Genomic DNA, 113,092 nt, shown 5'->3' with positions numbered 1-113,092 from the left:
GCCCGATCTCGGCGCCACCGGGAGCCGAGACCGCGTTGACGCAGAGGAGGCGCGGCACGGCCGGGCACGATGCCAGACGCCGGACGCGGCGGAGGCACTCGCGCGCGATGATGTCGGGCCGGATGGCCGGCCAGGACTACCTCGACGCGATCTGGGACGCGGTGCCCGAAGGGGCGGAGCCCGAGCTGCTCGCCGAGCGCCGGACGTTCCTGCTCGACCACGTCGAGCCGGGCGACCTCGTGCTCGACGTGGGCTGTGGCGAGGGGTTCTTCGCGGCCGCGATCGCCGAGCTCGGTGCGACGCCGGTCTGCGTCGAGGTCGCCGACGAGCCGCTGCGCCGCCTGCGCGAGCGCTTCCCGCAGCTGACCGACGTCCGCCGCGCCACCGCCGGCGAGCCGCTGCCGGTCGCGGACCGCGAGGTCGACGCCGTGTGGGCCGGCGAGGTCATCGAGCACGTCGTCGACGTCGGCGCGTTCGCGACCGAGCTGCGGCGCGTGCTGAAGCCCGGCGGCCCGCTCGTCCTGACGACGCCCGACCACCACCGCCGCCTGCTCGCCCACTTCGCGACGCACCCGCACGACTTCGACGAGCACTTCCACCCGTACGCCGACCACCTGCGGTTCTTCACCGAGCGGACGCTGCGCATGGTGCTGCTCGACGCCGGCTTCGAGCAGGTCGAGATCGCGTCCCAACACGGCCACCTCCTCGCCGTCGCCCGGTGAAGGTCCTCGTCGACACGACGTACGCGCTTCGCGGCCCGTCTGGTACCGCTGTTTACCTCGAGCAGCTCATCCCGCGGCTTCGAGAGCTCGGCGTTGAGGTCATCGAGGCTGCGAACGAACGGCGCCGGCCGCCCGGGACCGGGTCATGGCGGAACCTCGCGGAGGACACGCGCTGGACGCAGGTCGAGCTGCCGCGGCTCGCGAAGCGGGAGCGAGCCGACCTGATCCACCACCCGCTGCCCGCGCACAGCCTCGCCGCGGGCGTGCCCCAGGTCGTCACCGTTCACGACCTCGCCTTCGAGACGCACCCGCAGGACTTCGACCCTCGTTTCGCCGCCTACACGCGACGCGCCCACCGCCTCGCCGCCAAGCGAGCCGCCGCGGTCGTCGCGGTCAGCGAGACGACGCGGGAACGGATCGCCGAGCACTGGCAGCTGACCGACCGCGTCGTGGTCGCCCGCCACGGCCCCGGCCAGCCGCTCGACGTCCCGGAGCGCGGCGAGCCGAAGCACTTCCTCTACGTCGGCGACGCGGAACCGCGCAAGGACCTCCCGACGCTGCTCGCCGCCCACGCGCGCTACCGCTTCGCCGCAGCCGAGCCGCTGCCGCTCGTGCTCGCGGGCTCGGCGTTCAGCGTCGACTCCGGCGTCAGCGTCGTCGAGCGCCCCGACCCCGCGACGCTCGCCGCGCTGCACCGCGACGCCGCCGCGCTCGTGCACCCTTCGCGCGACGAGGGGTTCGGCCTGACCGTCGCCGAGGCGCTGCACGCCGGAACGCCCGTCATCGCCGCCGACACGCCCGCGATCCGCGAGCTCGGCGGCTCGCCGAAGCTGTTCCCGCCCGGAGACGTCGACGCGCTCGCCCAAGCGCTCCACCAACCCCCGCCGCCCGGCGCGACCACGGGCCTCAGCTGGCGCAACTGCGCCGAAGCGCACCTCGCGGCTTATACCCTCGCCGTCCGCCAGTGAAGGTCGCCATCCTCGGAACCAGGGGCATCCCCGCCTCGTACAGCGGCTTCGAGACGGCCGCGGAGCAGCTCGCCGCCCGCCTCTCCGCACGCGGCCACGAGGTCGTCGTCTACTGCCGTCCGCACGTCGTCGACCGCTCGCTCAAGCAGTACCGCGGCGCGCGCCTGGTCCACCTGCCGACGCTGCGCAACAAGTACCTCGACACGTTCACGCACACGCTGCTCAGCGCGCTGCACACCGCCAAGCGCGAGCGCCCGGACGTCGCGCTGTTCTTCATCGCCGGCAACAGCCCGCTGTGCCTCATCACCCGCGCAGCCGGTATCCCGACCGTGATCAACGTCGACGGCCTGGACTCCGACCGGACGAAGTGGCCGAAGCCCGCGAAGGCCTACCTGCGCTTCGCCGAACGACAGGCGCCGCGCTGGGCCGACGAGGCGCTGACCGACTCGCACGCCGTCGCCGAGATCTTCGAGCGCCGCTACGGCGCCCGGATCGGCGTCGTGCCCTACGGCGTCGAGGATCCCGGTCACAACGGCGCGCACATGCTCGAGGCGCTCGGGCTCGAGCCGCGCAAGTACGTGCTCTTCGTCGGCCGCCTCGAGCCGGAGAACAACCCGCACGTCCTCGTCGAGGCGTTCTCGCGCATCCCGGCCGAGCGCGCCCGCGGCATGAAGCTCGTGGTCGTCGGCGGTGCGCCGTACGCGGACGAGTACATCCGCACCGTCCACCGCAAGGGCGACCCGCGCGTCGTGTTCCCCGGCTACGTCTTCGGGCGCGGGTACTGGGAGCTGCAGCGCCACGCCTACCTCTTCTGCGCCCCGACCGAGGTCGGCGGAACCCATCCCGTGATCCTCGAGGCGCTCGCGGCCGGCAACTGCGTGCTCGTCAACGACCACGCGCCGAACGTCGAGACGGTCGGCGACGCCGGCCTGACGTTCAGCGGGACGACCGGCGTTCCCTCGTTGACCGAGCAGCTCGAGCGCCTCTTCGACGACCCCGGCCTCGTCGCGGAGTACCGCGCCCGAGCCCGCGAGCGCGCCCGCCGCTACTCGTGGGACGCGGTCACCGATCAGTACGAGGCGCTGCTCGAGCGCGTCGCGGCCGCCAGCTCGCACGGCGCCCTGCCGCGCGAGCTGCTCACGGCCTGACGATCTTGAACCGGAGCGAAGGCCGCGTCAGCCGTTGACGCGTATGGACACGCTCCGGCTCGTTTCGGCGCCGCTGCGCAGGCGTACGCGGCCGCTGCGGCGGAACCTCACGCGCGCGTCGACGTAGCCGCGCTCGTTGCGGGTGGTGAGCGTGCGCACGCGCGCCCAGCGCTTCGAGCCCTTCGCGCGCAGCTCGACGGCGAGCGCGGCGCCCTTGCCCGCGAACCGCGCGCCGCCCCACACGCGCAGCGACCGGCCGCGCTTGACCTTCGTCTTCGGGAGGAACAGCGGCATGCGGTACGCGGCGTACGCGGGCTTGCGCGTCCCGTCGCGGAACAGCAGGCCGGTCTGGAACGTCCGGTCGACCGGGTCGCCGTCGTCGAGCAGGAGGAACTGCGACAGGCCGATGACGTCGCTGCGCCGGTACGCGATGAACTCCGCTTCGTTGAGGTACGCCGACTGCTGCGCGGGCGTCACACCGGTCCGGTCGGGCGGCCGCGTCTGGTACCCGAACTCGGTCAGGTAGATCGGCGTCGTGCGGTTCGACTGCTTGTAGCGCAGGCGCACCTTGCGCAGCAGCGTCTGCAGCGTGCCGAGGTTCGCGATCGTCGCCCAGTCGCGCCAGCCCGGCTTCGTGCTCGGGCTGAAGATGAGCTCGTAGGGGTGCTGCGCCCAGCCGCTCGCGTTGAAGAGCGCCGGATGCCGCTCGGCGAACGAGCCGTCGGTCGGGCAGCCGAGCGCGGCCGCGGTGCTGCCCTTCAGCGTCTGCAGGAAGTCGTCGAGGCAGTAGAGCCGGCGGATGAACCGCAGCGCGTCGACCGCGCGCGTCTCGCCGCGGTTGGTCCGCAGCCCCTTCGGCGCGAGCTCGCCGATGAGGATCGTGTCGCTGCCGTGCCCCGTGTCGGCCAGCGCCTGCCAGCCGGCGTCGACGAGGTCGCGGTAGATCCGCGCCGCGGTCTCGACCCAGCGCCCATCGACCTGCGTCCACTGCGGCGTGAGCCAGCCGGGCTGGTTCGGCTCGTTCATGAACGACCAGTGGTCGACGCGCGGCGGGCCGTGCGAGCCGTCGTACCGCTCGCCCACCGCGTGGACGAACTTGCCGTACTCCGTCGCGTCGGGGTTGTTCGTGTCGTCGAGATCGGCGCGCTCGGGCTCGTCGGTCGCCCAGTCGGGCGCCGGCGTCGTGATGTCGAAGTTCACGCCGATGCCGCGCTCCTGCGCGAGCCGCACCACGGTGTCGTAGCGGTCCCACGAGCCGCTCGGGTACGTGCTCGGGTCGGACGCGTCGAAGCCGGAAGGCCGGTCGGCGGGCGCGACGACCGCCCAGAACACGCTGATGCGGACGCGGTCGATGCCGAGCGCCTTCAGCTCGTCCAGCGTGCCCGCGACCCCGCCGTCGCCGTAGACGAGCAGGTTGTCGTCCTGGAACATCGCTTCCTGCGACGGCCGGGCGGCCGCGGGGGCGGCGAGGGCGAGGAGCAGGAGGAGCGAAAGGGCAGCGACGCGGAGAGGGCTCACGAGCCCTTCAACCGCCGTTGCACGTCCAGGTAGCGCTGCGCCACGTCCCAAGAGCGCGGATTCAAGTAGATCGCCACGCGGACTGCGTCATTAGCGGTCTTCGGCTTGTCGAGCACGAACAGGCGGTAGTCGGCCAGCCGCATCCACGGCAGCCAGTTGGACGGTTGCAGCTCGGCGGCCTTCTCGAGCCACTGCTCGCCCTCGCGCTTGCGCCCCGCGGCCTGCTCGATCGCGGCCAGGTCGAAGTACGGGTCGACCGAGAGCGGGTTGAGGTCGTGCGCCTTCAGCGCGTGCTCGCGCGCGGCGTCGTACCGCTTGTCGCCGAGCGCCGCGAGCGCGTCGTCGGCGGCGTGATCGGCGCGCAGCGGCTGCATGACCGCCCACGACGCGACGAGCGCCGCGATGAGCACGGCGGCGGCGAGCGCGCCCTGCAGCGGCTTCGTCTCGCGCCAGGCGGCGAGCCGCATGACCGGGCCGCCGCGACTGGCGACCCAGGCGGCGGCGACGAGGCCGATGACCGCGGTGCCGGGGATGCTCCACGTCCAGTCGATCGTGGAGTGCACGCCGAAGACGACCGCGGTGGCGGCGAGCGTCACCATCCCGACCCGCTCGCTCCCCGTCGTGCTGCGCAGCGTGCGGCGCGTCGCGAGGATCCACGCAACGAGCAACGCGGCGCAGAGCAGGATCCCGATCACGCCGAGCTCGGCCATCGTCTCGGGCACGAAGCCGTGCGCGTGGCGGACGTCGAGCTGGTCCTGGCGGAAGCGCGGCCGCGCGGTCGCGTAGCCGCCGGCGCCGACGCCGGTCAGCTCGTCGGTCTTGAAGATCTTGAACGCCTCGGCCCAGTAGCGGGAGCGCACGGAGCCCGTCGCGGTGAGACGGCCGGGGTCGTTGGCGGGGCCGACGGCGCTCGTGTCGGTCAGCGACGACCACGCGTTGTCGATGCTGCCGCCGAGCCCGGCGTCCGTCGTCGCGAGCGCGCCGGCGGCGACGAACGGCACGAGCGCCAGCGCGGCGAGCAGCGCGATGCCGGTGCGGCGGCGCGTCTGCTCGCGGCGGTCACGGGCGTCGGCGATGAAGTTCGCGACGAGGCCCGCGACGAAGATGAGCAGCGTCACGGCGACGACGAGGACGAGCAGCTCGCCGCCCGCGCCCTTGCGGTCGGGCAGCGGTGCGCGGTCGGTCGTCAGCGCGTCCTGGCCGAACGCCCACACGGCGATCATCACCGCGCCGGCGCCGCCGATGAGCAGCACGGTCGCGGCCCGCAGGCGCAGCGGCGCGAGGATGAAGAACAGCGCCGCGCCGATCGCTGCGGCGAGCAGCGACCCGCGGCTGTACGCCATCAGCGTCGTCGCGAGCGTCAACGTCAGCGCGGGGTAGGCGAGCGCGTTCAGCAGCGGCGGGCCCTCGCGCCGCGCTCCCAACCAGAGGCAGGCCGGCATCGCGAGCGCGCCGGTGAGGCCGACGGCGTTCCAGTAGCCGTACGGCTCGCGCAGGCGCGCGAACAGCTCGTTCTCGTTCAGCCAGCCGGGCAGCGACTTCGTCAACAGCGCGTAGACGGAGACGGACACGGTCGCGATGAGGATCCCGCCGATCAGCGACGACCAGCGGTGCGGCGCGATCGTGGCGAGCGCGGCGGCGCCGGCGAAGATCGCGAAGTAGGAGAAGAGCCGGTTCGCCTCGACCCAGGCGTCGCTCGGCTGGATCGCCCAGGTGACCGACAGCGCGGTGAGCGCGGCGAGCCCGCCGAGCAGCGCGACCGTCAGCGCCGCGGCCGGCCGCGGCGCGTCGCGCGGCCTCAGCAGCAGCGCGGCGATGACGAGCCCGGCGCCCGCGAGGATCAGCGCGATCTCGGTCGTCGTCCGCGAGCCGAGCGACACGCCGCCGCCCGCGCCGAAGCAGACCGCCGCGAGCCCCGCGCCGATGACGAGCGTCAGCGGCGCAGCGCCGCGCGTCCAGTCGGGAGCTCTCCGTTGCCGCGCGGGCGCGACGGGCTCGCCCGCCGGCGCGGGAGCCGGAGTGGCCGGCGCCTCAGGAGGTGGGGCGACGGAGGACAAGGTCTCGGACGCGGGGGACCAGCGCCGCGAGCGCTCCGAGCGCCGTCAGCGCGAGCAGGACGATGAGGGGGACGGGCAGCTCGGACGAGGTCTCCTCGCCGGGCTTGACGCCGACGCCGGACAGGCTGACCTTCTTGTCGAGGTCGGCGGGCGGCGTGGCGCGCGCCTTCTCGACGTCCGCGCGCTCCTCCGGTGTGGCGATGCCGACGGGATCGATCGGCTTGCTGTCGGGGCCGAGCGGGAGGCCGCCCTGGCCGGCCGGCAGCGCGCCGTAGCCGCCCTCGCCGGCGCCGCCGGGACCCGATCCGCCGCCGCCGCGGATGCCCTGCATGGCGCTGCGGATCAGCTCGCGGCAGTTCGTGTACTCGTCGAGGTCGCCCGGCATCCCGGAGAGCGCCTTGCGGTAGTCGCTCTGCGAGTAGGACTTGTCGAGGCGGCCGTCCTGGCAGTCCTCGTAGATCTGGGCCGGCGACGCGAACGCGGCGGTGGTCAGCATCACCGTGAAGAACGTCGTCGCGATCAGGATCAAGCGCGTCATCGGGCTCCCTCCGCCTTCTCGATGGCCGCCGTCATCCCTGCGGCCCACGCCTCGGGCGTGAACGCGGCGACGTCGCGCTGGGCGTTGTCGCCGAGCTGCTCGCGCAGCTGCGGGTCGTGGGCCAGGCGGGACAGCGCGTGCGCCAGCGCCCGCGGGTCGCGCTGCGGCACCACGAGGCCGTTGCGCTCATGGCGTGCGAGACCACCGGCGGCGGCGCCGACGGCGTCAGTGACGATGACCGGGACGTGCTGGTGCATGGCTTCGTTGACGACGAGCCCCCATGGTTCGCGGAACGCCCGCGTCGCGATGGAGGGCAGGACCAGAACGCTCGCTCTTCCCAGGAAGTTGCGGACTTCCTCCGGCGAGCGCGGACCGGCGAACGTGATGCCCGGATCGCCCGTCCGTGCATTCCCGAGCGGTCCCTCGCCGATCAGGGTCAGCGTAGCGGCGGGGGCCTCCAGCCCCGCCAGTTGCCAGGCATCCAGGAGTTCGCCGACGCCCTTCTCATGGTCGATCCGGCCGACGTACACGACGTGGAAGTGGCGGTCCGGATCGGTCGTCCTCACGTTCCAGAACACGGGATCGACGGCTTGAGGAGCGACGGCGATGTTGCTCGCTCCGTGGCGCTTCGCGTAGGCGGCGACGTGCTCCCCGTAGGCGGCCACGGCGTCCGCGTGCCGGTAGAGGTGTCGCATCAACGGCCACGAGGCGAGGTGCGGCTGGTGCCACAGCGCGCTCCACAGCACGAACGGCACGCCGCGCACGCGCGCGCCCGCGTACGCGAGTGGCAGCGCCTGCCGGCCGACGGTCCCGGCGACGACCGCTCGCCACCGCTTCGACGCCGCGAGCCTCGCGACGCCCCGCTCGCTCACGTCGACCACCGGCACGCCCGGATCGGCGACGCCCGCCGCCGCATGGCGCTGCGTCGTGCCGAACCGCGCGACGACGATCGGCGTCCGCGCATGCAGCGCCCGGAACGCGGCGACGCGATCCGGCGGCACCTCGGTGGTGACGAGCAGCGTCGTCACGCGGCGGGCGGCCCGAACCAGGTCGTGAGCGCGTCGGTGAGCCCGGCGTCCGTGCCGTCGCCGGCCCAGGCGACGTAGCCGTCGGGCCGGACCAGCACGGCCGACGGAGCGGTGACCTCGCCGAGGACCGGCAGCTCCCACGTTCCCTCGTACGTCGCGTCGACGCGGCGGACGCGGTCGGCCCACGGGCCGATGTCGAGCGGCTCGCCCAGGTCGACGAGCACAGCGCGCGCGTCGTGGAGGAACGAGCACACGCGGCGCGGTCCGTCGGCGGTGTCGAGGTCGAGGTCGGGCATGCGGCGGCCGAGCAGCGGGTGGCCCTCGCCGAGGTCGTAGTGGACGTCCAAGCCCGACATGATCCCGGCGTACCGCTTGCGCGGCTCCTCCATGCTCAGCAGGTCGGCGATCGTCTCGCGCAGCGCGTCCATGCGGTCGTCGCTGCGGTGCAGCGCCGTCGCGGCCATCGTGTGCTGCAACACGCGGGCCCCGATCGGGTGGCGTTCGGCGTGGTAGGTGTCGAGGAGCTCATCCGGTGAGACGCCCCTGACCACCTGCGCGAGCTTCCAGCCGAGGTTCACCGCGTCCTGCAACCCGATGTTCAATCCCTGGCCGCCCGCCGGCGAGTGCACGTGCGCGGCGTCGCCCGCCACCAGCACGCGCCCCGCCCGATACGCGGCCGCCTGGCGGGTCATGTCGGTGAAGCGCGACAGCCAGTGCACGGTGTGCAGGCCGAAGTCCGTCCCGTACACCGCCTTCAGCGCGTCGCTGAGCTCGGCGAAGGTCGGCTCGGCGGTGCGGTCGGCCTTCAGCTCGCGCAGCACGACCCGCACCCGCGGCCCGCCGTCGAGCCAGTTGAGCCCGTGGATCCCGTGCTCGTTCCGGCGCACGCCGATCTCCGGCTCCTCGCCCATCTCGACCTCGGCGATCAGCGAGCTCGTCGACGGATCCCACCCGGCGAACTCGATCCCCGCCGCCTTGCGCACCAGGCTGCGCCCGCCGTCGCAGCCGACGAGGTACTGCGCGCGGAGCTTGCGGCCGTCCGAGAGCGCGACGTCCACGCCGCCGTCGTCCTGCACGAACCCCGTGACCTCGAGCCCACGAAGGACCGGTACGCCGAGCTCGGCGACCCAGTCCGCGAGGATCGGCTCGAAGTCCGCCTGCCACAGCGCCAGCCCGTACGGATGCCGCGTCGGGAAGTCGCTGATGTCCAGCGGGATCATCGAGAAGCCGGCGACCTGCATCGCCTTGCCCTTCTCGAGGAACCGATCCGCGACGCCCCGCTGGTCGAGCACCTCGATCGTCCGCGCGTGCAGCCCGCCGGCGCGGGAGCCATCGACCTTCTGATCCGTCCGCCGCTCGACGATCACCACGTCGACCCGCGCCAGCGCCAGCTCCGCCGCCAGCATCATCCCCGTCGGACCGCCCCCGGCCACGACCACCGCATGCTCTTCCACAGGCACCCCCATACGCGTTGCGGCAGGGGATCATGAGGCATACCCGGGGGCTTGTTTCAAGCCCTGATCGACCCGTAGAATTCGAGATGCGGAGAGCGTTCGAGGCCTCGCACCATGCGCCGGAGGGTTGGCGCGTGCGGGCCAGCGCGCCCATTGACGGCGCCGTCTTCCAGGAACTAGGTTCGTCGGGCGGAGGGGGTTCCGCAGGTTCGACGCAGCACGAAAGGACTCGCATGTCGAGCACCGAGGCTCCCCGCCGTTCGTCATCGTCACGCCGAAGGCGAAGGATCGGGCTCGCGGTCGCCGCGATCAGCTTGCTCGTTCCGGCGACGGCCTCCGCCGACGGCTCGATGAGCATCACGGTCGACGGGACGGCCGTGGCCGGACAGCCGGCGAAGTACACGGCGAGCGGAACCGCACCGTTCGACTGGGAGCTCTTCGTCTTCCTGCAGCGCGTCGTCGGCGCCGCGCGGGCGGACGGCTCCGGCTGCGCGGCCGACGCGGCGGCCGCGAAGTCGGGCGGCGCTCAGCAGCTCGACGCGCAGACCGGAACGGCCGGCTCGTACTCGGTGCCCGGCACGTTCACCGCGCCGGATTCCGGCAGCTACCGGCTCTGCGGCTACCTGTACGACCAGAACGACCCGGTGACGGCTCCGCCCCGGACGACGACGGCGACCTCCACAAGCGTGGCCTCGTCGGCGCCGGCCCCGACCCCGACCGAGACGAGCCAGCCGCCCGCCGACACGTCGCCGAAGCCTTCGACAGAGACGACCGCCTCAGACCTGATCGTCGCCGCCCTCCAACACGGACCCGTCGTCAAGGGCACCGTGCAGAACACCCTTGCGGGGGCGCAGATCAAGCTGGTCGCGACGTTCGCGGGAACGCTGAAGAAGGCGAAGGCCGCCAAGCGCACGGAGGTCGGCAAGGCCGTGATCAACAACGCGCCGGCCGGCGCCGTCGGCTTCAAGATCAAGCTGAACGGCAAGGCCCGCCAGAACCTCAAGAGCCACGGCTCCATGGGCGTCACCGTCACGGCGACGATCCGCCCCCAGACCGGTCAGCCGGTGAAGCTCGTCCGCAAGACGAAGCTGAAGTCGCACTGACCGCGCTGCGGATCTCCCAGCCCGCCAGCGGTTCCCGGGGCGGCCTCGACTCGTCGAAGCCGCCCCACGAGCACTCGCACTACTTGACGAGCTGACCGCGCACCGCGCCGCCCGGGAAGTTCGGCCGGCTGTGCACGTTCACGTAGTAGGCGGCCGGGTCCTTGCGGATCGCCTTGATCAGCTTCCGGTCCACGTTCTCGACGCATCCGGAGACGGAGTCAGTGCCGGCGAACGAGCCGGTGAACAACGTCACGACGATCGGTCCGGCGTCCTCGGCGGAACCCACGTGGATGTGGCCCGCGAACACCTCGCCGTCGATGTTCGCCCAGCTGATGTCGAAGCAGACTTCGCCCTGCCCCTGGTTGAGGACGAGGTCCGCCTGACCGGTGGCGTCCGGGTCGCCCGGCCCGGGCACCTCCGCAGCCCCGCTCAACGCGATCGAGAACGGCCGGCCGCCGTTGGCCGCGCCGGCGACGCTCCCGAGGGCGAGCGCCATCACCACCGCCACGCCCGTGGCTAGCACGACGAGTGACCTGCGCACGGTTCGCCTACCTCCTTCCGGGCACGGGGCCCATTGCCAACCGAGCACGGCAACGCTGGCATGGAGCGCCAGCCGCGGTCAAGCTGCGGAGGGGCGGAAGTGGCTCGTCGAGGAGGGTGTCACCGAGCTTCGCGGAACCGGCGGCGGCGCTTCTGGACTGTGGGTCGGGGGCGCGGCGGGGAGGCGCTCGGCGGGCTGCCGTCGGCGATGCTGTCGCGGACGAGGAGGGCTGCGATGGGGAGGTAGCTCATGCAGCCATGCTGCGCGTAAGGGGTGGATGCGCACATCAGGCAGTCGCAGCCGATTCGTGGGCGCCGGCGCTTAGGAGCGACGCTCGGAAGACCCGTTGCCGGCTACCCGAGCGCCAGCGAATCCTCCTCGAGCCCCGCACGAGCGGCGTCCCACGGGCGCATGAGCTTGAGCGCGGCGAGGATCGCTCTGGTGGCGGGCGAGCGGTTGAGCGTGATGAAGTGGATGCCGGGCGCGCCGCCCGCCAGCAGCTCCGCGCACTGCAGCGTCGCGTAGGAGACGCCGAACTCCGCGATCGCCTCGTCGTCGTCTCGCACCTCGAGCGCGCGCTGCAGGCCGTCGGGCAGGCGCGCCTTCGACAGCTCGGCCATCCGCCGGATGCCGCTGCGGCTGAGGATCGGCATGACGCCCGGGATGATCGGCACGTCGATGCCGATGGCGCGAGCCCGCTCGACGAACTCGAAGTAGTACCGGTTGTCGAAGAACATCTGGGTGATGAGGAACTGCGCTCCGGCGTCGACCTTGGCCTTGAGGAACTGCAGGTCATCCTCCGGCGAGGTCGCGTGGATGTGCGTCTCGGGGAACGCCGCGCCGCCGATCGAGAACGCGTAGTGCTCGCGCAGCAGCTCGATCAGCTCGAGCGAGTACTCGAGCCCGCCCTCGGTCCTCGTCCAGCGCTCCTGCCCCTGCGGCGGATCGCCCCGGAGCGCGAGCACGTTGTCGATGCCCGCGTCGCGCATCTGGTCGAGCGTCGTGCGCAGGTCGTCGACGGTCGCGTTCACGCACGTCAGGTGCGCCATCGCCTCGAGGCCGAAGTCGCGCTCGATGCGCGAGACGATCTCGATCGTCTTCTCGCGGGTCGAGCCGCCGGCGCCGTACGTCACCGAGACGAAGGCCGGCTCCAGGCGGACGAGATCCTTCAGCGCGGCGGCGAGGTTGACCTCACCCTGCTCGCTCTTCGGCGGGAAGAACTCGAAGGAGAAGACGGGCTCGTCGCTGGACCCGAGCAGCTCGTCGATGCGCATCCACGGCAGCGTAATGCGCCAGCTCAGTCGAGCGTCACCGCCTCGCATCCGGTCGCGTAGATCGTCGTCGCGCCGCTGCGGACCTCCCAGCGGATGCCGTGCATCTCGCCGCGCAGCTCCAGCGGCACGTCCGAGACGCGGAACGTCCGCCGCGCCACGCCGTTGCCGGCGCCGTTGGTGGTGAGCGTCACGAAGCCGAAGTCGACCGGCGCGGTCGTGCACGTCGGATCGAACGGATAGGCGACGAGATGGACCTCGAACGTCGTGTTCGGAAGCGCGTGGTTCAGGACGTAGCGCTCCTGCGCGTAGATCTGCGTCCCGTTGGTGTGGATGTTCTCCACGAAGCCGGACCGCAACGGTGCGCTTGCGACCGGATCCAGCGCGATGTGCGACGCGTGGTAGACGCTGTCGCCGGCCGCCACGGGGGCCAGCGCCAGGGCTCCGAGGATCGCCGCGAGCCCAGCGGTCGCACGCCGAGTGATGGACATGATCGAACCTCCGACGGTGGGCCATCGAGTGTCCCCCGCGCCGGTGCCCGCCCGCAAGGTGAGGTTCCTCTGGTCCCGCCCCTGTGGCCTACATGGCGTCCGGTCGGGTCCACGTCCATCTCCAGACCGTGCCGACCTCGGGATCACGATGGTCGGAGACGTGCCGGAAGCCCAGCGATACGAGCACGCCCGTCGACGGATTCGGACCGGGCAGCGTGTGCGCGATGACGTGGTCGACGTCGCCGCTGGCGACTGCACGCTCGACCAGAGCCCGAGCGCCAGCAGCGCCGAACCCTTGCCCCCGGAACGCAGGGGCGACTTCGTAGCCGATCTCGACAGTGCGCTCGACCGGCGGGGCGGCGAAGCCACCCGAACCGAGCAGTCGCCCGGTCGCGTGATCCACGAAGAACTGCATCGACCAGGAGCGGTCGGCCTCCGGTGCGGTCCGCAGGTGCTCCAGCGTGAAGCCGATGGCCTCGGGGAACTCCGGCCAACCGTCCGGGACGGGTGAGCCGATCAACTGGCTGAACAGCCCGCGGTCCTCGTTCAGGGCATCCAGCAACGGCACCGTTGCCGGGACGAGACGCACCTGCGGGCGGGGGTCGCGGGTCACGCGGAGCGAGCGGGTGCGCAGGTGAGCCGCACGGCGCCGCCCGGGAACGTGCGCGCTTCGGTGAGCGCGAGCGCCAGCAGCTCGCTCGGTTCGTCGAAGAGCCGCCGGCCGCTTCTCGTGACGACGTACTTCGGCATGCCGTTGAGCCGGTCGGCGATCGGGCCGTTCTCCGATCGCCACGCCTGAGCGAGGTGCTGCCACGTCTCGCGTCCGAGGAGGAGGGCGTCGGCTGCCCGAGCGAGATCGATGGTCGCCTGGATCCCTTCGTCGCTGCGGTACGGCAGGAAGGCCTCGGCAGGCGGGGCGTCGATGACGCCGTCGAGCGTTGCGTGGCACTGCGCGGTGATCCGGCTCATGGTGCTCCGACCCGGGGAGGTCGCGGAACTCATCGCTTGCGTGCGCCGCGTCGGTCGGGAAGGCTGGGTTCCCGACCAGGAGGCGATGTTCATGGTTGGCAAGACGGTGACCCCGTCGCTGGAGGCGTTCCTCGACGCGTTCAACGCGCACGACGTCGACGCGGTGATGTCGTTCTTCACCGACGACTGCGTGTTCGACATGCCGCGAGGGCCGGGGCCCGGCGGACGACGACTGACCGGCAAGGACCAGGTCCGGGCCGGGATCCAATCGCGCTTCGACGGGATCCCCGACATCCACTACGGCGACGACCGCCATTGGACCTGCGGTGACCGCGGCGTCTCGGAATGGACGATCCGTGGCACGCAGGCAACGGGAGATCGCATCGAGGTCCGGGGCTGCGACCTGTTCGAGTTCAGCGACGGCAAGATCCGCCGCAAGGACTCGTTCTGGAAGATCACCGATTGAGCGGATCGGCCGCCTGCTCGTAGGCGGCGACCGTCGCGCGGCCGCAGGCTTCCCAGGTGAAGTGCTCGAGGATCGTTCGGCGGGCGGCGGCGCCGAGCTCGTCGCGGTTGTTGAGGGCGCGGGTGATCGTGGCGGCGAGCTCGGTATCGCTCGTGAGGAGCAGCCCATCGCCGAGGGAGGCGATGTCCTCGGGGCCGGGTTCGCCGGCTCGGCCGATCGCGGGGAGGCCTCCGGCCATCGCCTCGATGTAGGCGACGCCGAAGGCTTCGTCGGTGCTGGGCATCACGAAGACGTCGCCGCGGCGGGCGACTCGGAGCGCTTCGGCGTGGGGAAGCTGGCCGTGCCAGGTGACGTCGACTCCGAGCTGTCGGGCGAGCGCTTCGAGGCGCGGCCGTTCGGGACCGTCGCCGATGACCTCGTAGCGGACGTCGTCGAGGGTGGCGAGCGCTCGGATCACGTCCTCGTGGTGTTTGCGGGCGATGACATGGCCGACCGTGACGACGGTGCGGCCGTCGCCGCGGATGACCTCGTCGGGCACGTCGGTGCCGAGCCGGACGACGCGGACGTCGCGGGCCCCGAGGTGGCGGGAGGCTTCGGCGATGCCGTTGGAGTTGGCGAGCACGAGGCGGGCGCTCGCGTAGGTCGGACGGACCCACTTCGAGTGGGCCGCGGTGAAGAACACGTCGCCGCCGTGGTTGGAGATGACGAGCGGCGTGGAGGCTCCGAGGCGGCGGACCGCGTCTCCCGCCGGCACGCCGTAGTGGGCGTGGATGACGTCGAACTGGTGGGGGTCCAGGACGCGGCGGAGCGCGGGCGCCGCCCATGCTCCCCAGGAGCCGTATGACCGGCCGCGGGGTGGTGAGACGAACGGGACGTAGCTGACCTCGATGCCGTCGAGCGTTCGGTGTCGCGGGTGGCGGAAGCGCTTCGCGATCCCGCGGAGTCCCTCGGACTTCGGCGGGACGATCCGGTGGAGGACGAAGACGCGGACATCGGCGCCGGCGTCACGCGCGGCGACCGCCTGGCGGTGGGCCCACACGCCCAAGACCTCGTCGTACTCCCCCGGGTAGAACTCCGCGACGACCGCGACCTTCATCGGAACGTCCGGAGCGTCTTGTTCGCCTCGTCGCGCGGGACGTACGGGCGGTCGGCGAGGAACGCTCGGGCTTCGGCGATCGCCGCGTCGCGGGGGTACGTCTCGGCGGTCGGGACGGTGTGGAGCATCGGCGTCGCGTCGATGACCCCCATCTTCCAGCCGCGGTCCCGCGCGACGGCGGCCCAGTGGACGTCGAGTCCCCATCCCATCCGGAGGTCGGGGAACGGGAGGAGCGCGTCGAACGTGTCGCGGTGGAACGCCGTGATCGGGCCGATCTCGACGAACGCCGTCTCGCGCGCGACGCTTCCGGCGCGGCGGCGGGTGACGGGCCAGGCGCCGTGGCTCGCGAGGCGGTGCGCCGGCTGCGCGAGCTTGAAGTCGTGGCGCTCGGCGATCGCGAGGAAGCGATCGAGGAACCCGCGCGGCACCACGACATCGTCATCCACGACCAAGAGCCAGTCGACGTCGTCGAGGCGAGACGAGCCGTCGGGCGAAGAGGCGGCGGAGAGGAGGGCGTTGAGGTTCTCGAACTTGCCTCGGTTGCCGGGCGGGCCGGTGCGGATCTCGATGTCGTGACTCGACCGGTTGAGCTCGGCGACGAGGTCGGGCATGCGGCTGCCGGGGCGTTCGATGCCGAGGACGAGCACGCGGCGGCGCGTGGACCGGCGAGGGCCTCGCCGCCACGCGAAGTCGAGGACTCGGTCGAACGCTCGGCGGAGCTGGCCGCGGCGGCCTCCGACGGTTCCGCTCGAGCCGGCGAGGAAGTCCTCGGTGACACGAGCGGGGGTGGGGCGGACCAACTCCTCGATGCGACCGAGGGAATGGGCGGCGAGGATCGGGCCGTTGGCGCAGCGGAAGCGTGGGCCGTGCAGCACGCAGCCCGCGAAGACTCGAAGCTCCTTCTCGATCGACGGAGCGCGACCGCCGGCGACGTCGAAGCGCCGCGCGGTGCGGCCGCGGACGCGGGCGGCTCGGGCGAGCGAGCGGATCGTCGCGTCCTCGCCGGATCGCCGGTGATCGAGCGCGGCGCCGGGGAGGTAGAGCATCCTTCCGCCGTCCTCGAGCAGGCGCAGCTCCCACTCCTCCTCGTCACCCGCTCCCGTCAGGTGCTCCTCGTCGAACAACCCAACGCGGTCGAACGCCGAGCGGCGGATCGCGAGGTTCGCTCCCCACGCGCGGTCGACCTCCATCTCCGACGGGCCGAGATCGAAGTGGGTGATCGGCGGCTGCTCGCGGCCGCAGAAGCGAAGCGACCGGCCCTCGAAGCGCGCGAGGATCGGTCCGGTGAAGAGATCGACGTCGGCGTGCGAAGAAGCGCCGTCGAGCAACGCGGCGAGCCATCCCGAGTGAACCGAGACGTCGTCGTCGACGAGCACGACCAACTCGCCGGTCGTCCCGACGACACCCGTGTTGCGCGCGCCGTTCAGGCCCGGCGTGCGGGCGTTCAACACGTACGTGGCTCCGCAAGCATCGGTCACGTCGCGCGTTGCGGGATCGTCTCCGTCATCCACCACGACGAGCGCGCCGCCGGCAGCGAAGACCTGCGGCGCAAGGGACCGCAACGCCACCTCGAGGTACGGGGCGCGATGCTTGGTGGGGACGACGACGGACGGCTTCACTGCCCGATCAACCTACGGCTGATCGGCGGGAACCTGTGTCGCCCTGTCTACCGCGCGACGCCGCGATCCGGCGCGAGGCGGAAGACGGCGACGTCGCGCGCGGCCTCATCGCTCGACCGGAACGCGAGGTCGATCGTCGCCGCCTTCGCCGCCGTCGCGACGAGCGCATCGGGCAACGTGAAGCGCAGCGCCGTCTTGCCGCCACTGGTCGAGACCTCATGCGGCTCGACCCGCGTGCCGCCGAGCGACACGTAGGGAGCGGGCGACGGAGCCGGCCGGTTCAGACGCATGACGACGCTGAGCCGCGAGCCCCGCACGAAGGAGCGGTCGACCGTCCCGCTGAGGGCACCGACGCGGAGGCCGACCGCCTGCGCGGCCAGGTGCAACGTCGCCGAACGCGTGCTGCAGACGCGCGGCGCCTTGCCCAGCGGAGCGGCACCGAAGCTCGCGCACGCGGGAACCTCCGAGGTGGCCGGGGCGTTGCTCGAATCGGACGTCGCGAAGACGGGCGTCGGGGGGACGCTCGTGCGCGTCGCCTGAGCCCATGCGACAAGGGCGACGGACACGACGATCGCGAGAACCGCGAACATCCTGTCCCAATTGCGTTGGGCGCCGTAGGGCCGGCGCTGGACCGAGATCAGCAGTGTTCCCTCACTTGTTACAGATCTTCCGCGAGCAGCCGTGCCGGCGGGGTGCGGCGCATGCTAACCGCGGCGCTCCGGCGAAAGCAACGTCTGCGCTGTGATCCTCTTCCTCCACAACCGCTACCGGACCACGGGCGGCGAGGAACGCGTCGTCGAGGACCTCGTGTGGCTCGCGCGAGAGCTTCTCGACGAAGAGGCGCAGCTCATGGCGCGCGACAGCGCGACGCTCGGCGCCCGGCGCGCCGCCGCGGGCCTCCTGCGCGGCGGCCTGAGCGAGGACGCCGTGGCGCAGGCGGTCAAGACGACCGGGGCGCGCGTCGTCCACGCCCACAACCTCCTGCCCGCCTTCGGCTGGCGAGCGCTCGCCGCGGCCCGGCGAGCCGGCGCGAGGACCGTCCTGCACCTCCACAACTACCGGCTCGTCTGCGCCGTCGGCGTCTGCTTCACCCACGGCGAGGAGTGCACGCGCTGCCACGGACGCAACACGCTGCCGGGTGTCCGGCTCAACTGCCGGGGAACGGGACCGGAGAACGTCGTGTACGCGACATCGCTCAGCCTCCATCAGCGCAAGATGCTCGAGCACGCGGACGAGGTCATCGTGCCGAGCGCCTTCGCGGCCGAGCGCCTCCGCGCGATGGGCGTCCCGCTCCCCGAGACGACGCACGTCGTCCCGCACGTCGTCCGCGACATCGCGACCGCACCGAGAGAGCCGAAGCCGGACGGCCCCGCGCTCGTGGTCTCGAGGCTTGCGCGGGAGAAGGGCGTCGACCTCGCCATCGACGCGTGCAGCAAGGCCGGGCTGCCGCTCGTCATCGCCGGCGACGGCCCACTTCGGGGTGAGCTCGAGCGGCGCGCCGACGGGAACGTGACGTTCGCAGGGCGAGTCTCGAACGAGGAGCTCGACCGGCTGCGCAGCGAGGCCGGCGTCGCGGTGATCCCGAGCCGCAGCGGCGAGACCTTCGGCCTCGCGGCAGCCGAGGCGATGGCCGCCGGCCTGCCGATCGCGGCGACGAGCAAGGGCGCACTGCGCGACCTCGTCCCCGCCGATCAGCGCGTCGATGACCACGAAGGACTCGGAGAGCTGGCGAAGCGCAGTCGTGCGCATCAAGCCGCCGGAGATCTCAACCGCACCCGCATCGCCGCGATCGCCTCACCACAGACCGTGGCGGCGCAGCTGAAGAAGGTCTACGGAGCGGCCTAGCGGAACGCGGTGCGCTTCGCGGCGAGCTTGCGCGCCGTGCGAGCCTTCGCCCGCTTCGCCGCGGCGGCCCGGCTGCGCGCCTTCGCGCAGCGAGTCGACCGCTTGCCGGCGCGGTACTGGCGCAGGCAGCGCTTGGCGGCGGCCAGGGCGGCGCGGCGCTCGGCGGCCTTGCGGGCGATGACCCGCTTGACCATCTCGCGGTACGACGACTTCGCGACCGGCGCCTTGCGCGGCTTCGCGGCGGCGACCTCGTCATCCGCGTCCGACGAGTCCGACGAGGCGGCCGGGTTCGGGTCCGCATCGATGCACGGCTGGATCGGACCGCTGTAGATCGCCGACATCAGGTCGCCGTCGACGGCGCTGTGCTGGTTGCCGAGCAGGTGCCCGAGCTCATGCGCCATCACGGTGCAGAGCTTCGCGAAGTCGTACTCGACCTGCGGGTTGAGGTCGATGCGGCAGTCGAAGTTCTCGTCGACGTTGTTCCACGCGTCAGTCGGGTTGCGCCACGAGGCCGTCGCGTTCGTGTCCGGCGTCAGGCGCGTCCACGCCAGCTCGACGTCGCCGGCGCACGGCGTCTTGCCCCAGTAGGCGATCGCGACCGACTCGGCGCTCTCGAAGGCCGGCGACCCGACGGCGAACGCGATGTCCGCCCGCGCCGACCCGGCGCCGTCGACCGAAGCCGCGGTAGCGGCGATCGACTCGGCGGCGCGCACGACGACGACGTCGTCGCGACCGCCCCACACGAACGGGGCGGCAAGCGACAGCGCCAGCACGAGCAGCACCGGCAGGACGTGGCGAGAGGCGGCATCTCGGAGCACGACGGGGGCATCGGCCGAAACCGCGCCGACCGCCCGTCAACACCGCTTGCCCTGGACGTCCTGTCGAGACCGTTCGCCGAGGCATCCCCCGATCGTCCAGCGCCATCAAGACCGCCAAGAGGCGGCCGAACAGCTCTAGCTTCCGGAGCGCTGCACCGCGCCGGGCACCTCGGCGGCGATCGTCAGCGCGACGCCCTCACGAATCGCGACCGACGACTGCCAGCCCAGCACCTCACGGGCGCGCGACACGTCGAGGCAGCTGCGCTGGATCTCGCCGGCCCGCGCCGGCTTCATCTCCGGCACGAAGTCATCCGGCCCGAGAGCGGCGGCCTCGCGGAACGCGTCGATCAGCTCGAGGATGTTCGTTTCCTCCGCGGTCCCGATGTTGATCGCCCCGCCCACGGAGGAGCGGCCCGCGGCCACGATCGCCTCGACCAGGTCGCCGACGTAGATGTAGTCGCGCGTCTGCAGCCCGTCGCCGAACACCGTCGGCGCCGTCTTGCTCTCCAGCCGCCCGCAGAAGATCGCGATGACCCCGGCCTCGCCGTGCGGGTCCTGACGCGGCCCGTAGACGTTGCCGAACCGCAGCGCCACGGTCGACATGCCGTGCAGGCGCTCGTACAGCCCGAGGTACTGCTCGGCGCAGAGCTTCGAGGTGCCGTAGCCCGCCATCGGCTGCGCGACGTGCGTCTCGGGCGTCGGCACGTGCTCCGTCTCGCCGTAGATCGCGCCACCGGTGGACGCGAACACGAACCGACCGACGCCGGCCGCACGAGAGGCCTCCAGGACGTTGACCGTGCCCTCGACGTTCGTGCGCGCATCGAAATCCGGCCGTTCCACCGACACCCGCACGTCGATCTGCGCGGCCAGATGGAACACCACGTCCGGAGACGCCTTCGAAACCACCGACGACACGAACGCGCCATCGCGGATGTCGCCGACTTCCAAAGAAGCGCCCCGTGACAGAGCAGCGGACAGGTTCGACTCCTTGCCGGACGACAGGTCGTCCAGCACGACGACCTCGTCGCCCGCATCCAGCAGGGCGTCGACGAGGTTGGAACCGATGAACCCGGCTCCGCCGGTGACGAGGGCACGCATGGCCCGCGAGGGTACTCAGACGTTCTTGCGAGCCACCATCACGGGGACGGTGCGCAGCAGGATCTTCACGTCGGACCAGAGCGACCAGCCGGCGACGTAGAGGTAGTCGATCTTGACCATCTCGCTCATCGGCACGCGCGAGGAGCCGAGCACCTGCCAGTGGCCCGTCATGCCCGGCGTGAGCGCCAGGCGGCGGCGGTCGAGGCCGGTGATCATCGTGTCCTCGTCGGCGATGAGCGGCCGCGGCCCGACCAGCGACATCGACCCGCCGACGACGTTGAACAGCTGCGGCAGCTCGTCCAGCGAGGTCTTGCGCAGGAAGGCGCCGATACGGGTGATCCGCGGGTCGTTCTCGATCTTGAAGAGGCCGTCACTGCGCTCGTTCTGCTCGGCCAGCGCGGCCTTCAGCCCCTCGGCGTCCGCGACCATCGTGCGGAACTTGCAGATGTGGAAGACCTTGCCGTCGCGCCCGACGCGCTCCTGACGGAAGAGCACCGGACCGCGCGAGTCGAGCTTGATCAGCACCGAGATGACGGCGAGCACCGGCGCGATCAAGAGCAGGATGCAGCAGGAGCCGAGGAAGTCGAACCCGCGCTTGATCATCCGCGACGACCGCGTCAGGTTGAAGCGGCGGACGCCCATGATCGTCATGCCCTCGATCTCGTCGAAGACGATCGAGGTGCCGACGACATCGAGCACGCGCGGCAGCAGGCTGACGCGGACGCCGATGCCCTTCACCGCGCGGACGAGCTCGAGCATGCTCTCGTTCTCCAGCGCCTGCGGATCGATGATCACGCGGTGGGCGCGCGTCCAGGCGATGAGGTCGCGCAGCTCCTGGATGGAGGCGCTGCGCTCACCGCGGCGGGCGGCGCGCTGGAACGACATGCGGCCGACGAGGCTCACGTCGCTGCGCTGCTCGAGCTTCGAGCCGAGGCGGTTGTAGCTGCCGGCGTCGCCGATGAACAGGCATCGCTCCTCGCCGGTCGCCTTGACGGCGACCCGGCGGCCGAGGATCCGGGCGGCCATCGTGCAGCCGAAGAGGGTGATCCACAGCACGAGCACCTGGTCGGAGCCGAGCTGCCCCTGGACGAGCTGGCCGTCGAGGATCACGACGGCGAGCGTGTAGACCGTGGCCAGCTGGAAGATCTGCGGCGCCTCGTCGATCGTCGACTTGCGGATGAGCAGCTCGTCGCGGTCGTAGAGGCCCTGGATCTTGCCGGCGAGCAGGATGAGCGGCAGCAGCAGCAGCGTGACGGGCTTGAGCTCGTCATCGGCGAACAGCCGCAGCGTGACGGCCAGAGCGACGAGCGTGGCGGCCAGGTCGCCGTACGCGAGCAACCGGCGGAAGGTCCGGTCGCGCCGCTCGACCTCCCGGATCGGGCGGTCGATGTCGAGCGTCCGTTCCGCCTCGACATGCGTGGCCTCGGGCGCATCCTTGCGGATCCCGTCCAGCCAGGCCGCAGCCTTGCCGGTGAGTCCATCCAGCTCGTATAGAGGTCGGGTGTCCGTGCCCATGAGGGCTTCGCAGCTCCTGCTGAAGTTCCGGGGACGTTCCTTGGCTCGGGTCGTTCCTTGACCCGTCAGTGGCGGCAAACCACCAAGGACGAAAGCGACCGTAACCTGACTGGGAGTCGCTGTCCAGAGCGTCGATGCCGACATGGCATCGTCAATCCGTCCAGTTCTCGTTAGCGGCCGTGAAGGACTGGGGTACGGCCCCGGGCCGGTTGGCGCGTTCGCCGCGTTACCGGTGTGTGAACCCTGAGCTCAAGTCGCTCATCCGCCGGAGGTCGTGGTCCACCATCCCGGCGATCATGTCCTCGAAGCTGACCTCGGCGTGCCACCCGAGGCGCTCGTGCGCCTTCGACGGGTCGCCCACGAGCGGCACGGGGTCGGGAGGGCGGACGAACGCCGGGTCGACCCTGACGTGCTCCTCCCAGTCCAGTCCCACGGAACCGAACGCGGCCTGGACGAGCTCGCGTACCGACCGGCTGACGCCGCTCGAGATGACGTAGTCGTCGGCCTCGGGCTGTTGCAGCATCAGCCACATCGCCCGCGCTTGGTCGCCCGAGTAGCTCCAGTCGCGCGTGGCGTCGAGGTTGCCGAGCGCGACCTCGCTCTCGAGCCCGAGCTTGATCGCCGCCACGGCCCGCGACACCTTGCGCGTGACGAACTCGACGGGCCGGCGCGGCGACTCGTGGTTGTAGGAGATGCCGGCCGACAGGTGCATGCCGTAGCGCTCGCGGTACGAGCCGACCATGAAGTGCGCGTACGCCTTCGCGACCCCGTAGGGCGTGTGCGGGCGGATCGGCGTCGTCTCGCGCTGGGGCGACTCGTCGGTCGCGCCGAACAGCTCGCTCGACGACGCCTGGTAGAAGCGGATGCTCGGATCCGTCAGCCGGATCGCCTCGAGCAGCGACGTCACGCCGACCGCCGTGAACTGCGCCGTCATGACCGGCTGCCGCCACGAGGCCGGCACGAACGACGTCGCCGCGAGGTTGTAGAGCTCGCGCGGCTGGCACGTGGTCAGCGCGTCGAGCATCGTCATGTGATCGAGGATGTCCCCCTGGACCAGCGTGAGCCGGTCCTGGATGTGCTCGATGTTGCGGTAGGTGTCCGTCGGCGACCGCCGCACGACGCCCCAGACGTCGTAGCCGCGCTCGAGCAGGAACTCGGCGAGGTACGACCCGTCCTGGCCGGTGATCCCAGTGACTAGCGCGCGGGGCCGCCCTTCGGACATCTACGACACGCCGGCGTGGTCCGCCCGGAAGGAGTCGACCGTGTGGCGCAGGCCCTCCTCGAGCGGCATCTGCGCCTCGAAGCCCATCAGCTCGCGGGCCCGCGAGACGTCGAGGAAGCGCGTCGGCTGGCCGTCGGGGCGCGAGGTGTCCCAGACGAGCTCGCCCTCGAAGCCGGTGATCCGCTGCAGCGTCTCGGCGAGGTCCTTGATCCGCGTCTCCTTGCCCGTCCCGATGTTCACCGGGTCGGACGTCTCCAGCTTCTCGGCCGCCAGCAGCAGGCCGAGCGCGGCGTCGTCGACGTAGAGGAACTCGCGCGACGGCTTGCCCGTTCCCCACAGCGTGACCGTCTCGTCGCCGCGCTGCTGCGCCTCGACGAACTTGCGGATCATCGCCGCGATGACGTGCGAGGACTCGAGGTCGAAGTTGTCGTTCGGCCCGTAGAGGTTCGCCACGATCGGCGCGCACGAGTCGAAGCCGTACTGGCGGCGGTAGGCGTCGCTCAGCACGAGCATCATCTTCTTCGCGAGGCCGTACGGCGCGTTCGTCTCCTCGGGGTAGCCGTTCCAGAGGTCGTCCTCGGAGAACGGCGTGGGGAGGACCTTCGGGTACGCGCACACGGTGCACGCCGAGACGAGCTTGTCGACGCCGGCCTGGCGCGACTGCTCGAAGACGTTGCCGGCCATCATCATGTTGTCGTAGACGAGCGGCGCCGGGTTCTCGCGGTTGAACCCGATCCCGCCCACGCGCGCGGCGAGGTGGATGACCACCGACGCGCCGTCGACCGCCTCACGCGTCGCCGCGGCGTCGCGCAGGTCGAAGTCCGTGCGCTTGACGATGCGCACGTCGGCGCCGAGGTCCTCCAGGCGCTTGTTGACCGCCGTGCCGAGGAAGCCGAGGCCGCCGGTCAGAACGGTCGGGCGGCCGTTCCAGAAGTCCGCGGAGGGCTGCGCGCCGGCCATCAGCGCTCGATCCGGATCGCGCGGCCGGCCAGCTCGTCCTCGAGCTGCTTGACGTCGGCGTCGACCATCATCTGAACGAGCTCCTTGAAGCCGACCTTCGGCTCCCAGCCCAGCTTCTCGCGAGCCTTGGACGGGTCGCCCTGCAGCGCGTCGACCTCGGCGGGACGCAGGTAGCGCGGGTCGAACTCGACGACCTTCTCCCAGTCCATTCCGAGGTGGCCGGCCGCCTCGTCGAGGAACTCACGCACCGAGTACATCTCGCCGGTGGCGATGACGAAGTCCTCGGGCTCGTCGGCCTGAAGCATCCGCCACATCGCGTCGGTGTAGTCGCCGGCGAAGCCCCAGTCGCGCTTGGCATCCAGGTTGCCCAGGTAGAGCTTCTCCTGCAGACCGGCCTGGATCCGCGCCAGCGCGCGCGTGATCTTGCGCGTCACGAACGTCTCGCCGCGGCGCGGGGACTCGTGGTTGAACAGGATGCCGTTCGTGGCGAACATCCCATAGGACTCGCGGTAGTTCACCGTGATCCAGAACGCGGCGACCTTCGCCACGGCGTACGGGGAGCGGGGGTGGAACGGCGTGTTCTCGCTCTGCGGCGGCGGCGTGGCGCCGAACATCTCCGACGACGAAGCCTGGTAGAAGCGCGCCGGCACCTTCGCCTCGCGGATCGCCTCGAGCAGCCGCACGGTGCCCATCCCGGTCACGTCGCTCGTGTACTCGGGCGAGTCGAACGAGACACGCACGTGGGACTGCGCGCCCAGGTGGTAGACCTCGTCCGGCTCGATCTCGTCGATGAGGCGGACGAGGCGGCTCGACTCGGTCAGGTCGCCGTAGTGCAGGAACAGGTGGACGTCCTGCTCGTGGCGGTCCTTGTAGATGGCGTCGATGCGTTCCGTGTTGAAGGAGGAGGAGCGGCGGATCAGGCCGTGCACCTCGTACCCCTTGTCGAGCAGCTGCTCGGCGAGGTAGGACCCGTCCTGACCCGTGATCCCGGTGATGAGGGCGCGCGGCATGGCGGAGAGCGTAGAACCCGCGAGCGCTCAGGGACTCCGGCGCTGCCGCGCACGCACGAACACCGCCGCGGCGATCCCCAGCGACGGAACGATCACCAGGTCGGCGATCGTCACACCGGCGGAATCGGTCACCGCGACGACGGTGGGACCTTCGTAGACCTTCTGGACCCGGCTCCAGACCACGCACGTCACGACGAGAGCCACCGCCCACATGACGCCCGCGCGCGACGGTGGCGCCGAGCGCGCGAGGTACCAGCAGCAGACGGCGCCGCAGATCAGCGGTGCGATCGCGGCCAGCTTCTGGGCGAAGGGCATGCGGACCGCATGCGATCACATACTGCCGCGGCGAAGCACCTACGGCGCCGCGCGTACATGATGTTCATGTTGAACCCGTTGGCTGGTGCCGAGGGTCGCCACACGCCTCACGCGCTTTGCCGGAGTGACCTGCGTTGGATTGAACACGCCCATCAAGAGCGGGTAGCTCCTATAGTCAGCCGCGATGGCGCCCGCGGTGGACGTAGTCGTTCCGGCGTACAACCCTGGGCCGTTCCTCCATCACGCCCTTCGCTCGGTGGTGTGCCAGTCGCACAACGATTGGCATTGCGTTGTCGTTGACGACGGATCTACCGAAGATCTGCGTTGGGTGGACACGATCGACCCGCGCATCCGGCGTATCCGTCAACCGAATGCAGGATTGAGCGCCGCTCGCAACCGCGGAATAGCAGAAGGACGGGCGCCTTTCGTGGCGTTCCTCGACGCCGACGACATCTGGCTGCCCAGGAAACTCGAGCGGCAGCTCGAAGCCCTAGTCGACAGTCAGGTGACGGTGTGCTCCACCAACTTCGACATGATCGACGAGCATGGCGAATTCGCGGGCGATGGGTTCGTCGGCTATGCCGAGTCCCGTACAGAGCTATTGCAAGGGAACGGGATCTGCGTGAGCACCGTGGTTGTTCCGCGATCGCACCTTGAGCGCGCCGGCTGTTTTGATCAGACGCTTCAGCAAGTGCAGGATTGGGATCTATGGCTGAAGCTCAGTAGGTCCGGACGCCCAGTGAAGCTCGTCGAACGGCTCGCGCGCTACCGGGTTCATGGAAGCAATATGAGCGCGAACTACATGAACATGCTGCGCGAATCGCTCACGGTCCTTCAGCGGAACGCCGACGGCGACGAGCGGAAGTACGCCGTCGTTGGGCAGAGGCGCGTTCGAGAACTAGCAGGCACACAGGCCTTCGACGCTTTTCGTGCTACCCGAGACGCCCGTCACCTCGTTCGCGCCGCGCGCCTACACCCCAGATACGTTCTGCGATCGCTGGCAATGAAGGCTACGCCGCGCCTCGGTTCGAGATAGCCGAAGCCCGGACGCGCGTCTCACATGCCGCCGCGGCTGAGGACGTAGGGGATCGTGCGTAGCATGATCTTCACGTCGTTCCACAGCGACCAGCCGGCGACGTAGAGGTAGTCGAGCTTTACCATCTCGCCGAGCGGCACGCGGGCGGAATCTAGGATCTGCCAGGGACCGGTCATGCCCGGGGTCAGCGCCAGACGGTGCCGGTCGTAGCCGGTCACCAACTCGTCTTCGTCAGCGATGAGGGGCCGCGGACCGACAAGGCTCATCGCGCCCTGGAGGACGTTGAAGAGCTGCGGGAGCTCATCGAGCGACGTCCTGCGCAGGATCGCTCCGACGCGCGTGATGCGCGGGTCGTCCTCGATCTTGAAGAGACCGCCGCGAGCTTGGTTGCGCTCGGCCAGCTCGGCCTTCCGCGCCTCGGCGTCGACGACCATCGTGCGGAACTTGAAGATCCGGAACGGCTGCCCGTCGCGCCCGATGCGCGTCTGACGGAAGAAGACCGGTCCGCGCGAGTCGAGCTTGATCGCCAGCGCGATCAGCGCCAGCAGGGGCGAGATCATCAGGAGCACCAGCAGCGAGCCGGCGATGTCGAAGGCGCGCTTGACCATGAGCGACGACCGCGTCAGTCCGAAGCGGCGGACGCCGAGGATCGTCATGCCCTCGAGCTCGTCGTACACCACGGCGTTCCCGACGACGTCGAAGACGCGCGGCAGAAGCGAGACGCGGACGCCGACACCCTTCGCGGCGCGTACGAGGTCGTGCATCTCCTCGGGCGGCAGGGTGTGCGGCTCGATGATGACCCGGTGGGCGTGCGTCCAGGCGATGAGCTCCGTCAGCTCGCGCGTCCCGTGGTTGCGATCGCCGCGACGGCCGGGGCGCTGCAGCGACATCCGGCCGACGAGCTCGAAGTCATGCCGGTTCGCGGTCTTCTCGCGCAGGCGCGTGAAGCTCTCGACATCGCCGATGAAGAGGACCCGCTCGCCCTTGGTCGCGCGCGTCGCGAGCCGGCGTGCGAGGCAACGAGCGATGAACGTCGTGGCCGCGAGCGACATCCAGAGCGCGAACGCCTGCTCCTTCCCGAGGCCGCCCTCGATGAGCGGCCCGTCGAGCAGCCAGATGACGAGCGTGTAGAGCGTCGCGAGCTGGAAGAGCTGCGGCGCCTCGTCCAGCGTCGACTTGCGGATGAGCAGCTCATCGCGGTCGTAGAGGCCCTGGATCTTCCCGACGAGGACGATGATCGGCAGCGCGAGGAAGAGGCTCGGCTTCAGCTGATCGTCGCCGAGCGTCGAGAGGGTCAGGGAGAGAGCGACGAGCGCGGCGACGACGTCCGCGTAGGCGAGGAGACGGCGGAAGACGCGGTTGCGCTGCTCGACCTCCGTCTGTTGGACGCCGAGTTCCGTGATCGGGAACTCGGGCTCGAGCGCCGGATCCCCTCCGCCGTGCAGCGGGATCGCCGCGTCGCCCCCCGACCGCAGCTGCGGCGGAACGAGCACGTCGAACGACTGGTGCGAAGTGGCGGCCATGAGTCGAGTCCCGGTGCGGCCGAACCGACCGTCGCTCGTTCCGCACGAGCGACGCTACGTATCCGGCGGCCGAACATGAATCGACACTTCGTCCAACCGGCATGAGGGGTTGAACGAATTTCCGACTCCTGGCGCAACGGTGGGGGAGGAAGATCCCCCTGCCGGCGGCAGTCAAGAGGAAAGGAGACCGAGAAGTGCAGCCGCGGCCTCGTCGGCCTCTCCGCGGTCACCCTCCAAGAAGACGGCTCCAGCAGCGGCGTGCGCTGTCGCTGACAGCGCCTCCGCTGAGCGAAAGCGACCAGCCACTGCATTCGCCAAGAGGGCCAGCGCACCCTGCCCGGGGGTTCCGACCGCCGGGCTCCATGTTGAGCCGGGTCGATACTGGGTCACGGCGATCATCGTCACCTCCGCGGCCGATTGGCCGACGGCGCCACCCATTGAACCGACGTCGTGTGGCGTGCCATAACGCTGGCCGTTCTGGCGAATCGAGAGAAGCCGCGGATACGGGTGAACCCGTCCTTCATGATCGAGCACCGCGAACTCGTCGGAGTAGTACACCGCTCCCGCTTCGACGAGGGCGCCCACGAGTGCGCTCTTGCCGGCGAAGCTCGGGCCGGGGAGCACGATCGCCCTGCCGTCGACTGCGACGGCACCCGAGTGAATGAAGATCCTCTCGCGCGCGAGGAACGCGATGCGGTTGCGCAGCTGGGCATCCAAGAGGTGCACGGCGACATCAGCCGCGACGCCGTCGGCCACCTCGAGCTCTTCGACCATCACGTCGTAACCTCCGCGCGGATTAGGCCTGATTGTCAGATGCCCGTCTTCGGGGAATCCTTCAAAACGGCGCCAATCCGGCGGTAGAATCCGTTCCACCGCAGGGAGGAGCGTCTCGTCCTGCACTTCGACGTCCAGCTTGACGCCGTAGCTGTCGAGAACTATGTGGGCCATGCCTGTGGAACTCGCTTGATCGTTATTCGAAGGACTGCGTCGTGGATACCGTTCTCATAGTTGCACGCGCCGCGCTCGTGCTCGTCTTCCTCACCGCGGCGCTGGCGAAGCTCGCGGACCGCCAAGGTTCCTACGGGGCACTCGAGGACTTCCGCGTCCCGCAGCGGTTCCTTCCCGTCGCGGTTCTCGCGCTACCGATCGCGGAGCTGATGGCAGCCATCCTGCTCATCTTCGGCTCCACCGCGGTCCTCGGCGGGCTTCTCTGCTTGTTGCTTCTCGCCGGCTTCATCGCCGGCATCGCCGCTGCGCTGAGGCGGGGCGAGACGCCGGATTGCCACTGCTTCGGTCAGATCCATTCGGAGCCGGCCGGCCAGCCGACCATCTGGCGCAACGTCGCGCTCGCCGCCGTCGCTGCGCTCGTTGTCGTCGCGGGTGGAGGGCCTTCCATTGGGGACTGGTGGACTGAAAGCAGCGGCGACCGCATCGGACTGGCCGCGACGTCGCTACTCGCGCTGAGCTTCGGGTACATCGCGCTTGAGCTCTGGCGTGACAAGCGGCGCACGAGTGGTCGTCCGTCGCCCTCGAACATCGCGGCAGAGCCGGCAGTCGGCGATGTGCTTCCAGCCTTCTCCGTGAGGGACGAAGGCGGTCGCGAGGTGGGTCCGGCGGAGCTCGTGGCCGAGCAGCGCACCATCCTCGTGTTCACGAGTTCCACTTGCGGTCCGTGCATCGGCCTGCTTCCGGAGCTCGCCCGTTGGCGCGACATGCTCACAGGACGTCTGACGATCCACGTCCTTGCTGCGGGCGACGAGGATCGGAATCGTGAGCTTGCCGAGACTCACGGCATGGCGGTCTTCCTCGACGCGCAGGCGGAAGCTGCTAACGCCTGCGGCGTGACGGCGACGCCGACCGCGCTGGAGATCGGGCCCGACCGTCGTGTCGCAAGCCCCTCGGCTGCCGGAGCTCCCGCGATCGAGGCGCTCATCCGTAGCGCTCTCAAGCGGCCGACCGGGCCCCCCGAGCTGTCGATCACGACGGTCGGTGGCTAGGCGTCGTCGTCAGACCCCAGCCGTCGGCGCGCTTTGATCGCCGCGGGCAGCCGGGCGGCCAACCGAACCGGCCGAGTGAGGTAGGCAGCAAGCAGTCCCGCCGGTCCGCGACGCGCCAGAGCGGAGCCCCGCCGCATGACATCCGGAGGGGGAAGGACCAAACGCGCAATGAGGGAGGCGCGTGCGCGAACGCCGGGGGCTCGCGCGACTGAGTCGAGGAAGCTCGCACTCCATGGTGCGCCGGCCCAGAGCAGCCGCAGGGCCGGACTCGGTTCAGTCGCCAGTCCGAGCCGAGCCGCGATGGTGGCCCCCTTGGGCAGGATCCCCAGGCCGACGCCGAACGGTCCTTCCGCACCGAGTTCCACTGCGATCTCGTGGGCTTCCTGCCAGCACGCGAATGGCAACCGCTCTACTGCGGCGTGCAGGTCGCCGAGCGACCCGGCCCATTTGGGGCCGTGGTGTGCGGCGTGCATTGAAACGAGGAAGGCGGAGGCCGGAGCGTCGAGGATCTCCGTCGGAGCTCCGCCGATCACTGCGGACTCGACGTGCGCCGTCATGGCCTGCCACACACGGGCGGGCTCTGACGTCACCTGCGGAAGCGACGTATGGACGTCCAATACGAATCCGTCGGCGCTCCGAATCCACGATCCGCCGTGCAACGCGCCGAGCGCGCCGATCGATACGCCGAGCCCAGGGTCCGTCTGCGTTGATGGTGCCTCCACGTCGAACTGCTCGAACCCGCTGGCGAGCAAGCACCGAGCAGCGCGTTCTGCGGATCGACTCTCGATCAGCAGATCGACGTCGGAGTACTCGCGATCCGTCGGTGAGTCGTAGAGCAGGTTCGCGAACGCTCGGCCCTTGAGCAAGATGCTTCGCACTCCCGCGGCCGCGAGAGTGCGACGGATCTCTGCGCCCTTGACGTCGAGCCGGAACGTACGTGCGGCTACGTCGGAGCGGGACGGCTGCGGCAACGCCTGCCGTTCAGGCGAGCCCGACGATCTCGGTCAGGCGCAGAGCGTCTTGTCCGCGTTCTGCCCGGTTCGGCATGCTCCGGAGCAGCACAGGTACTTGTTGTTGCCCGTGCAATCGGCACCGCCGGGCTTCTGGCCGGAGCTGGTGCACTTGACGCACGTCCCCGTGCCGCCGCAGACCAGGGCGGTCGAGCTCCCGACCGCAGTGTCGCAGCAGGTGCTCGTGGTGCTCGCGCTGGGCGAGCAAGCCTCGTTCTCCTTCTTGCAGCTGTTCGGCGAGAGCGTCGAGGCGGCGGTCGCAACGGACGTCGAGACCACTAGAGGCGTTGCGACCGCGGCCATGCTGATGCCGGCCATCTTCCGCAGTGCGTCCCGGCGCGAAAGCGCGCTCGCCGCAGAAGCCGGGTGCAGCAGATCCTTGTCAGCGAGCTCGGCCAGGGCCGCCTCGACCGCCCGATCGGCGTCCGCGACCCCTTCCGACGAAAGCTCCGCCGAGAGGGTGTCCGATGAAGCACCGGAACCCGAGCCGCGCCACACATGGGCCGCGACGCGGGACAGCGAATGGGCGACATCCGTCCGCTTGTCGTAGATCAGCAGCTCGTCACCGAGCTCCTGGACGATCAAGTCGTCAGTTCGCGCGAAGTAGCGGGTAGGTGAATTCATGGTGACAACGAGCTCCCGTGGCGGCTCCGGAAAAGTGCACCTTAGATCTTCGACAGTTCCGGTCGCAATCTTTAGACGAATGTCCGATCGATTGGCGTGTAGGCGCCTGACGCCTGGACCGTAGGTACCCTTGCGCCCAATGGAACGTGGCCCCGAGGAACATCTGAGCATCGGCGACTACCTCGCGCCGCTGATCCATCGCAAGTGGCTGGTGATCGCCATCACGGTGCTGGCGACGGCTGCGGCGTACGCCTACTACGAACGACAGGAGAAGGTCTACCGGACGTCGACCAAGCTCTACGTTGCGCAGGAAGGCAACCCGCTCATCGGGACCGGTGCCGGCTACAGCGACGACCGATCTGTTGAGAATCAAGCGACGCTGCTGACATCTCAGGACGTCGCGCGCGCGGTGGCGAAGCGGATCTCGTTCAAGGGATCGCCGAGCGAGCTTGCGGGGCGCGTGACGGCCACGCCCTCGGGCGGGGCAGACTTCATCACGATCACTGGCCGCGGTACCACTGGGCCGGAGGCGGCCGCCATCGCCAACGGCTTCGCGGCCGCCTTCATCGATGTCCGTAGCGCCGATCGCCGTGAGCAGATCGACAAGGCGCTCGAGTCGTACCGCAAGCAGCTGGAGCAGCTGCCCAGGGGTTCATCCACAGCAGCCGAACGCACGGAGATCGCGAGCAACATCCGCCAGCTCGAGGTTGCGCGGAGCAGCGCACCGGGCAACGCCTCACAGATCGATCCGGCTGAGGCTCCCTCGAGCCCGGTCGGACGGGAGCCATGGAAGAAGGCGCTGTTCGCTGGGTTCGCGGCGCTGATTGGGGCCATGCTTCTCGCCTACTTGCTGCACCGACTCGACCCGAGGCTGCGCTCCGTTGATGAGGCGGCGGCCGTTTACAAGCGGCCTGTTGTCGGCAGTGTTCCGCACGACGAGGACATCGACGCCTTCGACGATGGTCGACCGGTCCTGTCGAGTGCGTCGAAGGAGGCGTTCCGCGAATTGCGGTTGAACCTCGACCTGAGCGCCCTGGACCGCCAGCACTTCACGATCCTCGTCACGAGCGCCGGTCCGGGAGCCGGGAAGTCGACGGTTTCCCGCAACCTCGCGCTCGCCTATCACGAGGCGGGGCGGCGGGTCGCGCTTGTCGATGCGGATCTGCGTAAGCCGACCCTGCCCGCGCTGCTTGGTGTGAACGTGGAGGGCGGCCTCACCGAGGTACTCGCGGGTGAGCGGGCGCTCGATCAAGCGGTCAACGCCATCAATGCGGGGTCTTCCGGGCTAGGGGTACTTGGGGGCGTGAGTCATCACGAGGCGAACGGCGGCAATGGGCCAACACCGTCCTCCGGCGAAGACATCCACCTCCTACCGGCCGGGGCGCAGCCGCCCAACCCACCGGCGGTCCTGGAGTCCGCCGCGATGGCCAATCTCCTCCGCGCGGTGGCCGATAGCCACGATGTGGCGATCATCGACTCTGCGCCGCTGACCGCAGTCAGCGACTCGATCCCGCTGCTTTCGCGCGTCGACGCCGTGATCGTCGTTGCTCGCTCCGGCGTGACCGATAGGCGCAGCGCTCAGAGGGCGGCGGACATCATCAATCGCGTTCCGGGGGCGAATCTCGTGGGCGTCGTCGTCAATGACCTGTCGGGTCCGGAGGCGGGCGCGTACGGCGCGAACTACGGCTACGGCTACGGCTACGGCGACGCGCCGAAGAAGACGCCCGCCTCGACAAGCGTCTAGCACTGGCGCCGGCTGCGGAGGACGTCGTCGTAGACGTCCTCGACGCAGGCCGCGTGGCGCTCACGCCCGAAGCGCTCGAGCGCGTAGGACCGCGACTCGCCGGAGGGATGTCGTCGTAGCAACTCGTCGACCGCTGAGGCCCAGAGAGCGATCGCGTCCGGCGGCAGCACGCGTCCGTCGACCCCATTGCGCAGGATCTCCGGCGGTCCACCGCGGTCGGTTGCGACGACTGGTACGTCCATGGCGAGCGCCTCGATGATGGTGCGGCCGAACGGCTCCTCGGTCGACGGGACGAGGAGGACGTCGAGTGCCGCGACGATCTGTTCGACGTCGTTGCGTTCACCAAGGAAGTGGACGGCATCGCTCAGCCCGAGCTCCTCGACGAGCGCATGCAGCCGCCGCTCGTAAGCGCGGTTGTCGTAGGTGGTTGCGGCGCCGATGAACTTGGCGGAGCCAGCGATGACCAGTTGAGCATCGGGGTGAGAACCTCTGATGCGCTCGAGGATCCGGATCGCCCGGTCCTGACCCTTCCATGGCGTGATCTGGGCGACGATGCCGAGAACGGGGCTCGAATCGATTCCGAGTTCCTCACGCACGAGTCTGCCGTCCACCCGCGAAGGGTCGAATCGGTCTGTGTCAACCGGGTTGTCGATCACGACCAGACGGGGCAGCGGGGTTCGCCCGTGGAACTGCTCGGCAGCGCGCTTCGACACGGCTATGACCGCGTCTGCGCGGCGTGAAAGGAACGAGCGCACGAGCCAGGCCAGAGGGTTCGCCGGCAGCAGGTCGCGGCAGTGCACGACGCGAGGCGGTCCATCGTGCAAGGTCGAGACGAGAAGACCTGCACGCAGCGAATTGGCGTGCACCACCTCGGGCCGGATGGCCAGGATGTGCCGGCGCAGATCTCGGCGTGCGCCGAACGCACGGACGAGCTCACGCGGCGTTTGGACGAGGCTCACGCGGAACGTGGGTTGACTGCATCGGATGGAGTGCACGTTCACACCCAGTTGCCGTGCGGCGTCGGACAGGGCGCCAGGCGGGCAGGCGAGGTGAACGTCGTCGCGCGTTCCAAGGGTGCGAAGCAGTTCGAGCAACGACCGCTGGCCGCCACCGATCTCGTCTTGGTGATCGACGAACAGCAGACGGCGCCGCTTCGTGCGGCCAAGCAAGCCGTCGTAGACATCGACGACGGCCCGCGCGTACCGATCGCGATCGAACTTCTCCCTGACCTTCCCGCTCGCGCGCTGCCCGATCGCCTTGCGACGTGCCTCATCGTCGAGGAGGGCGTCGAGAGCGGCCGCCCACGGACCGGGGTCGCGTGGAGGAAGGACTATGCCGTCGACTCCGTCGTCGATGAACTCACTTGGACCTCCGACGGCCGTCGCGATGACGGGCGTCTCCAGCGCCATTGCTTCAATGATGCTGCGCCCGAACGGCTCCTCCCACGAGGGGGCCAGAAGCACATCGAGTGAGCGCACTATCGCGGGCACGTCACTCCGCTCACCCCAGAACTCCACCCGAGCATCGAGACCTAGCGAGGCCACGAGCGACTTGAGCTCTGCGAGGAACGCCGTGTTGTCGAAGCGCGTCGCCTTGTCGATGAACTTGGTCTCGCCCACGATCAGCAGCCGTGCGTCCCGGTGTCGCTCGGCGAGGAGGCTGAGCGCCCGAATCGCTACGTCTTGGCCCTTCCAGGGAGTGATCTGAGCGATCTGGCCGACAACCTTGGCGTCGGTCTCGATACCCAGCGCGTTCCGGGCGTCGGCGCGGGAGAGCGAAGCCGGGTCGAACTGCGACACGTCGAGCGGGTTGAACAGCATCCGGACGCGGCGAGCCCCGCGACCCGCGACGAAGGCCCGAGTGGTGTAGTCGGAGATCGTGATGAGGGCGTCTGCGGTGTGGCATACCAAGCGGCGAACGAGCGACGCCGAGGCCGACTGGGGGAGGGCGTCATGGATGTGCACGACGATCGGCGCAGCTAGCCATGGACGCACCGTGCCCGCGATTAGCCCTGCGCGGATGGAATTCGCGTGGATGACGTCCGCTCGCGTGGCCTTCGCGGCACGCGCCAGAGCGCGCCCCGAGGACCCGATCTCACGGAATGCCTGCGGCGTGTGTCGCGGGTGGAGCCTGAGACTCCCCGCGGTTCCGCGGAACGGCAGAACCGGCACGCCGAGCTGCCGAACCATGTCCGCAAGCTGACCTTCCGGGCACATCACCGTCGGATGCACGCCGTCGGGTAGAGCGGCTATGAGATCGATCAGCGCTCGCTGGGCGCCGCTCACGAGACTCGTGTGGTCCAGGAAGAGGACGCGTAGAGGTCGGCCGTCGCTGATCACGAGAACCCTATGCTGCCGATTTCCATGACGCACGGGATCTTGGCGCGACTGCCCGACTTCCTCGTTATCGGCCAAGAGGATTGGGATGAGGTGGAGCGGCGCAACCAGCTGCTCATCCGCGCGCTGGCCGAACGCAACCGGGGCACGCGCTTCCTCTTCGCCGAGCAGTCACTGCGTCCGCGTGAGGCGACGCGCCGGCGGCCGTCGCGCGTCCGTCAGGTCGCCGACAACATCTGGGCGGTCCGAGCCATTCGGCCGCTCCCGGATGGCACCTGGAAGGCCCTGAGCGATCGCGTCGAGGCGGCAACCATCGCGCGCGCCGCTCGCCGGCTCGGCTTGGGGCGGCCGATCCTCTGGACGCAGGACTCGAGGACGCTCGACCTCCTCCCGTGGCTTCCGCACTGCAAGCTGCTGTACGACTTGACGGACGACTGGGCAGCCTTCGAGGACGATCCGAGCCGCCGGCGGCTCGTTCAGGACCGCATCGAGGCGTTCGGACGCCAGGCGGACCTCGTCCTCGCCTGTTCGCGCTCCCTCGAAGCGGGCGCGCGCGTGTGGGCGGATGGCCGCGTCGAGTACCTGCCCAACGCCGTCGACCCGCCCCGGGACCCCGTCGACACACCGGAGGATCTGGCGCGGCTCCCGGGCCCCCGACTCGGCTACGCCGGCACCCTGCATGCGGCGCGGCTCGACGTGGAGCTCCTTGTGGGCGTCGCCCGGCTCCGACCCGAATGGTCGCTTGTCTTCCTCGGTCCCGACCTACTTGACGAGCCGAGTCGCCGCCAGCTGCTGGCACTACCCAATGTGCATCATCTCGGCGTCCGTCCGCACGACCAAGTCCGCGCCTACCTTGCCGGGTTCGACGTCTGCCTGCTGCCCAATCTCGTGAACGACTTCACCCGGAGCCTTGATCCGCTGAAGATCTACGAGTACCTCGCTGCGGGTCGGCCGATCGTGTCGACCCCCGTCGAAACGACGCCAGACTTGGGTGATCAGATCTCCATCGCCGAGACGCCCGAGCAAATGGTCGCGGCGGCCGAGGAGCTCATGAGTGAGGACTCAGAGCGCCGGGTCGCGACTCGGCGCGAGTCGGTCGCCGATGAGACGTGGCAGGCACGCGCCCAGCAGATCGAGCGACTCCTCGGGATCGACGCGGCCGCCGCTCCGACAGACGAAGTCTCGGTCGTCATCGTCAGCTACAACACCCGAGATTTGCTCGAGGAATGCCTGACAACCCTGCGCGATCAGAGCAACGTGCGGCTCCAGACGATCGTCGTCGACAATGCGTCAGAGGACGGCAGCGTCGAGATGGTCCGCAGGCGCTTCCCCGACGTGGAGCTCATCGAGACAGGGGAGAACGCAGGCTTCGCCAAGGCGAACAACATCGCGTTCGATCGCTGCCGCGGTGAGTACATCCTCCTTTTGAATTCCGACGCATTCCTGGAGCCCGGGGCCATCGAGCAACTTGTCGCGGCGGCGCGACGGCATCCTCGGGCAGGAGCGGTCGGCGCTCGGCTCCTGAACCCCGACCGATCGCTGCAACGTTCGGCATGGCCATTCCCAGTTGTGTGGCGACTCGCTGCGGAGGCTGTTCTTCTTCACCGATTGCTTCACCGGGTCGGCGTGCTTGAGGATCTCAGGACTTGGGCCCACGACGACGAGAGAACGGTCGACTTCCTCATAGGCGCCTGCTTGCTGCTTCGGCGCGATGCGTTGTCGTCCGTCGGTGGGTTCGACGAGCGATTCTGGCTCTACGGTGAGGAAGCCGACTTGCAGCGTCGCATGAGAGATAAGGGCTGGTCAGTCCTGTTCACTCCGCACGCGGTTGCGGTACATGTAGCGGGCGGGTCTTCGGCAGACTCGACCACACGACTGCGGAACTTCTATTCAGGACAACTTCGATTTCTTGAGAAGCACTCCGGCCGTCTCGCCCGTTACGTCGGCCAAGCCGTGTTGATCCTTACGATGGTTCTGCGACGCCGCTGGACCGCGGCGGCGGTCGCGGCGCGGTTGCGCTTGTAGCGCTTTCTTACTGATGTCGAAACGAGCGTGGGACCATTAGGCATCGCCCGAGAGTTGCGTTCGTCACTGGCCCGCGCGCGGCCCAGGCGATGGGCCTGGAGACCGCAGAAGCGCGGTTGATCGCAGCCCTCCGTCGCTCTCCGGGCGACCCCGCGCTCGCGTTTCGTGTAGCCGGCGGCCGCGCGGCCCGCATACATGCTCGCGCGCTAGGTGCATCTTGGGTGCCGGCTCGTCAGGGTCGTGCGCTGCCCTGGGCTTGGCGATCGGTCGACCTGGTTCACCTTGCCGGTCTCGACGTCCAGCCGCCGAAACGCAAGCCGTTCGCTTTGACGGTCCACGATCTTGCCGCGCTGCGATTCCCGGACGAAGGCACTCTGGCGCCCTGGGTCCCTCGTGCCCTGCTTGATGCCGCGGCCGTCATTGCGGTTTCGCACTTCACTGCGCGCGAGCTATCGAGTTTGATGGACGTGCCGCCCAGCAAGATCTGGGTCGTTCACAACGGGCCGGGGCAGGAGATCGGTCGTGAGGTCACGGCCTTCGGGGACGATGAGCTCGCGCGTCGAGGTCTGTCGCGTCCGCTCTTCGTTCGACTCGGGGGGTACACGCAGCGGAAGAACGTGAGCGTATTGCTGGACGCCTGGCCGGAGGTTCGTCGGCGTACAGGCGGAACGCTCGCTTTGATCGGTCCTCCGCAGCGCGTTCGTGATCGCCTGCTCAGCGATGCGCCACTGCGAGATGGGATCGTCGTCTTCGACTACTTGGATTCGCCCACGGTTGCTCGCTTCATTCGAACTGCAGATGTCTTGGTTTCAACCTCGGTGTACGAGGGCTTCGGTCTACCACCCCTCGAAGCCATGCGTGCCACTACTCCGGTCGTAGCCGTCGAATCGCAGGCCGCGAGAGAGGTTTGTGGCGATGCAGCGCTCTACGCCGAGAACGACACAGAAGCACTTGCCGCTGCCATCGAGCAAGTAGTTCGCGACGACCTTCTACGACGGTCCATGCAGGAGAAGGGTGCCGCGCGGGCGCCACTGTTCACCTGGGAGCGTGCGGCTCAGAAGCTGACCGATGCCTACACTGCCATCGCCAAAGGCTAGGTCGACGTCGCGATCTGCCGCAGGGCGACCTAGCTGCGACTTTGCTTGTACAGCTGCTGGTACTCGTCGACTACTCGAGACCAGCTGTAGCGCTCAACTGCGTCCCCAGGGACGGTGATCGCCGGCGAACGAAGCGCGTCTACGATGCCGGCGGCGAGTACGGCTTCCCGTTCGTGGTCTACAGCCCAGCCGTGAGGGCCGACGACCTCCATCAAAGCGGGCAATCCCGAGTGCAGCACCGGCCGTCCCGCAGCCAAGGCCTCAAGGGCAGACATACCAAAGGCCTCGAGTCGGCTCGGCACCGCCGCAATCTGTGCGAGGCGCGCCTCTGCGCGGAGCTGCGCGTGCGACATTCGGCCAAGTAGTTGCACTCCGTCCCCGGCCGCAGCGACAAGCGCCTCCTGTTCCGAACCGTCGCCGGCAATCCAGAGGCTCGCGTGTGGGCAGGCGCGTCGAACTCGCGGCCACGCCGCCACAAGCCGGTCGAAGCCTTTCTGCTTCTCCAATCTCCCCCAAGCCAACACACGACCGCTCGGTTGAGTACGCGCTGTCTGCCAGTCGCGGGCGTCGATGCCGTTTGGGACGACAACGCCTGAATGCGCGATGCGACGGCTGAGCGAAGAAGCGTCGTTCAGACACTGTTGACTCGGGGCCGTCACGAACGAAGCGACACGACATGCATAGCGAAACGCGGCGCGTATGTACCGGCTCTTCGCGAACACGCCTTGGGCGTCCCCTAGAACCTCGCCGTGAGTTGACACCAGCAGCGCTATGCGCCTTCGCTGGACGTAAGCAACTAGGGGGAGTACCTGTGAGGAAACACCATGGAGGTGAACCACGTCTGGCATCGGCAGATCCCGAAGCCGGGTCAGCGCTCGCCGTGTAGACATCACGTAGTTGCGGATCCCCTGGGGACGTCGGGTTGGCGGCTCGAAGGGCAAACGGTGAACGGAGACGCCGTTGATCTCTTCGAAGGCCGGGAGGCTCGATGGATACCGGTGCGTGATCACAGTGACGTCATTGCCTGACGCCTGAAGCTCCGTCGCGAGCCGCGCCGTCACTGTCTCGATACCGCCCACATGGGGGTAGAAGCGGCTAGGACTAAGCCAAACTCGCACGAGCGTGGGACTTTTCAAGCTTGTATGTCATCGCCGCCTGCGACGTTCCACTCCCGCGCCCAAGGCTAACGTTCGACCACGCCCGAGCATTGCGCCGCCGAGATGCCCGTGCGGTCAGCTCAGCCGGCGCCACGCCGGTGCGCTCGGCGCCCGCAGAGCAGGTGCCGCCCTTAGGCCATCTCAACCGTGCGGCGAGGCGATACGCCAAGACAAGTATTGTACGGAAACGAACTTCGCCACGCTGGCCTCAAACGGGGGACGGATCTACTCAATGACTGGCGTGCATGGGCGAGTTCTAAGCAGATGCAGACGCCACGAGTCGCTTGGTTGAGTGCTGAGACGCCGGACCGCCACGGAAACGGGGGTCAACGACGGCAGTTTCACCAAGTCCGGGCTCTGGCGCAGGCCGGGATCGAAGTGCATGTCGCCAGCGCGGTGTCGGAACAGGATGACACCAGCGTGCGGGCCATCGCACCCGTTACCCGGATCGACTGGTCGCGGTGGAACCGGTACCACCGGAGGGCTGATCGGGCGCTCTACTCCTTCCTCCGACGCGCCGACGTCGGTGCCGCAGTTGTCGCGCACCTCGAGTCTGTGCGCCAAATGGCGCCCGCCCTCCGACGCGCTGGCATTCCTTGGTTGCTCGACTTTCATAACGTGAACTCGCGGTGGGCCGCGTATCAAGGCGATCACGATGAGGCCCGTGCATGGAAGTCATGCGAGCAGGCCGCGGTGCGAATGGCGAACGCTGCTGTGTGCTGTTCGGCCGAAGAGCGCAACGCACTCCAGGAGATCGCGCCTGGGGCGACGATCAGGGTGGCGCCGCACGGAGTCGATCCCGACGAATGGCCGGATAACGCAGTCGCCGACGAGCGCGAGCAGAGTGTTGTCATCTTCGGCAATTGGTTTCATGCCCCAAACACCGCCGGGGCACACTGGTTCATGAGCGATGTGTGGCCCTCCGTTCAAGAGGCGATTCCTGCTTCTCGCCTGCTCCTTGCCGGCTCAGGGAACGCGCCCGAGCCGCCGCCTGGATGCCGGGGGATTGTGGACCTCGGACGCGTGCCCGACCTTGCACAGGTTCTAGGGCGTGCGACCGTCGTCGCGGTACCTATTGTTAGGGGCATCGGTGCGCGGATGAAATTTCCCGAGGCACTGGCCAGCGGCGCGGCGGTGGTTTCGACGCCGCTCGGAGCGCAAGGCCCGGAAGCAAGCGGTCGTTACATCGAAGCCGGCACTGCGGAGACGTTTGCATCCGCGTGCGTGCACTTCCTCAGCGACGTCGCTGGCGCCGCCTCCTTCGGTCGCGCCGCGCGCGAGTACGCGCTTGCGAACCTCAGCTGGGATGGCACCACCCGGCCCATCATCGAGTGGGCGGAGCATGCGGCCAAGCGGTGACCGTCGGAGGGTCATGTGGCACGTGGTTTCCGTGTTGACAGCTGTCAGGAGGCGCAACTCACCGGGGGAGTCGGACTAGATGCGTTCTTGGCGCGTTGAGTCCTCTGCTGTCGACGGCGAAATGCAGTGAAACAGACCTCTCAATGAATGTCAGTAAGTGTCGTAATCTGCAGTCACAACGGTGAGCGGCTTCTCGACGAGGCGATAGCTGCAGCCCGCGCCAGCCTGAGTTACGCCGGCGGCGGGCAGCTGGTCCTCGTCGACAGTGCGTCGACCGATCGCACCGGGGCGATCATGACCGCTCACGCTTCGGGCGACGGCGTACTTGCGTTGCGCGAGTCACGTCGGGGAAAGTCGCATGCGCTGAACGCCGCCATACCACACCTCACAGGTGACGCAATCTTGTATACGGATGACGACGTGGTCGTTCCGGAGGCCTGGGTCAGAGAGTTGAGCCGTCCGCTTCTCAGCGGGTACAGCCTGAGCGCCGGCGCCGTCCATCTGGCGGACGATGTGGCCGAGCGGCTATCGGATAGGCAGCGCGAATTCCTCGCGGACACTCGATATATGAACCTTGGTGCGCACCCTCCGCGGACGGTTGTCGGAGCAAGCATGGGAGTGTCCCGGCACGTGTTCGAGGCCGGCTTCAGCTTCGAGCCGGCGCTCGGTCCCGGCGCTTTGGGCTTCATGGAGGAGACCTTGCTTCACCTACAGGTCAGCGAGGTTGGTGGCACGACCGCTTTTGTTGGTTCAGTGCCAGTTTCGCATCGAGTCGACGTCAGTCGGCTTACTCGTACCGCTTGGTCCCGTCGCGCCACGCAGCAGGGAATCTGTGAAGCGTGGATTCGACACCATTGGCTGCACGGCACGATGTCGGCCCGTGAGTTCGCTCGCCACGTGCGGTCCGAGGGACGCCTGTTCGAGCGTCGGACGTCGGACCGGCGAAGCGAGGAGGACGAGCTTGACCTCGTCCGTCAGGTGGCGAGCGGACGCTGGACGCTTCGGCACCGCTTTACGAAGCGACGCTATCCGAAGCGGTGGGCGCCGAGACTGGCGCCGCTGGTACGGCGCTAAGCCACGGGTCGACAAGCGGTCGCAGCCGCCGCGGTAACAGCGCAGTCAGCGGAGCGACATCACGTTGCGGGAGAAGGCCGCCTGACACGTAAGCAAGCGTCGCGAAGGTGACGGTTCCGACCACGTACGCGGCGATCGCGCCCGCCCCATCGTTAACAGTCGCGACCAGCGCGCCGGCAACATACGCGGCCGCGGCCGAGCCACAAGCAAGCGCCAGGAGCTTGAGCGCCGGAACACCTGGGCGCGTCGCGACGCTCTGCTTGGAGACGCCGAGACTCATCAAGCCAAGTGCTGTCAACGCCCCGGCGGCGTTCGCAATCACGGCTCCCCAGACGCCCAAGCCCGGGATGAGCCCGATGGCGACCACAACGTTTACCACTAGTGCAATGGCGTAGGCGCGCACAAGCAATCCTGGCCGGCCGATCGCTTGGCCGAGCGCAAGGTACGGTTGCGCGGCCGACTGAAGAAGTGATACCGCCGCCAGCGCGAGGAAGACCTGACCCGTTCCCTCAAACTCAGGGCCGAACAGGACCGGCGCGACCAGCATCGTTCCGACGGTCGCGGTGCCCGCCATGAAGGCGGCGCCGGTGGCGGCAAGTCGCAACGCGCGACCGAACGCTGCATGGATGCGCTCCGGGTGCGCGCCGGCAACGGCAGAAAGCGCTGGAATCAGCGGGCCGAGCAACGTGTCAATCGGTGTGGTCAGGCGCTGCGAAAGCCCATAAGCCAGGGCGAACAGCGCTATTGCGCGCTCGTCTCCGAAAGCGTCTAGCACCACTATTTCGGATCGCGAGAAGACGAGCGTCGAGATCGTAACCAGCGCCAATGTGCTGATCCCGAACCGCCAGAATCCGGTCGGGAGGTTCCGTGGGAAGCGGGGGGTGAGGGAAGCGCGACGTAGCTCAGGGCTGAGTACATGCAGCCACGCTGGCACGAGTGCCGCCGCCGCCACGTAGGTTGCGACCCACACGGCGGCCGCGGAGCCCCCAGCCGCAGCTACGACGATGGACGCTGCTGCGCTCACGAGGCCGCCGACGAAGGCGAACTTAGCCGCAGTTGCGCCCCTGTTCTCAGCTTGAAGGGCATGAATAGCTCCTGAAGCGATCGTCAGCAACACGCAGCCGACGATGAGAGCCGCCGCCGCGGCGGCGGGCGGACGCGCGAGAGCCAGGACAACCGCCAAGACGATCGGAAGTCTCAGCATGTTCCAGCCGAGCGTTTTGCTGAGAACATCCCGCGTGGCCTCAAGATTTCCTGCCGCAAAGGTGGCGCTCGTCGTCCGCGTGGCAGACATCGCAACCCCGAAGTCGAGGACGTTGAGGACGAGAGGGACGATGAAGGCGAGGTAGGCGAACCGCCCATATTCCGTAGGCCCAAGGCTTCGGGCGATAACGACGCTGACGACGACGGCCAGCGGAAGGGAAATCACGCTCGAAAGCGTCGACCAGACCACCGCGTGGCTGGCACGTCGCTGAACCTCCGCCGGGGACAGTCCCGTACCGGCTTCGGTAGTCATGACGGCCTCGTCCTCGCCTACCGGGCCTTCCGCTCGGTGCGCGCCAGTCATTCGGACAGCGTATTCAGGCGCTAACAGAGGACGACGGCTGGCGGCGTACCACTCATCAGAACACTGACGTGCCGGCAGTCGATTAGCTGGCGGAAGCCGCCGTCCACCTGTACGCGACGGTATCGAATCGGCCCACCGCGATTTGATACCCAGTGCCGATGAGCAGGCTTACCGCCTCCTCGCGGTCACGCCGCGAAAGATGAGCGTGCTCGAAGTTGACGACGCTCGGAAGCCGGCGGGGAAGGTCGAAGAGCCGCAGTAACTGGAAGTCGTACCCTTCTGCGTCAATCTGTAGTACGTCGACTTGATTCGAGTCGCGGAGCAACGTGTCGAACGTCACGGTCGAGACAGCGATCTTCCGAATTCGCAGCGGGCGATCCGGAACGTATCTTTGATGGCGCTCGATCGTTGCTAGTTCGAACGACGCGAGCTGTGCCACCCACTCCGGCATCCCGTCCGGCTCAACTGTGTACAAGTCGCGCTGGCCGTCGCGGTCGCTAATTGCGGCGTTGACCAGTTGGACAGTCTCGCGGTTGGCGTGCAGGTTACTGAGGCGCATGAACGGCTCAGGTTGCGGCTCAACGAGGATCGCGCGGCAGTCGTATCGGTCCAGGGCGTCACGGATCGGGTCGTTAGCCGCACCGTCGAACGCGCCGACTTGTACGATTGTGAACGGTCGCCGAGTATGCGCAGCGAGATGCGCGAGAACAAGCTCGACGCTCACGCGAAGATCGTGACCCGACCGGATCAGTGGCCGAGGCTTGAGTGAGAGTTCGAGACCTCCCGCTTTCAACACGCGGTGCATGACGTCTACTGGACGCATCTCGAGAACCCTAGCCGCAGTCTTTGCGTAAGCCGCCCGAGCGACGAACTAGCTGTCCCGGAGGTTCGTCTCTCGAGTGGTCTTCCAGTGCAGGTTGAGAATTCTGGCGAGCCCGACCCGCATTATGTCCGTGCGTCTGAAGGTTTCGACCCACGCGGTGAAATAGCTCACAACAACGCGGCATAAGCACTCCGGTAGCTCAACCCGCCGGTCGGCGCCTGCTTTTGACTGTGCGAGAGTGGGCTACCTGCTCGCGGTACATGGTGTCGCACAGGCGACCGACCTCCCGCCATGTCAGGTGGGACGCCGCACGTCGACGTCCCGCTTGCGACATCTTGTCATGCTGTGCGGGCGAGGTTAGGAGTCTCTGCAGTGCCATGGAAAGCGCCTGAGCGTCGCCCTCGGGCAGGACGGTCCCTGCATCGCCAACGACCTCGGGCAGCGAACCAGAGTCCGAGACGACGACCGGCGTGCCGGCGGCGAGGGCTTGCGCGGCCACGCGACCGAACTGCTCCTTCCAGCCCGGTGTCGTCAGTGACGGCATGAGAACCGCCTGATACCGAGCAATCCGCTCGAGCGCCTCGTCCTGTGACACCGGGCCGACGAAGCGGACACGATGGGGCACGCCCAGCTCTTCAACCAGTGCGCGCAGTTGAGGTTCCTGACTGCCCGATCCAACTAGTTCAAGCACCGAGTCAATCTCTTCTGGCAGCGCTGCGACGGCGCGGACCGCGACCTCGGTCCCCTTGTACGACTCGATCCGACCGAGAAGCCCGATGTCCCGGCGGTCGCCGGCGAGCTGTTGCGGCAGCGTCACTCCCAACGGGATCACATGCAGCTCACCGGAGAAGCCTTTCGCGCGGAGCACTTCACCGGCCTCGGTCGAGCAGGGATAGGCGGCGCCGGCCGTCCTCAGCGCGCGCTGCTCCAGTTGGTGGAACGGCGGTGGGTACCGCTTCCGGATGTTCTGCGCCGTATAGAGGCAGATCGCCGCGTCAGGCGCCTCCGCGCGTACCAGGCGCAGGATCCCTGCGGTCGCGAGGCTGTACGGCTCTTCATGGATGTCCACGACGTCAGGTCGTAGCTCGCGAAGCAGGCGGCGGAGGGGTCTTGACGCGTACCAGAAGAGGATCGGGTGGCGGCGCCCCCGTACGGGCACGACATGGACGGGCACATCGCTCGTAGCCGGTGCCTCGACGACGCTGCCGCCCTCCGACCAAGCGGGCGGGCAGACGAGATGAACGTCATGGCCGAACTCATGGCGAAGGACGCGCTCGCGCTCGCGGTACTCGTCCACTACGCCGCTGTGGTACAAGCGCAACACGCGCAGACCGCTCATCCGCCTGACCCCGCGAGCTGCTCGTAGAACTCCGCCGTGAGTTGGGCGGTACGTAGCTCCCCGAAGTCACGGATCGCCCGTGCGCGCGCGTAACTTCCCATTCGCTGGGCCCTTGGGCGGTCCGCGAGGAGTTCACAGATGGCGGCTGCGTACGCCGCCGCGTCACCCGGCGGGACCAGTCGACCCGTCACTCCTTCGTCAACCAGCTCAGAGCTCGCGCCGCTGTCTGCCGCGACGACGGGCAGTCCTTCGGCCATCGCCTCGGCCATGGCCATGCCGAATCCCTCCCACGCGATGGTGCTGACGAACAGGTCCGCCTGACGCAACACCTCGTCCGGCTCCCGGACCCAGCCGAGCCACTCGACCATGTCGGCAACGTCGAGCGTATGAGCCTGCTCCTTGAGTTCATGCTCGACGCTGCCCGTTCCGGCGATGAGCACTCGAGCGTCGCCGACGCCTTCGCGGACACGGGGCAGGGCCTCGATCAGCACGTGAATCTTCTTCTCGGGCTCGAGGCGGGCGATCAGCGCGATCGTGGGCCGCTCGGCTTGGGCCCGCAGGGACCGCGCTTTGGCGACGGTTGCCTCGGACGGCAGTCGGATGCCGGGCGGTATGACGGCGACCCTGGCGCCACGCGTCTCGGCCCGAGAACGTGCTTCGGCGGCGACCGACTCTGACACCGCGATGTAGCCGGCGAGACGCATGTTGATGGCGCGGTGAGCCGCGATGGACGCTGAGCTACGCAGGCCGGCTCGCTCGACCGATGCCGGACGGCTGAAATGCTGCGTGCGCACCAACGTCGGTCCCGAGGGCCGAACTGCAAGTGCGGTGATCGCCGCCGCCTTGCCGTCGTGGCTATGAATGACAGCGTGCCTGCTGCGCCGAACCTGGGCCGCGATCGTCCACGCGCCGCCGCCGGACTCGCCGGTGAGCGGGGCGACAGGTACGCCCACAGCCTCGGCGCCCTCGCGTAGAGGAGCGGCGTCGGCTGGACACGCGATCGTCGCCAGACAGCCGTGCGATCGAAGATTGGCCGCCAGGCGGAGCACGTGCCGTTCAATGCCGGCGAACGCACTCGAAGTCACGACGTGCAGGACGTCGAGTTGCCCGTTCACAGGGCGCGGCATGCTGCGACCGACGCCTATCACCGGGCCGAGCCTGCGAGCGCGCGCTCGCGCGATGGGATCGGCTGCGGAGGCACTATGGGGCGCGGATGCTCTACTGCTTGCGCCTGGCTCGTCTGGGCGAGTCGGGTCACGGCGAGCATCAACCCGATCGCGGCGAACGTCAGCGAGCTGGTGCCACGCGTCCACGTGATGTCTGTCTGAAAGTGGACGAACATGGACAGCGCGATACCGCCAGCTGCGACGCCGAGCACGGCTCCGTCTCGGCCGAGCCGACTCACGCGCCAGAACAGCTGCAGGTACCTGGTAAGAAGGAACAGCAGGGCGCCCATCCCGAGGAACCCGAGTTCTGCCCAAGTGAGCAGGAAGATGTTGTTCGGGTCCTCAAGGCCAATGGCCAGCTGCGGGATGTAGTCGAAATAGGTTCCCCCACCGGTCCCGAGCAACGGGCGCTCGCCGATCTTCTCCCAAGCGTTATCGAAGGAATACTGGCGGACCACGCCGCTGTCATAGCCGCCTGCCGTCTTGACCCCCCCGCCCGAGTAGGGACCGACCACCGCGAGGTAGCCGACCGCGCCGATGATCGCGATGATGACCGTCGTACGGCGTCTGGTTCCCAAGAGGAAGCTGCTCGTGACGACCGCGAGTAGTGCGCCGATGATGGCACCTCGGGAACCCGATGAGCACAACCCCGCGAACTCGAGGAGCCATGCCGCCGCGAGCACGTGCCTCAGGCGCCTCTCCCGAGGGTTTCCGGCGCCCAACCACAGCGTGTACGACACCGCAAGCCCGGCTCCGACGAAGCTGCCAATCGCGTTTTTATGGAGCCCGGGGAGGTAGGCGCCTGAGAGATCCCCCGAGGCGGCGCGAGGCACGAAATCGATCGCGGCTGCGACGGCCATGATGGTCGTGAACAAGACGAAGGCGTACATGCCGGTCCTGATCGTCTTCAGCGAGTCCGGCAACGTGGCAAAGGCAAGCGGGATCACGATTACGAGTTCCACGAGCTGGACGACGAACACGAACGTCTGACGTGGGTCAACCGACCACCCGATAGACAAGAAGTTGATTGCCACGAACAGCGCGAGGACTGGGAGGAGGGGGTTTCGGAAGACCCACGGATCAGGCGCGGTGCCGAGGGCGTTGCGGACAAGCCACGCGGCGAGCGCAAGGACAAGAAGCAGATCGGCGAGCGCGACTTGCGCGCCTGCGGGTGAGACGATCGTCGCGGGCAAGATCATCGCTCCCATGACCGCAATCAGAAGGAACCGCCGGACGTCCGTCAGGGCCCAGAGCCCGATTGCAGCCAACAGCGGCAGGAGCGCGACTGCTCCACCTCCGCTCTTGAGCGTGTCCATGATCGACGCGATCATCCGTTGAACTAGTTCCCGGCAGTCCTGCGGGTGTCACTCGCTTATTGGCGAGAACGCGAGAGCACCCGTTTCTTGCGTGCCACCGAAAGCGTCGACACGCAGCTCACCCTTCTTGAGGAAACCGAGTCGCTGCACGCCTTCTCGGCCCAAGTCGAACTCCAGGCTGAACGTCGTCGCCTCCTGCGGCGGGACGGGGACTGGCTGCCCGGTCTCGGACCTGTAGCGCTGGTTGCCGACGACGAGCGTCACCTGCGTTCCTCCGGGCTCGACGACTTGCTCAACGTCAGTCCTGTTCCGGATCCGCATGCGCATCGACACCGTCGTCGCGGACAGGTCCGTGCTGACCAGACGGACGTCCGTTGTCTTCATCACGAGCGGCCGGCCCTCAGCAGCCGTCGAGGTCGGCCGAGTGGTGTCGACGGTAGAAGCCGCAGAGGAGACGGTCGGGTTCGCCGGTCGGCTCTTGGCCACACGGGGCCCGGGATCCGGTTCTCCTGACAGCGACGCGATGTAGGCCGCCGCAAGGACCGCGGCGGCGACCAGCATGGCCCAGACGACCTTGTCTGCCGCTGCCAATCCGCTCCAGCGACGTCGAAGCGCTCCCACGGACTGGAGATTACGGCGCAACGGTCCGGAACTCGTCAGGTAGCCTCGCCCGCTCCGTGCCGCACGTCGCCATCGCTCACGACTACCTCAATCAGCGGGGCGGCGCGGAGCGCGTCGTTCTCGAGTTCGCCGACCTCTGGCCGGATGCGCCGATCTACACCTCGCTGTACCGCGCGAAGTCGACGTTCCCCGAGTTCGACGGCCGGGACATCAGGACGCCGTTCCTCGATCGCGTCCCCAGTGACAAAGGATTTCGCAACCTCTTCCCGCTCTACCCGGCGGCGTTCGCCGCCCTCGGGCGGATCGAGACAGATGTGGTGGTGGCCAGCTCAAGCGGCTGGGCCCACGGCGTGAAGACGGCGCCCGGTACGCGTCTCGTCGTCTACTGCCACACGCCCGCGCGCTGGCTCTACACACCGAACGCGTACCTCGGCGCGTCGTCGGCTCAGCAGCGGCTCGCCAAGCCGCTCATGAGCGCCATGCGGAGCTGGGATCAGCGTGCAGCCGCCAGCGCGGACCTCTACATCGCCAACTCGCAGAACGTGCGGGAGCGGATCCGCCGGGTGTACAACCGCGACGCCGTCGTCATCTACCCGCCCGTGTCGGTCGATCGATTCACTCCTCAGGAGCGGGGGGAGCGCTTGCTGTGCGTCTGCCGGCTGATGGACTACAAGCGCGTCGATGCGGTCATCCGCGCCGCGAACAAGGCGCATCTGCCCTTGGACATCGTGGGCTCCGGGCCGAGCGAGCGGGCGCTGCGGGAGCTGGCCGGCCCCACGGTCGAGTTCCACTCGTCCCTCGACGACCGCGGGGTGACGGAGCTGATGGAGTCCTGTCGCGCACTTGTGCTTCCCGGCGAGGAGGACTTCGGCATCGTGCCGGTGGAAGCGCAGGCGGCGGGCAAGCCGGTCGTGGCGCTCGCGGCGGGCGGAGCGCTCGAGACGGTCGTCAACGGAGTGACGGGAACGTTCTTCCAGGACCACAAGGAGGAAAGCGTGCTGAACGCGATCTTCCGCGCCGACGCGCTCACCACGCCGCCCGAGCGCATCGCCCAGCATGCCCGCCGCTTCTCCGACGAGAACTTCCGTGAGGCGATGGCGCTCGTCGTCGACCAGGTCCTCACATCACGTCGCGCATCTTCCTGAGCGCCCGGTAGACCCGGCCCTCGGCGGTGGTCATCGACTCGCCGGTGACCTTCGCGATCTCCTTCAGCGACAGGTCCGCGCCGAAGCGCAGCGCGATCGCGTCCCGCTCCTCGGCCGACAGCGTCTCCATGGCGCGGCGGACCGCGTCCCGATCCCCCGAGGCCTCCTCGGGGCCGACCGTCTCGTCCGGCGCACCGCGTCCGGCGAGCTCGAGCGCGCGCACCTCCGTCGACTGGCGCCGCGCCTGGTCGCGGACGAGGTTGAGCGCGATCGCGTAGACCCACGTCTTCTCCCGCGATTTCCGCGGATCGAAGCGCGCGCGGGCCCGGTAGACGCGCTCGAACGTGTCGGCGACGAGGTCCTCGGCCAGGGACCGGTTGCCCACCCGGTAGGCCAGGAAGCTGAACAGGTCGGCTGCGTGCTCGGCGTAGATCCGCTCGAAGTCCTCGTCGCGCACCGAAGACAGCTTTCCCGATTTGCGACCTGCCAGAGTGTCCGGCCCGATGTGGCGCTCGCCCGTGCTCGTCGCGGTCGCCGTTGTCGCCGGCGCCGCGTTCTCGATCAGCGTCGTCTTCCAGCGCGGGGGCGACGTCGACGCCCTGCCGAGGGACGAGGCGGCAACGCGCATCGACGACGCGGCGGTGGAGCGCAAGATCCGCGAGGCGCCGGAGCCGGTCAAGGCCGGCGAGGGCGGCCCGGTGCAGCGTGTGCGCTGCGTCTCGGCCGGAAGCCGGCGGTGGCGGTGCGTGACGCGCTACGCGAGCGGGACGGTCATCACCTACGAGGTTCGCGTCGCTGCGGACGGGAGCTTCGTGGGGCGCGAGAGCGGGAACGGGCCGCGGTCGGTGACCGGCAGCTTCTGAAGCGCCTCAGTGGGTGACGACGGCCATGCGGCCGGCGCTGAACAGCTGGCGCTGAGCGTCCAGGGCAACCGGGCCCTGGCGCGCGGGCGGCCGGGAGCGGACGTCCTTGGCGAACTGCTGCAGGACTCCCTCCATCGGGTTCAAGGCGAGCGCGCGCCGCGTGAGGGTCCGCGCATCCTCGCGTGCGCGTGCGGTGACGATCGCAAGCCCGGTGGCTGCCTCCCAGCTGTCCGGATCCAGGTCGACGGCGCGGCGCATGGCCGCGATGCTGCGCGCGCGCTGCCGTTGGTCCGCGGCGCAGTACCCCAGGATCTGATGCGGCTCGGACCAGACGCCGAAGCTGTCGATCGCCTTCTTCGCCTGGGTGGTGGCCGTGCGGCAGTCCCCGGCGACGAACGCGTCGATGCCGTCCTGCTGGTGCGAGCCGGCGATCGCGATGGACAGCGGACCGGCCGCGACGACGAGCCAGCCGACCGCAAGCGCCACGCGCGTGCGGGTCGCCAGGGTGGGGGCGGGCTCGAGCGCAACCGCCTCGGCCGGCTCCCGCGGTCGCCGTGGCTTCGCGAGCGCGATCCCGGCGAAGGCGAAGAGCCACAGCCCGGTCGCCGGCATCTCCCAATCCCAGTCGAGCGCGAGGTGGACGGCCCATCCCGCCCCAGCCGCCAGCAGGGCGGCGTACAGCGTGCGGTCCGGCCCGCGAGTACGGAGCGCCAGCCCGCCCAGGACGCCGGCGATCGTCAGGAGGAACAGCGCCGCACCGACGATGCCGAGCTCGGCGAGGTTCTCGAGGTACGCGGAATGAGCGTTCGTGACGCGCTGCGGATCCTCGCGGTGCTGCATCCAGTAGACGGCGTACGTGCCCGCTCCGCTTCCGCGCAGCGGTTCCTTCTGGAAGTCGTCGAGCGCCTTCTTCCAGTGGTCGATGCGGGGCGGACTGGTCACGGTCGTGAAGCGCGCCCGGATGTCATCGGTCGCCGCCGGCTCGTTCTTCGTCCCGTGCAGGAGACGATCGGCGGCATCGCTGGCGCGGCCGGGAGCATCCACGGCGAGGGCTCCGATGATGAGGACGCCGAGCACCGCGAGCGATGCGATCCAAGGGCGGTCGACCGCCCGCGGCGCGCGGACGCGGTCGAGCGGGCGTTCGAGCAGCGCGAGGATGAGGCGCACGACGGCGGCGATGAGAACGCACGCGATTACGACGCGGAGCACGTGATCGGCCTGCGCTTGGGCGGCCGCGCTGGTGCGCTCGTCCTTGCTGAGCAGGTCGGCGTCGTAGGCGGCCTTGACCGCGTAGATCGTCGGCGGAGCGGTCGCGAGGACGCCGAACACCATGCCGCGCGACACGCCGACGATGGCGTAGACCACGAGCGCGGCGGCAACGGCCAGCAGCGCGCCGCGCGAGAACGTGAAGTACAGCGTGACCGCGAGGACGGGCATCAGCGCCGCCGCCGCGACACGGATGCCGATCCACTCGGCACGGTCGCTGGCGAGATGAAGGGCGACGACCACGCCGAGGGCGGCCAGCAGTCCCAAGGCGTTGAAGTACGTCAGTGGGTAGGCGAGCCGGCTGGTGTCGACGCCCTCGCCGGACCAGATGTCGGGTGCGATGCGCGTGGCGAGCGAGGCGAGGCAGACGAAGCCGATCGCCACGGCCACGCCGCGCAGCATCCAGCGAACGTCGCGGCTCGACCGCTCGACGGTCGCGAACAGCACGAGCAGCAGGAGGTACGGGACGTACCGCAGCGCGTCGAGCAAGGACCTGCCGGGCGCATCGGACCAGAGCTGGGAGACGACCGCCCAGACCAGCAGGAGCGAGAGCGCGCCGACCGGGACGAGCGCCGCTCGACTGAAGCCCTCGACCGGACGGCGGGCCAGCAGCGCCCGCACGACGAGCACCTGCGCCAGGATCACCGACACGAACCCGACGGTGTTCGCGAAGTACCCGCCCGCGTTGAAGCTGAGGTAGATGACCAGCGCCCCCGGCAGCGCGAGCAGAGCGGCGTGGCCGATCCGCGAGGCGGCGTCGTCCATCGGCGGCGCAGGATAGGCGCTACAACGACGCGGGGGGCGCCTGAGCGCCCCCCGCGGGTCCAGCGTTCGAACTGCGCTCTGGCTACTTCGACGTGCTGACGTTGATCGTCGTGCTGTCGGCGAGCTGGCCGGACACGCCGGTGACCTTGACGGTGCCGCTGGACTTCGCGCCGTTCGTCGACGTGATGGTCACCGTCGCCGTGGCCGTCTGGCCCGGTCCGACGAACACGCTGGTCGGGCTCACGGAGCACGTGAACGCACCCGTGGTCGAGCACGACAGGTTGACCGTGCCGGAGAAGTTGCCAATCGACTTGATCGACAGGGTCGTCGTGGTGGTCGCGCCCGGCGCCATCTTGATCGAGCCGGTCGCCGAGAGCTTGAAGTACGGGCCCGAGTACTGCGACTTCGAAGCGCTGGCCGACGGGCTCGACGAGCCGCCGCCGCTGGCTGCGATGACGCCGCCGGTGCTGGCGAGCATGAGCATGCCGGCGACAAGGCCGACGAGGGTCCTGCGATTCATGGAGGGTCCTCCGTGACGGGAGCGCCGGCCCTGAGAGACGGCGCGCATCTTCATCTGGTCGAGCTCGAGGCCGGTGGCCTGCGGGCGCTCGTCTCGCAACCGCTTGGCGACGTCGCGAAGATCGTCGGGAAGCTCGTCCCTGTCGCTCATCGTTGTCCCTGGTCGATTGCCTGCATTCGACCCCTCATACGAACGAGCGGCTCGGTTTCTGACTGGCTCGAGCGGAAGAAGTTCCGAAGTGCGTCGAGGACAGCTCGATGTGCTGTAGAACTCCGGCGCAATGGAAGCCCGGAGGAGAGGCCTCACCGCTGCGACCCTGACGGTCGTCAGCCTGTTCGCCGTCGCGCTCGCGATCCTCGTTCTCGCGAACGAGGTCCGCTACCAGGGATGCGTCTCGCGCATCGACCAGGTCAACCAGACCAACGCGCTGGCGAGCAAGCCGGCGGGGCTGGCCCCGCCGGAGTGCTCACGTCTTCCGTTCGGCGCCTGATCAGACCTTGCAGGCCGGCAGAACGCGCGTGTAGCGCCCCTTCCGGCCGTCCTTCAGGAGCGCGCCCGCGATGACCGTCGCCTTCGTGCTGCGCAGGCGCCGGGGGATCCGGGCCTTGAACGGGGCCGTCGTCACCTTCGCGATCCGGCGGCCGCGGAACGTGTAGATCACCCACTTCAGCTGGGCCATGTCCGCTCCGGCGACGCCGACGCGCAGGCCGGCGGGGGTCGCGCAGCCGGCGTTGCGACGCCTGAGGCTGCTGAAGGCGAGCCGCGGCGCGGCCGTGCTCGACGAGCGGCCCGGCTGGCCGTTGTTGCCCGGGTTGCCGTTGTTGCCGGGGTTCCCGTTGCTGTTGCCCGGGTTGCCGTTCTGGCCGTTGTTCCCGTTGTTCGCGCTCCCGCCGTACTGGGACTGGGTTGCGTCCGCGGTTGTGCTGGTCGTCCCGCCGTCGGTGGCAGCGACGACCGCGCCGGTTCCGGCGATCATGAAGACGCCCGCGATCAGGGCAATGAGGTTCCTACGGCGCAACGGGTTGCGGTCAGCCATGGACGTCTGCACTTCCTCCGGGTTGAAATGACGAGGCGTCTCGTCCCTCATCGGCGCAGCGTCATGCGAACTTGACGGGCCTTGGGGTCAAAGGTATCTCGCCGGCCGCGCAAGACCCTCGACCTGAGACTGAGGTCGATCCCCAAAAGCGATCCTGGCGCACGCACAGTTCCCCCGAATACCCAACTGTCGTGGGGGTCGTCGTACACCTGTCCAGAACGGCCCAACTTTCTCCAGCTGGCGCACCCCCGGGTGTAGAAGAGCGCTGCCCATCGACATCCGTCCACCTACTCACGGATGTCCTCAAGGCAGAAAGACCGGAGCCATGTTCACCACTTGTCGTTCGTCGTTCCCGCAGCGCCGCATCATGCTGGCCGCGCTGGCAACGACCCTGCTCGCCTTCGCCTTCCTCGCGTACGCGCGCGCGGAGACCGGCTTCGCCGCCGACCAGTGCAACCCCGGCGCCGGCCCGTTCACGCCGCTGACCAACTCGAGCTTCCAGGGCGTTGACGGCGACCAGTGCAACAGCACCGGGCCGCTCGGCACCTACGACTGGCAGAAGCTCGTCGACGACGGCAAGTTCAACGCGGGCCAGTCCGGCGTCGCGCTGACCGACGACGACTCGCAGCCCAACAGCGTGTTCAAGTCGGGCTCCAAGGAGGAGGAGCCCAACGGCTGGGACTTCGTCACCGGCGCGCCGAACAACAAGACGAACGTGCTCGCGGCGTGGGGCTATCCCGACCCGCAGCCGAACAACCTCTTCCTCTACCTCGCGTTCGCCTCCCAGGACGCGCCGGGCTCGACCAACCTGAACATCGAGCTCAACGTCAACAAGCCGACCGAGACGTTCACGAACTCCTTCGGCAAGAACGTCATCAAGCGCCTCGACGGCGATGTGCTGCTGACCTTCGACTGGACGGGCGGCGCGAACGCGCTCATCCAGAAGTGCACGTGGGTCGGTGACGACCCGCTCGCCCCGTGGCTCAAGGGAACGTGGAGCAACTGCGTGAACATGACCGCGGCCGGCTCCGCGCAGGGCACCGTCAACGGCGGCTTCCCGATCACGAACTTCCTGCCCGGCATCCCGGGCATCCCGTCGGGCGGGACGCTGCTCTCCCAGCAGTTCGGCGAGGCGGCGGTCAACCTGACCCAGGCGCTCAACCTCGGCAACGGCGTCGGCCAGACGCCCTGCGCCGACTTCGGCGCGTTCTCCGTGCGCACGCGCCAGTCGCCGTCGATCACGTCGAACCCGTCGGACATCGTCGGCCCCGCGCCGGTCACGGTGTCCAACTGCGGTCGCGTGGTCATCAAGAAGGAGACCAACCCGGCCAGCCCCACCTCGCCGAAGTTCGACTTCACCTCGACGAACTTCAACCAGGCGGTCATCGACGCCACGCCGGACAGCACGCCGGCCGCGTTCCAGCTCGCCGACCAGGAGACGGAGGAGATCCGCAAGGTCGAGCCGGGCACGAACTACACGGTCACCGAGTCCGCCAACAGCGACTACGACCTGACCGACATCAGCTGCACCGAGCAGGGCGCGGTCACGAACACGCCGACGACGGTGAACGTCGGGACGCGGACGGCCAACATCAAGGTCGATCCGGGTGAGCTCATCACCTGCACGTACAAGAACCGCAAGAAGGCCCAGATCCTGATCGCGAAGGATCAGGTCGGCGGATCGAACAACGACGCCTTCAACTTCACGAAGTCCGGCGACATCTCCGGCACGTTCTCGAAGTCCGAGGCGGGCGGCACCGAGGCGATCTCCGTCGTGCCGAACCTCGGCACCGGCGGCGACACGACGAAGACCTACACGATCACCGAGGACGCGGCCGGCCAGCCGACGGGCTACGACTTCAAGAGCATCACGTGCTACGACGGCGCGACGACGGCCGACCCGGTCGACATCGACCGCCAAGTCACGGGCGCGTCGGTCAACGTCAAGGTGGCGGCGGGCCAGACCGTCCTCTGCGTCTTCACGAACGTCAAGCAGGGCCAGATCCTCGTCGCGAAGGACCAGGTCGGCGGCTCGGACAACGACGCGTTCAACTTCACGAAGTCCGGTGACCTCAGCGGCACGTTCACGCGCACCGAGGCGCAGGGCCAGCTCTCCATCCCCGTGACGCCGAACCTCGGCGCGGGCGCGGACACGACGAAGACGTACACGGTCGCCGAGGACGCCGCGGGGCAGCCGGCGGGCTACGAGTTCAAGGACCTCGCCTGCTACGACGGCAGCTCGACCGCCGACCCGGCGGATGCCGACAGCGTCGTCACCGGGCGGTCGGTGGACGTCAAGGTCGCCGCTGGCGCGACGGTGCTGTGCGTCTGGCGCAACGTCAAGCAGGGCCAGATCCTCGTCGCGAAGGACCAGATCGGCGGCGACAACGCCGACGCGTTCAACTTCACGAAGTCCGGCGACCTGAGCGGCACGTTCTCGCGCAGCGAGGCGCAGGGCCAGCTCTCGATCCCGGTCACGCCGAACCTCGGCAGCGGCTCGTCGGCGAAGACGTACACGATCGCCGAGGACGCGGCCGGCCAGCCGGCGGGCTACGACTTCAAGGACCTCAAGTGCTACGACGGTTCGACCACCGGCGACCCGGTGGACACCGACAGCGTCGTCACGACGCGGTCGGTCGACGTCAAGGTCGCCGCGGGCGCGACGGTGCTGTGCGTCTGGACCAACGTCAAGCAGGCCACGATCCTCGTCGCGAAGGACCAGATCGGCGGCTCGAACGCCGACGTGTTCAACTTCACGGCGTCGAACGACCTGCCGGGCGGCGCGTTCACGCGCACGGAGACGCAGGGCGCGCAGAGCTTCAGCGTGAAGCCGAACCTCGGCAGCGGCTCGACCGCCAACACGTACACCGTCGCGGAGGACGCGGCCGGCCAGCCGGCGGGCTACGACTTCAAGGACCTCAAGTGCTTCGACGGCTCGACGACCGCGGCGGGCGCCGACACGGACAGCGTCATCGCGGGCCAGTCGGTCGACGTGAAGGTCGCGGCGGGCGCCACCGTGCTCTGCGTCTGGACCAACGTCAAGCAGGCGACGATCCTCGTCGCGAAGGACCAGATCGGCGGCAGCGACAGCGACGCGTTCAAGTTCACGGCGTCGAACGACCTCTCGGGCGGCGCGTTCACGCGCACCGAGGCTCAGGGCGCGCGCTCGTTCGCCGTCAAGCCGAACCTCGGCAGCGGCTCGACCGCCAACACGTACACCGTCGCCGAGGACGCGGCCGGCCAGCCGGCGGGCTACGCGTTCAAGGAGCTCAAGTGCTTCGACGGCACGACCTCCGGTGACCCGGCGGACGCCGACTCGGTCGTCACGGGCCGCTCGGTCGACGTGAAGGTCGCCGCGGGCGCCACCGTGCTGTGCGTCTGGACCAACGTGAAGGGCGCGACGATCCTCGTCGCGAAGAACCAGATCGGCGGCTCGGACAACGACGCGTTCAAGTTCACGGCGTCCAACGACCTGCCCGGCGGCGCGTTCACGCGCACCGAGGCGCAGGGCGCGCAGAGCTTCAGCGTCGCCCCGAACCTGGGCAGTGGCTCGACGGCGAACACGTACACGGTCGGCGAGGACGTGGCGGGCCAGCCGGCCGGCTACGACTTCAAGGACCTGAGCTGCTTCGACGGCCCGACCACCGGTGACCCGGCCGACACGGACTCCGTCGTCGCCGGCCAGTCGGTGAACGTCAAGGTCGCCGCCGGCCAGACCGTGCTGTGCGTCTTCACGAACGTGAAGCGCGCGACGATCCTGGTCGCCAAGGACCAGATCGGCGGCTCGAACGCCGACGTCTTCAAGTTCACGGCGTCGAACGACCTGCCGGGCGGGGCGTTCACGCGTACCGAGGCGCAGGGCGCGCAGAGCTTCAGCGTCGTGCCGAACCAGGGCAGCGGCTCGAGCTCGAAGACCTACACGGTCGCCGAGGACGCCGCGGGCCAGCCGGCCGGCTACGACTTCAAGGACCTGAAGTGCTTCGACGGGTCGACGACGGCCGACCCGGCCGACGCCGACTCCGTCATCACCGGCCAGTCGGTGAACGTGAAGGTCGCGGCGGGCGCGACGGTGCTCTGCGTCTTCACGAACGTGAAGCAGGCGACGATCCTGATGGCGAAGGACCAGATCGGCGGCTCGAACGCCGACGCGTTCGCCTTCACGGCGTCGGGTGACCTGCCGGGCGGGGCGTTCACGCGGAGCGAGGCGCAGGGTGCGCGCTCGTTCAGCGTCAAGCCGAACCTCGGCAGCGGCTCGACCGCCAACACGTACACGCTGGCGGAGGACGCCGCGGGGCAGCCGGCGGGCTACGACTTCAAGGACCTCAAGTGCTTCGACGGCACGACGACGGGTGATCCGGCCGACACCGACTCGGTGGTGGCGGGCCAGTCCGTCAACGTGAAGGTCGCTGCGGGCGCCACCGTGCTCTGCGTGTGGACCAACGTGAAGCAGGCGACGATCCTGGTGGCGAAGGACCAGATCGGCGGTTCGAACGCCGACGCCTTCAACTTCACGGCGTCGGGCGATCTGCCGGGTGGCGCGTTCAGCCGGTCCGAGGCTCAGGGCGCGCGGTCGTTCAGCGTCAAGCCGAATCTCGGCAGCGGCTCGACTGCGAACACGTACACCGTCGCGGAGGACGCGGCCGGCCAGCCGGCGGGCTACGACTTCAAGGACCTCAAGTGCTTCGACGGCACGACGGCGAACGATCCGGCCGACACGGACTCCGTGATCGCGGGCCGCTCCGTCAACGTCAAGGTCGCGGCGGGCGCCACCGTGCTCTGCGTCTGGACCAACGTCAAGCAGGCGACGATCCTGGTGGCGAAGGACCAGATCGGCGGCTCGGACAACGACGCGTTCAAGTTCACCGCGTCGAACGACCTGCCGGGCGGCGCGTTCACGCGCACCGAGGCGCAGGGCGCGCGGTCGTTCGCCGTCAAGCCGAACCTCGGCAGCGGGTCGACGGCCGCGGCGTTCACGGTCGCCGAGGACGTGGCGGGCCAGCCGGCCGGCTACGACTTCAAGCAGCTGAAGTGCTTCGACGGAAGCTCGACGGGTGACCCGGCCGACACCGACTCGGTGGTCACTGGCCGCTCCGTCGACGTGAAGGTCGCCGCGGGCGCGACGGTCCTCTGCGTGTGGACCAACGTCAAGCGCGCGACGATCCTCATGACGAAGGACCAGATCGGCGGCTCCGACAACGACGCGTTCAAGTTCACCGCGTCGAACGACCTGCCGGGCGGCGCGTTCACCCGCACCGAGGCGCAGGGTGCGCGCAGCTTCGACGTCGTGCCGAACCTCGGCAGCGGCTCGACCGCGAACACCTACACGCTCGCCGAGGACGCCGCGGGCCAGCCGGCGGGCTACGACTTCAAGGTGCTGAGCTGCTTCGACGGCTCGACGACGAACGACCCGGCGGACACGGACTCCGTGGTCACCGGCCAGTCCGTCAGCATCAAGGTCGCCGCGGGCGCCACGGTGCTCTGCCGGTTCACGAACGTGAAGCGCGCGACGATCCTGGTCGCGAAGGACCAGATCGGCGGCAGCGACAACGACGTCTTCAACTTCACGGCGTCGAACGACCTGCCGGGTGGCGCGTTCACCCGCACCGAGGCGCAGGGCGCGAAGTCCTTCGACGTGGCGCCGAACCTCGGCGCCGGGGCGTCGGCGAAGACGTACACCGTCAACGAGGACAACGCGGGCCAGCCGGCCGGCTTCGTCCTGGACAACGTCAAGTGCTACGACGGCTCCACCACGGCGGCGCCGGTCGACACCGACCGCGTCCCGACGGCGAACGGCGCCGACATCAAGGTCGAGGCGGGCGCGACCGTGCTCTGCGTCTGGACCAACGTGAAGGCGGGCCGGATCCTCGTCGCCAAGGACCAGGTCGGCGGCTCCGACAACGACGACTTCAAGTTCACGGCGTCGAACGATCTGCCGGGCGGGGCGTTCACCCAGTCCGAGGCCGACGCGCCCGAGTCCTTCACGGTGGAGCCGAACCTCGGCGCCGGCGCGAAGGCCAAGACCTACACCGTCGCGGAGGACGCGGCCGGCCAGCCGGCGGGCTACGACTTCAACAAGCTCCAGTGCTTCGACGGTTCGAGCTCGGGCGATCCGGCGGACACCGACTCGGTGATCACCGGCCAGTCCGTCGACGTGAAGGTCGAGGCGGGCACCACCGTGCTCTGCGTGTTCACGAACGTGAAGCGCTCGACGATCCTGGTCGCCAAGGACCAGGTCGGCGGCGACGACAACGACGCGTTCAACTTCACGGCCTCGAACGACCTGCCGGGCGGGGCGTTCACGCGGTCCGAGGCGCAGGGCGCGAAGTCCTACGACGTGGTGCCGAACCTCGGCACCGGGTCGAGCGCGAAGACGTACACGGTCGCGGAGGACGCCGCGGGCCAACCGGCCAACTACGACTTCGACTCGATCGCCTGCTACGACGGCTCGACGGCGGGTGACCCGGCGGACACGGACCGGGTCATCACCGGCCAGTCGGTCGACGTGAAGGTCGAGGCCGGCAAGACCGTGCTCTGCGTGTTCACGAACATCAAGCGCGCGAAGCTCGAGGTCGAGAAGCAGACCACCGTCCAGGAGGGCGCGGGCGGCAAGCAGTTCGGCTTCCAGACCGACGCGCCGGGCGCCGGCTCGTTCAACCTCACCGATGACGGCGTGGAGACGCGGTTCGTCAAGCCGGGCAGCTACCAGGTCACCGAGGACGCGATCGTCGGCTACCGCCTCAGCGACATCAGCTGCGGCGCCGGCGCCACGGGCGACAAGGCCGCCCGCAAGGCGAGCTACACCGTCACCGCGGGCCAGACCACGCGCTGCGTCTTCACGAACCTGAAGATCAACGCGGCCGCGGTCGTCGTGAAGGCGGGCAACGAGTTCGCCTACCACGGCGACTCCGTGACCTACACGTTCAAGGTCTCCAACCCGGGGAACTCGCCGCTGACCGACATCGCGATCAGCGACGACCGGTGCTCGCCCATCACCGGCCCCGACAAGGGCGGCGACGCGACGCCGGGCACCCTGGATCCGGGCGAGACCTGGACCTACTCGTGCACGACGACGATCTCGGCGACGCACTCCGCCGGCGAGGAGAACCCGATCGTCAACACCGTCACGGTGACGGCGAAGGACGAGCAGGGTCAGGCGGTCGGCCCGGCCAAGGACGACCACAAGACGCTGATCCTGCATCCGGCGATCGCGATCGACAAGACCGGCCCGGCGACGGCCATCGCCGGCTCGCGGATCACGTACGACCTCGCGGTCACGAACCCCGGCGACGTCCTCTTCGACGAGGGCCGGGTGGCGCTGACCGACGTGCTGTGCGAGGCGCCGCCGCAGGTCCAGCAGAAGCTCGACAAGAACGGCAACGCCGACAGCTCGCCGACGACGTTCGATCCGGGCGACCGCTGGATGTACACCTGCACGGTCCAGACGCAGGAGGGCCAGACGCTCGTCGACAACACGGCGAACGTGAAGGGCACCGACGGCAACGGCCGCGTCGTCGAGGCGACCGACAACGCGCAGACGACGCTGCAGCAGCCGATCCAGGTCGTCGCGCCGCTGCGTCAGCCCGTCAAGGGCACGGCCAAGCTGCTGGCGCCGACCGGGTGCCGTGAGCGCAACTTCACGGTCCGCGTCACCGGCCGCCAGATCAAGACCGTGACGTTCACGCTCGACGGCAAGCGGATCAAGACGATCAAGGCGGCGAAGGCGGCCCAGCTCGTCAAGTCGAAGACGTACAAGATCACGGTGAACCCGTCGAAGATGCGCTCCGGCAGCGTCCACCGCCTGAAGGTGCGGATCACCTACACGGCGGACAGCCAGACCAAGGCGCGGACGCTGACGACGACGTTCCAGCGCTGCCGCCGCGCGGTGCTGCCGAAGTTCACCGGCTGATCGGTCTCCGGGCTGTGATCCGGAAGGCTCAGGCGCCCTGCGGCGCCGGGGCCTTCCGGCACGGCCCGACGATGCCGGCGTAGCGCGCGGCCATCACGCCATGGTGCGTGTGGTGCCGGCCGAGGAGGTGGCCGGCCTCGTGCACGACGATCGTGCAGAAGCGCCGCCACGTCCACGAGCGCAGCGAGTTGAGCTCGATCAGGCAGTCGATGTTCTTCGAGGCCGGCTGGCCGGGGAACGCGGACCACGACGAGCGGCCCTCCATGTCGGGGCCGAGCGGGGTCCAAGCGAAGCTGACGTCGCCGCTGCACGGCTGGCGCTTCCAGAACTTCGCGGCCACCTTCAGCGCGGCCTGCGCGGCGACGTGGTTCTCGCCGGCGATGCGCACGGCGGCCGGCGAGCTGCTCGCGAGGACGAGCGGCGGCAGCGTGACGAGCGTGACGAGGAGGACGAGCAGTCCGGTGCGGGTGGTGCGTCCGTGCATGGTCGGTCCGTCCTCCTAGCGGCGGGTCGTGATCGAGACGCGGGCCGTGCCGAGCGACACGGTCGTGGTGCGCTTGCGCTGCGCGGCCTTGCGCTTGGCGGGCATGAACGGCGCCATGGCCTTCACGCACGCGGACGGTGCGCCGGCGTAGTGCGCGTCCATGACGGGCTGCTCGGCGGCGTCGTCGTGGTCGAATCCGTTGAGATGGCCGACCTCGTGGACCGTCGCGGCGCAGAGCTCGCGGGCGGTGAAGTCGCCGCGCTCGTTGAAGCTGATCGAGCAGTCCAGGTAGCTGCTCGCGTCGTCCGGGTCGAACGCCAGCCACTCGGCCTGCGCGACGACGTCGTCGGCCATCGGGACCCAGCGCAGCGCGATCGCGCCCCCGCACGGCGTGCGGTTCCAGAACGTGAAGGCGGTGCGCAGCGCGGTCTGCATCGCGGCGCCCGTCGTCGGGAACTTCGCCATGGCGCTGGTGCGGGCCGCGGCGCTCGCCGACGACGGCTGCACGGTGGCGGTGAACGCGATCGCGCACAGGGCAGCGACCAGCGCGCACAGCGACGCTGAGTTCGGACGCATGTGGAACCCGGAGAAGGACGGAAGGAACCCGATCCGGTCGCCCCCTGACCCCCCATGTGGGGGATCCCGACCGGAAGATGGGGCCTATCTTCCCCGGCCGCCGCAGGATGTAATCGCGACATTGCGGTACGAATTTCATCCTGCCTTCTGGCGCCGTGGCAGTCGATTCCTCGACGTTCCGCGTAGAAGAAGGTACGAATTTCGCACCTTCGGTCGAACAGGCGTCCAGACAGGGGGAATTTTTCTCCAGCTGGCGGCGTGCTGGGTGTAGAAGAACCCCAGCACTAAGACACCCGTCCAAGATCCGCCCGCTTCTCTCGAGCACCCGGAGACCGCTCGAGAACCCCCCGGAGCCGCGGAACCGCTCACCGCACAACCCGGAGCTACTCGCATGACGCATGATGTGTCGTCGCTGCCGCGCCGAACGGCGCTGGCAGCTCTCCTCGCGATCCTCGCCTTCTTCGCGTTCGCGTTCGCACGCGCGGAGAGCGCCCTCGCAGTCGACTGCGCGCCCGGCCCGCAGCTCATCGCGCCGCTCGCCGGCTCGGGCTTCCAGGCCCTCGACGGCGATCAGTGCAACAGCCCCGCCCCGGCGGTCGACCCGACGTCGACGGACTGGGAGGGCCTCGTCGCCGCCGGCGCGTTCCTGCCCGGTGGTGGCGGCGGCGCGAACGTCGACGATCCCGCGACCGAGGGCGAGTTCCTCGGCGGCGGCCCGCAGAAGGAGAACAACCCGAACAACTGGAACATCGGGCCCGGCGACCCCGCCTCCGACAAGTCGAACATCTTCGCGAACTGGGGTGCCACCAAGACGACGGGCGACTTCTTCCTGTACCTCGCCTACCACCGTCAGTCGCCGAACAACCCCGCGTCGAGCTCCGCGAACTTCGACTTCGAGCTCAACCAGAACTCCGCCTCGATCCCGCAGAGCAACGACGACGTCTGGTTCACGAACCTGCACGGCATCCGGCTGCTCAAGCGCCGCGTCGGTGACCGCCTGATCGTGTTCGACCAGACCGGCAGCACGCCGGCGGACATCACGATCTGCACGTGGATCAACCCGACGAACAGCCCGACGCCGTGGATAGACGGCGACTGGAGCTGCCCCGGCACCCCGCAGAGCGCCACCGGTCTCGCGCAGGGCATCGTCAACGACGGCTTCCCGATCACGAACTTCCTGCCGGGCGAGAAGGGAGCGGCGTACGACACCGACACGACGACGGCCGGAACGCAGAACACGATGCTCTCGCGCACGTTCGGCGAGGCGGTGGTGAACCTGCAGGCCGCGCTCGGCCTCGACCAGAACAACCCGTGCGCGACGTTCGGCTCGCTGTCGATGCGCTCGCGCCAGTCGCCGTCGGTGTCCGCCGACCTCGCAGACTGGCTCGCGCCGATCCCGCTGATCGTCTCGAACTGCGGCAAGGTCGTCATCAAGAAGGAGACGACCCCGGCGAACACCGGTGACTCCTTCCCGTTCGACGGCAACGGCTTCAACGCACCGGTCGTCACCTCGACCCCGAACCTGGCCGACGAGAACGCTCCGTTCACGATCCAGTCCGGCGGCCAGCAGGTGTTCGAGAACGTCCAGCCGAACGCCGGCGGCGCCGCGATCACGATGACGGAGACGTCACCGGGCCCGGGCTACGTGTTCGACGGGCTGTCCTGCACGTCGAGCCTCGCGGCGAAGAACCCCGACGGCAGCGAGGGCGCCGATCCGGACTCCGTCCCCGCGGCGGCGGGCTCGGCCACGGCGAACATCCACGTCTCCAAGGGCGAGACCGTCACCTGCACGTACAAGAACACCAAGCAGGCGACGATCTCGTTCGAGAAGAACCAGATCGGCGGCCCGCACTCCGATCCGGCGAACCCGGACTCGGGCACCGAGCCCTTCTCGTTCTCGACCACCGGCTTCGGCCCGGCGGGTCCGTTCAACGTGACCGAGTCCGACTCGATCGCGTCGCAGACCTACGCGGTCACGCCGGCTGCCGGGGGGACGAACTACACGATCGCCGAGAACCAGAAGGCCGGCTGGCAGCTGACCGACCTCGACTGCTTCACGAGCACGGCGAAGACGACGCCGTTCCCGGCGGCCGCGCTGTCCGGGGCACCGGGTGCGTTCCCGGCGGCGAACGAGGGCGGCGTGACCGTCAACCTCAAGCCGGGTGAGACCGTCCACTGCGTGTTCGAGGACACGCAGGAGGCGAAGGTCTCGTTCGAGAAGGTCCAGCTCGGCGGGCCCCACAGCGATCCGGCCGACCCCGACTCCGGCACCGAGGACTTCTCGTTCACGACGAGCGGCCTCGGCGCTCCGGGCGCGTTCGACGTCAAGGAGTCCGACCCGGTCTCGACCACGACGTACACCGTCGTCCCGGCCGCCGGCGGCACGAGCGTGTCGATCACCGAGGGCCAGAAGGCGGCTTGGACGCTGACCGGCCTGGACTGCTTCACGTCGGTGGGCGGCAACACGCCGTTCCCGGCCGGGCAGACCTCGGGCAAGCCGGCACTGCCGGCCACGAATGAGGGTGGCGTGACGCTGAACGTCCAGCCGGGCGACACGGCGCACTGCGTCTTCACCGACACGCGCGAGTCGACGATCTCGTTCGAGAAGGTGCAGGTTGGCGGGCCGCACGCCAACCCGGCCAACCCGGACTCCGGGACCGAGCCGTTCTCGTTCTCGACGACCGGCCTCGGCGCCCCGGGTCCGTTCGACGTGAAGGAATCCGACCCGCTCGCGAGCACGACGTACACCGTGGTCCCGGATGCGGCCGGCACGAACGTGTCGATCACGGAGAACCAGAAGGCGGGCTGGCAGCTCACCGGGCTGACGTGCTACACGCCGGCGCTGGCTCCGTTCCCGACGACCGGCGCCCCGGCGCTGCCCGCGAAGGACGAGGGTGGCGTCTCGATGTCGATCAAGCCCGGCGACGACGTGCACTGCATGTTCACGGACACCAAGGAAGCGACGATCGTCGTCGAGAAGCAGACCGACCCCGACGAGACGAACGGCGCGACCTTCGGGTTCACGACCGACGCTCCGGGTGCGGGCACGTTCTCGCTGCAGGACGACGGCCAGGAGTCGCGGCAGGTCCTGCCCGGCACCTACAAGGCGACCGAGGACACGAAGACCGGCTACCGGCTCGAGGGCATCGCCTGCGACGCCGGCGGCACTGGTGACAAGCCGACCCGTACGGCGACGTTCACGCCGGGCGCGGGCGACGTCATCAAGTGCGTCTTCACCAACACGAAGATCGCCGCCAAGACGATCGTCGTGAAGGCGGGCAACGAGTTCGCCTACCACGGCGACTCGGTGACCTACACGTTCAAGGTCACGAACACCGGCAACTCGCCGCTGACGGACGTCGTCGTCAGCGACGACCGGTGTGCGCCGGTCACCGGCCCCGACAAGGGCGCGGACGCGACGCCGGCCACGCTCGACCCGAACGAGACGTGGACGTACTCGTGCACCACGACGATCTCCGCGACGCACTCGAGCGGCGAGGAGAACCCGATCCACAACACCGTCACGGTGACGGCGAAGGACGAGCAGGGCCAGCCGGTCGGTCCGGCGACGGACGACCACCTGACCCTGATCCTGCACCCGGCGATCGCGATCGACAAGACCGGCCCCGCCACGGCGACCGCCGGCTCGCTGATCACGTACACGCTGACGGTCACGAACCCCGGCGACGTCCCGTTCGACGAGGGTCGCGTCGAGGTCACCGACCCGCTCTGCCAGGCGCCGCCGCAGGTGCAGCAGAAGTTCGCCGGTGCCGGGAACGACGCGGACGGCTCGCCCGCCGTGTTCAACCCGGGTGACCGCTGGGTCTACACCTGCTCGGTGCAGACGCAGGCCGGTCAGACGCTCGTCGACAACGACGCGTTCGTGAAGGGCACGGACGGCAACGGCCGCATCGTCGGCGCGCAGGACAACGCGAAGACGACGCTGCAGCAGCCGGTGCAGATCGTCGAGCCGCTGCGCAACCCCGTGAGGGGCACGGCGAAGCTGCTGGCGCCGAGCGGGTGCCGTCAGCAGTCGTTCACGGTGCGCGTCACCGGCCGGCAGATCAAGACCGTGACGTTCACGATCGACGGCAAGCGGGTCAAGACGGTGCGGGCCGCCAAGTCCGCCCAGCTGGTCAAGTCGAAGACCTACAAGCTGGTCGTCGACCCGTCGAAGATGCGCTCGGGCAGCGTGCACCGGCTGAAGGTCCGGATCACGTACGTCGCCGCGGCGCAGACGAAGGCCAAGACGCTGACGTCGACGTTCCAGCGGTGCCGCCGCGCGCAGCTGCCGCGGTTCACCGGCTGATCATCCCCGGATGGTGCGGGGACGGGCGCCTTCGGGCGCCCGTCCCCTTCCGGTCTCCGACGACCCCGACCACTGCGACCCTCTTCGGAGGGTCGCCCTCATCAGACACCACCCACCTGCCGATGAGACCACTGTGAAGCGCCTTCTTGCCACCTTGCTGCTCTGCGCCGTCGCGCTTGCGTGCGTCGTCGCGACCGCGTCGGCGGAGGCTCTGCGCCCGGTCGGCCCGGCCGGGCGGCTGGGCAACGAGCGGCTCTCGAACGAGACCTCGATCACCCGCCTGGCGCACCCCAACCGCCGGGCGGTCATCCGCGCACTGCCGAGCGGCTCGTCGAAGGCGCGCGGCCGGCTGCGGTACTTCACCGAGGACGGCCTCGCCGAGATCTACCTCGTCCTGCGCAGCCGGGTCGACCGGCTCAACCGCGTGTGGCTGCAGATCCGCATCCCGGGGCGGCCGAACGGCCGGACCGGTTGGGTCCAGCGCCGCGACCTCGGGCAGCTGCAGGTCGTGCGCACGAGCCTGCGCGTCAACCGCCGCACGCTCACCGCGACGCTCTACCGCCGCGGCAAGAAGGTGTGGCAGTCGCGCATCGGCGTCGGCGCGCCGGGCACGCCCACGCCGGCCGGCCGGTTCTGGATCCGCGAGCGGCTGAAGAACCTCGGCGGCAACGGGATCTACGGCCCGTGGGCGTTCGGGACCGCGGCGTACTCGGTGCTGAGCGACTGGCCCGGCGGCGGCGTCGTCGGGATCCACGGCACGAACCAGCCGCAGCTCATCCCCGGCCGCCCGTCGCACGGCTGCATCCGCGTGCCGAACGCGAAGATCCGGCAGCTCGCCCGGCTCATGCCGGTCGGCACGCCGGTGCGCATCCTCTGATCCGGGCGTAGAGTCCGGCCCGTGGCCGACTCCGGCGACCGCGGTTCGACGTTCTGGCAGCGCTACGCGATGCGTCAGCTCGTCAAGGAGGCGCGCAAGCGCCCCGGTGAGCCGCTGTCCGAGGACGACTGGGCCGCCTACTTCACGATGGACCAGCATCCGGCCGCGCAGCGGTTCAAGCGTGTGCTCCTCTCGCTGCCAAGCTCGCCGCGGTGCGGGATCTGCGGCGCGCCGTTCTCGGGGGTCGGCGGCCGGCTCGTGCGGCCGCTCGGCTACCGGCCGTCGCGGAAGAACCCGAACGTCTGCGACGTCTGCGTCGAGCTCGCGCCGCCCGGCGGCATGACGACGGATGCGGGCGTGCTGTTCGCCGACCTGCGGGGGTTCACGGCGCTGAGCCGCCGGGCGGCTCCGCGCGAGGTCAGCGCGCTCCTGCGCCGCTTCTACCAGGTCGCGGAGGACGTCCTGTTCCCCGAGGCGATCATCGACAAGCTGATCGGCGACGAGGTGATGGCGCTCTACCTGCCGTTCATGGAACCGGGCGCCGATCGGCCCCGGATCGCGCGGGTGATGCTCGACCACGCGCGGCAGCTGCTCGCGGAGGTCGGCTCGTTCGCGGACGTCGGGATCGGGCTCGACATCGGCGAGGCGTTCGTCGGGAACATCGGCGACGGCAGCGTCCGCGACTTCACCGCGGTCGGCGATGTCGTCAACACCGCCTCGCGTCTGCAGGGCCACGCGGCGGCCGGCGAGGTCGTCGTGTCGTCGCGGGTCGTCGAGGCGCTCGGCCACGAACCCGGCGAGACGGTCGAGCTGACGCTGAAGGGCTTCGACGAGCCCGTCGGCGCCTGCCGCGTCCGCGCGTAGCTTAGGCCGTCTCTTCGGCCGCCGCGCCCGCCAGCGCCGTCGCCTCGGCGGCGTACGCGAACACCTGCGCGACGCCGAAGCAGTTCCACGGGTCGACGATGAGCGCCTCCTCGCCGGCGAGGCGCTGCAGGTCGTGCAAGCGCTCGGGGCCGCAGAAGGCGGAGTGGTTCGTGGCGACGACGACCGCGTCGGCGCCGGTGATCGCCTCGTCGAACGACTGCGTCGGCGTCGCGACGATCGGGTCGTGGACGGCGACGTCGGCGAGCTCGCGCTCGAGCAGGCGGATGAGCTTGTGCGAGAGCGAGTCGCGCTCGTCGTCGGTGTCGGCCTTGAACGCGAGGCCGAGGACCGCGATCTTGCGGCCGGCGAGCGAGCCGAGGCGCCGCTTCATGCCCTCGACGAGGAACAGCGGGACGCTCTCGTTGACGCGGCTGACGGCGAGCAGCATGCCCGGCGCGTACGAGCGCTCCTCGCTGAACGTGAAGTCCTTGCGCAGGCAGGTGCCGGCGGTGAAGCCCGGCATCTTGATCCCGCCGCGGGGGTAGTTCTCGTTGATGAGGTCGATGACCTCGAAGACGTTCGCGTCGTACTGCTCGCAGTCCATCATCAGCAGGTTCGGCAGCGAGAACGTCGCGTAGCGCAGGATGTTGGTCCAGATCTTCGCGAGCTCGGCCTGCACCGGCGTCGTCTGCACGACGGGCGCCTCGTAGACCTCGAAGAGCTCGGCGACGACCTCGCCGGAGCGCTCGCCGACGCCGCCGACGATCTGCGGCAGCGCGTCGATCTCCTCGAAGAAGCGGCCGGCGGCGATGCGCTCGGGCGCGTGGGCGACGAACAGCTCCGTCCCGATCTCGAAGCCGCGCTTCTTGTGCAGGTAGCCCGCGACGAAGTCGGTCGTGTTCGGCGCGATGGTGGAGCGCAGGATCACCGAGTGGCCGGGCTCGAGCACCGGCAGCAGGTCATCCAGCGCGGAGCGGATGTCGCGCATGTCGATCTCGATGTGCGAGAACGACGGCGTCCCGAGCGTGATGACGATGTGCCGCGCGCGGGCGGCGTCGGCGACGCGATCGGTGACCTCCAGGCGGCCCGACGCGTGCACGCGATCAAGGACCTCCTGGCCGCCGTTCTCCTGGAACGGCATGCGGCCCTCGCGGACCGCGTCGAGGCGGTCGGCGTCGGTGTCGACGCCGACGACGCTCAGGCCGCGATCGGCGAACGACAGCGCCAGGGGCAGTCCGACCCTGCCGAGTCCGATGACGGAGACGTCGCGGTCCACGGGCCGAGGCTAGCGACCGCGCTGCGTGGTCAGCCGCTGCCGCAGGAACCCGGCGACGAAGCGCGGGTTGTAGCGGGCGTAGCGACGCCACAGGCGGCGGGGCTCCTGCGCGAGGCGGAAGACCCACTCGAGACCGACGTGCTGCATCCACGTGGGGGCCTGCGGGACCAGGCCGGCGTGGAAGTCGAACGCGGCGCCGACCCCGATGAGCATCGGCGCGTCGAGCTGGTCGCGGAAGTCGCGCATCCAGATCTCCTGCTTGGGCTGGCCGATGCCGACCCACACGACGTCCGCCTTGGAGCGGTTGATGTCCTCGACGACCCAGTCGCGCTCCTCGGCGCTGAGCGGGCGGAACGGGGGCGAGTAGCCGCCGACGATCTGCAGGCCGGGGAAGCGGCGGCGGAGCCTGAGGGCGAGCTCCACCAGGGCGCCCTGGTTGCGGCCGCCGTAGAGGTACATGCGCGTGCCGGTCTTCGCCGAGCGCTCGCAGTACTTCGCCATGAGGTCGGGGCCGTACACGCGGCTGGCCCGGTGGCCGAGCGAGCGCAGCGCCCAGACGAGCGGCTGACCGTCGGGGACGACGAGCGTGCAGTCGCGGACGGCGTCCCGGGTGGGCTCGTCCTCCTGCGCGACCATCACGAGGTGCACCGCGGCGGCGCTGAGGTAGCCCTTGCGGCGCTCGGCGACCATCGCGTCGATCCAGTCCATCGTCCGCTCGTAGTCCGTCAGCGCGAGCTGGACGCCCAGGACGTCGGCCGTCGACGGGCGCGTCGCCGCCTCGCTGCGAGGCGGGGCCTCGGTGGGGGCGACGCGGGTGAACTCTGCGGTCTGAGGGTTCATGGATCGGGGGGAAGAGCTCCCGACTATGCACAACGGTCCGGCGCCGGGAAAGTCGCGTCCTACCACGACGAAGTTCGGTCCCGCGCGAACGGCTGAGCGCGAGAAGGCCTCGTAGCATAGCCGCACATGGCCGCCTCTCCTGTGTCCGACGGCGCGTTCTGGGGCGGCCGGAACGTCCTGGTGACGGGACACACCGGTTTCAAGGGGGCGTGGCTGAGCCTCTGGCTGACCTCGCTGGGAGCGTCCGTGACGGGGCTCTCCGACGGCGTCCCCACGCAACCGGCGTTGCACGACCTCGCCCGTGTGGGAGACGACGTCGCGGGCGTGGAGGCCGACGTCCGCGACCTCGAGGCGGTCGTCGATGCGGTGGGGAGCGGTCGGTTCGACGTCGTGTTCCACCTCGCCGCGCAGCCGCTCGTGCGGCCTTCGTACGAGGATCCGGCGGGCACCTTCGCGGTCAACGTGCTCGGGACGGCGCACGTGCTGGAGGCGGTCCGGCGGGCGGATGGCGCGTCGGCGGTCGTCGTTGTGACGTCCGACAAGTGCTACGAGCCGTCCGCTGAGGAGGCGGGGCACCGCGAGACCGATCCGCTGGGCGGCCACGATCCGTACTCGGCGTCGAAGGCGGGCGCGGAGCTCGTCGCCGCCTCGTACCGGTCGTCGTTCGGGCTGCCGGTCGCGACGGCGCGGGCGGGCAACGTCATCGGCGGCGGGGACTGGGGCGCTGCACGTCTCGTGCCTGACACCGTGCGTGCACTCGCGCGGGGTGAGGCCGTGGCGCTGCGGAACCCGGACGCCGTGCGCCCCTGGCAGCACGTGCTCAACCCGCTCGCCGGCTACCTCCAGCTGGCCGAGGCGGTCGCGCGCGGGGACGAGGGCGCCGCGGACGCGTGGAACTTCGGGCCGACGGTGGAGGAGGCGCTGCCGGTGCGCGCGATCGCCGCACGGCTCGCGGAGCTGTGGGGCGAGGAGGCGACCGTCGTCGCCCAGGAGGGCGCCCACCCCGCGGAGAACCCGACGCTGCGCCTCGACTCCACGAAGGCGCGCCTGCGGCTGGGTTGGCGCCCGGCGTGGAACCTCGACGAGGGCCTGCAGGCGATCGTCGAGTGGCACCGCGCGTACGAGCGCGGCGCCGACGTCCGCGACACGACGCTCGCCCAGATCGCGGCCTACGAGGCCGCCGCCGCGCGCATCACCGGGGTCAGACCCCTCTGATGCGCATGCTTGGGGTCTGACCCCATTCATGCACGCACGGTGCCTGACCCCGTTGTTGTGGGTTGGTGCGCCGATTCGTGGTAGTTCGACGTTCGCTCCGGGAAGTTCGAGTACGTGCCTTTGGCTGTGCGTCCACGCGAGGACGGCGCTCTCCGGGTGGAGCGGCGACGACGACCGCGTCTGCGATCGGCGGCACCGGCGCCTTCGATGGCGCTTGCGGCGGGGATCACGGAGGGAGCCTCTCCGCAGCAGGTCCGCGAGCGAGACGACCTGCTGCGCCGGCTGCTCGTGCTCGGCGACTTCGCCTCCGCGCTGCTCGCCCTGCTCGTCTCGGTCAACCTCGCCGGCGACGACGCGCTGCGCTTGCCGGCGATCGCGATCGGGGTCCTCGTCATCGCGGCGACCCAGCTCATGCGCCTCGACGACCGCGACGAGCTCGTGCTCGCCAAGACCACGCTTCGCGAGGTCCCGTCGCTGTTCCACGTGGCGACGCTGTGCGCCCTCGTCACCTACCTCGGCCAGGGCATCTTCGTCGAAGGCACCCTGGGGCCGCGCCAGGGCCTTGTGCTGTGGGCGCTCTTCCTGCTGTCGAGCATCGTCCTCCGCGCCGCTCTGCGCCACGCCGCGGTCGCGACGACGCCGCCCGAGCGCTGCCTGGTCATCGGCGACGACCGCGACGTCGACCGCGTGCGTGAGAAGCTCTGCCGCAGCCCCGGCCTGAAGGCGGAGATCGTCGCCGCGGTCACGCCGGCCGAGCTGCCGGAGCCGCCCATCTGCGGCGCCGTCGTCGCGGGCCTCGTGCGCGAGCGCAACGCCCACCGCGTCATCGTCGCGTCGGCCGCAGCCGACTCGGATCAGCTGCTGTCGATCATCCGCGACGCGAAGGCGATCGGGCTGAAGGTGAGCGTCAAGCCGCGGCTGCTCGAGGTGGTCGGCTCGACGGTCGAGTTCGAGGACGTCGACGGCGACGTGTTCCTCGCCGTGCCGCGGTTCGGGCTCGCGCGCCGCGACCGGCGGCTGAAGCGGGCGATGGACGTCGCCGGCGCGGTGACGGGCCTCCTCCTGCTCTCCCCGGTGCTCGCCGTCTTCGCGATCGCGATCAAGGTCGGCAGCCGCGGCCCGGTCTTCTTCCGCCAGGAGCGCATCGGCCGCGACGGCAAGCGGTTCCGGATCTGGAAGTTCCGCACGATGGTCGCCGACGCGGAGCAGCGCAAGGAGGCGCTGCGCGAGCGGGCGGGCCGGGACGGGCTCTTCAAGCTCGCCGACGATCCGCGCATCACCCGCGTCGGGGCGCTGCTGCGCAAGACCTCGCTCGACGAGCTGCCGCAGCTCATCAACGTCCTCACCGGCGACATGGCGATGGTCGGGCCGCGGCCGCTCGTCGCCGACGAGGACGAGCAGATCGCCGGCTGGCACCGCCGCCGCCTGCATCTGACGCCGGGGATGACGGGACCGTGGCAGGTCATGGCGGCCGGGCGGCTGCCGCTGGACGAGATGGTCGCGCTCGACTACCGGTACATCGTCGACTGGTCGCCGTGGCGCGACGTCCAGATCGTGCTGCGGACGCTGAGCTTCGTGCTGCGCCGCCGCGGGATGTGACGCCGGCGCCTACGAGGCGCCGACGAGCTGCTCGATCCCCGCTTCGTCGATCGTGCGGCGCAGGCCTTCGCGCAGCTCGACCTTCGGCTCCCAGCCCAGGATCTCCTTGGCCCGCGTGATGTCGGGCTGGCGGACCTGGGGGTCGTCGGTCGGCAGCGCCTCGTAGACGATCTCCGACTTCGACTCGGTCAGCTCGATCACCGTCTCGGCGAGCTCGAGCAGCGTGAACTCGTTCGGGTTGCCGATGTTCACCGGATCGTGCTCGCCCGACTCGGCGAGCCGGATCATCCCGTCGATGAGGTCGGCGACGAAGCAGAACGACCGCGTCTGGCTGCCGTCGCCGAACACCGTGATGTTCTGGTCGCTCAGCGCCTGGCGGAGGAACGTCGGGATCGCGCGGCCGTCGTGCGAGCGCATCCGCGGGCCGTACGTGTTGAAGATCCGCATGATGGCCGTGTCCACGCCCTGAGCGCGGTGGTAGGCCATCGTCAGGGCCTCGGCGTAGCGCTTGGCCTCGTCGTAGACGCCGCGCGGGCCGATCGGGTTGACATTGCCCCAGTACGTCTCCTTCTGCGGGTGCACGAGCGGGTCGCCGTAGACCTCGCTCGTCGACGCGATGAGGAACCGGGCGCGGTGCCTCTTCGCGAGCCCGAGCGTGTGGTGCGTCCCGTGCGAGCCGACCTTCAGCGTGAAGAGCGGGATCCGGAGGTAGTCGATCGGCGAGGCCGGCGATGCCAGGTGGTAGACGAAGTCGACCTGCTCCTCGACGAAGTACGGCTCGGTGATGTCGAGGTTCAGCATCGTGAACTCGGGCTGCCGGATGTGCTCGATGTTGTTGAGCGAACCCGTCTCGAGGTTGTCGACGCAGATGACGCGGTGCCCGCGCTCGAGCAGGGCGTCGCAGAGGTGAGACCCGAGGAAGCCGGCGCCGCCGGTGACGAGGGACGTGGGCATGGCGGCGAAGGCTAGCTGCTTTCGGGGCGTTTACCGGACGGCTACCGAGCGGGAACCGGGGCGCGGTGGGCTACGCGGCGTCCCCACCACCCCCCGCTCCGAAGGAGGAGCCACCCGCCATGACAACCCAGGTCACCGACCGCATCCGCAACGGCGTCGACAGCGCCGTCATGTACGGCACGCTGGACGCCATCAAGGCCGAGCCGTCGCTCGGCGCGTTCGTCTTCCGCGCCACCAACGAGTGGATCGACGGCGCGCACAACCAGACGACGATCAAGAGCCTGTACGGCGCCGGCCAGGAGCAGCAGCGCGACGAGGCGTTCGTCGTGGACGCCGGCGAGCCGGCCGTCCTGCTCGGCGTCGACACCGGCCCCAACCCGGCCGAGCTGCTGCTCAGCGCGCTGGCCGCCTGCCTGACGACCTCGATCGTCTACGTCGCCACGGCGCGCAAGATCAAGCTGACGCACGTCTCCTCGACGGTCGAGGGCACCATGGACGTCCAGGGCGCCCTCGGCCTCTCCGACGAGGTCCGCAACGGCTTCAAGGAGATCCGCGTCGTGTTCGACGTGCAGGGCGACGCCTCCGACGAGAAGCTCGCCGAGATCGTCGCGCGCGGCAAGGCCCGCTCGGCCGTCTACGACAGCGTCAACGCCGGCGTGCCCGTCAGCGTCTCGCGGAAGGGCTGAGACGATGCGCGAGCTCACCGCCCGCACCGTGCCGGGCGCCCGCCTCGTGCGGCTGGCCGAGCAGCTCGCGGCCGAGCTCGCGAGCCGAGCGCCGGAGCACGACCGCGAGGCGACGTTCCCGCACGGGAGCATCGAAGCGCTGAAGCGCGCCGGCTACTTCGCTGCGCCGATCCCCATCGAGCATGGCGGGATGGGGGTCACCTCGGTGCACGACGTCGTGGTCGCCTCGAGCCGTCTGGCTCGGGGCGACGCGTCGGTCGCGATCGGCGTGAACATGCACATGGCCGTCGTGCTGAACATCGTCAAGCGCTGGTGGCGCGCGGTCGACGCCAACGACGAGCGGCGGGCGAAGAAGCTGGGCGAGTCGCTGTCGGCGATCGCCCGCAACGGCGTGATCATGGCGACGGCCGTCAGCGAGTTCGGCCAGGACCTCACGCGGCCCCAGACGGTCGCCGTGCGGACCCGGTCCGGCTGGCGGATCGACGGCCGCAAGGCGTTCTGCACGATGTCGCCGGCCGCCACGGTCCTGCAGACCGCGGTGACGTACGTCGACGACGACGGCGAGGAGCGCTACGGCTACGCCGAGGTGCCCGCCGACACCGAGGGCGTCGAGATCCAGGGCGACTGGGATGCGCTCGGGATGCGCGCGTCCGGCAGCCACTCCGTGACGTTCACCGGCGTCGAGGTGCCGCGTGCCGCGCTGCGCGGCGGGTTCCCCAGCGGCGACGCGCACGGCTACATCGACCGCAACCTCAACGCCGGCCTGTTCCACGCCGCGGCGTCGCTCGGCATCGCCGAGAGCGCGGCGGCGTCCGCCACCGCCGGCGTGGCGATGCGCGGCGGCGATCCCGACGCGCGGACGCGGATGCTCGCCGCCGAGACGGCGATCGAGCTCGGCGCGTGCCGGGCTGTCTTGTCGCGCGCCGCCGTGCTGGTGGACGAGAGCGCCGAGGCGACCATGGAGGCGTTCGCCGAGGTGCAGGCCGCCAAGGCGTTCATCAACGAGGCCGCCGCGCGGATCGTCGACCGCTGCCTCGCGCAGTCGGGCGGCGCCGGGTACTTCAGCCGCCACCCGTTGGCGCGGGCGTACCGCGACGTGCGGGCGGGGAGCTTCATGCACCCGCTGGGCGCGAACCGCGCGTACGAGCTGCTCGGCGACGTGGCGCTCGGCCGGCCGGCGGCGCTGCACTAGAGGGCTGTGATGGCTGCGCTGCCAACACCGAGCCCCGATGAGGGTGCGCTGCGCGCGGCGCTCGGCCGCTTCGCGACCGGCGTGGCGTTCGTCACCGCCGACGTCGACGGGTCGCAGGATGGCTTGGTCGTCAGCTCGTTCACGTCGGTGTCGCTCGACCCCCCGCTCGTCGGGTTCTGCGTCGGGCGGTCGTCGCTGACGTGGCGGCGGATGCGGCAGGCCGGCGGCCTGGCGATCCACGTGCTCGCGGCCGGCCACGGCGAGTTCGCCCGCCGTGCCGCGGTTCCGGGCGCGGACCGGTTCGCCGAGCCGCACGTCCTCGACGAGGCCATCGCGCGCTTCACGTGCACGCTGACCGGCGAGCACGCCGCCGGAGACCACTGGATCGTCGTCTGCGTCGTGGAGGACGTGGAGGTCCGTGAAGGTGAGCCGCTGGTCTACTGGCGGAGCGGCTTCGGCCGGTTCGCGGCGTGACGGTCAGGGCAGCGTGGCGATGGCCACGCTGCCCGCACCGTCGACGGTGCGCGGCGCGTTCGCGGGCCAGAGGACCGTGCGGCCGGCCGCGTACGGGCCGACCTCGCCCTCGATGACGGTGATGACGGCCGACTGGTCGTCCTCGAGCAGCTTCGCCCGGCCGTCGATGCGGCGGCGCGTGAGCTTGAAGTGCTCCCAGTCGGTGATGAGGTCGCCGTTGCGGACGAGCTGGGGTTCGAGGTCCTCGAAGTCGATGCACTGCAGCGAGGCGTCGACGTGCAGCTCGCGTGGCTTGCCGTCGAGCCCTAGCCGTCCGAAGTCGTGGACGCGGTAGGTCGTGTCGGAGCGCTGCTGGACCTCGAGCAGCACGCAGCCCGCGCCGATCGCGTGGATGCGGCCGGAGGGGACAGCGAGCGCGTCGCCCTTCGTGACGGGGAGGCGGTGGAGGAGGCCGGAGACGTCCTTGCCGCTTCGGAGCTGCTCTTCGAAGTTCTCGCGGTCGATGCCTTCGCGGAGGCCGGCGAAGAGGTGCGCGCCCGGGTCGGCGTCGGTGATGAGCCAGGCCTCGCTCTTCGGCTCGCCGTTCAGCTCCGCCGCGACGTGCACGGGCGGGTGGACCTGCAGCGACAGCGTCTCGCGGGCGTCGAGCAGCTTGACGAGCAGCGGGAAGCGGTCGTCGTCGGTGGCGACCGCGGCAGCGCCGAAGACCTCCTCGCGGTGCTCGGTCCACAGCTCGTTGAGCGTCGTGCCGGTCAGCGGGCCGTCGTCCACGACGCTCTGGTCGTCCTCGCGGTCGACGAGCTCCCAGCTCTCGCCGATCGCCGCGTCCGGCGGCAGCGCCTTGCCGTAGAGCTGCTCGAGCCGGCGGCCGCCCCAGATGCGTTCCTTGAGGATCGGCGCGAACGCGATCGGCCGATCCAGGCCCGGTCGGGAGGGCATCGCGGCAGAGTAGTCACGGAGATCCGATGAGTACGCTCGGCCCTGTGTTGCAGCCTTCCGATCTCGCCCCCGGGCTTCATCTCGGCGTCGGGGTCTCGCTCGGCGACGACGTGACGATCGGGGCGCACGTGACCATCCACGACGGCACGGTCGTCGGGGACGGGTGCGTCATCGAGGACGGCGTGGTGCTCGGGAAGGTGCCGAAGCTCGCGCGGTCGTCGGCGGCGGCGGGCCGTGCGGTCGAGCCGCTGATCATCGGCGCGCGGACGACGGTGTGCGCCGGCGCGATCGTCTTCGCCGGCGCGCGCATCGGCGACGAAGCGATCCTCGGCGACCAGTCCTACGTGCGCGAGCGCGCGGTCGTCGGCGACGGCACGCTCATCGGCCGCGGGTCGGCGATCGACAACGACGTGACGATCGGCGCGCGGGTGAGGATCCAGACGAACGTGTACGTCACCGCGTTCTCCGTCGTCGAGGACGACGTCTTCGTCGGGCCGTGCGCGATGACGACGAACGACGACACGATGGCGCGCAGCGAGGTCGAGCTGCGCGGGGCGATCCTGCGGCGCGGCTGCCGCGTCGGCGGCGGCGCGGTGCTGACGCCCGGCGTGGAGGTCGGCGAGGACGCGTTCGTCGCCGCGGGCGCCGTCGTGACGAACGACGTCCGGCCGCGCGCCGTCGTGATGGGCATCCCCGCCCGCCGCATCCGCGACGTCCCCGACGCCGACTTGCTGCCGCCGCGGTGAGAGAGACGATGGGGGCGGCCGAGACGGGCGGGGCTCCGCGCGAGTGGCGCGACATCTCGACGCTCGAGGACTGCGAGGCGCTGACGCGGGCGTTCTACTCGCGGGCGCTCGACGACGACGAGATCGGGTTCATCTTCACCGACGTCGCGAAGCTCGATCTCGAGAAGCACGTGCCGGTGGTCGCGTCGTTCTGGGCGACGCTGCTGCTCGACGCCAAGACGTACGACCGCGGCGCCTTCCACCCGCACGCCGCGCTGAACGAGCGCGTCGCGCTGCAGCCGCAGCACTTCGAGCGCTGGCTCGCCCTCTGGTACCGCACGGTCGACGAGCTGTTCGCCGGCCCGCGCGCGGAGCTCGCGAAGGCGTCCGCGTACCGCCTGGCGAACGCGTTCCGCGGCCGCCTCGCCGCCCGCGCTACGACGGCTGGCTGACGGCGAGCGCTCGGCCGACCCCATGGGTCACCTCGGCCGCCTGCGCGGCCGTGAGGACGGGGCTCATGGGGATCGCCAGGTGCGTCCGCGCGAGCTCGTCCGTGGCCGGGAGGTCGGCGTCCGCTCCCCACGGGGCCATCGCCTGCTGGCGGTGGACCGGGGTGCGGTAGTAGCCGCGGTTCTGGATGCCGGCGTCGTGGAGGGCCGCGCCGATCTCGTCGGCGCGGTCGCTGCGCACGACGTAGAGGTGCCACGCGGGCTCGGCGCCGGGGGTGGGCCGCGGCAGGGCGACGTGGTCGCCGAGGCCGGCCTCCTCGTACGCGCGTCCGGCGGCGCGTCGCCCGTCGGCCCAGCCGTCGACGTGCGGCAGGAGCACGCGCAGGATCGCCGCCTGCATCGTGTCGAGGCGGCTGTTGACGCCGATGTGCTCGTACGTGACCTTGTCGCGCGAGCCGTGGAAGGCGAGGGTCCGGACGCGGTCGGCGATCGCGTCGTCGTCGGTCGTCACCGCGCCGCCGTCGCCGAAGCAGCCGAGGTTCTTCGACGGGTAGAAGCTCCACGTCGCGACGGTCCCCAGCGCGCCGGGGCGGCCGGCGTCGCCGCGCGCGCCCGCGGCCTGCGCGGCGTCCTCGAGGACCGGCACGCCGAGCGCGGCGATCTCCGCGATCGGGGCGACGTTGCCGAAGAGGTGGACGGCGACGACCGCCTTCGTGCGCGGGGTCAGCGCCGCGCGGACCGTGTCGGCCGTGACGCACATCGTGTCCGGGTCGACGTCGCAGAACACGGGCGTCGCGCCGGTCGGCGGGATCGCCTCGGCGCTCGCGTAGAACGTGAACGACGGGACGACGACCTCGTCGCCGGGCCCGACGCCGAGCGCGCGCAGGGCGAGCGTGATCGCGTCGGTCCCGTTCGCGACGCCGACGGCGTGCTTCGCGCCGCACCACGCCGCGAACTCCGTCTCGAACGCGGCGACGTCCGGGCCGAGGATGAACTGCTGCGCGTCGACGACGCGCGCGATCGCCTCGTCGAGCTCGGGACGCAGCGGCTCGAGCGGCGTGCGGGTGTCGAACAGGCCGATCATCGGCGATCGAGACTAGTGTCGTGGCCGTGGCAGACACGCACGGGCTCGTTCGGCGGCGCTTCGAGGAGAGCGTCGCGGTCAAGCAGCAGCTCCTCGACGACGCGTACGTCCGGTTCACCGGCGAGTTCGCGACGCTGCTGATCGCGACGTACCAGGCGGGCGGCAGGCTGCTCCTGTGCGGCAACGGCGGCAGCGCCGCGGACGCGATGCACCTCGCGTCCGAGCTCGTCGGCCGCTACCTCTTCGACCGCCCGCCGCTGTCGGCGATCAGCCTCGCCGACACGCAGTCCGCGGTCACGTGCATCGCGAACGACTACGACTTCGACGAGGTCTTCGCCCGCGGCGTGCGGGCGCATGGCCGTGCCGGCGACGTCCTGCTCGCCATCTCGACGAGCGGCACGTCGCCGAACGTGATCGCGGCGGTCGAGGCGGCGCGCGACCTCGACATGCGCGTCGTCGGCTTCACCGGCGCGAAGGGCGAGCAGCTCGACGAGCTCAGCGACCTCTGTCTGCGCGTGCCCTCCGAGGAGACGCCGCGGATCCAGGAGGCCTACATGCTCGTCGGCCACACGGTCTGCGAGCTGGTCGAGGCCGCGCTGTACAGCTAGCTAGGCGGCCTCGTGCTGCTCGGTGGCCTCGTGCTGCGGAGCGGGAGCGGCGTCGGCGCGGGCGAAGCGCTGCGACGGCGGGCGGGCGGTGACAGGCTGGGGCGGCTTGCCGGCCTTCAGGACAGGGCCGCGGCGCTGACCGGCGCCGCGGAGGATGTACGCGTCCCGGGAGACGCTGTACCGGAAGAGCGGCGCCAGCAGGACGACGACCCACCGGGGGACGTAGTGGCGTGGACGCATGCCATGACTCTCCCTCATGGTGCGCTGGAGCGCAAGCCAAGTTGACAATGACTGGGGTCCCACCCGCCCGTGGGTCCCACCCGCCCGTGGCTCCCACCCCGCTCGCCCAGCTATGGACAGGGATGGCCCGTGTCGAACTCGCTGCTCGGCACCACGTGGCGCGGCGTCCCGTACTTGGCCCACGTCGCCGGCAGCATCCCGAGGCACGTGCCCGGCGTGTTCGCCTTGGGCAGCGCGCCGCGGAGGAAGTCGCGGTAGTAGGCGTTCGTGTCGGCGTTGCTGTAGCCGGGGACCGACCCGTTGTAGCCGTGGACGCCGGCGCCGGGGAAGTCGACGTTGACGTAGAAGAGCTCGACGCTGTGCAGCCAGGCGTGGAGGTGGACGTCCTGGCTCGGCAGGCCGGGGTTGTCGGCGACGTCGAGGAACACCGCCTCGTAGCCGTTCGTCTTCTCGACGTAGCCGGGGTTCGCGACCTGCGGGACGAGGTCGAAGAGCACGTCGTAGTCGCCGCGGCCGCGCAGATCGGAGGGGTCGTCCTGGAACTGGCCCGCTCTCGCGACCGTGTCGCCCATGTCGTAGACGTCGATGTCGACGCGTGCGGCGCAGAGGCTGAGGTCGCCGACGCGGTCGGCCCAGACCTGCTGAGCGTCCTGCACCGCCCGGCGCTTCTCGGCCGTCGTCGTTCCACCCGCGTCGTCGGCGCGGTACATGCGGTAGCCGATCCGCCACGTCAGGCCGCTCTGGCAGCCCGTTGTCTGCGCCGAGCCGACCAGCGGCGGCAGCGGCGCGAGCGTCGGGCCGGGCAGCTGCTCGACCGGCGCGGGCGGCACCGTGAAGCGGACGCGCTTGACGGTCTTGCGGCGGACCTTGACGAGCCCGACGTACGACCCGGCCGGCAGCGCCAGCGAGACCTCCTTCACCGCTCCCTTCCGCCCGGTGCGGCCCTGGACGCACCGCTTGGCGACGCAGACCGAGAACCGCACGCGGGACGCGCGGCGGTCGGCGAAGGAGAAGGTGACTCGTCCGTCCGTGACCGAGGCCTTCGCGGCGTAGCGCGGCGGCTTCGCGGCGACCGAAGAGGGAAGGGCGAGCGCGAGCAGCGCGGCGAGGGCGAGAAGGCGTCCGTGCATCTCGCGGGCGAAGATATCGGTGCGACGACGTCCGCGGAGAGGTGCGTCAGGCGGCGTGAGCGCGGGCCCAGTCCTCGGGCGAGGGCGCGGACCAGTCTCCGCGGCGGCCCTTGCGGGCGAACTTCACGAGCAGCGGGATCCGCTTCCACGGCTGGGGGTCGTAGAGGAGCGACTTCCCCGCGTAGCCGGCGACGAGCAGGCCGAACTCGCCGCGGCCGACGTGGCCGTGGTGGTGCTTGAGCCACATGAAGTTGCGGACCCGGTAGAGGTCGCGCCAGTAGGCGGACCACGGCGTCGGGGCGTACGTGAGGCCGAAGGCGCGGTTGATCAGCCGCGACCGGGCGGTGCCGGTCGTGCCGCCGATCGGGACCTTGTGGACGATCTGCGACTCGGGCACCAGGCGCACCTCGCCGAGGCGCAGCGAGTACTCCGCGTCGTCGTACCCGATGAAGAACTCCGCGACCGGCAGGCCGGCGCGCTTCGAGGCGCTCGTGCGCATGAGCAGGCCGACGAACGACGCGCAGGCGACGCGCACGTGGCGGCCGGGCTCGTAGGCCGACTCGGGCAGCGGGACGATGAAGCGGCCGATCGAGCAGCGGTGCTGGAGGTCGATCGAGCCGTCGGGGTGCACGACGGCGGACCCGAGCCCCGCGACGTGGTCGCCGACCGGCGCGGCGAGCAGCTTCTCGAGCGCGTCCGGCTTGGGCTCGGCGTCGTCGTCCATCAGCCAGATCCAGTCGAGCCCCGCCTCCTGCGCGAGCCGGACGCCCTCGTGGAAGCCGCCCGCGCCGCCGGTGTTCACCTCGCGCCGCTCGTACTGCACCCGGTCGAGCAGTCCCTCGGCCTCGAGGTGGCCGCGGGTGCCGTCGTCGGACGCGTTGTCGAGCACGATGATCCGCTCGACCGGGTGGGTCTGGGCGAGCAGGCCGCGCAGGCACTCGGCCAGCAGGACCTTGCGGTTCCGCGTGAGCACGAAGGCGCAGACGCTGCTCATGACCGGTACGACCTCGCGACGCCGAGCAGCAGCCCGGCAGCCTTCACCGCCTGGTAGGCGATCGCGCGCGGGATCCACCGCAGCTGCCCCGTCCGCACCAGCCACGCGATCTCGCGGACGGGATAGGCGAGGTGCAGCTTGGCGAGGTCGAGCACCGACGCCTCGACGAGGTACGACTGCCGCGCCGAGAGGCCGCTCGCGTAGAACCGGTCGAACGCCTGGCGCAGCGTGTACGGATGAGAGTGGCGGACGACCGCCTCGGCGACGTAGTGCAGCGCGTAGCCATCCTTGATGACGCGCGCCGACCACTCCTGGTCCTCGCTCATCACGATGTCATCGACGAAGTTGAAGCGGTCGAACACGTCGCGGCGGATGGCGGCGTTGACGTTCGAGAACAGCGTGTCCTGCGGCCCGATCTTCGGCCCGTTCGCCCGCTGGACCCGCGACGCGGGGCCGTAGAGGAAGTCGAGGAAGAACTGCTCGGACGGCGACGCGTCCTCGTGGGCGACCTGACGGCCGTACGTGCCGGCGACCTTCGGGTTCCCCAGCGGCGCGACGAGCCGTGCGAGCCAGTCGTCGTGCTCGGCGTGCGCGTCCTGCGACGTGAAGACGAGCACGTCGCCGCGGGTCAGCGAGACGCCGAGGTTGCGCGTCGAGCCGTGGTTGAACTCCTCCGGCGGGATCTCGTGCACGAGCGCCCCGAACGACCGCGCGAGCTCGACGCTGCCGTCCGCCGACCTGGAGTCGACGACGACGACCTCGACCTCGTCGCCCGTGCGCTGGGCGGCGATGCCCTCGAGGCAGCGGCGCAGGTCGTCGCCGCCGTTCTTGACGGGGATGATCACCGAGATCACGGCGAAGGAGCGTAGGAGGGGCCGCCGGCGACGGCTCTTCGCGCGGCGGCGAGTCGCGGTCGGGTCCGGCCTCTAGTCTCGGTCCGCGTGAACGTGCTGCACGTCGGCTTCGGGTTCCGGCCGCTGCGGTGGGGCGGGCTGATCGCCTACGCCGAGGACCTCATGGATGCGCAGGTCGCGCGCGGCCACCAAGTCGGGTGGTTCTGCGTCGGCCGCGCGTACCCGTTCGGCGGCCGCACCCGGCTGCGCCGGTGGAAGCGCCGCGGCGTGCAGGTCTTCGAGGTGCTCAACACGCCGATCCCGCTCGGCGGCGACAAGGGCACGGTCGCGCCGCACCTCGAGGTGTCCGAGCCGGAGACCGAGCGCCTCTTCGCCGAGACGCTCGAGCGGTTCCGCCCCGACGTCGTCCACGTGCAGGAGCTGCTCGGCGTTCCCACCGCGATCTTCCGGATCGCCCGCGAGCGCGGGGTGCCGATCCTCATGACGCTCGAGGACTACCAGCCGCTGTGCCCGACGCTGAAGCTGCACGACGCCGAGGGGAACATCTGCCTGCGCAGGCAACCCGGGGAGATGTGCGCGGTGTGCTGCCGGGACGCGCCGTTCGCCAACGCGGAGCTCATCGGCCAGTCGACGCTGCACGACCAGGCGTGGGTGATCGAGCACGTCCCGGGCCTCAAGCGCGTCCCGCGCCCCGAGGGCGCGGTCAAGGTCGCGCGGCAGATCGAGCACGGCGCCACCGCCGCCTACCGGCGCCTGCGCGGGCGCGGCGAGGACGACGGCAACGGCGCCGCGCCGCCCGCGCCCGTCGAGGAGCGCACGTCGAACGCCGCCTCGCCGGCCGAGTACGACGCCCGCCGCGACGGCAACGTCGCGAACCTCAACCACGCCGATCTGCTCATCGCGATGTCGACGCGGGTCGGCGAGATCTACACGGAGCTCGACGTCGATCCCGAGCGTGTCCGCGTCCTGCACCTCACGCTCGACCACATCGCCAAGCTGCGCCCGCGTCGGATCGAGCGGGTCGACGGCCCCGTCCAGTTCGTGACGCTCGCCGGCTGCGCCTCGCCGCAGAAGGGGTCGAACGTCGTGGAGGAGGCGATCCGGCTGCTGCGGAGCGAGCACGGCCTCACGGAGGCCGACTACCGCCTGACCGTCAAGGGCTTCCTCGACCCGCTCATCAAGCCGACGATCGACGCCGATCCCGCGGTCGAGTACGAGTGGTTCTACGGGCCCGAGCACATGGAGGAGCTGCTCGACCGCTTCCACGTCGGCATCGTCCCGTCGATCTGGGAGGAGGCGTACGGCTACGTCGGCGTCGAGCTGCTCGCCAAGGGCGTCCCCGTGCTGGGAAACGCGGTCGGCGGCATCACCGACTACTGCCGCGACGGCGAGACCGGCTGGCTGAACCGCGACCTCACGGGCGCCGGCCTCGCCGAGCGGATGGCCCACATCGTCCGCCACCGCGAGGAGATCCCGGAGCGCAACGCGTGGATCCTCGAGCACCGCGACGAGCTCGTGAAGTCGCTGCCCGACCACGTGGCCGAGATGGACGCCGTCTACGCGGAGCTTGCGGCGGCGCGGCGATGAGCGGGGCGACGTCGCCCGACTCGAGCGAGGCGCGGGCCGGCGACATCCTCGACACGCGGGAGGCCGGGCCGGCGACCATCCGCGGTGGGGCGCTGCGCGCCTCCGCGCACGGGATCGGGGTGCTGCTGGCGTTCGTCTCGGCGCCCCTGCTCGTCCGGCACTTGGGCATCGAGGACTTCGGCCGCTACGTCCTCATCGGCTCGATCGTCGCGATCGCGGGCGGGATCGTCGACGCGGGGCTGCTGACGATCGCGCAGCGCGAGTACGTCGCGCGCCGCGGCGAGGACCGCGACCGGACGATGAGCTACCTCGTCGGCCTGCGGCTGCTGCTGATGAGCATCGCCGTGCTCGGCGCGTTCCTGTTCGCGGTCGTCGCCGGCTACGGGCAGACGATAGTGATCGGCACGCTCATCGCCGGCGCGTCGCTGTTCATCGCCGCCGGCCAGCACGTCTTCTCGACGCCGCTGACCGCGAACCTGCGCTTCACGGCCACGACCGCCATCGACGTGACCTCCCAGGTCCTGACGGTGGCGCTCATCGTGGCGCTCATCGTGCTCGACGCCGGCGTGCTGGCGTTCATCGCCGTCGGCATCCCCGTGAGCCTCCTCTCGCTGACGATCACGACGCGCCTCGTGCGCGGCCAGATCCCGCTGAAGCCGCGCTTCAACCGGCGCGCGTGGTGGGCGCTCATGAAGGACACGCTGCCGTTCGCGGCGGCGGCGGCGATCACCGCCGTCTACTACCGGCTCGCGCTCATCGTGCTGTCGCTCATCGAGACGAGGCTGGAGACCGGCTACTTCGCCACCGCGGTGCGGATCTCCGACGTCGCGGGCGCCCTGCCCGGCTTGGTGCTCAGCGCCGCCTTCCCGGTCATCACGCGGGCGGCCTCGGACGAGGACGACGTCCGGTTCGGGTACTCGGTGGGGCGCGTCATCGAGGTCGCGCTGCTGATCGGGCTCGGGGTCGTCGTGCTGTTCGAGATCGGGGCGCCCGTCGCCGTGGACGTCGTCGCGGGAAGCAAGGGGGAACTCGCGATCCCGATCCTGCGCGCGCTCGCCCCGGGGATCGTCTTCTCCTGGCTGGCGGTCGCCGCGGCGTTCGCGCTGCTGGGCATGCGCCGCTACACGAGCGTGCTGATCGCGAACGCGGTGGCGCTCGCGACGTCGCTTGCCGGGGTGCTCGCGCTGGCGCCGTCGATGGGCGGCAGCGGCGCCGCGCTCGCCGCGGTCATCGCCGAAGTCATCCTCGCCGTGGGCATGACGGCGATGCTGCTGCGGGCCAAGCCGTCGGTGCGCCTGCCCTGGCGCGCGGTGCCGCCGGCGCTGGCCATCGCCGGCGTGGCGTCGTGCGCGATCCTGCTGCCGGTGCCCGCGCTGGTGCAGGTCACCGTCGCGGGCCTCGCCTACCTCGGCGGGCTTCTGGTGTTCCGGAGGATCCCGGTGGAGGTCTTCGAGGCGTTCTCGTTCGGCGGGCGACTCGACGCGCTCAGCGCTTGGGGACGAGCACCCACCAGCTGACCCACGGCGGGTCGCCGAAGGTCGCGTTGACGCGCGTGTCGCGCTTGCCGAAGAACTCGTCGACCGCGCGCTTCACGCCGAAGTCGCCCTCGGGGAACATCCCGTCGACGTAGTCGTGGCCGGCGATGACGCCGCCGGGCCGGACCTTGTCGGCCCACGCGTCGAGGTCCTCGAGCACCGACTCGTAGTCGTGCCGCGCGTCGATGTAGACGAAGTCGAGGCTGTGATGCGGCACCTTCGGCGCGGCGTCCGTCGAGGTGTCGCGCCAGATCGTGCTGCGGTCGCCGAAGCGCTTCAGCCGCTGCCGCGTCTCGTCGAGGAACGCCTCGTGCTGGCCCTGCTCGACGTTCGCGACGTCGACGTAGTTGTCCGGCGCGTCGGTCGTCCACGGGTCGATCGAGATGAGGTGCCGGCCCTTCCAGCGGTCGAGCAGGACCTCGGAGAACCAGCCCGTCTTGACGCCGATCTCCGCGCCGGCGCCGAGCAGCCCGCGGCGGTTCAGCAGGAACGGCAGGTCCTCGCGAACCGGGACGACCGGCCGCGGCGTCGCGTACGTCGCCCGGAAGGCGGGAAGAGCGGCCGCACGCGCCCGCCGCATCGCCGGCTGCCGCGCGAAGTCGCGCAGGCGAGTCGGGAGCGAGGCGGACGCAGTGCTCATCGCGCCGAAGGTAGCGAACGCTGCAGGAACGCCGTCTTCGGGCCGCCGGTCCAGAAGCGGCCGATCTCGGCGGCGTGCTCCTCGCGGAGGGCGTCGACGGTGTCCTGGACCTCGGGGAGGTCGTGGCCGTAGTCGTCGAAGGCGATGACGCCGCCGGGCGCGACCTTCGGCCACAGCAGCTCGAAGTCGCTGCGGACGTACGCGGCGGAGTGGTTGCCGTCGATGTGGGCGAACCCGATCCGCTCGCTCGGCACGTCGATCTGCGCGGAGTCGCCGGCGATCGTCACGACGTTCGGCAGCTTGCCCGCGACCGCGTCGTACGTCGTGCGCTGGTCGCGGCCGGCCAGGAACTCGGAGTAGATCGCGCGCATCTCGCGCGAGTCGGACGCGGCCGTGGCGTCGAAGTCGGGGTCGAAGACGTCGATCGCGTAGACGCGGCGTTCGGGCGCGCGCTTGGCCAGCAGCTTGGCGAACTGATACGTGCCGCCGCCCAGGAAGACGCCGATCTCCACGAAGTCTCCGCGCTCGTGCAGTCGCTGCTCGTCGATGACGTCGAGCATGTGCCAGTAGCTCTGCAGCGCGGTCGCCGGCGGCGGCGGGCGGAACCGCCAGCGCCGGAAGAAGCGCAGCTCGTAGCGGAGGTGCTGCAGGTCGGGCATCGCGCGGGAGGTGATAGCAGCGCCGCTAGCCTCAACCGCCGCATGCGCGTCACCGCCGTCCTCACGAGCGACCGAGAGACTCCGCGGGGGGCCGACGAGTCAGGGGGCGCCTCATGGCCCGCCGGGGCCGACGATTCCGGGCGGGCTGCATGGCTCGCCGACGTCGACGAGGTCGTGCGCGCGCCGGCGCTGTCCGACGCGATCGAGGCGGCGATGCGCACCGACAGCGGCTGGCTGTGGCTCATCGACGCGGCGACGACGCCCGACACGGGCGCGCTCGGCGCGTTCCGGGCGGTGCTCGAGGCCGGCGACCTCCCGGCTCCGCTGATCCTCACCGGGAAGGTCGTCGACGCGTCCGGCGCGATCCACCGCGACTCGCTGCCGAACCCCGAGATGTTCGAGAAGGACGCCGCCGTCGCGGCCGCCGAGCACGGGGTCCTGCAGATCCGCGCGGCGCGTCCCGGCTCCGTCCTCGTCGCCCGTCGCGCCGTCGAGCGCTTCGGCGGCCCGCGCGCCGGTCTGCACGCTCCCTACGACGTCCTCGAGTGGACCGCGCGCATCCTGCGCAGCTGGGACGACGTCGGCTACCTCGTGCCGCAGAGCCTCGCGGTGCGCAGCGCCGACGGCTGGGACACGCCCCGCGGCGATCGTGCGAAGGCGCTGCTGACCGGGCCGGGCTGGACGCCCACCGAGAAGCTCTGGAACGCCTACACGATGGTCGTCCGCTAGGGACGACCCGGGACCGGCGCGCCCGGCTTCACGCCGTCGCGCAGCCCGCGCAGGATCACCGCGACGTTCTTCCAGCGGAAGCGGTTGAACTTCAGGTAGGCGAGCGAGCTCGTGAAGAGGATGAACACGAGCGACGGCTTCTCCTTCAGCGTCCACGCGCTCCCGCGCAGCATGTAGAGCGTGTTGCGGATGTGGAAGTAGAAGCGGTCGCCGGACGTCGAGATCGCCGTGTACGCCTGCTTCGTCTTGTGCAGCACGACGCTCTGCGGCACGAAGTAGCCGGCCTCGCGGCGCATGATCCGCGCGCTGTACTCGATGTCGTCGGACCAGATGAAGTACCGCGCGAGCGGCAGGCCGTACCGGTCGATCGCCTCGCGGCTGACGAGCAGCGACACGAACGTCGCGGTGCGCAGCGGCAGCAGCTTGCGCTCGGCGCCGGTGACCATCAGCTCGGGCCGGTGGCGCTCGAAGCCGGGGTAGTTCATCGGGTGCAGCGACCCGTCCTCCCAGACCGCCTTGCTGTAGAGCAGGAACGGCTTGCGGTCGGTCCGATCGCGCGCCGCCAGCAGCTCCTTCAGCGCATCCGGACGCGGGAGCGTGTCGTCGTCCATCAGCCAGATCCAGTCCGCGCCGTCGCGGTGGGCGATCTTCATGCCCTCGTGGAAGCCGCCGGCGCCGCCCCCGTTGTGCTCGAGCGTGACGAGGTCGACGTCCGGGTTCTCCGCGCGGACCTGCTCGGGGGTGCCGTCCGTGCTCGCGTTGTCGATGACGAGCACGCGGTCGACGGGACGCTCCTGGGCGGCGAGTGCGGCGAGCGCCTCGCGCAGCAGCTCCTTGCGATTGAACGTCACGACGACGGCCGTGACGAACGGCTCGGCGGCGGCCATCAAGCGGCGGCGGCCAGCCGGTCGCGCAGCTTCTCGAACGTCGCGAGCGCCTGGCCGACGACCTGGTCCATGTTGAGGTACTGGTAGCGCGCCAGGCGCCCGACGAACGTCACGTCCGTCAGCTCGTCGGCGAGCGCCGCGTACTGCTTGTAGAGCGCCTGGGTCTCCGCGTTCGGGATCGGGTAGTAGGGGTCGCCCTCCGACCGCGGGTACTCGAGGTGCAGCGTCGAGTGCTCGAGCACCTGGCCGGTGAGGTGCCGGTACTCGGTGGTGCGCGTGAAGGGCACGTCGAAGTCGGGCTCGTTCACCGTGCCGACCGGTTGGACGTAGCCGCCGCCGGGCGTCGCCTCGGTGCGCAGCTCGAACTCGAGCGAGCGGTAGGGCAGCTTGCCGAAGCGCTCGCCGAAGAAGCCGTCGATCGGCCCCGTGTAGACGAGGTGGTCGTAGTCGACCTCGTCGCGCACGTCGTCGAACTCGGTCGACGTGCGGACCTCGATGTTGGGGTGGTCGAGGATCCGCCGGAACATCGCCGTGTAGCCGTCGCGCGGCATCTTCTGGAACTTGTCGCCGAAGTAGCGGTCGTCCGTGTTCGTGCGGATCGGGATGCGCGCGCAGACCGAGGCGTGCAGCTCGGACGGGTCGCGCTCCCACTGCTTGCGCGTGTAGCCGCGGAAGAACTTCTCGTAGAGGTCGCGGCCGACCTTCGCGACGACGGCGTCCTCGGACGTCTTCATGAGCTCGACCGGCTCGCGCCGCTCGGCGTAGAACGCCTCGACGTCCTCGTCGGTCTGCAGGTCGAGGCCGTAGAGCTCGTTGATCGTCGTCCGGTTGATCGGCATCGGGACGAGCTTGTCGTCGACCCGCGCCAGCACGCGGTGCTCGTACGGGTGCCACTCGGTGAACTGCGAGAGGTACTCGACGACGACGTCGGCGTTCGTGTGGAAGATGTGCGGCCCGTACCGATGGACCAGCACGCCGTGCTCGTCGACGTAGTCGTAGGCGTTGCCGCCGATGTGGTCGCGCCGGTCGACGACCAGCACGCGCTGGCCGAGCTCGGACGCGAGCCGCTCGGCCATGATCGACCCCGCGTAGCCCGCGCCGACGACGAGGGTGTCGAATCGGTCGCTCATCGGAACTGGCACCCGAGGGTAGCCAGAGGGGGGTTCGGCTACCCTCGTCCGGACCCTCGCGCGCGACTTCCGGACGTCGCGTGCGTTCTCTTCGACGATGAGCGCGACGCATGCCCATCCGTTGTCGCCGTCTCCCGCGGCGGCCGCGACCGAGCCGCTGGTCTCGGTCGTGATCCCGTGCCTCAACGAGGAGGACAACATCGAGCGCTGCGTGCGCTCGGCGCTCACCGCGATGGAGCGGGCGGGGATCGACGGCGAGGTCGTCGTCGCCGACAACGCGTCGGAGGACCGCAGCGCCGAGCTGGCGCGCGCCGCCGGCGCCCGCGTCGTGCACGAGCCGCGCCGCGGCTACGGCAGCGCCTACCTCGCCGGCTTCTCCGCCGCCCGCGGCCGCTACCTCGTCATGGCGGACGCCGACCTCACGTACGACTTCGGCGACATCCCGCGCTTCGTCGAGCAGCTCGAGGACGGCGCCGAGATGGTCATCGGGGACCGGATGGACAACATCCACCCGGGCGCGATGCCTTGGCTGCACCGCTACGTCGGCAACCCGGTGCTCACCGGCACGCTGAACCTCTTCTTCCGCACCGGCGTCAAGGACGCCCACTGCGGCATGCGGGCGGTGCGCCGCGACGTGCTGCCGATCCTCGACCTGCGCACGACCGGCATGGAGTTCGCCTCCGAGATGGTCATCCGCGCGGCGAAGGAAGGGCTGGACATCCGGCAGTTCCCGATCGAGTACCACCCGCGCGGCGGCGAGTCGAAGCTGTCGAGCTTCCGCGACGGCTGGCGCCACCTGCGGTTCCTGCTCGTCCACTCACCGACGCATCTGTTCATCGTCCCCGGCCTCGTGCTGGCCGTCCTGGGTGCGCTGGTGGCGATCGTCTCGCTGACGGGCATCGAGGTCTTCGGGCGCGAGTGGCAGCTGCACGCGATGGTCGCGGCGGCGCTGGCGATGATCGTCGGCACGCAGGTCCTGTGCCTCGGCCTCTGCGCCCACGCGTACGGCACGTACTTCCTCGGCGACAAGGACCCCTGGTTCGACCGCATGCGGGCCCGCTTCCGGCTGGAGCACGGGCTGATGGTCGGCGGGGCGATCACCCTGGTCGGCGTCGTCATCGCCGCGGCGATCTTCATCACCTGGGTCGACCGCGGCTTCGGAGAGCTCTCCGAGGAGCGCCTGATGGTGGGAGCGGCGACGCTCATCATCGTCGGCGTGCAGGTGTTCTTCTCCTCGTTCCTGCTCAGCATCCTCGGGCTGCGCCGGGCGCGATGACGTGCAGCTGACGAGGCCGCGGGTCGCGCCGCGCGTCCCGTCGCTCGGCGGCGAGCGGGCGCCGTTCCTCGTCCTCGCGGCCGGAGCCCTGCTCGTCGCGCTGTTCTCGGCGTGGACCGGGATCCACGTCACGGCGGTCGGCCTCGACGAGAACGTCTACAAGTACGCCGCGGTCCAGCACTTCGAGGGCTTCCCGCGGTCGGTCTTCGCCGAGGACGTCTCGCGCGGCGCCGCCCGCCTGTACTCGCTGAGCATCGCCCCGATCTTCGAGCTGTGGACCGGCGACGTCGCGGTGCGCATCGCACGCGCTTGGAACGCGTTCCTCTTCGCCGCCACGGCGTTCCCCGTCGCTCTCGTCGCCCGTCGGGTCGTGCGCTCGCCGTGGACTGCGGTCGCGGCCGGCCTGCTGTCCGTCGCCGTCCCGTGGCTGACGCTGTCGACCGTCCTCTTCTCCGAGAGCCTCGCGTACCTCGGCTTCGCGGTCGCGGTGCTGCTGATGGTGCGGGCGCTGGAGGCGCCGTCCGTGCGGCGTGAGCTGCCGCTGTTCGTCCTGCTCGGCCTCTTGGTGCTGGTGCGCGTCCAGTTCCTCGTCCTGCTGCCCGGCTGGGTGCTGCTGGTCGTGTCGTGCGAGCTGCGCGACGGCCGTCGCGGCTGGCGCGACGCGCTGCGCCGCGTGCGCCGGCGGCATCCGATCACGCTGCTGGCTCTTGGGATCGTGGCGCTCGCCGTGGTGGCGGGCGCGGTGACGGGCGGCCTGAAGACGCTCGCCGGGCCGTACTACGGGATCACTGACCGCGGCAGCGTCACCGGCCAGTTCGGCCTCGCCGGGCTGTGGGAGGTCGAGATGCTCGCCGTCGGCGTGGGCGTCGTCCCGGCCGTGCTGTTCGTGGCGTGGGTGCTGCGGGCGCTCGGCGACGTCGCGCGGCCGGACGAGCGGCGCGTCGCGCTCGTCGCGTTCATGACGATCGCCGCCATCTTCGCCGGGACGCTGTGGGCGCAGGGCGGGTGGCTCGGCGGGTCGTCGGAGGAGCGGTACTACATCTACGCGGTGCCCCTGGTGTGGATCGGCGCGCTGGCGGCGATCGAGCGCGCGGACCTCCGGCGCCGGGACGTCGTTGCCGTGGGGCTCGGCTTCCTCGCGGTCTTCGCCTTGGTTCCGACACCGGCGTCCCTCGTTGGCGAGCAGGCGTACCTCGGCCCCGTGAGCCTGATCCAGGCGTGGGAGCTGCCGCGGCTGGCTTCGACGTTCTCGCGGTGGATCGGTCTCGACGGCGTCGCCCAGACGGCGGACGTGCTGATGGCCATCGGCGCGGTGCTCATCGTCGTGGCGCTCGTGCTGTGGTGGCGCGGCGGCGCGGTCCGGCGCCTGCTGCTCGTCCCCGCGATCGTCCTGCAGCTGGCCGTCACCGGCATGGCGTTCGCGTCGCTGCACAACGACCTCGACGGCGTCGGCGGCACCGTCAACTCGGACCTGAAGTTCGCCGACCTCGGCTGGATCGACCGCGCGCTGCCCTCGGACGCGCGCGTGACGCTGCTCGACAACTTCACGATGCCGTTCCGCGAGGGCGGCCAGCGCGACACGGTGTTCTGGAACAACAAGGTCACGACGGTCTACGGGTTCGTCCCGGCTGCGCTGCCGACGCCGGGGTTCCCGGTCGCGCGCATGCGGATCCGGGGGTTCGACGTCGGCGACGACCTCGTCGCCAAGGACTCGACGCCCGCGCCGTACGGCGCCGGGCCGCCGGCGTCGCCGCTGTGGCAGCTCGAGGGCGAGACGGTCGCGACGGCGCGCGACGGCTTCATCGCGCTGCAGCGGATCTCCGAGAAGCCGAAGCTGCGCTGGGCGGCGATCGGCCTCGACGTCGACGGCCAGCTCACGCGCGAGACGCCGCTGCGCCTCGCCGGCGGCCATCGCGTGACGCTCGATGTCGCGCCCCCCGCTCAGGGGCAGGCGATCTCCGCGACGTTCGTCCTGAGTGGCGGGAGGAGCTACGACGTGGGCGGCACCGAGCCGCAGGAGGTGACGCTGTCGGCCTGCGGCCGCACCGGCGCCGTGCGCGGCACCGCGAAGCCCGTCACGCCCGTCGACATCGGCGGCCGGACGAGCGGCGCGCAGATCACCGCCGCCCGCGTCGAGCGCTGCTGAGGCCGGGCCGGCCCGCCTAACGGCGGCTGGAACCGACGCGCGCGGGCGAGGACGCGGCGACGTCGTTCGTGTCCGCGACGGCCGCGTCGGCGGCCGCCCCGTCGTCTTCGACGTTGCGCAGCCGCTCGTCCATCAGCGCGAGGCGCTGGGCGAGGATCTTCGACTGGTCCGCGAGGCGGGACACCGCGACCGAGAAGTGCAGCAGCAGGACGAGGATCGCCGCGAACGCGAGGAAGAAGAGCGCGTTCGGGGCGTAGGCGATGCCAAGCGCGTCGGCGACCTTCTGCAGCAGCCCGCGCCACGCGGCGAGGACGAGGAGGAAGACCGCGGCCGCGAGCCAGACGATCGCGTAGCGCTCCAGCAGCGAGCGGCGGCGGACGAGCTCGAGCACGACGAGCAGCAAACCGCCGGCGGCGATGACCGCGATGAGCTGGATCCGGACGTCCACCTAGATGCTCCTCGTCGCGGCGACGGGACCGGGGCCGCCGGGCTCGGGCACGGGGCGGCGGCGGGCCAGGCCCACGAAGAGGGCCAGCAGCACCTTGATCATGTAGTACGCCGACTTGCCCGAGCCCTTCAGCGACGACTGGCCGCCGCCGCGCTCCATCATCTGCACCGGCACCTCGCGCATGCGCAGCCGGTGGTGGTGCAGCATCAGCACCGCCTCGACCTCGGGGTAGTCGTGCGGGTAGTCGCGGGCGAAGAGCCGGATCGCCCGGCGGTTGTACAGCCGGAAGCCCGACGTCGGATCGCTGACGCGGCCGTCGACGAGCCGGCTGAGCACGAACGCGAAGATGTGGATGCCGGTGCGGCGGCTGATGGGCGCCGGGTACCGGAAGTCGCTGGAGAGGAACCGCGACCCGCAGACCACGTCCACCGAGGGGTCGGCCTCCATGACCTCGACGAGCTTCGGCAGCTCGCGCGCGTCGTGCTGCCCGTCGCCGTCGACCTGGACCATGAAGTCGTAGTCGTTCTCCAGCGCGAACTGGAACCCCGACTGGACCGCGCCCCCGATGCCGAGGTTGTACGGATGCCGGACGACGCGGGCGCCGTGCTCGCGGGCCACCTGCGAGGTCGTGTCGGTGGACCCGTCGTCGATGACGAGCACGTCGAAGTCGGGGGCATGGCGGTGCAGCGCGTCGATGACGCCACCGAGCGTGGCGACCTCGTTCCACGCGGGCACCACCGCAAGGCTGCGCTGGGAAGTCGGCATGGTCCGATGGGTCACAACGGAACGACCGTCCGCGAGTTGCGGTGACGGGCGGATCCGACCCACTGCGAGGTTAGCGCCGCCGTTCACTACGGTGTCGCATCTGCGCCTGACCATCCCGCATTACTTCGACTTCGGGGCCGACCGGTCCCTCGTCGGCGACGACCTCGTCCGACCCGACGCGTGGGACGCGCTGCGGACCGGAACGGAGGGGCCGTTCTCGCTGCCGGCGACGCGCGAGGCGTGGGAGAAGGCGGCCGACGACCGGCCCGAGATCGGCGAACGCGCTCGCGTCATCGCCGGCATCGCCGAGCAGCGCGGCGTCAAGCGGCTGGCGTCCTACGGCGTCGGGTCGGCCCTCCCGGAGCAGTGGCTGCACCGGATCGCGCCGTCGATCGAGCTGGTCGTCACCGACTACGCCCCGGCGACGGTCGAGCGCCTCGCCGGGCTGTTCCCCGAGGCCGAGGTGCTCCGCCACGACCTCCTCGCCGACCCGCCGCAGCCCGCCGACCTGCACCTGTTCCACCGCATCGACACCGAGCTGACGAACAAGCAGTGGCGCACGGTGATGCGCGGCTTCGCGAACGCGACGGTGCTGGTCGTGGCGACGGAGATCATCGACCTGCGCCGCGCTGCCGTCGAGCTGCGCGGGCGCCTGCGCAACCGCCGCTCGTCACGGGCGGGATGGATCCGCACCCGCGAGGCGTTCGAGGCGCTGTGGCGCCCGACGCACGACGCGCAGGCGCTGCGGATCGGCGATCACGACGGCTGGCTCCTCGAGCCCCGTCGCTAGCTGTCGCGCAGCACCGCCGCGCCGATGCCGGCGCCGGGGTAGAAGTGATCGCGCGGCCGCTCGGCGAAGAACGAGTACCGCAGGCCGCGCTCGTCGCACAGGTCCTTCAGCGCGGTCGTCGCGTGGCTGTTGTCGCTGAGCAGGATCCCCTCCGTCATGCCGTCGGCCGCGAGCTCCAGCTCCATGCGCTCGTGCTCGTACGTGTGGAGGCTGTCGTGGATGAAGAGCTGCGTCGGCCGCTCCGCCAGGGTCTCGGCGAGGCCGTCCTCGGCGCCGATCAGGCGCGGCGTCCAGCGCGGATGGCTGCCGACGAGCCAGCCGCTGCGCTCGACCGGGTCGAACGACACGAGGTCGCCGTCCGCGCCCTCGGCGGCGTTGCGCTCCAGCGCGGACAGCAGCGTGAGGGAGCCCAGGCCGTCGTGGATCCCGGTCTCGACCACGCGTTGCGGCTTCAGGACGCGCACCACGACGTACCAGCCGAGCCTGCGCCCGAGCGGCATCTTCAGGCCGTGGCGCCGCAGCGCCTCGTGGATGTCCGGGTTCGACCGGCCCTCGAGGAGCAGCTCGGCGCAGCGCCCCGGCTCGGCGCCGAGCAGCTCGGCGCACCAGCGGGCCAGCTCGTCCTCGTTGGCGAGGTCGTAGGTGAAGTTCTCGAGCTCGAGGCTCGTGAGGACGTACGGCAGGTGCTCGCGCGGCGACGCGCCGTAGCGCTGGACGTTCTGCGCCTTCGTCCGCCAGCGCAGGCGGCGGTACGTGTGCTTGGCATGGCCGATGGCCGCGTCGACGATGGCCGGCATGAGCGGCGACGGTACCTCGCCGCTAGCATCGCCGCGCGATGGCCGCACCTGATCTCAGCCGCTACGCCGGCTCGCGCGCGCTCGTCACGGGCGGCCTGGGCTTCCTCGGCTCGCACCTCGCGAAGACGCTCGTCGACCTCGGCGCGCACGTCACGATCGTCGACTCGCTCATCCCCGAGTACGGCGGCAACCTCTTCAACGTCCGCGAGATCGAGGATCGCGTGCGGATCAACATCTCGGACATCCGCGACCCGTGGTCGATCCGCGCGCTCGTCCGCGACCAGGACTTCATCTTCAACCTCGCCGGTCAGGTCAGCCACATCGATTCGATGGAGGACCCGCAGACCGACCTCGACATCAACTGCAAGGCCCAGCTCTCGCTGCTCGAGGCGTGCCGCCGGGTGAACCCGGAGGCGGTCGTCGTCTTCGCCGCGTCGCGCCAGCAGTACGGCCGTCCCCAGTTCGTGCCGGTCACCGAGGACCACCCGCTCGTCCCGGTCGACGTCAACGGCATCAACCTCATCGCCGGCGAGCACTACCACCTGCTCTACCACGACGTCTACGGCATCCCCGCGACGTCGCTGCGCCTGACGAACACGTACGGCCCGCACCTGCTCATGAAGCACGGGCGCCAGGGCTTCATCACCGTGTTCATCAAGCTTGCGCTTGAGGGACAGGGGCTCAAGGTCTTCGGTGACGGCGCGCAGCTGCGCGACTTCACGTACGCGTCCGACGCGGTCGACGCGTTCCTGCGCGTCGCGCTGACGCCCGAGGCGTTCGGCAAGGCGTACAACGTCGGCGGGCAGGAGCCGGTCTCGCTGCTCGACGTCGCGCGCCTCTGCCAGGAGATCGCCGGCGAGGGCGGGACCGTCGAGACGGTGCCGTGGCCGCCGGAGCGCGAGAAGATCGACATCGGCTCGATCTACGTCGACCACGCACGGCTGACCGAGATCACCGGCTGGGAGCCGCGGGTCGGCCTGCGCGAGGGCCTCGAGGAGACCTTCGCCTTCTACCGCGAGCACGGCTCCCAGTACTTCGCGTGAGCGTTGTGCGGCGGCTGTCGCGGGCGCTGGGGTGGCCTCGGATCTACGCCGGTGCCGCGATGGCGCGCATGACGCTGCGCCACTACCGCGATGTGCTCCTGCCCCCTCCCGGCCTGTTCGCGCGTCTGCGGCTGATGCGCCGCTGGGCCGCCGACCGCCGCGCCTACGCGGCGCTGCCCGGCGCGGAGCGGCTGCGGCGCTACGACGACGACCCGCAGCTCGCCGACTGGCTGCCGACGACGCCGTACGACCCCCACTACCTGCACCAGGACGCCTGGGCGGCGCGCGAGATCTTCCGCGCGCGACCCGACCGTCACGTCGACGTCGGCTCGCGCGTCTCGTTCGTCGCGGGCATCGCCGCGTTCACGAACGTGACGTTCGTCGACATCCGGCCGCTGGACGCCGAGGTGCCGGGGCTCGACTCCGTCGCCGGGTCGCTGCTCGACCTGCCGTTCGAGGACGCGTCGCTCGCGTCGGTGTCGTGCCTGCACGTCGTCGAGCACGTCGGCCTCGGCCGCTACGGCGACCCGCTCGACCCCGACGGGACGCGCCGGGCCATCGCCGAGCTGGCGCGCGTCGTCGCCCGCGGCGGGATGCTGCTGCTGGGCCTGCCGGTCGGGCGCGCCCGCACGAACTTCAACGCGCACCGCGTCCACGACCCGCGTGAGGTGCCGGCGATGGCGCGCGGGCTGCGGCTCGACGCGTTCGCCGCCGTCGGCGACGACGGCCGCTTCCGTGCCGAGGCGACGCCGGACGATCTGGCGGACGCCGAGTGGAGCGCCGGGCTCTACCGCTTCGTCCGCGACGCCTGAGCGCTCAGGCGGACGCCGTGGGCAGCGGCGACGGCGCGGGGCCGCCGCGATCCTCGCTGACGCTCCACGCGTGCTCGATCAGCACGGCCGCGTGGCCCGCCGACGGTCGCCGGCCGCTGCCGTAGAAGTCACCCTCGCCGACGGTGACGACGAGCGCGGCGGTGACGAGGTCGAGCAGCTCGTCGCCGCGACCGGCAGAGATGTTGACCGTGTAGCGGCCCGGCGGCAGCGGGAGCTTGGGGATCAGGCAGCGGATCTCGCCCTCGGCCGGCACGCTCTCGATGACCGCGCCGGCGACGTCGCTCTCCATGTGGAGCATCCGCTCGCCGGTGATGCTCGCGAAGTTCACGATGAAGCGCGGGGCGATGAACGTGTCCTCGCGCTCGGTCTCGTAGCGCAGGACGACCTCGAGCGGCTCGCCCGTGAGCGGCATGTCGACGACCTCGTCGCCGCGGGCGAGCCCGATGGCGGTGAAGCGCAGCCGCTGGTTGCCCTGGCGGTCGGTCCGGTCCGCGAGGCTGACCCCGGTCCGCTCGGTGACCGCCTGGACGTAGTGGCTGATGACGTCCGAGGTCGGGCCCTCGATCACCTTGCGCCCGCCGGACAGCATCATCGACCGCGGGCAGAGGCTGCGGACCGCGGTGAGGTTGTGGCTCACGAAGAGGACCGTCCGCCCCTCCGTCGCGACCTCCTCCATGCGCCCGAGGCACTTCTGCTGGAACTTCAGGTCGCCGACGGAGAGCACCTCGTCGACGATGAGGATCTCCGGCTCGAGGTGCGCGGCGACCGAGAACGCCAGCCGCAGGTACATGCCGCTCGAGTAGCGCTTGACGGGCGTGTCGATGAACTGCTCGACCTCGGCGAACTCGACGATCTCGTCGAACTTGCGCTCGATCTCCTGCCGGGCCATGCCGAGGATCGCGCCGTTGAGGAACACGTTCTCGCGGCCCGTGAGCTCGGCATGGAACCCGGTGCCGACCTCGAGCAGGGCGCCGACGCGGCCGTGCAGCTCGATGCGGCCCTCGGTCGGCGGCGTGACGCGCGAGAGGATCTTCAGCAGCGTGCTCTTGCCCGCGCCGTTGTGCCCGATGATGCCGAAGGTCTCGCCGCGCGGGATCTCGAAGCCGACGTCGCGCAGCGCCCAGAACTCCTCGCGCGCCGGACGCCGCTCGCGCCGGCCGGCGCGCTTGACCCGCTCCGTCACGACCTCGCTCAACAGCGAGTAGCCGGACTGCATCTGGCCGAGCAGGTAGCGCTTGCCCACCCCTTCGGTGACGACGGCGAGGTCCGTGCTCATCTCACACCAGGTCCGCGAAGAAGTGCTGGGTGCGGCGGAAGTAGGCGAGTGCGGCGAGCACCCCGGCGATCGCGATTGCCGACGAGATCGCGATCCCGGCCCACGTCGGCGGCGTCGTGTCGAGCAGCGCCCACCGCACGCCGCCGACGACGGTCACCATCGGGTTGAGCGCGTAGATGTACTGCCAGGCGCCCGTGACGAGCGTGCCGGGGTACACGACCGGCGTCGCGAACAGCCAGACCTGCACGAGCAGCGGCACGGCGACGACGACGTCGCGGTACTTCACGTTCGCCGCGGCGAAGAACGTGCCCGCGCCGAACGCGACCAGAACGCCGACGAGCAGGAAGAACGGCAGCGAGATGACGTGCCACGTGGGCGCGACGCCGTACAGCGCCATGAGGATGAACACGACCATCAGCGCGATGGTCATGTCGACGAGCAGCGCGCCGAGCTTGGCCAGCGGCAGCGCGAGCCGCGGGAAGTAGACCTTCGCGAGCAGGTTCGCGTCGCCGACGAGGCTCTGCGCCGCGGTCGTCACGCCCATTGAGACGAACATCCACGGCACGAGCGCCGCGAAGGCGAAGAGCGGATACGGCACGCCCTCGGACGGGATCTTGGCCAGGCGCCCGAAGAAGATCGAGAAGATCGCGGCGAGCGCGAGCGGCTGGGCAACCACCCAGATGACGCCGAGCAGGCTCTGGCGGTACCGCACGAGGACATCGCGGCGGACGAGGAAGTACAGGAGCTCGCGGTACTCCCAGACCTCGCGCACGCCGAGGCTGCCCCACCGGGTCGGTGGGGTGATGACGACGGGTTCGGGGCTGCCGGCGACGGCGGGCGTCGCGACGTCGGTGGGCGTGATCGCGGCCAAGACGACTCGGCGGGCAGGGTAGTAGGGGCCTCAGCGGGCCCCGCCTATCATGCCCGCCCCATGGGCCCCACCGACACGCCCGCAGCGGCGACCGACCTCAGCTCCCACGCCCGCAACGTGTTCTCGCAGAACGGCGAGGACGGGATCCTCGAGCGCATCTTCTCGCTGCTCGGGATCGAGCGCGGCTGGGGGGTGGAGTTCGGCGCGTGGGACGGCACGCACCTCAGCAACACCTACAACCTGATCAAGAACCACGGCTGGAGCGCCGTGATGATCGAGGCCGACCCGGCGAAGGTCGAGGACCTCAAGCGCAACATGCAGCCGTTCGAGGGCGTGACCTGCATCAACCGCTTCGTCGAGTTCTCCCCGCCGAACGACCTCGACGGGATCCTCGCGTCGACCGACGCCCCGAAGGACCTCGACATGCTGTCGATCGACATCGACGGCAACGACTACCACGTGTGGGACAGCCTCACGGAGTACCGGCCGAAGGTGGTGGTCATCGAGGACAACCCGACGATGCCGGTGCACATCGAGTTCGTGCAGGAGCGCCACATGAGCGTCAAGCACGGCTCGTCGCTGCTCTCGCTCACGAAGCTCGGCGAGCGCAAGGGCTACACGCTCGTCGCCGCCCCGGGCTGCAACGGCATCTTCGTCCGCGACGACCTGGTGTCCAAGCTCGGCGAGGTCGAGACCGCGATCGAGAAGCTCCGTCCCGGCCGCGAGAACGAGACGTCGATCCTGCACCTCTTCGACGGCACGCTCGCGATCGCCGGGCGCCGGAACCATCCCTGGAACGGGATCGAGCTCGAGGACAAGCGGATCCAGGTGCTGCCGGCGCCGCTGCGCACGTACACGCCCGAGGCGTCGAAGCGCACGCGGCAGCTGCAGAAGCTCTGGACCTGGATCTACAAGCGCCGGCCCTAGGCCAGCAGGCCTGCTTCGCGCAGGCGCTCCCGCCCGGCCGCAGAGGCCGCCACGAGGTTGATCAGCCGGTCCAGGTGACCGACGGGGCGGAACGGAACGAGCCGCCCGTCCTCGGCGTGGAGCGGCCAGAAGCCCTGCTCCTCCAGGCCGCCGACGACCTCGACCGCGCTCGTGCCCGCCGGCCCGAGCGTGTGGTCCGACAGCTCGACGAGCAGCACGTCGACCGCGCCCGCGCCGAGCAGCGACGCCGCGCCCGCCAGCACGCGCGCCTCGGCGCCCTCGACGTCGATCTTCAGGAGGTTGACGTGGTCGACGCCGGCATGGACGGCGGTCTCGTCGACGGTCGTCGTGCGCACGGTGACGGTCGACTCCGGACGCACCGACAGGTCGGGACGCTCGACCGAGCGCGGGACGAGCGACGACCACGACTCGTAGCCCGGTCCGTAGAGCGTCAGCACTGACTCTCCGGGAGCGTCGGACACGGCCGCCTCGTGCGTCGTCACGACGTCCGCGAGGTCGTTCAGGGCGAGGTTCTCCTCCAGACGCGCGAACGACCGCGGGAGCGGCTCGAACGTGTGGACGACGCCGCCGGGCCGCACCTTCGCGCCCATCGCGACGGCGAACTTGCCGATGTGGCCGCCGACGTCGAACGCGACGTCGCCGGGGCGCAGCACCGCGCGCGCGACCTCGACCTCGTCCTCCTCGCTGCCGCCGCCGAGCTCGAGGAACGCGAGCACCTCGGGTTCGTCGATCAGCTGGAAGCGATGCCCGTTGCGGTCGGCCAGCACGGCCGGCGCGCCGATCGCCGCCGCGCGCTCACGGCGGCGCCGCGCGTGGTGCTCCGCGCGCAGGCGCTGCAGTCGTTCGCGCGTCAGGCCGACGGCGACCGAGACCGCGCGGTGGGGTAGCGGGCGGGGCGGCGCGGGAGGCGGCGGCGCGTCGGTGCGGACGTCGTCGCCGGCGGGGACGGGCGTGGGGGCCAGCGTGCAGCGCTCGAGACGGTCGAGCTCCCGAGCGGTGCGGTCGTCGAGCGCGAGCAGCCAGCCGCTGGCGCGCTCCGGCGTGACGTCGGCGCTCCAGACCTCCGCGACGTCCTCCGGGACCGCGCCGGCGAACGCGGCGGGGACCAGCGCGACCAGCCGCTCGCGACCACCGGCGCCGTCGAGCGCGCGCCTGACGTCGTCGGCGGAGCGCGCGTGCAGGCAGGGCACGAGGACCGCGTCGCCGGCCGGCCGGCGGACGTCGACCGTCACGGCCACCGGGTCGGCGTCGCCGTGCTCCCATGCGGCGGTCAGCGACCGCGCCCGCGGACCGGTCGCCTCGCCCGTCGCGAGATCCACCGCGCTGCCGGTCGTCAGGTCCGCGACCACCCGGTGGCCGCAGCCGCTGCACCGTCCGCTGATCGCCGGATGCGCTCCGGCGACGTGCACGCGCAGCACGTCGAGCGCGTCGCCGCACGAGGGGCACGTCCCCGCGCGCTCCGGCGCGGGCCGCAGGGCGAACGGTGCGGGCGCGGTCACGCCGTCGGCGCGATGGTCCGTGCGAGCCGGGCCCGCAGGCCCGTGCGCGGAGGCTCCGCCGCCGGAGCGTCGGAAGTGGGCAGGCGCTGGCCGAAGCGGTCGACGATCTCCCGCGCCTCGGCCGGCACGGCGATGATCAGGTCCGCGAGAACGGTGCAGTGATGCCCTGGCTTGGCGGCGCGCAGCGCGTCGAGCACCTCGACGAGCGCCGGCCACTGCGCCGGGTCGTGCGGAGGCGGGGGCGGCGCGCAGAACAGCCGCGCGTCGTCGATGAGCACGCAGTCCGAGGGGTGGCCCCCCGCGAGCGCGGCGATCTCGTCGCCCACGGGGCACTCGGCCTGCTCGCCGGCGGTCGGGCCGCCGCTCCAGTGCCCGTCGAGGAAGTACAGCGTCGGCACGGCCGGGTCGACGAGGCGGGGCAGCTCGGTCCGCGAGTCGCCCTGCACGAGGGTGACGTTGCCGACGTCCCGGAGCTCCTCGGTCGCCGCGCGGTGCAGCTCCTCCGACAGCTCGATGCTGAACGCAGCGGGGAACAGCCCGGCGAGCAGCCGCGCGCCGCCGCCGCGGTACGTGCCGGTCTCGATCGCCCGCCGCAGGCCGAGCGCGTCGCGCAGCTCGGTCGCCAGATCGATGGGAAGGCCGCCCATCGGGCCGAGTATATGAGCGGTTCCCCGGCCCTCCGTGCAACGCTGACGCCTCTTCGCTCGTGTCCGGACCGCTTCCGCTCACCACGCCGCTGCCGACCGCCGCCACGCTCCACCCGGCCCCGCCGGCCGCGGGTCGCTGCCCCCGCGACGGCTCTGCGCTCGACGCCGTGCGCCTGCATCTGGCCGGCTGGCGGTTCGCCCTCGAGGGGCGGTGCCAGGCGTGCGGGCACCTGCTCGTGCAGGACCTGCCGTCGGGGCACGCGATCACGTACCCGACGACGCTGGACCTCGACACGGGCGAGACGCTCGACGCCGCGGGCGCCCGGTGGTTCGCTGATCCGTTCGCCAACGGCTGGCGCCACCCCGACGTGGCGCCCGTCGCGCTGCGCGTGGAGCGCCGGGCGACCGAGCGGCGAGCGGTGCTGCTGCACTGCCTCGACCCCGTCTACGGCCACGCGCTCCTTCGCCTGCTGAGCGCCGGCCGCGTCGCGGACACCGCCGGTGACGCCGCCACCGTCGTCCTCGTCCCGCGCTCGCTGGAGCCGCTCGTTCCCGAAGGGGTCACTGAGCGCTGGGTCGTCGATGAGCCGCTCGGCCGGCTGTGGCACTGGCTGACGGACCTCGACGGGCAGCTCCAGGAGGAGCTGGGGCGCTTCGACGAGGTGTCGCTCGTCGCGGCCCCGCCCCAGCCGCACCCGTCGACGTACGACCTCGACCGGATCGCTCCGGACGCCCGGCCGGAGGCGCTCGGGCGACCGACGATCGCGCTGAGCCTCCGCGAGGACCGGCGCTGGGGGACCGACGCGGCCGACCAGGCCGCGCGCGTCGCCGAGCTCGCCGACCGCATCCGCGCGGGCCATCCCGAGGCGGGCTTCGCGGCGGTCGGCCCCGGCCCGCGCGGCGGCCTGCCGGAGACCGTCTCGGACCTGCGGGCCGAGCGGCCCACCGCCGAGGACGAGCGGCGCTGGATCGGCGTGCTGCGCGCGACCCAGCTCGTGGTGGGCGTCCACGGCTCGAACCTGCTCCTGCCGTCCGGGTTCGCCGACGCGACGTTGGAGCTGCTGCCGCACGGCCGGTACGGCAACAAGCTCCAGGCCTCGCTCGTCCGGCACCCCGATCCCGTCGTCGCGCTCGACCGCCATCGCACGCTCTACGGCGACGAGGACCTCGCCGACCTGAGCGCGGAGCGCGTCGCCGACGTCGCGATCGCGGTGCTCGACGGGCTCGACCGCTTCGTCGCGCTGTCGACCGGCCCCGCCGCGGGCGTCGGGTCGTTCGACCCGCTCGACGGCTTCTCGAAGCCGCTGCCCGCGTCACCGGAGCGGCCCCTCGACGACGACGAGGACCGGGCCCGTCCTCCGGCGGTCGAGCGAATCCGCGAAGCGGCCGCTGCTGCCGCCTCCGCCGTCGGCGTCCGCCGCTCTCCGCCGACCCCGCAGGAGGTCCTCGCCGCGAGCCTCGAGGAGCACCTTGCGACGCTCGCGCCCGGCAGCGTCCGGCGCGTCGCCGGCGCGGATCCCGATCCCGGGCTCGGCGATCAGCAGGTCGAGGTCATCGTGTTCGACGGTTTCGCCGATCCGCCCGCCGTTACGCCGCCGCCAAGCCGCGCGCTGGCCGCGCGCCTCGCCGAGGCGGGGCTCCTGCCTCACACCGGCGTCGACGGCCGGCTCGTCCCGTTCCGGCCCGCCGGCCCGATCACCGAGCCGCGCACCGTCGTCGCGCTCGCCCCGGCCGCGCGCACGCGGCTCGAGGCGGCCGGCCTCATCGGCCGATGACCGCCCGCGCCCTCCGGGTCACCGGGTGGATCGCCCGCATGAAGTCGTAGAACCGGCCCTTGATGAGCGCCTGGCGCAGGCGCTGCTGGCGGCGCTCGGCCGCGGTCAGGTGCGGCGCGTACATCTCGACGAGCCGGCGGCGCTCCTCGTCCCACTTCTCCTCGTTGCCCGCGGACTTCGCTTCCTCCTGGAGGTCGCGGACCGCGAGCTCCTCCTCGATCAGCGCGGGCATGATCCCCGCGAACGCCAGCCGGAGGCCGTGCTCGGTGTCGAAGACGTAGTGGAGGTCCTCGCGGAACGGACCGAGCTCGTCGAAGACGTCGCGGCGCCAGAAGCTCGACGGCTGCGGGACGCCCCACGGGTCGAGCGCCCACCACCAGCGCGGCCGGTTCGGCAGCTCGGGCCGCCAGACGTCGGTGGTCCGGCCCGCCTCGCCCTCGTAGCGGCACGCCCCGACGACCCACCGCGCGCCCGTGCGGTCCAGCGCGTCGACCGCGAGGCGGAACGCGCCCGGCAGGTAGTAGTCGTCCGAGTTGATGTAGGCGACGTACTCGCCCGTCGCACGGCGCAGCGCCTTGTTCAGCGCGTCGGTCTGGCCCGCGTCCTTCTCGGACACCCACCAGGCGATGCGGTCCTCGTACCGGCGGATGATCTCGACGGACTCGTCGGTGGAGCCGCCGTCGGCGATGAGGTACTCGACGTCGCCGTAGTCCTGGTCGAGGACGGAGCGGATCGTGCGCTCGATGAACGCGCCCTGGTTGTAGGAGGGCGTGATGATCGAGAGGCGCGGGCTCATCAGGCGCCGAGGACGAAGAGACCCAGCGAGTAGAACGACGCCGAGCCCTCCGTGTCGAGCGCCTGCTCGCGCTCGCACTGGCGCCACAGCGCGCCGTCCTTGCGCCAGAACTGCTGCTCGACGACCTCGTAGCCGTCGATCAGGCGCGGCAGCCGCCGGGGCCCGTAGACCCGGTGCTGGGGTGCGAAGACCGCGTCGCGGCCGACCGGGATCGTGAGGATCATCCGGCCGCCCGGCGTCAGCAGGCCGCGCAGGATCCGCATCGCGTCGAGGTCGCCGTCGGGCGCGTCGCTCGAGCCGTAGCGGCCGCCGAGCCCGACGTGCTCGACCGACGAGCAGTTGACGATCTGGTCGAACCGCTCGCCGCCGAAGTCGTGGGTGAGGACGTCGCCCTGCACGTGGCGGACGCGTGGGTGGTCGTAGTCGAGCGAGCTCGGCAGGCGGTCGAACGCGACGACCTCGTGGCCGCGCTGGGCGGCGGCGAGCGAGAGGAACCCGATGTCCGCGCCGAAGTCCAGCGTGCGGCCCGCGCCGTCCGCCATCCGGGCGAAGCAGAACGACCACTCGACCCACCGGTCGCCCTGCAGCGAGGCGCCCGCGTCGGCGGAGCGCAGCTTGCGCGCGGCGTCGGCGGAGAGGTCGGCGGTCACGCCGAGCACGTACGCGGCACTGCGCCGGACACGCTGCTTGGCAGGGGTGCGTTCGGGCATCGGGCGGGCACCTTAGCGCCCGTTCTACGCTCGAACGCTTCGTGCGCGTCCTCGTGGTCGACACCTACTACCCCGCCTTCACGGCGACCCACTACGCCGAGCACCCCGGCTTGGAGGCCCGTCCGTACGCGGAGCAGATCGCCTCGCTCATGGCGCGGCGGTTCGGGACGTCGGACGCCTACTCGCGCGAGCTGCGCCGGCTCGGCCATGTGGCGCAGGACGTCATCGTCAACTGCGAGCCGCTGCAGCTGGCGTGGGCGCGCGAGCACCGGCTGCCGGGTCTCGGCGCGATGGTCGCCGCCACGCGCGCGCCCGGTCGCGTGGGCGCGCTCGCCCGGCAGGCGCTGCTGCACCGCATCGCGCTCGCGCAGGTCCGCAGCTTCACGCCCGACGTCGTCTACCTGCAGGACCTCTGGTTCTTCACGCGGCGGGAGCTCGACCTCCTTCGGCGCTGGGGGCCGCTCATCTGCGGCCAGATCGCCAGCGAGGCGCCGCCGCCCGAGCGGCTGCGTGGCTTCGACCTGCTGCTCACCTCGTTCCCGCACTACGTCGAGCGCTTTCGCGCGGCCGGCGTCGACGCGGAGTACCTGGCCATCGCGTTCGACCAGACGCTCGCCGGCGTCGTGGACGTCGCCCCCGACCGTCCCCGGCGGCACGGCGCCGTCTTCGTCGGCGGCGTGAACCCGGCGGTCCATCCCGCTGGCACCGCGCTGCTCGAGCGGCTGTGCGAGCGCGTCGACCTGCAGGTCTGGGGCTACGGCCGCGACGAGCTGGCGCCCGGCTCGCCGCTGCGCGAGCGGCACCACGGCGAGGCGTGGGGGCTCGATATGTACCGCGTCCTCGCCGAGGCCAAGGTCGTCGTGAACCGGCACATCGAGGCCGCCGAGGGCCACGCGAACAACATGCGGCTCTTCGAGGCGACGGGCAGCGGCGCGGCGCTCGTCACCGAGACGGCGCCGAACCTCGGGACGCTCTTCGAACCGGACCGCGAGGTCGCGACCTACGCGTCCGAGGAGCAGCTCGTGGAGCGGATCCGGGAGCTGCTGGCCGACGACGAGCGACGGCTCGCGCTCGCCCGCGCCGGTCAGCAGCGCACCTTCCGCGACCACACCTACGCTCGGCGCATCGAGGAGCTCGCTGCCATCCTGGAGCGCTACCGCCGATGAGCGCCCCGCACGAGTTCTGCACGCTGTTCGACAGCAACTACCTGGCCAAGGCCGTGGCGATGCACCGTTCGCTGCTGCGCGTCGCCGGCGATCGCTTCCACCTCACGGCGATCTGCTTCGACGACGAGGCGAAGCGGATCCTCGACGCGCTCGCGCTGCCGCAGCTGACCGCCGTCCCGCTCGCGGAGCTGGAGGCGTTCGACCCGGGACTGCTCGCCACGAAGAGCGACCGCACGCCGGTCGAGTACTGCTGGACGTCGACCCCGGCCCTGCCGCTCTACGTCTTCGGGACGCGGCCCGAGGTGCAGGACGTCACCTACCTCGACGCCGACCTCCTCTTCTTCGCCGACCCCCAGCTCCTCTTCGACCGCATCGGCGACGACTCGGTGTGCATCACGCCGCACCGCTACGCGCCGGAGCACGCCCATCAGGAGGTCAACGGCATCTACTGCGTGCAGTGGGTGACGTTCAAGCGCGACGAGCGCGGTCTCGAGGCCCTGAACTGGTGGCACGACCGCTGCCTGGAGTGGTGCTACTACCGCCTCGAGGACGGCAAGCTCGGCGACCAGAAGTACCTCGACGACTGGCCCGAGCGCTTCGGCGGCGTCCACGTGCTCGAGCACAAGGGCGGCGGGCTCGCCCCATGGAACATCACCCGGTACGACGTCCAGCGGCGCGGGGCGCAGGTGCTCGTCGACGAGGACCCGCTGGTCTTCTTCCACTACCACCGCGTGCAGCTGCGCCGGCGCGGCGGCCACGCGTGGCAGCCGCCCGGCTACCCGATCTCCGACCACGACCGCGAGCTCGTCTACGACCCGTACCTCCGGGAGCTCGACGAGGCGCTCAAGCTCATCCGGACGGTGGCGCCGGGCTTCATGGGCGGCGTCGAGCCGGGCCCGACGGTCAAGCAGCGGGTCCAGGACGCCCGCGCCCGCTTCGGGGCGCACGCCGTCAGGCGCTTCCCGTTCCTGCTGCGGGTCCGGTACCCGCGCGGCGTCCCCGGCGCCGACTAGGCCGTCGCGGCGGCGCGGGCCGCGCCGGCGACCTGCTCGACGTCGTCGTCGGTCAGCTCGGGGTAGATCGGCAGCGAGACGACCTCGGCCGAGAGCTGCTCGCTGACCGTCAGCGGCACCGGCCCGTTGCCCAGGTGCGCGTAGGGCGCGTGCCCGTGGATCGGGTGGGGGTAGTGGATGATCGTCGCGACGCCGCGCTCCTCCAGCGCCGCGCGGAAGCGGTCGCGGTCGGGCGCGCGCACGACGAAGAGGTGGAAGACGTGCCGGCGCCCGTCGAGGCGCTCGAGGGGCTGCACCGGCGTGCCGGCGAGCGCCTCCGCGTAGCGGTCGGCGATGGCGTTGCGACGGTCGTTCCAGGCGTCGAGGTGCGGCAGCTTCGCGCGCAGCAGGGCGGCCTGCAGCTCGTCGAGGCGGCTGTTGACGCCTTCGCTGACGTGGACGTAGCGATCGGCCTGTCCGTACTGGCGGGCGAGCCGCAGCTGCTCGTCGAGGTGCGCGTCGCCGGTGACCACCGCGCCGCCGTCGCCGACGGCGCCGAGGTTCTTCGTCGGGTAGAACGAGAACGCCCCGAGCGCGCCCATCGTGCCCGCGCGCCGGCCGCCGGCCTCGGCGCCGTGGGCCTGCGCGCAGTCCTCGATCACCGCGGCGCCGCGCTCGGCGGCGATCTCGAGCACCGCGTCGATGTCGCCGATCTGCCCGTACAGGTGGACCGGGATGACGGCCTTCGTGCGCTCGGTCATCGCGCCGCGCAGGGAGGCGGGATCGATCGTCGCGGTGGCCGGCTCCACGTCGCAGAGCACCGGCGTCGCGCCCGTGCGGCGGATCGCCGAGACGGTCGGCACGCACGTGTTCGCCTGCGTGACGACCTCGTCGCCCTCGCCGATGCCCAGCGCGCGCAGCGCGAGCTCGATCGCGTCGGTGCCGGATCCGCAGCCGACGGCGTGGGGGCTGCCGGTCCAGCGCGCGAACTCGTCCTCGAACGCCTTGCCCTCCTGTCCGAGGACGAACCAGCCGCTGTCGAGGACGCGGGCGACGGCGGCTTCGAGATCGGGGCGGAGGTCGGCGACGCCGCGCTTGAAGTTGGCGAAGGGGACGGTCACGGGGCAGGAGGCTAGCCGCCAACTAGAGTCAGCCCGCCTTGGCGCTGCTCTCCATCGTCACGCCCATCTTCAACGCCGCCGACTACCTCGAGGCGTGCCTCGACAGCGTCGCGGCGCTGCCCATCGAGCACGAGCACGTCGTCATCGACGGCGGGTCCACGGACGGCACGGTCGCGCTGCTCGAGGCGCGCGACGACCCGGCGCTGCGGTGGGTCAGCGAGCCCGACCGCGGCCAGACGCACGCGGTGAACAAGGGCATCGAGCGGGCGCGCGGCGACCTGGTCATGTGGGTCAACGGCGACGACGAGGTCGTGCCCGAGGGCGTCGCCGAGGCGGTCGCGCACCTGCGCCGGACGCCGGACTGCCAGGTGGTCTACGGCGGTCTCGACTTCATGGACGCCGACGGCGTCGTGAAGCGCCCCTACCGCCCGGCGGAGTGGAGCTGGCTGCGGTACCTGCTGCTCGGCGACTACGTCCCGACGCCGACGTTCGTGTTCCGCGCGTCGCGGGCGGCCGCGGTGGGGCCGCTCGACGAGCGCTGGGTCGACGCCGCCGACTACGACTTCTACC

At 70.4% G+C, this 113,092-nt stretch carries 103 protein-coding genes (2 of these 103 only partly in view); 41 read left to right on the top strand and 62 right to left on the bottom strand.

The window, feature by feature from the left end; genetic code table 11:
• A protein-coding gene (locus AC1UE4_RS15035; protein ID WP_482918047.1) for a glycosyltransferase family 4 protein crosses the window boundary here: on the bottom strand, positions 1–58 show its 5' end (the start). The gene continues 1,034 nt to the left of window position 1, outside the view; only the first 58 of its 1,092 coding nucleotides appear in the window; the start codon lies at positions 56–58; its stop codon lies beyond the left edge, outside the window.
• Positions 59–122: 64 nt separating this feature from the next.
• Here AC1UE4_RS15035 and AC1UE4_RS15030 point away from each other — a divergent pair, with 64 nt between their 5' ends.
• From AC1UE4_RS15030 to AC1UE4_RS15020, 3 genes are read left to right on the top strand one after another with little or no spacing between them, the layout of a single operon-like run.
• On the top strand, positions 123–722 hold the full coding sequence (locus tag AC1UE4_RS15030; protein WP_482918046.1) for a class I SAM-dependent methyltransferase: 600 nt from the start codon (positions 123–125) through the stop codon (positions 720–722).
• Positions 719–1,690: a glycosyltransferase family 4 protein gene (locus tag AC1UE4_RS15025; protein WP_482918045.1), complete on the top strand. Its 972-nt coding sequence runs from the start codon at positions 719–721 to the stop codon at positions 1,688–1,690. The genes AC1UE4_RS15030 and AC1UE4_RS15025 overlap by 4 nt, the downstream gene beginning before the upstream one ends.
• On the top strand, positions 1,687–2,838 hold the full coding sequence (locus tag AC1UE4_RS15020; RefSeq protein ID WP_482918044.1) for a glycosyltransferase: 1,152 nt from the start codon (positions 1,687–1,689) through the stop codon (positions 2,836–2,838). The genes AC1UE4_RS15025 and AC1UE4_RS15020 overlap by 4 nt, the downstream gene beginning before the upstream one ends.
• A 27-nt stretch (positions 2,839–2,865) precedes the next feature.
• On the opposite strand, the gene AC1UE4_RS15015 is transcribed toward AC1UE4_RS15020, so the two are convergent.
• From AC1UE4_RS15015 to AC1UE4_RS14995, 5 genes are read right to left on the bottom strand one after another with little or no spacing between them, the layout of a single operon-like run.
• Positions 2,866–4,356: a cellulase family glycosylhydrolase gene (locus AC1UE4_RS15015; protein ID WP_482918043.1), complete on the bottom strand. Its 1,491-nt coding sequence runs from the start codon at positions 4,354–4,356 to the stop codon at positions 2,866–2,868.
• Entirely contained in the window at positions 4,353–6,413 is a 2,061-nt protein-coding gene (locus tag AC1UE4_RS15010; RefSeq protein ID WP_482918042.1) for an O-antigen ligase family protein, read from the bottom strand. Before AC1UE4_RS15010 ends, AC1UE4_RS15015 begins: the two co-directional genes overlap by 4 nt.
• Positions 6,388–6,951, bottom strand: a complete 564-nt coding sequence (locus AC1UE4_RS15005; RefSeq protein WP_482918041.1) for a hypothetical protein — start codon at positions 6,949–6,951, stop codon at positions 6,388–6,390. The genes AC1UE4_RS15010 and AC1UE4_RS15005 overlap by 26 nt, the downstream gene beginning before the upstream one ends.
• On the bottom strand, positions 6,948–7,979 hold the full coding sequence (locus tag AC1UE4_RS15000) for a glycosyltransferase family 4 protein (RefSeq protein WP_482918040.1): 1,032 nt from the start codon (positions 7,977–7,979) through the stop codon (positions 6,948–6,950). The genes AC1UE4_RS15005 and AC1UE4_RS15000 overlap by 4 nt, the downstream gene beginning before the upstream one ends.
• A complete protein-coding gene (locus tag AC1UE4_RS14995; RefSeq protein ID WP_482918039.1) occupies positions 7,976–9,445 on the bottom strand; it encodes an FAD-dependent monooxygenase in 1,470 nt (489 codons plus the stop codon). The genes AC1UE4_RS15000 and AC1UE4_RS14995 overlap by 4 nt, the downstream gene beginning before the upstream one ends.
• Positions 9,446–9,783: 338 nt before the next feature.
• Between AC1UE4_RS14995 and AC1UE4_RS14990 the strand changes: the two genes are divergently transcribed.
• On the top strand, positions 9,784–10,536 hold the full coding sequence (locus AC1UE4_RS14990; RefSeq protein ID WP_482918038.1) for a hypothetical protein: 753 nt from the start codon (positions 9,784–9,786) through the stop codon (positions 10,534–10,536).
• Between the two features lie 79 nt (positions 10,537–10,615).
• Here the strand turns inward: AC1UE4_RS14990 and AC1UE4_RS14985 are convergent, their stop codons facing one another.
• From AC1UE4_RS14985 to AC1UE4_RS14965, 5 genes are all read right to left on the bottom strand, one after another.
• Positions 10,616–11,077, bottom strand: coding sequence for a CHRD domain-containing protein (locus tag AC1UE4_RS14985; RefSeq protein WP_482918037.1), 462 nt, complete (start codon positions 11,075–11,077; stop codon positions 10,616–10,618).
• A 353-nt stretch (positions 11,078–11,430) separates the two neighbouring features.
• Positions 11,431–12,351: a methylenetetrahydrofolate reductase [NAD(P)H] gene (metF, locus tag AC1UE4_RS14980; protein ID WP_482918036.1), complete on the bottom strand. Its 921-nt coding sequence runs from the start codon at positions 12,349–12,351 to the stop codon at positions 11,431–11,433.
• 23 nt (positions 12,352–12,374) lie between these two features.
• Positions 12,375–12,839 carry a hypothetical protein gene (locus tag AC1UE4_RS14975; protein WP_482918035.1) on the bottom strand — a complete coding sequence of 155 codons (465 nt, stop codon included), beginning with the start codon at positions 12,837–12,839 and terminating at the stop codon, positions 12,375–12,377.
• An 88-nt stretch (positions 12,840–12,927) separates the two neighbouring features.
• A complete protein-coding gene (locus tag AC1UE4_RS14970) occupies positions 12,928–13,452 on the bottom strand; it encodes a GNAT family N-acetyltransferase (protein WP_482918034.1) in 525 nt (174 codons plus the stop codon).
• Positions 13,449–13,808 carry a dihydrofolate reductase family protein gene (locus AC1UE4_RS14965; protein WP_482918033.1) on the bottom strand — a complete coding sequence of 120 codons (360 nt, stop codon included), beginning with the start codon at positions 13,806–13,808 and terminating at the stop codon, positions 13,449–13,451. Before AC1UE4_RS14965 ends, AC1UE4_RS14970 begins: the two co-directional genes overlap by 4 nt.
• Between AC1UE4_RS14965 and AC1UE4_RS14960 the strand changes: the two genes are divergently transcribed.
• Positions 13,762–14,274, top strand: coding sequence for a nuclear transport factor 2 family protein (locus AC1UE4_RS14960; protein ID WP_482918032.1), 513 nt, complete (start codon positions 13,762–13,764; stop codon positions 14,272–14,274). The two genes, AC1UE4_RS14965 and AC1UE4_RS14960, sit on opposite strands and share 47 nt — an antisense overlap.
• On the opposite strand, the gene AC1UE4_RS14955 is transcribed toward AC1UE4_RS14960, so the two are convergent.
• Genes AC1UE4_RS14955 through AC1UE4_RS14945 form a run of 3 tightly spaced genes read right to left on the bottom strand, consistent with a single transcriptional unit; the run spans position 14,264 to position 17,579 of the window.
• A complete protein-coding gene (locus AC1UE4_RS14955; protein ID WP_482918031.1) occupies positions 14,264–15,370 on the bottom strand; it encodes a glycosyltransferase in 1,107 nt (368 codons plus the stop codon). The two genes, AC1UE4_RS14960 and AC1UE4_RS14955, sit on opposite strands and share 11 nt — an antisense overlap.
• The gene (locus tag AC1UE4_RS14950) at positions 15,367–16,989 is read right to left on the bottom strand and encodes a glycosyltransferase family 2 protein (RefSeq protein WP_482918030.1); all 1,623 of its coding nucleotides are present in this window, start codon (positions 16,987–16,989) and stop codon (positions 15,367–15,369) included. The genes AC1UE4_RS14955 and AC1UE4_RS14950 overlap by 4 nt, the downstream gene beginning before the upstream one ends.
• A gap of 47 nt (positions 16,990–17,036) precedes the next feature.
• Positions 17,037–17,579 carry a hypothetical protein gene (locus AC1UE4_RS14945; RefSeq protein ID WP_482918029.1) on the bottom strand — a complete coding sequence of 181 codons (543 nt, stop codon included), beginning with the start codon at positions 17,577–17,579 and terminating at the stop codon, positions 17,037–17,039.
• 151 nt (positions 17,580–17,730) lie between these two features.
• Here AC1UE4_RS14945 and AC1UE4_RS14940 point away from each other — a divergent pair, with 151 nt between their 5' ends.
• Positions 17,731–18,834 carry a glycosyltransferase family 4 protein gene (locus AC1UE4_RS14940; protein WP_482918028.1) on the top strand — a complete coding sequence of 368 codons (1,104 nt, stop codon included), beginning with the start codon at positions 17,731–17,733 and terminating at the stop codon, positions 18,832–18,834.
• Here the strand turns inward: AC1UE4_RS14940 and AC1UE4_RS14935 are convergent.
• From AC1UE4_RS14935 to AC1UE4_RS14905, 7 genes are all read right to left on the bottom strand, one after another.
• The gene (locus tag AC1UE4_RS14935) at positions 18,831–19,652 is read right to left on the bottom strand and encodes a matrixin family metalloprotease (protein ID WP_482918027.1); all 822 of its coding nucleotides are present in this window, start codon (positions 19,650–19,652) and stop codon (positions 18,831–18,833) included. The two genes, AC1UE4_RS14940 and AC1UE4_RS14935, sit on opposite strands and share 4 nt — an antisense overlap.
• Before the next feature lie 135 nt (positions 19,653–19,787).
• Positions 19,788–20,750: an NAD-dependent epimerase/dehydratase family protein gene (locus AC1UE4_RS14930; protein WP_482918026.1), complete on the bottom strand. Its 963-nt coding sequence runs from the start codon at positions 20,748–20,750 to the stop codon at positions 19,788–19,790.
• 15 nt (positions 20,751–20,765) lie between these two features.
• Positions 20,766–22,265, bottom strand: coding sequence for a sugar transferase (locus AC1UE4_RS14925; protein WP_482918025.1), 1,500 nt, complete (start codon positions 22,263–22,265; stop codon positions 20,766–20,768).
• Positions 22,266–22,491: 226 nt separating this feature from the next.
• Positions 22,492–23,487, bottom strand: coding sequence for a GDP-mannose 4,6-dehydratase (locus AC1UE4_RS14920; RefSeq protein WP_482918024.1), 996 nt, complete (start codon positions 23,485–23,487; stop codon positions 22,492–22,494).
• A complete protein-coding gene (locus tag AC1UE4_RS14915) occupies positions 23,488–24,447 on the bottom strand; it encodes a GDP-L-fucose synthase family protein (protein WP_482918023.1) in 960 nt (319 codons plus the stop codon). It lies immediately after the preceding gene.
• Positions 24,447–25,457, bottom strand: a complete 1,011-nt coding sequence (gene gmd, locus AC1UE4_RS14910; RefSeq protein WP_482918022.1) for a GDP-mannose 4,6-dehydratase — start codon at positions 25,455–25,457, stop codon at positions 24,447–24,449. Before gmd ends, AC1UE4_RS14915 begins: the two co-directional genes overlap by 1 nt.
• A 27-nt stretch (positions 25,458–25,484) precedes the next feature.
• Positions 25,485–25,772, bottom strand: a complete 288-nt coding sequence (locus AC1UE4_RS14905; protein ID WP_482918021.1) for a hypothetical protein — start codon at positions 25,770–25,772, stop codon at positions 25,485–25,487.
• A 184-nt stretch (positions 25,773–25,956) separates the two neighbouring features.
• Here AC1UE4_RS14905 and AC1UE4_RS14900 point away from each other — a divergent pair, with 184 nt between their 5' ends.
• Positions 25,957–26,808, top strand: coding sequence for a glycosyltransferase family 2 protein (locus tag AC1UE4_RS14900; protein WP_482918020.1), 852 nt, complete (start codon positions 25,957–25,959; stop codon positions 26,806–26,808).
• Between the two features lie 20 nt (positions 26,809–26,828).
• Here AC1UE4_RS14900 and AC1UE4_RS14895 read toward each other — a convergent pair whose 3' ends face one another.
• Entirely contained in the window at positions 26,829–28,331 is a 1,503-nt protein-coding gene (locus tag AC1UE4_RS14895) for a sugar transferase (protein ID WP_482918019.1), read from the bottom strand.
• Positions 28,332–28,502: 171 nt separating this feature from the next.
• On the bottom strand, positions 28,503–29,279 hold the full coding sequence (locus tag AC1UE4_RS14890; protein ID WP_482918018.1) for a hypothetical protein: 777 nt from the start codon (positions 29,277–29,279) through the stop codon (positions 28,503–28,505).
• A 41-nt stretch (positions 29,280–29,320) separates the two neighbouring features.
• On the opposite strand from AC1UE4_RS14890, the gene AC1UE4_RS14885 reads away from it, so the two are divergent.
• Complete coding sequence (locus tag AC1UE4_RS14885; protein ID WP_482918017.1) at positions 29,321–30,328, top strand: MauE/DoxX family redox-associated membrane protein; 1,008 nt, start codon at positions 29,321–29,323, stop codon at positions 30,326–30,328.
• Here AC1UE4_RS14885 and AC1UE4_RS14880 read toward each other — a convergent pair.
• A complete protein-coding gene (locus AC1UE4_RS14880) occupies positions 30,325–31,299 on the bottom strand; it encodes a nucleotidyltransferase family protein (RefSeq protein WP_482918016.1) in 975 nt (324 codons plus the stop codon). The genes AC1UE4_RS14885 and AC1UE4_RS14880 overlap by 4 nt on opposite strands.
• A gap of 33 nt (positions 31,300–31,332) precedes the next feature.
• A complete protein-coding gene (locus tag AC1UE4_RS14875; protein WP_482918015.1) occupies positions 31,333–31,923 on the bottom strand; it encodes a hypothetical protein in 591 nt (196 codons plus the stop codon).
• Positions 31,924–32,101: 178 nt separating this feature from the next.
• Between AC1UE4_RS14875 and AC1UE4_RS14870 the strand changes: the two genes are divergently transcribed.
• Positions 32,102–33,706 (top strand): tyrosine-protein kinase domain-containing protein, encoded by a 1,605-nt coding sequence (locus tag AC1UE4_RS14870; protein WP_482918014.1) that lies wholly within the window; start codon positions 32,102–32,104, stop codon positions 33,704–33,706.
• Here AC1UE4_RS14870 and AC1UE4_RS14865 read toward each other — a convergent pair.
• Entirely contained in the window at positions 33,703–36,045 is a 2,343-nt protein-coding gene (locus AC1UE4_RS14865; protein ID WP_482918013.1) for a glycosyltransferase, read from the bottom strand. The genes AC1UE4_RS14870 and AC1UE4_RS14865 overlap by 4 nt on opposite strands.
• Positions 36,046–36,069: 24 nt before the next feature.
• Between AC1UE4_RS14865 and AC1UE4_RS14860 the strand changes: the two genes are divergently transcribed.
• Positions 36,070–38,067: a glycosyltransferase gene (locus tag AC1UE4_RS14860; protein WP_482918012.1), complete on the top strand. Its 1,998-nt coding sequence runs from the start codon at positions 36,070–36,072 to the stop codon at positions 38,065–38,067.
• A 221-nt stretch (positions 38,068–38,288) separates the two neighbouring features.
• On the top strand, positions 38,289–39,164 hold the full coding sequence (locus tag AC1UE4_RS14855; RefSeq protein ID WP_482918011.1) for a glycosyltransferase family 4 protein: 876 nt from the start codon (positions 38,289–38,291) through the stop codon (positions 39,162–39,164).
• A 29-nt stretch (positions 39,165–39,193) separates the two neighbouring features.
• Here the strand turns inward: AC1UE4_RS14855 and AC1UE4_RS14850 are convergent, their stop codons facing one another.
• Complete coding sequence (locus AC1UE4_RS14850) at positions 39,194–40,243, bottom strand: glycosyltransferase family 4 protein (protein ID WP_482918010.1); 1,050 nt, start codon at positions 40,241–40,243, stop codon at positions 39,194–39,196.
• Between the two features lie 342 nt (positions 40,244–40,585).
• Between AC1UE4_RS14850 and AC1UE4_RS14845 the strand changes: the two genes are divergently transcribed.
• Together AC1UE4_RS14845 and AC1UE4_RS14840 are read left to right on the top strand one after the other, a co-directional pair.
• Positions 40,586–41,680, top strand: a complete 1,095-nt coding sequence (locus tag AC1UE4_RS14845) for a glycosyltransferase family 4 protein (RefSeq protein ID WP_482918009.1) — start codon at positions 40,586–40,588, stop codon at positions 41,678–41,680.
• Between the two features lie 147 nt (positions 41,681–41,827).
• A complete protein-coding gene (locus AC1UE4_RS14840; RefSeq protein WP_482918008.1) occupies positions 41,828–42,754 on the top strand; it encodes a glycosyltransferase family 2 protein in 927 nt (308 codons plus the stop codon).
• On the opposite strand, the gene AC1UE4_RS14835 is transcribed toward AC1UE4_RS14840, so the two are convergent.
• The 6 genes from AC1UE4_RS14835 to AC1UE4_RS14810 all read right to left on the bottom strand — a co-directional run bounded on the left by AC1UE4_RS14835 (position 42,693) and on the right by AC1UE4_RS14810 (position 49,526).
• Complete coding sequence (locus AC1UE4_RS14835; protein WP_482918007.1) at positions 42,693–44,321, bottom strand: lipopolysaccharide biosynthesis protein; 1,629 nt, start codon at positions 44,319–44,321, stop codon at positions 42,693–42,695. The genes AC1UE4_RS14840 and AC1UE4_RS14835 overlap by 62 nt on opposite strands.
• Before the next feature lie 82 nt (positions 44,322–44,403).
• The gene (locus AC1UE4_RS14830; RefSeq protein ID WP_482918006.1) at positions 44,404–45,045 is read right to left on the bottom strand and encodes an FkbM family methyltransferase; all 642 of its coding nucleotides are present in this window, start codon (positions 45,043–45,045) and stop codon (positions 44,404–44,406) included.
• Between the two features lie 298 nt (positions 45,046–45,343).
• Positions 45,344–46,483, bottom strand: a complete 1,140-nt coding sequence (locus AC1UE4_RS14825; protein ID WP_482918005.1) for a glycosyltransferase family 4 protein — start codon at positions 46,481–46,483, stop codon at positions 45,344–45,346.
• Positions 46,480–47,610, bottom strand: coding sequence for a glycosyltransferase family 4 protein (locus AC1UE4_RS14820; RefSeq protein WP_482918004.1), 1,131 nt, complete (start codon positions 47,608–47,610; stop codon positions 46,480–46,482). Before AC1UE4_RS14820 ends, AC1UE4_RS14825 begins: the two co-directional genes overlap by 4 nt.
• A gap of 17 nt (positions 47,611–47,627) precedes the next feature.
• Positions 47,628–48,965 carry an O-antigen ligase family protein gene (locus AC1UE4_RS14815; protein WP_482918003.1) on the bottom strand — a complete coding sequence of 446 codons (1,338 nt, stop codon included), beginning with the start codon at positions 48,963–48,965 and terminating at the stop codon, positions 47,628–47,630.
• A gap of 48 nt (positions 48,966–49,013) precedes the next feature.
• Positions 49,014–49,526 carry a hypothetical protein gene (locus tag AC1UE4_RS14810; RefSeq protein WP_482918002.1) on the bottom strand — a complete coding sequence of 171 codons (513 nt, stop codon included), beginning with the start codon at positions 49,524–49,526 and terminating at the stop codon, positions 49,014–49,016.
• Between the two features lie 116 nt (positions 49,527–49,642).
• Here AC1UE4_RS14810 and AC1UE4_RS14805 point away from each other — a divergent pair, with 116 nt between their 5' ends.
• Entirely contained in the window at positions 49,643–50,731 is a 1,089-nt protein-coding gene (locus AC1UE4_RS14805; RefSeq protein ID WP_482918001.1) for a glycosyltransferase, read from the top strand.
• Here AC1UE4_RS14805 and AC1UE4_RS14800 read toward each other — a convergent pair.
• Positions 50,706–51,188, bottom strand: a complete 483-nt coding sequence (locus tag AC1UE4_RS14800; RefSeq protein ID WP_482918000.1) for an RNA polymerase sigma factor — start codon at positions 51,186–51,188, stop codon at positions 50,706–50,708. The two genes, AC1UE4_RS14805 and AC1UE4_RS14800, sit on opposite strands and share 26 nt — an antisense overlap.
• Before the next feature lie 46 nt (positions 51,189–51,234).
• On the opposite strand from AC1UE4_RS14800, the gene AC1UE4_RS14795 reads away from it, so the two are divergent.
• Complete coding sequence (locus AC1UE4_RS14795; protein ID WP_482917999.1) at positions 51,235–51,594, top strand: hypothetical protein; 360 nt, start codon at positions 51,235–51,237, stop codon at positions 51,592–51,594.
• 6 nt (positions 51,595–51,600) lie between these two features.
• Here AC1UE4_RS14795 and AC1UE4_RS14790 read toward each other — a convergent pair whose 3' ends face one another.
• Together AC1UE4_RS14790 and AC1UE4_RS14785 are read right to left on the bottom strand one after the other, a co-directional pair.
• Positions 51,601–53,625: an O-antigen ligase family protein gene (locus AC1UE4_RS14790; RefSeq protein WP_482917998.1), complete on the bottom strand. Its 2,025-nt coding sequence runs from the start codon at positions 53,623–53,625 to the stop codon at positions 51,601–51,603.
• 82 nt (positions 53,626–53,707) lie between these two features.
• Positions 53,708–54,295 (bottom strand): COG1470 family protein, encoded by a 588-nt coding sequence (locus AC1UE4_RS14785; protein ID WP_482917997.1) that lies wholly within the window; start codon positions 54,293–54,295, stop codon positions 53,708–53,710.
• Between the two features lie 130 nt (positions 54,296–54,425).
• Here AC1UE4_RS14785 and AC1UE4_RS14780 point away from each other — a divergent pair, with 130 nt between their 5' ends.
• Positions 54,426–54,635, top strand: a complete 210-nt coding sequence (locus tag AC1UE4_RS14780; RefSeq protein WP_482917996.1) for a hypothetical protein — start codon at positions 54,426–54,428, stop codon at positions 54,633–54,635.
• On the opposite strand, the gene AC1UE4_RS14775 is transcribed toward AC1UE4_RS14780, so the two are convergent.
• Positions 54,636–55,181, bottom strand: coding sequence for a hypothetical protein (locus AC1UE4_RS14775; protein WP_482917995.1), 546 nt, complete (start codon positions 55,179–55,181; stop codon positions 54,636–54,638).
• A 325-nt stretch (positions 55,182–55,506) separates the two neighbouring features.
• Between AC1UE4_RS14775 and AC1UE4_RS14770 the strand changes: the two genes are divergently transcribed.
• The gene (locus tag AC1UE4_RS14770) at positions 55,507–63,087 is read left to right on the top strand and encodes a prealbumin-like fold domain-containing protein (RefSeq protein ID WP_482917994.1); all 7,581 of its coding nucleotides are present in this window, start codon (positions 55,507–55,509) and stop codon (positions 63,085–63,087) included.
• Positions 63,088–63,115: 28 nt separating this feature from the next.
• Here the strand turns inward: AC1UE4_RS14770 and AC1UE4_RS14765 are convergent, their stop codons facing one another.
• Positions 63,116–63,571, bottom strand: a complete 456-nt coding sequence (locus tag AC1UE4_RS14765) for a hypothetical protein (RefSeq protein ID WP_482917993.1) — start codon at positions 63,569–63,571, stop codon at positions 63,116–63,118.
• A gap of 15 nt (positions 63,572–63,586) precedes the next feature.
• Complete coding sequence (locus AC1UE4_RS14760; protein WP_482917992.1) at positions 63,587–64,147, bottom strand: zinc metalloprotease; 561 nt, start codon at positions 64,145–64,147, stop codon at positions 63,587–63,589.
• A gap of 391 nt (positions 64,148–64,538) precedes the next feature.
• Here AC1UE4_RS14760 and AC1UE4_RS14755 point away from each other — a divergent pair, with 391 nt between their 5' ends.
• From AC1UE4_RS14755 to AC1UE4_RS14745, 3 genes are all read left to right on the top strand, one after another.
• Positions 64,539–68,456 (top strand): prealbumin-like fold domain-containing protein, encoded by a 3,918-nt coding sequence (locus tag AC1UE4_RS14755; RefSeq protein ID WP_482917991.1) that lies wholly within the window; start codon positions 64,539–64,541, stop codon positions 68,454–68,456.
• Between the two features lie 133 nt (positions 68,457–68,589).
• Positions 68,590–69,333, top strand: a complete 744-nt coding sequence (locus AC1UE4_RS14750) for a L,D-transpeptidase (RefSeq protein ID WP_482917990.1) — start codon at positions 68,590–68,592, stop codon at positions 69,331–69,333.
• Between the two features lie 21 nt (positions 69,334–69,354).
• Positions 69,355–70,197, top strand: a complete 843-nt coding sequence (locus tag AC1UE4_RS14745) for an adenylate/guanylate cyclase domain-containing protein (RefSeq protein WP_482917989.1) — start codon at positions 69,355–69,357, stop codon at positions 70,195–70,197.
• A 1-nt stretch (position 70,198) separates the two neighbouring features.
• Here AC1UE4_RS14745 and AC1UE4_RS14740 read toward each other — a convergent pair whose 3' ends face one another.
• Both AC1UE4_RS14740 and AC1UE4_RS14735 read right to left on the bottom strand, forming a co-directional pair.
• On the bottom strand, positions 70,199–71,473 hold the full coding sequence (locus AC1UE4_RS14740; protein ID WP_482917988.1) for a nucleotide sugar dehydrogenase: 1,275 nt from the start codon (positions 71,471–71,473) through the stop codon (positions 70,199–70,201).
• Positions 71,474–71,482: 9 nt separating this feature from the next.
• Positions 71,483–72,313, bottom strand: coding sequence for a WecB/TagA/CpsF family glycosyltransferase (locus tag AC1UE4_RS14735; RefSeq protein ID WP_482917987.1), 831 nt, complete (start codon positions 72,311–72,313; stop codon positions 71,483–71,485).
• A gap of 126 nt (positions 72,314–72,439) precedes the next feature.
• On the opposite strand from AC1UE4_RS14735, the gene rfbG reads away from it, so the two are divergent.
• Both rfbG and AC1UE4_RS14725 read left to right on the top strand, forming a co-directional pair.
• Positions 72,440–73,528, top strand: coding sequence for a CDP-glucose 4,6-dehydratase (gene rfbG, locus AC1UE4_RS14730; protein ID WP_482917986.1), 1,089 nt, complete (start codon positions 72,440–72,442; stop codon positions 73,526–73,528).
• Positions 73,529–73,735: 207 nt separating this feature from the next.
• A complete protein-coding gene (locus AC1UE4_RS14725) occupies positions 73,736–75,127 on the top strand; it encodes a sugar transferase (protein WP_482917985.1) in 1,392 nt (463 codons plus the stop codon).
• 9 nt (positions 75,128–75,136) lie between these two features.
• Here AC1UE4_RS14725 and AC1UE4_RS14720 read toward each other — a convergent pair whose 3' ends face one another.
• The gene (locus AC1UE4_RS14720; protein WP_482917984.1) at positions 75,137–76,081 is read right to left on the bottom strand and encodes a UDP-glucuronic acid decarboxylase family protein; all 945 of its coding nucleotides are present in this window, start codon (positions 76,079–76,081) and stop codon (positions 75,137–75,139) included.
• Positions 76,082–76,200: 119 nt separating this feature from the next.
• Here AC1UE4_RS14720 and AC1UE4_RS14715 point away from each other — a divergent pair, with 119 nt between their 5' ends.
• From AC1UE4_RS14715 to AC1UE4_RS14705, 3 genes are read left to right on the top strand one after another with little or no spacing between them, the layout of a single operon-like run.
• Positions 76,201–76,767: an OsmC family protein gene (locus AC1UE4_RS14715; protein ID WP_482917983.1), complete on the top strand. Its 567-nt coding sequence runs from the start codon at positions 76,201–76,203 to the stop codon at positions 76,765–76,767.
• A 4-nt stretch (positions 76,768–76,771) separates the two neighbouring features.
• The gene (locus AC1UE4_RS14710) at positions 76,772–77,959 is read left to right on the top strand and encodes an acyl-CoA dehydrogenase family protein (RefSeq protein WP_482917982.1); all 1,188 of its coding nucleotides are present in this window, start codon (positions 76,772–76,774) and stop codon (positions 77,957–77,959) included.
• Between the two features lie 9 nt (positions 77,960–77,968).
• Positions 77,969–78,433: a flavin reductase family protein gene (locus AC1UE4_RS14705; RefSeq protein WP_482917981.1), complete on the top strand. Its 465-nt coding sequence runs from the start codon at positions 77,969–77,971 to the stop codon at positions 78,431–78,433.
• Positions 78,434–78,436: 3 nt separating this feature from the next.
• Here AC1UE4_RS14705 and AC1UE4_RS14700 read toward each other — a convergent pair whose 3' ends face one another.
• A complete protein-coding gene (locus tag AC1UE4_RS14700; protein ID WP_482917980.1) occupies positions 78,437–79,372 on the bottom strand; it encodes a type I phosphomannose isomerase catalytic subunit in 936 nt (311 codons plus the stop codon).
• A 47-nt stretch (positions 79,373–79,419) separates the two neighbouring features.
• Here AC1UE4_RS14700 and AC1UE4_RS14695 point away from each other — a divergent pair, with 47 nt between their 5' ends.
• Both AC1UE4_RS14695 and AC1UE4_RS14690 read left to right on the top strand, forming a co-directional pair.
• Positions 79,420–80,118 (top strand): acyltransferase, encoded by a 699-nt coding sequence (locus AC1UE4_RS14695; RefSeq protein ID WP_482917979.1) that lies wholly within the window; start codon positions 79,420–79,422, stop codon positions 80,116–80,118.
• Positions 80,115–80,549 (top strand): group III truncated hemoglobin, encoded by a 435-nt coding sequence (locus AC1UE4_RS14690; RefSeq protein WP_482917978.1) that lies wholly within the window; start codon positions 80,115–80,117, stop codon positions 80,547–80,549. Before AC1UE4_RS14695 ends, AC1UE4_RS14690 begins: the two co-directional genes overlap by 4 nt.
• Here the strand turns inward: AC1UE4_RS14690 and AC1UE4_RS14685 are convergent.
• Positions 80,533–81,630: a DegT/DnrJ/EryC1/StrS family aminotransferase gene (locus AC1UE4_RS14685; protein ID WP_482917977.1), complete on the bottom strand. Its 1,098-nt coding sequence runs from the start codon at positions 81,628–81,630 to the stop codon at positions 80,533–80,535. The genes AC1UE4_RS14690 and AC1UE4_RS14685 overlap by 17 nt on opposite strands.
• Before the next feature lie 26 nt (positions 81,631–81,656).
• Here AC1UE4_RS14685 and AC1UE4_RS14680 point away from each other — a divergent pair, with 26 nt between their 5' ends.
• Positions 81,657–82,238 (top strand): D-sedoheptulose-7-phosphate isomerase, encoded by a 582-nt coding sequence (locus AC1UE4_RS14680; protein WP_482917976.1) that lies wholly within the window; start codon positions 81,657–81,659, stop codon positions 82,236–82,238.
• Here AC1UE4_RS14680 and AC1UE4_RS14675 read toward each other — a convergent pair whose 3' ends face one another.
• The 4 genes from AC1UE4_RS14675 to AC1UE4_RS14660 all read right to left on the bottom strand — a co-directional run bounded on the left by AC1UE4_RS14675 (position 82,239) and on the right by AC1UE4_RS14660 (position 85,456).
• Complete coding sequence (locus AC1UE4_RS14675) at positions 82,239–82,478, bottom strand: hypothetical protein (RefSeq protein ID WP_482917975.1); 240 nt, start codon at positions 82,476–82,478, stop codon at positions 82,239–82,241.
• A gap of 110 nt (positions 82,479–82,588) precedes the next feature.
• Entirely contained in the window at positions 82,589–83,608 is a 1,020-nt protein-coding gene (locus AC1UE4_RS14670; RefSeq protein WP_482917974.1) for a hypothetical protein, read from the bottom strand.
• Between the two features lie 46 nt (positions 83,609–83,654).
• Complete coding sequence (locus AC1UE4_RS14665) at positions 83,655–84,602, bottom strand: glycosyltransferase family 2 protein (protein ID WP_482917973.1); 948 nt, start codon at positions 84,600–84,602, stop codon at positions 83,655–83,657.
• Positions 84,599–85,456 carry a glycosyltransferase family 2 protein gene (locus AC1UE4_RS14660; RefSeq protein WP_482917972.1) on the bottom strand — a complete coding sequence of 286 codons (858 nt, stop codon included), beginning with the start codon at positions 85,454–85,456 and terminating at the stop codon, positions 84,599–84,601. Before AC1UE4_RS14660 ends, AC1UE4_RS14665 begins: the two co-directional genes overlap by 4 nt.
• Before the next feature lie 87 nt (positions 85,457–85,543).
• On the opposite strand from AC1UE4_RS14660, the gene AC1UE4_RS14655 reads away from it, so the two are divergent.
• Together AC1UE4_RS14655 and AC1UE4_RS14650 are read left to right on the top strand one after the other, a co-directional pair.
• Entirely contained in the window at positions 85,544–87,043 is a 1,500-nt protein-coding gene (locus tag AC1UE4_RS14655) for a glycosyltransferase (RefSeq protein WP_482917971.1), read from the top strand.
• Positions 87,040–88,560 (top strand): oligosaccharide flippase family protein, encoded by a 1,521-nt coding sequence (locus AC1UE4_RS14650; protein WP_482917970.1) that lies wholly within the window; start codon positions 87,040–87,042, stop codon positions 88,558–88,560. Before AC1UE4_RS14655 ends, AC1UE4_RS14650 begins: the two co-directional genes overlap by 4 nt.
• On the opposite strand, the gene AC1UE4_RS14645 is transcribed toward AC1UE4_RS14650, so the two are convergent.
• Together AC1UE4_RS14645 and AC1UE4_RS14640 are read right to left on the bottom strand one after the other, a co-directional pair.
• A complete protein-coding gene (locus AC1UE4_RS14645; RefSeq protein WP_482917969.1) occupies positions 88,529–89,218 on the bottom strand; it encodes a class I SAM-dependent methyltransferase in 690 nt (229 codons plus the stop codon). The genes AC1UE4_RS14650 and AC1UE4_RS14645 overlap by 32 nt on opposite strands.
• A complete protein-coding gene (locus AC1UE4_RS14640) occupies positions 89,215–89,877 on the bottom strand; it encodes a class I SAM-dependent methyltransferase (protein WP_482917968.1) in 663 nt (220 codons plus the stop codon). Before AC1UE4_RS14640 ends, AC1UE4_RS14645 begins: the two co-directional genes overlap by 4 nt.
• Positions 89,878–89,919: 42 nt before the next feature.
• Between AC1UE4_RS14640 and AC1UE4_RS14635 the strand changes: the two genes are divergently transcribed.
• Positions 89,920–90,606 carry a hypothetical protein gene (locus AC1UE4_RS14635; protein ID WP_482917967.1) on the top strand — a complete coding sequence of 229 codons (687 nt, stop codon included), beginning with the start codon at positions 89,920–89,922 and terminating at the stop codon, positions 90,604–90,606.
• On the opposite strand, the gene AC1UE4_RS14630 is transcribed toward AC1UE4_RS14635, so the two are convergent.
• The gene (locus tag AC1UE4_RS14630; RefSeq protein WP_482917966.1) at positions 90,603–91,493 is read right to left on the bottom strand and encodes a glycosyltransferase; all 891 of its coding nucleotides are present in this window, start codon (positions 91,491–91,493) and stop codon (positions 90,603–90,605) included. The two genes, AC1UE4_RS14635 and AC1UE4_RS14630, sit on opposite strands and share 4 nt — an antisense overlap.
• Positions 91,493–92,623, bottom strand: a complete 1,131-nt coding sequence (glf, locus tag AC1UE4_RS14625; RefSeq protein WP_482917965.1) for a UDP-galactopyranose mutase — start codon at positions 92,621–92,623, stop codon at positions 91,493–91,495. The genes AC1UE4_RS14630 and glf overlap by 1 nt, the downstream gene beginning before the upstream one ends.
• 97 nt (positions 92,624–92,720) lie before the next feature.
• On the opposite strand from glf, the gene AC1UE4_RS14620 reads away from it, so the two are divergent.
• A complete protein-coding gene (locus AC1UE4_RS14620) occupies positions 92,721–93,899 on the top strand; it encodes a glycosyltransferase family 2 protein (RefSeq protein ID WP_482917964.1) in 1,179 nt (392 codons plus the stop codon).
• A gap of 1 nt (position 93,900) precedes the next feature.
• Positions 93,901–96,045, top strand: a complete 2,145-nt coding sequence (locus AC1UE4_RS14615) for a hypothetical protein (protein WP_482917963.1) — start codon at positions 93,901–93,903, stop codon at positions 96,043–96,045.
• Between the two features lie 16 nt (positions 96,046–96,061).
• Here the strand turns inward: AC1UE4_RS14615 and AC1UE4_RS14610 are convergent, their stop codons facing one another.
• Complete coding sequence (locus AC1UE4_RS14610; RefSeq protein ID WP_482917962.1) at positions 96,062–96,493, bottom strand: DUF2304 domain-containing protein; 432 nt, start codon at positions 96,491–96,493, stop codon at positions 96,062–96,064.
• The gene (locus tag AC1UE4_RS14605; protein WP_482917961.1) at positions 96,494–97,258 is read right to left on the bottom strand and encodes a glycosyltransferase family 2 protein; all 765 of its coding nucleotides are present in this window, start codon (positions 97,256–97,258) and stop codon (positions 96,494–96,496) included.
• A 91-nt stretch (positions 97,259–97,349) separates the two neighbouring features.
• Between AC1UE4_RS14605 and AC1UE4_RS14600 the strand changes: the two genes are divergently transcribed.
• Positions 97,350–98,048, top strand: coding sequence for a hypothetical protein (locus tag AC1UE4_RS14600; RefSeq protein WP_482917960.1), 699 nt, complete (start codon positions 97,350–97,352; stop codon positions 98,046–98,048).
• Here AC1UE4_RS14600 and AC1UE4_RS14595 read toward each other — a convergent pair.
• Positions 98,045–98,845 (bottom strand): class I SAM-dependent methyltransferase, encoded by an 801-nt coding sequence (locus tag AC1UE4_RS14595; RefSeq protein WP_482917959.1) that lies wholly within the window; start codon positions 98,843–98,845, stop codon positions 98,045–98,047. The two genes, AC1UE4_RS14600 and AC1UE4_RS14595, sit on opposite strands and share 4 nt — an antisense overlap.
• 38 nt (positions 98,846–98,883) lie before the next feature.
• On the opposite strand from AC1UE4_RS14595, the gene AC1UE4_RS14590 reads away from it, so the two are divergent.
• Positions 98,884–99,888 (top strand): NAD-dependent epimerase/dehydratase family protein, encoded by a 1,005-nt coding sequence (locus tag AC1UE4_RS14590; protein ID WP_482917958.1) that lies wholly within the window; start codon positions 98,884–98,886, stop codon positions 99,886–99,888.
• 68 nt (positions 99,889–99,956) lie between these two features.
• Complete coding sequence (locus tag AC1UE4_RS14585) at positions 99,957–100,700, top strand: DUF268 domain-containing protein (RefSeq protein WP_482917957.1); 744 nt, start codon at positions 99,957–99,959, stop codon at positions 100,698–100,700.
• 4 nt (positions 100,701–100,704) lie between these two features.
• On the opposite strand, the gene AC1UE4_RS14580 is transcribed toward AC1UE4_RS14585, so the two are convergent.
• Positions 100,705–101,997: an ABC transporter ATP-binding protein gene (locus tag AC1UE4_RS14580; RefSeq protein WP_482917956.1), complete on the bottom strand. Its 1,293-nt coding sequence runs from the start codon at positions 101,995–101,997 to the stop codon at positions 100,705–100,707.
• A gap of 1 nt (position 101,998) precedes the next feature.
• Complete coding sequence (locus tag AC1UE4_RS14575; RefSeq protein ID WP_482917955.1) at positions 101,999–102,868, bottom strand: ABC transporter permease; 870 nt, start codon at positions 102,866–102,868, stop codon at positions 101,999–102,001.
• A gap of 60 nt (positions 102,869–102,928) precedes the next feature.
• Here AC1UE4_RS14575 and AC1UE4_RS14570 point away from each other — a divergent pair, with 60 nt between their 5' ends.
• The gene (locus tag AC1UE4_RS14570) at positions 102,929–103,795 is read left to right on the top strand and encodes a hypothetical protein (protein ID WP_482917954.1); all 867 of its coding nucleotides are present in this window, start codon (positions 102,929–102,931) and stop codon (positions 103,793–103,795) included.
• Here the strand turns inward: AC1UE4_RS14570 and AC1UE4_RS14565 are convergent.
• Both AC1UE4_RS14565 and AC1UE4_RS14560 read right to left on the bottom strand, forming a co-directional pair.
• Positions 103,792–105,315 (bottom strand): FkbM family methyltransferase, encoded by a 1,524-nt coding sequence (locus tag AC1UE4_RS14565; RefSeq protein ID WP_482917953.1) that lies wholly within the window; start codon positions 105,313–105,315, stop codon positions 103,792–103,794. The genes AC1UE4_RS14570 and AC1UE4_RS14565 overlap by 4 nt on opposite strands.
• Entirely contained in the window at positions 105,312–105,962 is a 651-nt protein-coding gene (locus tag AC1UE4_RS14560; protein ID WP_482917952.1) for a class I SAM-dependent methyltransferase, read from the bottom strand. The genes AC1UE4_RS14565 and AC1UE4_RS14560 overlap by 4 nt, the downstream gene beginning before the upstream one ends.
• Positions 105,963–106,021: 59 nt before the next feature.
• On the opposite strand from AC1UE4_RS14560, the gene AC1UE4_RS14555 reads away from it, so the two are divergent.
• Positions 106,022–107,737: a hypothetical protein gene (locus AC1UE4_RS14555; RefSeq protein WP_482917951.1), complete on the top strand. Its 1,716-nt coding sequence runs from the start codon at positions 106,022–106,024 to the stop codon at positions 107,735–107,737.
• Here the strand turns inward: AC1UE4_RS14555 and AC1UE4_RS14550 are convergent.
• Both AC1UE4_RS14550 and AC1UE4_RS14545 read right to left on the bottom strand, forming a co-directional pair.
• Positions 107,724–108,533, bottom strand: coding sequence for a glycosyltransferase family 2 protein (locus AC1UE4_RS14550; RefSeq protein WP_482917950.1), 810 nt, complete (start codon positions 108,531–108,533; stop codon positions 107,724–107,726). The two genes, AC1UE4_RS14555 and AC1UE4_RS14550, sit on opposite strands and share 14 nt — an antisense overlap.
• Positions 108,533–109,243, bottom strand: coding sequence for a class I SAM-dependent methyltransferase (locus AC1UE4_RS14545; protein ID WP_482917949.1), 711 nt, complete (start codon positions 109,241–109,243; stop codon positions 108,533–108,535). Before AC1UE4_RS14545 ends, AC1UE4_RS14550 begins: the two co-directional genes overlap by 1 nt.
• A 41-nt stretch (positions 109,244–109,284) precedes the next feature.
• Between AC1UE4_RS14545 and AC1UE4_RS14540 the strand changes: the two genes are divergently transcribed.
• Together AC1UE4_RS14540 and AC1UE4_RS14535 are read left to right on the top strand one after the other, a co-directional pair.
• Entirely contained in the window at positions 109,285–110,409 is a 1,125-nt protein-coding gene (locus tag AC1UE4_RS14540) for a CgeB family protein (protein WP_482917948.1), read from the top strand.
• Positions 110,406–111,422: a glycosyltransferase family protein gene (locus AC1UE4_RS14535; protein ID WP_482917947.1), complete on the top strand. Its 1,017-nt coding sequence runs from the start codon at positions 110,406–110,408 to the stop codon at positions 111,420–111,422. Before AC1UE4_RS14540 ends, AC1UE4_RS14535 begins: the two co-directional genes overlap by 4 nt.
• Here the strand turns inward: AC1UE4_RS14535 and AC1UE4_RS14530 are convergent.
• A complete protein-coding gene (locus AC1UE4_RS14530) occupies positions 111,419–112,522 on the bottom strand; it encodes a DegT/DnrJ/EryC1/StrS family aminotransferase (protein WP_482917946.1) in 1,104 nt (367 codons plus the stop codon). The two genes, AC1UE4_RS14535 and AC1UE4_RS14530, sit on opposite strands and share 4 nt — an antisense overlap.
• A 38-nt stretch (positions 112,523–112,560) precedes the next feature.
• Between AC1UE4_RS14530 and AC1UE4_RS14525 the strand changes: the two genes are divergently transcribed.
• Positions 112,561–113,092 carry the 5' portion of a glycosyltransferase family 2 protein gene (locus AC1UE4_RS14525; RefSeq protein ID WP_482917945.1) on the top strand. It continues 242 nt past the right edge of the window, so the window shows 532 of its 774 coding nt (coding positions 1–532); its start codon is at positions 112,561–112,563; the stop codon falls past the right edge of the window.

The organism is Parviterribacter kavangonensis (assembly GCF_056863335.1).
The sequence above is the reverse complement of the archived record's forward strand: the minus strand, read 5'-3'. Positions and strand labels throughout refer to the sequence as shown.

Coding starts and splice junctions, on each gene's coding strand:
- AC1UE4_RS15030 (WP_482918046.1), top strand. CDS start 123: ATGGCCGGCCAGGACTACCTCGACGCGATCTGGGACGCGGTGCCCGAA.
- AC1UE4_RS15005 (WP_482918041.1), bottom strand. CDS start 6,951: ATGACGCGCTTGATCCTGATCGCGACGACGTTCTTCACGGTGATGCTG.
- AC1UE4_RS14995 (WP_482918039.1), bottom strand. CDS start 9,445: ATGGGGGTGCCTGTGGAAGAGCATGCGGTGGTCGTGGCCGGGGGCGGT.
- AC1UE4_RS14990 (WP_482918038.1), top strand. CDS start 9,784: ATGAGCATCACGGTCGACGGGACGGCCGTGGCCGGACAGCCGGCGAAG.
- metF (WP_482918036.1), bottom strand. CDS start 12,351: ATGCGCATCGACGAGCTGCTCGGGTCCAGCGACGAGCCCGTCTTCTCC.
- AC1UE4_RS14975 (WP_482918035.1), bottom strand. CDS start 12,839: ATGTCCATCACTCGGCGTGCGACCGCTGGGCTCGCGGCGATCCTCGGA.
- AC1UE4_RS14960 (WP_482918032.1), top strand. CDS start 13,762: ATGACGCCGTCGAGCGTTGCGTGGCACTGCGCGGTGATCCGGCTCATG.
- AC1UE4_RS14965 (WP_482918033.1), bottom strand. CDS start 13,808: ATGAGCCGGATCACCGCGCAGTGCCACGCAACGCTCGACGGCGTCATC.
- AC1UE4_RS14955 (WP_482918031.1), bottom strand. CDS start 15,370: ATGAAGGTCGCGGTCGTCGCGGAGTTCTACCCGGGGGAGTACGACGAG.
- AC1UE4_RS14945 (WP_482918029.1), bottom strand. CDS start 17,579: ATGTTCGCGGTTCTCGCGATCGTCGTGTCCGTCGCCCTTGTCGCATGG.
- AC1UE4_RS14930 (WP_482918026.1), bottom strand. CDS start 20,750: ATGCGTGCCCTCGTCACCGGCGGAGCCGGGTTCATCGGTTCCAACCTC.
- AC1UE4_RS14925 (WP_482918025.1), bottom strand. CDS start 22,265: ATGGGCACGGACACCCGACCTCTATACGAGCTGGATGGACTCACCGGC.
- AC1UE4_RS14920 (WP_482918024.1), bottom strand. CDS start 23,487: ATGTCCGAAGGGCGGCCCCGCGCGCTAGTCACTGGGATCACCGGCCAG.
- AC1UE4_RS14915 (WP_482918023.1), bottom strand. CDS start 24,447: ATGGCCGGCGCGCAGCCCTCCGCGGACTTCTGGAACGGCCGCCCGACC.
- gmd (WP_482918022.1), bottom strand. CDS start 25,457: ATGCCGCGCGCCCTCATCACCGGGATCACGGGTCAGGACGGGTCCTAC.
- AC1UE4_RS14905 (WP_482918021.1), bottom strand. CDS start 25,772: ATGCCCTTCGCCCAGAAGCTGGCCGCGATCGCACCGCTGATCTGCGGC.
- AC1UE4_RS14900 (WP_482918020.1), top strand. CDS start 25,957: ATGGCGCCCGCGGTGGACGTAGTCGTTCCGGCGTACAACCCTGGGCCG.
- AC1UE4_RS14895 (WP_482918019.1), bottom strand. CDS start 28,331: ATGGCCGCCACTTCGCACCAGTCGTTCGACGTGCTCGTTCCGCCGCAG.
- AC1UE4_RS14890 (WP_482918018.1), bottom strand. CDS start 29,279: ATGGCCCACATAGTTCTCGACAGCTACGGCGTCAAGCTGGACGTCGAA.
- AC1UE4_RS14870 (WP_482918014.1), top strand. CDS start 32,102: ATGGAACGTGGCCCCGAGGAACATCTGAGCATCGGCGACTACCTCGCG.
- AC1UE4_RS14860 (WP_482918012.1), top strand. CDS start 36,070: ATGACGCACGGGATCTTGGCGCGACTGCCCGACTTCCTCGTTATCGGC.
- AC1UE4_RS14845 (WP_482918009.1), top strand. CDS start 40,586: ATGCAGACGCCACGAGTCGCTTGGTTGAGTGCTGAGACGCCGGACCGC.
- AC1UE4_RS14840 (WP_482918008.1), top strand. CDS start 41,828: ATGTCAGTAAGTGTCGTAATCTGCAGTCACAACGGTGAGCGGCTTCTC.
- AC1UE4_RS14835 (WP_482918007.1), bottom strand. CDS start 44,321: ATGACTGGCGCGCACCGAGCGGAAGGCCCGGTAGGCGAGGACGAGGCC.
- AC1UE4_RS14825 (WP_482918005.1), bottom strand. CDS start 46,483: ATGAGCGGTCTGCGCGTGTTGCGCTTGTACCACAGCGGCGTAGTGGAC.
- AC1UE4_RS14820 (WP_482918004.1), bottom strand. CDS start 47,610: ATGCCGCGCCCTGTGAACGGGCAACTCGACGTCCTGCACGTCGTGACT.
- AC1UE4_RS14815 (WP_482918003.1), bottom strand. CDS start 48,965: ATGGACACGCTCAAGAGCGGAGGTGGAGCAGTCGCGCTCCTGCCGCTG.
- AC1UE4_RS14810 (WP_482918002.1), bottom strand. CDS start 49,526: ATGCTGGTCGCCGCCGCGGTCCTTGCGGCGGCCTACATCGCGTCGCTG.
- AC1UE4_RS14795 (WP_482917999.1), top strand. CDS start 51,235: ATGTGGCGCTCGCCCGTGCTCGTCGCGGTCGCCGTTGTCGCCGGCGCC.
- AC1UE4_RS14790 (WP_482917998.1), bottom strand. CDS start 53,625: ATGGACGACGCCGCCTCGCGGATCGGCCACGCCGCTCTGCTCGCGCTG.
- AC1UE4_RS14785 (WP_482917997.1), bottom strand. CDS start 54,295: ATGAGCGACAGGGACGAGCTTCCCGACGATCTTCGCGACGTCGCCAAG.
- AC1UE4_RS14780 (WP_482917996.1), top strand. CDS start 54,426: ATGGAAGCCCGGAGGAGAGGCCTCACCGCTGCGACCCTGACGGTCGTC.
- AC1UE4_RS14775 (WP_482917995.1), bottom strand. CDS start 55,181: ATGGCTGACCGCAACCCGTTGCGCCGTAGGAACCTCATTGCCCTGATC.
- AC1UE4_RS14770 (WP_482917994.1), top strand. CDS start 55,507: ATGTTCACCACTTGTCGTTCGTCGTTCCCGCAGCGCCGCATCATGCTG.
- AC1UE4_RS14765 (WP_482917993.1), bottom strand. CDS start 63,571: ATGCACGGACGCACCACCCGCACCGGACTGCTCGTCCTCCTCGTCACG.
- AC1UE4_RS14760 (WP_482917992.1), bottom strand. CDS start 64,147: ATGCGTCCGAACTCAGCGTCGCTGTGCGCGCTGGTCGCTGCCCTGTGC.
- AC1UE4_RS14755 (WP_482917991.1), top strand. CDS start 64,539: ATGACGCATGATGTGTCGTCGCTGCCGCGCCGAACGGCGCTGGCAGCT.
- AC1UE4_RS14735 (WP_482917987.1), bottom strand. CDS start 72,313: ATGAACCCTCAGACCGCAGAGTTCACCCGCGTCGCCCCCACCGAGGCC.
- rfbG (WP_482917986.1), top strand. CDS start 72,440: ATGGCCGCCTCTCCTGTGTCCGACGGCGCGTTCTGGGGCGGCCGGAAC.
- AC1UE4_RS14725 (WP_482917985.1), top strand. CDS start 73,736: ATGGCGCTTGCGGCGGGGATCACGGAGGGAGCCTCTCCGCAGCAGGTC.
- AC1UE4_RS14720 (WP_482917984.1), bottom strand. CDS start 76,081: ATGCCCACGTCCCTCGTCACCGGCGGCGCCGGCTTCCTCGGGTCTCAC.
- AC1UE4_RS14715 (WP_482917983.1), top strand. CDS start 76,201: ATGACAACCCAGGTCACCGACCGCATCCGCAACGGCGTCGACAGCGCC.
- AC1UE4_RS14710 (WP_482917982.1), top strand. CDS start 76,772: ATGCGCGAGCTCACCGCCCGCACCGTGCCGGGCGCCCGCCTCGTGCGG.
- AC1UE4_RS14705 (WP_482917981.1), top strand. CDS start 77,969: ATGGCTGCGCTGCCAACACCGAGCCCCGATGAGGGTGCGCTGCGCGCG.
- AC1UE4_RS14700 (WP_482917980.1), bottom strand. CDS start 79,372: ATGCCCTCCCGACCGGGCCTGGATCGGCCGATCGCGTTCGCGCCGATC.
- AC1UE4_RS14685 (WP_482917977.1), bottom strand. CDS start 81,630: ATGATCGGCCTGTTCGACACCCGCACGCCGCTCGAGCCGCTGCGTCCC.
- AC1UE4_RS14675 (WP_482917975.1), bottom strand. CDS start 82,478: ATGCGTCCACGCCACTACGTCCCCCGGTGGGTCGTCGTCCTGCTGGCG.
- AC1UE4_RS14670 (WP_482917974.1), bottom strand. CDS start 83,608: ATGCACGGACGCCTTCTCGCCCTCGCCGCGCTGCTCGCGCTCGCCCTT.
- AC1UE4_RS14665 (WP_482917973.1), bottom strand. CDS start 84,602: ATGAGCAGCGTCTGCGCCTTCGTGCTCACGCGGAACCGCAAGGTCCTG.
- AC1UE4_RS14650 (WP_482917970.1), top strand. CDS start 87,040: ATGAGCGGGGCGACGTCGCCCGACTCGAGCGAGGCGCGGGCCGGCGAC.
- AC1UE4_RS14645 (WP_482917969.1), bottom strand. CDS start 89,218: ATGAGCACTGCGTCCGCCTCGCTCCCGACTCGCCTGCGCGACTTCGCG.
- AC1UE4_RS14640 (WP_482917968.1), bottom strand. CDS start 89,877: ATGCCCGACCTGCAGCACCTCCGCTACGAGCTGCGCTTCTTCCGGCGC.
- AC1UE4_RS14635 (WP_482917967.1), top strand. CDS start 89,920: ATGCGCGTCACCGCCGTCCTCACGAGCGACCGAGAGACTCCGCGGGGG.
- AC1UE4_RS14630 (WP_482917966.1), bottom strand. CDS start 91,493: ATGGCCGCCGCCGAGCCGTTCGTCACGGCCGTCGTCGTGACGTTCAAT.
- glf (WP_482917965.1), bottom strand. CDS start 92,623: ATGAGCGACCGATTCGACACCCTCGTCGTCGGCGCGGGCTACGCGGGG.
- AC1UE4_RS14620 (WP_482917964.1), top strand. CDS start 92,721: ATGAGCGCGACGCATGCCCATCCGTTGTCGCCGTCTCCCGCGGCGGCC.
- AC1UE4_RS14605 (WP_482917961.1), bottom strand. CDS start 97,258: ATGCCGACTTCCCAGCGCAGCCTTGCGGTGGTGCCCGCGTGGAACGAG.
- AC1UE4_RS14595 (WP_482917959.1), bottom strand. CDS start 98,845: ATGCCGGCCATCGTCGACGCGGCCATCGGCCATGCCAAGCACACGTAC.
- AC1UE4_RS14590 (WP_482917958.1), top strand. CDS start 98,884: ATGGCCGCACCTGATCTCAGCCGCTACGCCGGCTCGCGCGCGCTCGTC.
- AC1UE4_RS14585 (WP_482917957.1), top strand. CDS start 99,957: ATGACGCTGCGCCACTACCGCGATGTGCTCCTGCCCCCTCCCGGCCTG.
- AC1UE4_RS14580 (WP_482917956.1), bottom strand. CDS start 101,997: ATGAGCACGGACCTCGCCGTCGTCACCGAAGGGGTGGGCAAGCGCTAC.
- AC1UE4_RS14570 (WP_482917954.1), top strand. CDS start 102,929: ATGGGCCCCACCGACACGCCCGCAGCGGCGACCGACCTCAGCTCCCAC.
- AC1UE4_RS14560 (WP_482917952.1), bottom strand. CDS start 105,962: ATGGGCGGCCTTCCCATCGATCTGGCGACCGAGCTGCGCGACGCGCTC.
- AC1UE4_RS14550 (WP_482917950.1), bottom strand. CDS start 108,533: ATGAGCCCGCGCCTCTCGATCATCACGCCCTCCTACAACCAGGGCGCG.
- AC1UE4_RS14545 (WP_482917949.1), bottom strand. CDS start 109,243: ATGCCCGAACGCACCCCTGCCAAGCAGCGTGTCCGGCGCAGTGCCGCG.
- AC1UE4_RS14535 (WP_482917947.1), top strand. CDS start 110,406: ATGAGCGCCCCGCACGAGTTCTGCACGCTGTTCGACAGCAACTACCTG.